The sequence below is a fragment of the Microbacterium timonense genome, assembly GCF_900292075.1.
GTDB lineage: Bacteria > Actinomycetota > Actinomycetes > Actinomycetales > Microbacteriaceae > Microbacterium > Microbacterium timonense.
This window is the reverse complement of record NZ_OLMV01000002.1, coordinates 1-113,528: the sequence shown is the minus strand read 5'-3', so window position 1 is coordinate 113,528 and position 113,528 is coordinate 1. Positions and strand designations below refer to the sequence as shown.

The 113,528-nt window shown below is 70.0% G+C and carries 110 protein-coding genes and 1 tRNA gene (1 of these 111 running past the window's edge); 65 read left to right on the top strand and 46 right to left on the bottom strand.

Annotated elements, in window-relative coordinates; genetic code table 11:
- The 6 genes from C9992_RS06345 to C9992_RS06320 form a co-directional block, all read right to left on the bottom strand.
- Positions 1-618 carry the 5' portion of an alpha/beta fold hydrolase gene (locus tag C9992_RS06345; RefSeq protein WP_106814766.1) on the bottom strand. Its footprint begins 267 nt before the window's first position, so only the first 618 of its 885 coding nucleotides appear in the window; the start codon lies at positions 616-618; its stop codon lies off the left edge, out of view.
- Between the two features lie 197 nt (positions 619-815).
- Positions 816-1,976, bottom strand: coding sequence for a glycoside hydrolase family 1 protein (locus tag C9992_RS06340; protein WP_106814765.1), 1,161 nt, complete (start codon positions 1,974-1,976; stop codon positions 816-818).
- 70 nt (positions 1,977-2,046) lie between these two features.
- Positions 2,047-3,000 carry a carbohydrate ABC transporter permease gene (locus C9992_RS06335; protein WP_106814764.1) on the bottom strand — a complete coding sequence of 318 codons (954 nt, stop codon included), beginning with the start codon at positions 2,998-3,000 and terminating at the stop codon, positions 2,047-2,049.
- A gap of 1 nt (position 3,001) precedes the next feature.
- Positions 3,002-3,862: a carbohydrate ABC transporter permease gene (locus C9992_RS06330; protein ID WP_235008066.1), complete on the bottom strand. Its 861-nt coding sequence runs from the start codon at positions 3,860-3,862 to the stop codon at positions 3,002-3,004.
- A gap of 141 nt (positions 3,863-4,003) precedes the next feature.
- A complete protein-coding gene (locus tag C9992_RS06325; protein ID WP_106814762.1) occupies positions 4,004-5,269 on the bottom strand; it encodes a sugar ABC transporter substrate-binding protein in 1,266 nt (421 codons plus the stop codon).
- 293 nt (positions 5,270-5,562) lie between these two features.
- Positions 5,563-7,107, bottom strand: a complete 1,545-nt coding sequence (locus C9992_RS06320; protein ID WP_106814761.1) for a PucR family transcriptional regulator — start codon at positions 7,105-7,107, stop codon at positions 5,563-5,565.
- 92 nt (positions 7,108-7,199) lie between these two features.
- On the opposite strand from C9992_RS06320, the gene gabT reads away from it, so the two are divergent.
- The 6 genes from gabT (at position 7,200) to C9992_RS06290 (ending at position 14,807) form a co-directional block, all read left to right on the top strand.
- Positions 7,200-8,561 (top strand): 4-aminobutyrate--2-oxoglutarate transaminase, encoded by a 1,362-nt coding sequence (gabT, locus tag C9992_RS06315; RefSeq protein ID WP_106814760.1) that lies wholly within the window; start codon positions 7,200-7,202, stop codon positions 8,559-8,561.
- A gap of 187 nt (positions 8,562-8,748) precedes the next feature.
- On the top strand, positions 8,749-10,110 hold the full coding sequence (locus C9992_RS06310; protein WP_106814759.1) for a flavin monoamine oxidase family protein: 1,362 nt from the start codon (positions 8,749-8,751) through the stop codon (positions 10,108-10,110).
- Positions 10,107-11,027 (top strand): universal stress protein, encoded by a 921-nt coding sequence (locus C9992_RS06305; protein WP_106814758.1) that lies wholly within the window; start codon positions 10,107-10,109, stop codon positions 11,025-11,027. Before C9992_RS06310 ends, C9992_RS06305 begins: the two co-directional genes overlap by 4 nt.
- Positions 11,024-12,592 carry an APC family permease gene (locus tag C9992_RS06300; RefSeq protein ID WP_200826243.1) on the top strand — a complete coding sequence of 523 codons (1,569 nt, stop codon included), beginning with the start codon at positions 11,024-11,026 and terminating at the stop codon, positions 12,590-12,592. The genes C9992_RS06305 and C9992_RS06300 overlap by 4 nt, the downstream gene beginning before the upstream one ends.
- 39 nt (positions 12,593-12,631) lie before the next feature.
- On the top strand, positions 12,632-13,993 hold the full coding sequence (locus C9992_RS06295; protein ID WP_106814757.1) for an NAD-dependent succinate-semialdehyde dehydrogenase: 1,362 nt from the start codon (positions 12,632-12,634) through the stop codon (positions 13,991-13,993).
- Between the two features lie 523 nt (positions 13,994-14,516).
- Positions 14,517-14,807 (top strand): GIY-YIG nuclease family protein, encoded by a 291-nt coding sequence (locus tag C9992_RS06290; RefSeq protein WP_106814756.1) that lies wholly within the window; start codon positions 14,517-14,519, stop codon positions 14,805-14,807.
- Positions 14,808-15,112: 305 nt separating this feature from the next.
- Here C9992_RS06290 and C9992_RS06285 read toward each other — a convergent pair whose 3' ends face one another.
- Entirely contained in the window at positions 15,113-15,733 is a 621-nt protein-coding gene (locus C9992_RS06285) for a hypothetical protein (RefSeq protein WP_106814755.1), read from the bottom strand.
- 197 nt (positions 15,734-15,930) lie between these two features.
- Between C9992_RS06285 and C9992_RS06280 the strand changes: the two genes are divergently transcribed.
- The 6 genes from C9992_RS06280 (at position 15,931) to C9992_RS06255 (ending at position 20,217) form a co-directional block, all read left to right on the top strand.
- Positions 15,931-16,003, top strand: a tRNA-Trp gene (locus C9992_RS06280).
- Between the two features lie 91 nt (positions 16,004-16,094).
- Complete coding sequence (gene secE, locus C9992_RS06275) at positions 16,095-16,367, top strand: preprotein translocase subunit SecE (RefSeq protein WP_106815287.1); 273 nt, start codon at positions 16,095-16,097, stop codon at positions 16,365-16,367.
- Positions 16,368-16,450: 83 nt separating this feature from the next.
- Complete coding sequence (gene nusG / locus C9992_RS06270; RefSeq protein ID WP_106814754.1) at positions 16,451-17,668, top strand: transcription termination/antitermination protein NusG; 1,218 nt, start codon at positions 16,451-16,453, stop codon at positions 17,666-17,668.
- 219 nt (positions 17,669-17,887) lie between these two features.
- Positions 17,888-18,319: a 50S ribosomal protein L11 gene (gene rplK / locus C9992_RS06265; RefSeq protein ID WP_106814753.1), complete on the top strand. Its 432-nt coding sequence runs from the start codon at positions 17,888-17,890 to the stop codon at positions 18,317-18,319.
- 14 nt (positions 18,320-18,333) lie between these two features.
- Positions 18,334-19,026 carry a 50S ribosomal protein L1 gene (gene rplA, locus C9992_RS06260; protein ID WP_106814752.1) on the top strand — a complete coding sequence of 231 codons (693 nt, stop codon included), beginning with the start codon at positions 18,334-18,336 and terminating at the stop codon, positions 19,024-19,026.
- 144 nt (positions 19,027-19,170) lie between these two features.
- Positions 19,171-20,217 carry an NAD(P)H-dependent flavin oxidoreductase gene (locus tag C9992_RS06255; RefSeq protein ID WP_106814751.1) on the top strand — a complete coding sequence of 349 codons (1,047 nt, stop codon included), beginning with the start codon at positions 19,171-19,173 and terminating at the stop codon, positions 20,215-20,217.
- 6 nt (positions 20,218-20,223) lie between these two features.
- Here the strand turns inward: C9992_RS06255 and C9992_RS06250 are convergent, their stop codons facing one another.
- Positions 20,224-20,499 carry an acylphosphatase gene (locus C9992_RS06250; RefSeq protein WP_106814750.1) on the bottom strand — a complete coding sequence of 92 codons (276 nt, stop codon included), beginning with the start codon at positions 20,497-20,499 and terminating at the stop codon, positions 20,224-20,226.
- A gap of 71 nt (positions 20,500-20,570) precedes the next feature.
- The gene (locus C9992_RS06245) at positions 20,571-21,251 is read right to left on the bottom strand and encodes a LysE/ArgO family amino acid transporter (RefSeq protein ID WP_106814749.1); all 681 of its coding nucleotides are present in this window, start codon (positions 21,249-21,251) and stop codon (positions 20,571-20,573) included.
- A gap of 71 nt (positions 21,252-21,322) precedes the next feature.
- On the opposite strand from C9992_RS06245, the gene C9992_RS06240 reads away from it, so the two are divergent.
- Positions 21,323-22,216 (top strand): LysR family transcriptional regulator ArgP, encoded by an 894-nt coding sequence (locus C9992_RS06240; RefSeq protein WP_106814748.1) that lies wholly within the window; start codon positions 21,323-21,325, stop codon positions 22,214-22,216.
- 19 nt (positions 22,217-22,235) lie between these two features.
- Here C9992_RS06240 and C9992_RS06235 read toward each other — a convergent pair whose 3' ends face one another.
- The 4 genes from C9992_RS06235 to C9992_RS06220 form a co-directional block, all read right to left on the bottom strand.
- Entirely contained in the window at positions 22,236-23,261 is a 1,026-nt protein-coding gene (locus tag C9992_RS06235; protein WP_106814747.1) for an NADP-dependent oxidoreductase, read from the bottom strand.
- Positions 23,262-23,390: 129 nt separating this feature from the next.
- Positions 23,391-24,566 (bottom strand): ROK family transcriptional regulator, encoded by a 1,176-nt coding sequence (locus C9992_RS06230; RefSeq protein WP_106815286.1) that lies wholly within the window; start codon positions 24,564-24,566, stop codon positions 23,391-23,393.
- Between the two features lie 109 nt (positions 24,567-24,675).
- A complete protein-coding gene (locus C9992_RS06225; RefSeq protein ID WP_106814746.1) occupies positions 24,676-25,740 on the bottom strand; it encodes an ABC transporter permease in 1,065 nt (354 codons plus the stop codon).
- The gene (locus C9992_RS06220; RefSeq protein WP_106814745.1) at positions 25,737-27,212 is read right to left on the bottom strand and encodes a sugar ABC transporter ATP-binding protein; all 1,476 of its coding nucleotides are present in this window, start codon (positions 27,210-27,212) and stop codon (positions 25,737-25,739) included. Before C9992_RS06220 ends, C9992_RS06225 begins: the two co-directional genes overlap by 4 nt.
- A 313-nt stretch (positions 27,213-27,525) precedes the next feature.
- On the opposite strand from C9992_RS06220, the gene C9992_RS06215 reads away from it, so the two are divergent.
- The 3 genes from C9992_RS06215 (at position 27,526) to C9992_RS06205 (ending at position 30,854) form a co-directional block, all read left to right on the top strand.
- Positions 27,526-28,572, top strand: a complete 1,047-nt coding sequence (locus C9992_RS06215) for a substrate-binding domain-containing protein (protein WP_106814744.1) — start codon at positions 27,526-27,528, stop codon at positions 28,570-28,572.
- Positions 28,573-28,671: 99 nt separating this feature from the next.
- On the top strand, positions 28,672-29,817 hold the full coding sequence (locus C9992_RS06210) for a Gfo/Idh/MocA family protein (protein WP_106815285.1): 1,146 nt from the start codon (positions 28,672-28,674) through the stop codon (positions 29,815-29,817).
- A 32-nt stretch (positions 29,818-29,849) separates the two neighbouring features.
- Positions 29,850-30,854, top strand: a complete 1,005-nt coding sequence (locus tag C9992_RS06205; RefSeq protein ID WP_106814743.1) for a sugar phosphate isomerase/epimerase family protein — start codon at positions 29,850-29,852, stop codon at positions 30,852-30,854.
- 94 nt (positions 30,855-30,948) lie between these two features.
- Here C9992_RS06205 and C9992_RS06200 read toward each other — a convergent pair whose 3' ends face one another.
- On the bottom strand, positions 30,949-31,413 hold the full coding sequence (locus C9992_RS06200) for a MarR family winged helix-turn-helix transcriptional regulator (protein ID WP_235008064.1): 465 nt from the start codon (positions 31,411-31,413) through the stop codon (positions 30,949-30,951).
- An 11-nt stretch (positions 31,414-31,424) separates the two neighbouring features.
- On the bottom strand, positions 31,425-33,188 hold the full coding sequence (locus tag C9992_RS06195) for an MDR family MFS transporter (protein WP_106814741.1): 1,764 nt from the start codon (positions 33,186-33,188) through the stop codon (positions 31,425-31,427).
- A gap of 173 nt (positions 33,189-33,361) precedes the next feature.
- On the opposite strand from C9992_RS06195, the gene C9992_RS06190 reads away from it, so the two are divergent.
- Positions 33,362-33,865: a 2'-5' RNA ligase family protein gene (locus C9992_RS06190; RefSeq protein ID WP_106815284.1), complete on the top strand. Its 504-nt coding sequence runs from the start codon at positions 33,362-33,364 to the stop codon at positions 33,863-33,865.
- Between the two features lie 47 nt (positions 33,866-33,912).
- Here the strand turns inward: C9992_RS06190 and C9992_RS06185 are convergent, their stop codons facing one another.
- Positions 33,913-34,575: a YqaJ viral recombinase family protein gene (locus C9992_RS06185; RefSeq protein WP_106815283.1), complete on the bottom strand. Its 663-nt coding sequence runs from the start codon at positions 34,573-34,575 to the stop codon at positions 33,913-33,915.
- Between the two features lie 283 nt (positions 34,576-34,858).
- Between C9992_RS06185 and C9992_RS06180 the strand changes: the two genes are divergently transcribed.
- The 4 genes from C9992_RS06180 to C9992_RS06165 all read left to right on the top strand — a co-directional run bounded on the left by C9992_RS06180 (position 34,859) and on the right by C9992_RS06165 (position 39,166).
- Positions 34,859-35,845: a hypothetical protein gene (locus tag C9992_RS06180; protein WP_106814740.1), complete on the top strand. Its 987-nt coding sequence runs from the start codon at positions 34,859-34,861 to the stop codon at positions 35,843-35,845.
- A 370-nt stretch (positions 35,846-36,215) separates the two neighbouring features.
- Entirely contained in the window at positions 36,216-36,731 is a 516-nt protein-coding gene (rplJ, locus tag C9992_RS06175; protein ID WP_106814739.1) for a 50S ribosomal protein L10, read from the top strand.
- A gap of 42 nt (positions 36,732-36,773) precedes the next feature.
- Positions 36,774-37,166: a 50S ribosomal protein L7/L12 gene (rplL, locus tag C9992_RS06170; protein WP_106814738.1), complete on the top strand. Its 393-nt coding sequence runs from the start codon at positions 36,774-36,776 to the stop codon at positions 37,164-37,166.
- Between the two features lie 239 nt (positions 37,167-37,405).
- The gene (locus C9992_RS06165) at positions 37,406-39,166 is read left to right on the top strand and encodes a YncE family protein (protein WP_160150834.1); all 1,761 of its coding nucleotides are present in this window, start codon (positions 37,406-37,408) and stop codon (positions 39,164-39,166) included.
- An 82-nt stretch (positions 39,167-39,248) separates the two neighbouring features.
- Here the strand turns inward: C9992_RS06165 and C9992_RS06160 are convergent, their stop codons facing one another.
- Positions 39,249-40,298: a LacI family DNA-binding transcriptional regulator gene (locus C9992_RS06160; RefSeq protein ID WP_106814736.1), complete on the bottom strand. Its 1,050-nt coding sequence runs from the start codon at positions 40,296-40,298 to the stop codon at positions 39,249-39,251.
- 235 nt (positions 40,299-40,533) lie between these two features.
- Here C9992_RS06160 and C9992_RS06155 point away from each other — a divergent pair, with 235 nt between their 5' ends.
- The 3 genes from C9992_RS06155 (at position 40,534) to C9992_RS06145 (ending at position 44,288) form a co-directional block, all read left to right on the top strand.
- Positions 40,534-41,877, top strand: coding sequence for an ABC transporter substrate-binding protein (locus C9992_RS06155; protein WP_106814735.1), 1,344 nt, complete (start codon positions 40,534-40,536; stop codon positions 41,875-41,877).
- Positions 41,878-41,967: 90 nt separating this feature from the next.
- On the top strand, positions 41,968-43,311 hold the full coding sequence (locus C9992_RS06150; protein ID WP_106814734.1) for a carbohydrate ABC transporter permease: 1,344 nt from the start codon (positions 41,968-41,970) through the stop codon (positions 43,309-43,311).
- Complete coding sequence (locus C9992_RS06145) at positions 43,311-44,288, top strand: carbohydrate ABC transporter permease (RefSeq protein ID WP_106814733.1); 978 nt, start codon at positions 43,311-43,313, stop codon at positions 44,286-44,288. The genes C9992_RS06150 and C9992_RS06145 overlap by 1 nt, the downstream gene beginning before the upstream one ends.
- Before the next feature lie 78 nt (positions 44,289-44,366).
- On the opposite strand, the gene C9992_RS06140 is transcribed toward C9992_RS06145, so the two are convergent.
- Both C9992_RS06140 and C9992_RS06135 read right to left on the bottom strand, forming a co-directional pair.
- The gene (locus C9992_RS06140) at positions 44,367-45,038 is read right to left on the bottom strand and encodes a DUF305 domain-containing protein (protein WP_235008062.1); all 672 of its coding nucleotides are present in this window, start codon (positions 45,036-45,038) and stop codon (positions 44,367-44,369) included.
- 7 nt (positions 45,039-45,045) lie between these two features.
- A complete protein-coding gene (locus C9992_RS06135; RefSeq protein ID WP_106814732.1) occupies positions 45,046-45,756 on the bottom strand; it encodes a DUF3105 domain-containing protein in 711 nt (236 codons plus the stop codon).
- Between the two features lie 373 nt (positions 45,757-46,129).
- Between C9992_RS06135 and C9992_RS06130 the strand changes: the two genes are divergently transcribed.
- A complete protein-coding gene (locus C9992_RS06130) occupies positions 46,130-47,512 on the top strand; it encodes a multidrug effflux MFS transporter (protein ID WP_106814731.1) in 1,383 nt (460 codons plus the stop codon).
- 31 nt (positions 47,513-47,543) lie between these two features.
- Here the strand turns inward: C9992_RS06130 and C9992_RS06125 are convergent, their stop codons facing one another.
- Positions 47,544-48,044 carry a nitroreductase family deazaflavin-dependent oxidoreductase gene (locus tag C9992_RS06125; RefSeq protein ID WP_106814730.1) on the bottom strand — a complete coding sequence of 167 codons (501 nt, stop codon included), beginning with the start codon at positions 48,042-48,044 and terminating at the stop codon, positions 47,544-47,546.
- Positions 48,045-48,158: 114 nt separating this feature from the next.
- Here C9992_RS06125 and C9992_RS06120 point away from each other — a divergent pair, with 114 nt between their 5' ends.
- The 5 genes from C9992_RS06120 (at position 48,159) to C9992_RS06100 (ending at position 54,276) form a co-directional block, all read left to right on the top strand.
- Positions 48,159-48,824: a phosphatase PAP2 family protein gene (locus C9992_RS06120; protein ID WP_106814729.1), complete on the top strand. Its 666-nt coding sequence runs from the start codon at positions 48,159-48,161 to the stop codon at positions 48,822-48,824.
- Positions 48,825-48,828: 4 nt separating this feature from the next.
- Positions 48,829-50,763, top strand: coding sequence for a helicase HerA-like domain-containing protein (locus tag C9992_RS06115; protein ID WP_106814728.1), 1,935 nt, complete (start codon positions 48,829-48,831; stop codon positions 50,761-50,763).
- A gap of 104 nt (positions 50,764-50,867) precedes the next feature.
- A complete protein-coding gene (locus tag C9992_RS06110; protein WP_106814727.1) occupies positions 50,868-53,327 on the top strand; it encodes an FdhF/YdeP family oxidoreductase in 2,460 nt (819 codons plus the stop codon).
- A gap of 29 nt (positions 53,328-53,356) precedes the next feature.
- A complete protein-coding gene (locus C9992_RS06105) occupies positions 53,357-53,836 on the top strand; it encodes a MogA/MoaB family molybdenum cofactor biosynthesis protein (RefSeq protein ID WP_106814726.1) in 480 nt (159 codons plus the stop codon).
- Entirely contained in the window at positions 53,836-54,276 is a 441-nt protein-coding gene (locus C9992_RS06100; RefSeq protein WP_106814725.1) for a molybdenum cofactor biosynthesis protein MoaE, read from the top strand. The genes C9992_RS06105 and C9992_RS06100 overlap by 1 nt, the downstream gene beginning before the upstream one ends.
- 16 nt (positions 54,277-54,292) lie before the next feature.
- Here C9992_RS06100 and C9992_RS06095 read toward each other — a convergent pair whose 3' ends face one another.
- The 6 genes from C9992_RS06095 to C9992_RS06070 are packed head-to-tail and all read right to left on the bottom strand — an operon-like array spanning position 54,293 to position 58,307.
- On the bottom strand, positions 54,293-54,526 hold the full coding sequence (locus C9992_RS06095) for a MoaD/ThiS family protein (protein ID WP_106814724.1): 234 nt from the start codon (positions 54,524-54,526) through the stop codon (positions 54,293-54,295).
- Positions 54,526-54,795, bottom strand: coding sequence for a DUF6457 domain-containing protein (locus tag C9992_RS06090; protein WP_106814723.1), 270 nt, complete (start codon positions 54,793-54,795; stop codon positions 54,526-54,528). The genes C9992_RS06095 and C9992_RS06090 overlap by 1 nt, the downstream gene beginning before the upstream one ends.
- On the bottom strand, positions 54,792-55,451 hold the full coding sequence (gene mobA, locus C9992_RS06085) for a molybdenum cofactor guanylyltransferase (RefSeq protein ID WP_106814722.1): 660 nt from the start codon (positions 55,449-55,451) through the stop codon (positions 54,792-54,794). Before mobA ends, C9992_RS06090 begins: the two co-directional genes overlap by 4 nt.
- Positions 55,448-55,942, bottom strand: coding sequence for a cyclic pyranopterin monophosphate synthase MoaC (gene moaC / locus C9992_RS06080; protein ID WP_106814721.1), 495 nt, complete (start codon positions 55,940-55,942; stop codon positions 55,448-55,450). The genes mobA and moaC overlap by 4 nt, the downstream gene beginning before the upstream one ends.
- Positions 55,939-57,183 (bottom strand): molybdopterin molybdotransferase MoeA, encoded by a 1,245-nt coding sequence (locus tag C9992_RS06075; protein ID WP_106815281.1) that lies wholly within the window; start codon positions 57,181-57,183, stop codon positions 55,939-55,941. Before C9992_RS06075 ends, moaC begins: the two co-directional genes overlap by 4 nt.
- The gene (locus tag C9992_RS06070; protein ID WP_106814720.1) at positions 57,180-58,307 is read right to left on the bottom strand and encodes a ThiF family adenylyltransferase; all 1,128 of its coding nucleotides are present in this window, start codon (positions 58,305-58,307) and stop codon (positions 57,180-57,182) included. Before C9992_RS06070 ends, C9992_RS06075 begins: the two co-directional genes overlap by 4 nt.
- A gap of 126 nt (positions 58,308-58,433) precedes the next feature.
- Here C9992_RS06070 and C9992_RS06065 point away from each other — a divergent pair, with 126 nt between their 5' ends.
- The 5 genes from C9992_RS06065 to C9992_RS06045 are packed head-to-tail and all read left to right on the top strand — an operon-like array spanning position 58,434 to position 62,286.
- Positions 58,434-58,826: a TOBE domain-containing protein gene (locus tag C9992_RS06065; RefSeq protein ID WP_106814719.1), complete on the top strand. Its 393-nt coding sequence runs from the start codon at positions 58,434-58,436 to the stop codon at positions 58,824-58,826.
- Between the two features lie 3 nt (positions 58,827-58,829).
- On the top strand, positions 58,830-59,633 hold the full coding sequence (gene modA / locus C9992_RS06060; protein ID WP_106814718.1) for a molybdate ABC transporter substrate-binding protein: 804 nt from the start codon (positions 58,830-58,832) through the stop codon (positions 59,631-59,633).
- Positions 59,630-60,469 carry a molybdate ABC transporter permease subunit gene (gene modB, locus C9992_RS06055; RefSeq protein WP_106814717.1) on the top strand — a complete coding sequence of 280 codons (840 nt, stop codon included), beginning with the start codon at positions 59,630-59,632 and terminating at the stop codon, positions 60,467-60,469. The genes modA and modB overlap by 4 nt, the downstream gene beginning before the upstream one ends.
- A complete protein-coding gene (locus C9992_RS06050; RefSeq protein ID WP_106814716.1) occupies positions 60,466-61,665 on the top strand; it encodes a sulfate/molybdate ABC transporter ATP-binding protein in 1,200 nt (399 codons plus the stop codon). The genes modB and C9992_RS06050 overlap by 4 nt, the downstream gene beginning before the upstream one ends.
- 9 nt (positions 61,666-61,674) lie before the next feature.
- Positions 61,675-62,286 carry a GNAT family N-acetyltransferase gene (locus C9992_RS06045; protein WP_106814715.1) on the top strand — a complete coding sequence of 204 codons (612 nt, stop codon included), beginning with the start codon at positions 61,675-61,677 and terminating at the stop codon, positions 62,284-62,286.
- A gap of 403 nt (positions 62,287-62,689) precedes the next feature.
- On the opposite strand, the gene cydC is transcribed toward C9992_RS06045, so the two are convergent.
- The 4 genes from cydC to C9992_RS06025 form a co-directional block, all read right to left on the bottom strand.
- Entirely contained in the window at positions 62,690-64,363 is a 1,674-nt protein-coding gene (cydC, locus tag C9992_RS06040) for a thiol reductant ABC exporter subunit CydC (RefSeq protein WP_106814714.1), read from the bottom strand.
- Between the two features lie 107 nt (positions 64,364-64,470).
- Positions 64,471-66,147, bottom strand: a complete 1,677-nt coding sequence (gene cydD / locus C9992_RS06035; protein ID WP_106814713.1) for a thiol reductant ABC exporter subunit CydD — start codon at positions 66,145-66,147, stop codon at positions 64,471-64,473.
- Between the two features lie 35 nt (positions 66,148-66,182).
- Positions 66,183-67,217: a cytochrome d ubiquinol oxidase subunit II gene (cydB, locus tag C9992_RS06030; RefSeq protein ID WP_106814712.1), complete on the bottom strand. Its 1,035-nt coding sequence runs from the start codon at positions 67,215-67,217 to the stop codon at positions 66,183-66,185.
- 16 nt (positions 67,218-67,233) lie between these two features.
- Positions 67,234-68,679 carry a cytochrome ubiquinol oxidase subunit I gene (locus C9992_RS06025; RefSeq protein ID WP_106815280.1) on the bottom strand — a complete coding sequence of 482 codons (1,446 nt, stop codon included), beginning with the start codon at positions 68,677-68,679 and terminating at the stop codon, positions 67,234-67,236.
- 236 nt (positions 68,680-68,915) lie between these two features.
- Between C9992_RS06025 and moaA the strand changes: the two genes are divergently transcribed.
- Both moaA and fdhD read left to right on the top strand, forming a co-directional pair.
- Complete coding sequence (gene moaA / locus C9992_RS06020; RefSeq protein WP_106815279.1) at positions 68,916-69,992, top strand: GTP 3',8-cyclase MoaA; 1,077 nt, start codon at positions 68,916-68,918, stop codon at positions 69,990-69,992.
- A 1-nt stretch (position 69,993) separates the two neighbouring features.
- Positions 69,994-70,911: a formate dehydrogenase accessory sulfurtransferase FdhD gene (gene fdhD / locus C9992_RS06015; protein ID WP_106815278.1), complete on the top strand. Its 918-nt coding sequence runs from the start codon at positions 69,994-69,996 to the stop codon at positions 70,909-70,911.
- Positions 70,912-70,948: 37 nt separating this feature from the next.
- Here the strand turns inward: fdhD and C9992_RS06010 are convergent, their stop codons facing one another.
- On the bottom strand, positions 70,949-71,314 hold the full coding sequence (locus tag C9992_RS06010) for a hypothetical protein (RefSeq protein WP_106814711.1): 366 nt from the start codon (positions 71,312-71,314) through the stop codon (positions 70,949-70,951).
- A gap of 129 nt (positions 71,315-71,443) precedes the next feature.
- Complete coding sequence (locus tag C9992_RS06005; RefSeq protein WP_106814710.1) at positions 71,444-72,034, bottom strand: Dps family protein; 591 nt, start codon at positions 72,032-72,034, stop codon at positions 71,444-71,446.
- A 140-nt stretch (positions 72,035-72,174) separates the two neighbouring features.
- On the opposite strand from C9992_RS06005, the gene C9992_RS06000 reads away from it, so the two are divergent.
- The 4 genes from C9992_RS06000 to C9992_RS05985 all read left to right on the top strand — a co-directional run bounded on the left by C9992_RS06000 (position 72,175) and on the right by C9992_RS05985 (position 75,616).
- Positions 72,175-73,605, top strand: coding sequence for an amidase (locus tag C9992_RS06000; RefSeq protein WP_235008060.1), 1,431 nt, complete (start codon positions 72,175-72,177; stop codon positions 73,603-73,605).
- A 74-nt stretch (positions 73,606-73,679) separates the two neighbouring features.
- The gene (locus C9992_RS05995) at positions 73,680-74,063 is read left to right on the top strand and encodes a hypothetical protein (protein WP_106814708.1); all 384 of its coding nucleotides are present in this window, start codon (positions 73,680-73,682) and stop codon (positions 74,061-74,063) included.
- A gap of 369 nt (positions 74,064-74,432) precedes the next feature.
- Positions 74,433-75,176 (top strand): sulfurtransferase, encoded by a 744-nt coding sequence (locus tag C9992_RS05990; RefSeq protein ID WP_106814707.1) that lies wholly within the window; start codon positions 74,433-74,435, stop codon positions 75,174-75,176.
- A 107-nt stretch (positions 75,177-75,283) separates the two neighbouring features.
- Positions 75,284-75,616, top strand: coding sequence for a DUF3054 domain-containing protein (locus C9992_RS05985; protein ID WP_235008058.1), 333 nt, complete (start codon positions 75,284-75,286; stop codon positions 75,614-75,616).
- A gap of 44 nt (positions 75,617-75,660) precedes the next feature.
- Here C9992_RS05985 and C9992_RS05980 read toward each other — a convergent pair whose 3' ends face one another.
- From C9992_RS05980 to C9992_RS05960, 5 genes are all read right to left on the bottom strand, one after another.
- The gene (locus C9992_RS05980) at positions 75,661-75,978 is read right to left on the bottom strand and encodes a hypothetical protein (protein WP_106814706.1); all 318 of its coding nucleotides are present in this window, start codon (positions 75,976-75,978) and stop codon (positions 75,661-75,663) included.
- Positions 75,979-76,103: 125 nt separating this feature from the next.
- Positions 76,104-77,018: an ABC transporter substrate-binding protein gene (locus tag C9992_RS05975; protein WP_106814705.1), complete on the bottom strand. Its 915-nt coding sequence runs from the start codon at positions 77,016-77,018 to the stop codon at positions 76,104-76,106.
- A 29-nt stretch (positions 77,019-77,047) separates the two neighbouring features.
- Positions 77,048-77,773 carry an ABC transporter permease gene (locus tag C9992_RS05970; RefSeq protein WP_106815276.1) on the bottom strand — a complete coding sequence of 242 codons (726 nt, stop codon included), beginning with the start codon at positions 77,771-77,773 and terminating at the stop codon, positions 77,048-77,050.
- Complete coding sequence (locus tag C9992_RS05965) at positions 77,770-78,444, bottom strand: ABC transporter permease (RefSeq protein ID WP_106814704.1); 675 nt, start codon at positions 78,442-78,444, stop codon at positions 77,770-77,772. Before C9992_RS05965 ends, C9992_RS05970 begins: the two co-directional genes overlap by 4 nt.
- Entirely contained in the window at positions 78,441-79,265 is an 825-nt protein-coding gene (locus C9992_RS05960) for an ABC transporter ATP-binding protein (protein ID WP_106814703.1), read from the bottom strand. The genes C9992_RS05965 and C9992_RS05960 overlap by 4 nt, the downstream gene beginning before the upstream one ends.
- A gap of 96 nt (positions 79,266-79,361) precedes the next feature.
- Here C9992_RS05960 and C9992_RS05955 point away from each other — a divergent pair, with 96 nt between their 5' ends.
- Complete coding sequence (locus C9992_RS05955; RefSeq protein WP_106814702.1) at positions 79,362-80,780, top strand: dihydrolipoyl dehydrogenase family protein; 1,419 nt, start codon at positions 79,362-79,364, stop codon at positions 80,778-80,780.
- A gap of 21 nt (positions 80,781-80,801) precedes the next feature.
- On the opposite strand, the gene C9992_RS05950 is transcribed toward C9992_RS05955, so the two are convergent.
- Positions 80,802-82,463, bottom strand: a complete 1,662-nt coding sequence (locus C9992_RS05950) for an ABC transporter ATP-binding protein (protein WP_200826242.1) — start codon at positions 82,461-82,463, stop codon at positions 80,802-80,804.
- A 168-nt stretch (positions 82,464-82,631) separates the two neighbouring features.
- Between C9992_RS05950 and C9992_RS05945 the strand changes: the two genes are divergently transcribed.
- From C9992_RS05945 to C9992_RS05915, 7 genes are read left to right on the top strand one after another with little or no spacing between them, the layout of a single operon-like run.
- Complete coding sequence (locus C9992_RS05945; RefSeq protein ID WP_106814700.1) at positions 82,632-83,840, top strand: dipeptidase; 1,209 nt, start codon at positions 82,632-82,634, stop codon at positions 83,838-83,840.
- Positions 83,837-85,462 (top strand): ABC transporter substrate-binding protein, encoded by a 1,626-nt coding sequence (locus C9992_RS05940; protein ID WP_235008056.1) that lies wholly within the window; start codon positions 83,837-83,839, stop codon positions 85,460-85,462. The genes C9992_RS05945 and C9992_RS05940 overlap by 4 nt, the downstream gene beginning before the upstream one ends.
- Before the next feature lie 20 nt (positions 85,463-85,482).
- Positions 85,483-86,445 (top strand): ABC transporter permease, encoded by a 963-nt coding sequence (locus C9992_RS05935; RefSeq protein ID WP_106814698.1) that lies wholly within the window; start codon positions 85,483-85,485, stop codon positions 86,443-86,445.
- Entirely contained in the window at positions 86,442-87,344 is a 903-nt protein-coding gene (locus tag C9992_RS05930; RefSeq protein ID WP_106814697.1) for an ABC transporter permease, read from the top strand. The genes C9992_RS05935 and C9992_RS05930 overlap by 4 nt, the downstream gene beginning before the upstream one ends.
- Complete coding sequence (locus tag C9992_RS05925; RefSeq protein WP_106814696.1) at positions 87,334-88,527, top strand: M24 family metallopeptidase; 1,194 nt, start codon at positions 87,334-87,336, stop codon at positions 88,525-88,527. The genes C9992_RS05930 and C9992_RS05925 overlap by 11 nt, the downstream gene beginning before the upstream one ends.
- A gap of 23 nt (positions 88,528-88,550) precedes the next feature.
- Positions 88,551-89,459: an alpha/beta fold hydrolase gene (locus tag C9992_RS05920; protein WP_106814695.1), complete on the top strand. Its 909-nt coding sequence runs from the start codon at positions 88,551-88,553 to the stop codon at positions 89,457-89,459.
- A complete protein-coding gene (locus C9992_RS05915) occupies positions 89,456-90,466 on the top strand; it encodes an Lrp/AsnC family transcriptional regulator (protein WP_106814694.1) in 1,011 nt (336 codons plus the stop codon). Before C9992_RS05920 ends, C9992_RS05915 begins: the two co-directional genes overlap by 4 nt.
- 43 nt (positions 90,467-90,509) lie before the next feature.
- Here C9992_RS05915 and C9992_RS05910 read toward each other — a convergent pair whose 3' ends face one another.
- Positions 90,510-91,118, bottom strand: coding sequence for a flavodoxin family protein (locus C9992_RS05910; RefSeq protein WP_106814693.1), 609 nt, complete (start codon positions 91,116-91,118; stop codon positions 90,510-90,512).
- A 161-nt stretch (positions 91,119-91,279) separates the two neighbouring features.
- Here C9992_RS05910 and C9992_RS05905 point away from each other — a divergent pair, with 161 nt between their 5' ends.
- Together C9992_RS05905 and C9992_RS05900 are read left to right on the top strand one after the other, a co-directional pair.
- A complete protein-coding gene (locus C9992_RS05905; protein ID WP_106814692.1) occupies positions 91,280-91,834 on the top strand; it encodes a PadR family transcriptional regulator in 555 nt (184 codons plus the stop codon).
- A gap of 103 nt (positions 91,835-91,937) precedes the next feature.
- Entirely contained in the window at positions 91,938-93,635 is a 1,698-nt protein-coding gene (locus C9992_RS05900; protein WP_106814691.1) for an ABC1 kinase family protein, read from the top strand.
- Here the strand turns inward: C9992_RS05900 and C9992_RS05895 are convergent.
- Positions 93,541-94,356, bottom strand: a complete 816-nt coding sequence (locus tag C9992_RS05895) for a glycosyltransferase (RefSeq protein ID WP_235008054.1) — start codon at positions 94,354-94,356, stop codon at positions 93,541-93,543. The genes C9992_RS05900 and C9992_RS05895 overlap by 95 nt on opposite strands.
- Positions 94,357-94,549: 193 nt before the next feature.
- Between C9992_RS05895 and C9992_RS05890 the strand changes: the two genes are divergently transcribed.
- The 3 genes from C9992_RS05890 to C9992_RS05880 all read left to right on the top strand — a co-directional run bounded on the left by C9992_RS05890 (position 94,550) and on the right by C9992_RS05880 (position 97,237).
- Positions 94,550-95,455, top strand: coding sequence for an SDR family oxidoreductase (locus C9992_RS05890; protein ID WP_106814689.1), 906 nt, complete (start codon positions 94,550-94,552; stop codon positions 95,453-95,455).
- A 73-nt stretch (positions 95,456-95,528) separates the two neighbouring features.
- Positions 95,529-96,620 carry a phosphogluconate dehydrogenase (NAD(+)-dependent, decarboxylating) gene (gene gnd / locus C9992_RS05885; protein WP_106814688.1) on the top strand — a complete coding sequence of 364 codons (1,092 nt, stop codon included), beginning with the start codon at positions 95,529-95,531 and terminating at the stop codon, positions 96,618-96,620.
- Positions 96,617-97,237 (top strand): GyrI-like domain-containing protein, encoded by a 621-nt coding sequence (locus tag C9992_RS05880; RefSeq protein WP_200826241.1) that lies wholly within the window; start codon positions 96,617-96,619, stop codon positions 97,235-97,237. The genes gnd and C9992_RS05880 overlap by 4 nt, the downstream gene beginning before the upstream one ends.
- A gap of 65 nt (positions 97,238-97,302) precedes the next feature.
- On the opposite strand, the gene msrA is transcribed toward C9992_RS05880, so the two are convergent.
- Together msrA and msrB are read right to left on the bottom strand one after the other, a co-directional pair.
- Positions 97,303-97,857, bottom strand: coding sequence for a peptide-methionine (S)-S-oxide reductase MsrA (msrA, locus tag C9992_RS05875; RefSeq protein ID WP_106814687.1), 555 nt, complete (start codon positions 97,855-97,857; stop codon positions 97,303-97,305).
- Complete coding sequence (gene msrB, locus C9992_RS05870; protein ID WP_106814686.1) at positions 97,854-98,321, bottom strand: peptide-methionine (R)-S-oxide reductase MsrB; 468 nt, start codon at positions 98,319-98,321, stop codon at positions 97,854-97,856. The genes msrA and msrB overlap by 4 nt, the downstream gene beginning before the upstream one ends.
- Before the next feature lie 201 nt (positions 98,322-98,522).
- Here msrB and C9992_RS05865 point away from each other — a divergent pair, with 201 nt between their 5' ends.
- Together C9992_RS05865 and C9992_RS05860 are read left to right on the top strand one after the other, a co-directional pair.
- Complete coding sequence (locus C9992_RS05865) at positions 98,523-98,981, top strand: VanZ family protein (protein ID WP_106814685.1); 459 nt, start codon at positions 98,523-98,525, stop codon at positions 98,979-98,981.
- A gap of 18 nt (positions 98,982-98,999) precedes the next feature.
- Positions 99,000-99,515 carry a metallophosphoesterase family protein gene (locus C9992_RS05860; protein WP_106814684.1) on the top strand — a complete coding sequence of 172 codons (516 nt, stop codon included), beginning with the start codon at positions 99,000-99,002 and terminating at the stop codon, positions 99,513-99,515.
- Here C9992_RS05860 and C9992_RS05855 read toward each other — a convergent pair.
- Positions 99,507-101,009, bottom strand: coding sequence for a SulP family inorganic anion transporter (locus C9992_RS05855; RefSeq protein ID WP_106814683.1), 1,503 nt, complete (start codon positions 101,007-101,009; stop codon positions 99,507-99,509). The two genes, C9992_RS05860 and C9992_RS05855, sit on opposite strands and share 9 nt — an antisense overlap.
- A gap of 233 nt (positions 101,010-101,242) precedes the next feature.
- Here C9992_RS05855 and C9992_RS05850 point away from each other — a divergent pair, with 233 nt between their 5' ends.
- A complete protein-coding gene (locus tag C9992_RS05850) occupies positions 101,243-102,904 on the top strand; it encodes an alpha-amylase family protein (RefSeq protein WP_106814682.1) in 1,662 nt (553 codons plus the stop codon).
- Positions 102,905-102,922: 18 nt separating this feature from the next.
- Here C9992_RS05850 and C9992_RS05845 read toward each other — a convergent pair whose 3' ends face one another.
- Positions 102,923-104,125 (bottom strand): MFS transporter, encoded by a 1,203-nt coding sequence (locus tag C9992_RS05845; RefSeq protein WP_106814681.1) that lies wholly within the window; start codon positions 104,123-104,125, stop codon positions 102,923-102,925.
- Between the two features lie 79 nt (positions 104,126-104,204).
- Between C9992_RS05845 and C9992_RS05840 the strand changes: the two genes are divergently transcribed.
- From C9992_RS05840 to C9992_RS05830, 4 genes are all read left to right on the top strand, one after another.
- Positions 104,205-106,223 (top strand): acyltransferase family protein, encoded by a 2,019-nt coding sequence (locus C9992_RS05840; RefSeq protein WP_235008052.1) that lies wholly within the window; start codon positions 104,205-104,207, stop codon positions 106,221-106,223.
- 90 nt (positions 106,224-106,313) lie between these two features.
- A complete protein-coding gene (locus C9992_RS18035; protein ID WP_160150833.1) occupies positions 106,314-106,481 on the top strand; it encodes a hypothetical protein in 168 nt (55 codons plus the stop codon).
- Positions 106,478-108,193, top strand: a complete 1,716-nt coding sequence (locus C9992_RS05835; protein WP_106814680.1) for a RecQ family ATP-dependent DNA helicase — start codon at positions 106,478-106,480, stop codon at positions 108,191-108,193. The genes C9992_RS18035 and C9992_RS05835 overlap by 4 nt, the downstream gene beginning before the upstream one ends.
- A 35-nt stretch (positions 108,194-108,228) precedes the next feature.
- Complete coding sequence (locus tag C9992_RS05830; protein ID WP_106814679.1) at positions 108,229-109,194, top strand: NAD(P)-dependent alcohol dehydrogenase; 966 nt, start codon at positions 108,229-108,231, stop codon at positions 109,192-109,194.
- Between the two features lie 102 nt (positions 109,195-109,296).
- Here the strand turns inward: C9992_RS05830 and C9992_RS18030 are convergent, their stop codons facing one another.
- Entirely contained in the window at positions 109,297-110,517 is a 1,221-nt protein-coding gene (locus C9992_RS18030; RefSeq protein ID WP_160150832.1) for a hypothetical protein, read from the bottom strand.
- Positions 110,518-110,814: 297 nt separating this feature from the next.
- On the opposite strand from C9992_RS18030, the gene C9992_RS05825 reads away from it, so the two are divergent.
- Positions 110,815-111,294, top strand: a complete 480-nt coding sequence (locus tag C9992_RS05825; protein ID WP_106814678.1) for a hypothetical protein — start codon at positions 110,815-110,817, stop codon at positions 111,292-111,294.
- A 46-nt stretch (positions 111,295-111,340) separates the two neighbouring features.
- On the opposite strand, the gene C9992_RS05820 is transcribed toward C9992_RS05825, so the two are convergent.
- A complete protein-coding gene (locus tag C9992_RS05820; RefSeq protein WP_106814677.1) occupies positions 111,341-111,880 on the bottom strand; it encodes a DUF1697 domain-containing protein in 540 nt (179 codons plus the stop codon).
- A 300-nt stretch (positions 111,881-112,180) separates the two neighbouring features.
- Between C9992_RS05820 and C9992_RS05815 the strand changes: the two genes are divergently transcribed.
- The 3 genes from C9992_RS05815 to C9992_RS18560 all read left to right on the top strand — a co-directional run.
- Positions 112,181-112,639 (top strand): hypothetical protein, encoded by a 459-nt coding sequence (locus tag C9992_RS05815; RefSeq protein WP_106814676.1) that lies wholly within the window; start codon positions 112,181-112,183, stop codon positions 112,637-112,639.
- A 220-nt stretch (positions 112,640-112,859) separates the two neighbouring features.
- Positions 112,860-113,186 carry a hypothetical protein gene (locus C9992_RS05810; protein WP_146145301.1) on the top strand — a complete coding sequence of 109 codons (327 nt, stop codon included), beginning with the start codon at positions 112,860-112,862 and terminating at the stop codon, positions 113,184-113,186.
- 6 nt (positions 113,187-113,192) lie between these two features.
- Positions 113,193-113,528, top strand: a 336-nt coding sequence (locus C9992_RS18560; RefSeq protein ID WP_160150858.1) for a DUF222 domain-containing protein, incomplete at its 3' end; no start/stop codon positions are given.

Sequence of the window (113,528 nt, the reverse complement as noted above, 5' to 3'; positions counted from 1 at the left end):
CTGCGTGCGCATGTTCCCCGGTCGGGACATCACCCGCCAGTCCTCCGCCCACTGCGCGGGATCCAACGCAGAGGCGACGTCGTCTGGGAGCCCTGAGTCGTACTGGGCGCGCGTCCCTTCCAAGGTGAGGTGGGCCATGGCGGCCGCCGTGTTGTGCTCATCTGGAGCCGCCCAGTACGCCCGAGTGGCCTCCCATCCCGGACCCCAACCGGTCGGGTGTGCGTTCGCGTTCTGGATGACGAGCCCGAGAACGAGGTCGGGCTCGGCCATCGCGAGGTCGAACGCCACGGGAGCGCCGAAGTCATGCACGTAGAGAAGGCGCGGGCCGATCGCCAGGTGCGCGAGCAGTTCTCGGATGGCATCGGCGAACGCTGCGAACGAGGGCGTGGCGAGCGGATCGGACTCGCCGAATCCCGGGAGATCGGGAACGATGACGTGCGCATCGCGAGCCAGCAGGGGGATCACGTCTCTGAAGCCGCGAGACGAGTTCGGGAAGCCGTGAAGCAGCAGCAGTGAAGGCGACCCGGCGGGGTCTCCGGCGCGCAGATACGCCAACTCGGTGCCAGCCGACAGAGTGAGTCGCTCCCTTGTCGGCCGGATCCCGGAGAGGCCGCCCATGACCACATTCTTCGGAAGCCTGCGTCGTCCGCGCAACCGCGGGCCCACCAGGCCGGCGGTGCGACGGCACCGTGCCGTGGTCGTGCCGCAGCGGTCTGCCGCGCTTGCGGGCGCACAACTCAGGCAGAATCCCGCGATCGGGCACCGCCATAGCCCGAAAGGCCGCGTCCCGCCTGAGTTACGCGCGCGCGTGCCCGTCAGGAGGCAGGCAGCGCGTTGACCTGGGCGATGCGGCCCAGCCACTCCAGACTCGGCTTCGGATGCCGCTCGAACGTCTCGCGATCCCAGGCGATGAGGCCGAATCGCGGGCGGTAGCTGCCCCACTCGTAGTTGTCCAGAGCGCTCCAGTGCAGGTATCCGCGCACGTCGATGCCGTCCTCGAGGCACGCATGCACCGCCTGCAGCGCGCCGGTCATGTAGTCGATGCGGCGCGCATCGTCGTCCGTCGCGATGCCGTTCTCCGTCACGTAGACGGGCACCGCGGCGCGCCGCCAGGCGTTGCGGATGCCCTCGCCGACGGCGGGCGGGTAGTACTCCCAGCCGGTCAGCGTCCGCTCAGCGCTCTCGGGGATCGGGAGAGGTCCGTCCGGCCCGATCCGGGTGCGGGTATAGGCCTGCACACCGACCCAGTCGTCGCCCTCGGCGGCGTCGAGGAAGACGTCCTCGCGGGAGGCCCCATACTCCGCCGCCACGGCCTCGGCGCCCGGCTCCGGCTGATACGCCTGTGTCGCGACCGACCAGCCTGCCCGTGCACCTGCCGAGCGCACCAGCTCCACCGCTCCGCGGTGGGCAGCGATGAGCCGGTCGGTGACGTGCGGCACTCCCGGCGGCAGCCCCACCGCCGGGAATCCCACCTCCGGATCGGCGAGCACCGACACCATGTTCGGCTCGTTGATCGTGCAGACCAGCTCGACGCCGTCCAAGAGCGGCAGCACCGCTTCGACGTAGCGGAGGAACGCGTCCACCGCGGCATCCTCCATCCAGCCGCCCTGGCGGGCGAACCACACCGGATTGGTGAAGTGGTGCAGCGTCAGCATCGGCGTCAGGCGCAGGTCCCGCGCGGTGCCGATCATGCGGCGGTAGTGGTCGACCGCGGCCCGCGAGATCCAGCCCTGCTCCGGTTCGATGCGGGCCCACTCGATGCTGAAGCGGTAGGCGTCCAGCCCCGCCCGCGCGAGCAGCGCCATGTCTTCGGGGTAACGGTGGTAGCTGTCGGCGGCGTCACCGGACGGCGTCTCGACGGGCGGGCCGGGCAGGTGGCCCCACTCCCGCTGCCACCAGTCGGAGTTGACGTTCCCGCCTTCGATCTGGTGCGCGGCGGTGGAGGCACCCCACAGGAACCCTTCGGGGAAGTTCATCGTGGCGATGGTCCTTTCATCGGGATGACGGATGCGGCCGGCACCGGTCGGGCGGCGGCATCCGTCGGTGTCATTTGATGCCGGTGAGCGCGATGCCCTGCACGAAGTAGCGCTGCAGCAGCACGAACACGACGAGCACCGGCACGACGACCACGACGGCGCCCGCCATCATGAGCCCGTACCGGGCGGCGTTCTGGCCCACCGAGTAGAGCGCGAGGGCGACCGGCAGTGTGTACATGTCCTCGGTGGTGGCCACGACCAGCGGCCACAGGAAGTTGTTCCAGCTGGCGAGGAACGTGAGGATCGTCAGCGTCGCGACCGCGGGCCCGCACAGCGGCATGATGACGCGCAGGAAGATCCGCCATTCGCCGGCGCCGTCGATGCGGGCGGCTTCGATCAGCTCGTCGGGCAGCCCCAGCATGAACTGGCGCATCAGGAACACGCCGAGCGGGGAGATGAGGAACGGCAGGATGAGGCCCGGATAGGAGTTGACGAGCCCGAGATTCGCCGTCAGCACGAACAGCGGCACGAATGTGACCACCCCGGGCACCATGAGGGTGGCGAGCACCAGGGTGAACAGCAGCTTCTTGCCGCGGAACTCGAGCTTGGCCAGGGCGTATCCGATCATCGAGCAGAACACGATGTTGCCGAGCGTGACGAAGACGGCCACCACGATGCTGTTGAGGAAGAACGTGGTGAAGTCCAGCCGGCCGAACAGCGTCTCGTAGTTCTCTGTGGTCGGATCCCGCGGCAGGAACTCGGTCGGGTACTGCCTGATCTCGGCATCCGTCTTGAAGGATCCGAGGATCATCCACACGAACGGCATGACCATCGCGATGAGACCCAGAGCGAGCACCACGTAGAGCCACCACCGGCTGCGCCCGCGGCGGTGGCGACGACCCGCCGGTTCAGGCTCGGACGGGATGACGTCGGTGTCGGTCACCGGGGACGTCGCGAGCACCGAAGCCACTCCTCGGGGCTCGCCGCCCGACGGGGGGCCGGACGGGGGAGTCGTGGTTGTCATGTCAGTCCTTCCTTCCGAGGAAGCGGAACTGGATGAGCGACAGCGCGACGATCGCGAGGAACAGCACGTAACTGGCCGCCGACGCGTACGCGTAATTGCCGAAGCCGAACTGGTCGTACGTGTACATCGCCGTCGACAGGGTGGCATCCAGCGGACCGCCCTGGGTCATGACGTACGGCTCCTCGAAGAACTGCAGGAACCCGATGCCGGTGATCACGGCCGCGAAGAGCAGTGCCGGACGCATGGCGGGAACGGTGATGCTCCAGAACCGCTGCCAGGCGTTGGCGCCGTCGACCATGGCGGCCTCGTGGTGCTCGCGCGGCACGCCCTGCAGCGCCGCGAGGAAGATCACCATGAGCGTCCCGATGTTGCGCCAGACCGCCATCATGATGAGCGACGGCAGCGCCCACGTCGTCGACTGCAGCCAGTCGGGACCCTGGATGCCGAAGAGGGCGAGAAACCCGTTCAGCAGGCCGTCCGGCTGCAGGATGAAGCGCCACACGATCGCGATGGCGACGATGCTCGTCACGACGGGCGCGTAGTAGCCCACGCGGAAGACCGTTCGGAAGCGGCGGATGCCCTTGTCGAGCGCCAGCGCCACTGCGAGGGCGAGTGCCATGGTCAAGGGCACCGCCACCACCACGAACGTGAAGGTGTTCAGGAGGGAGCGGAGGAATCGGGGGTCCTGGAAGAGCCGCACGTAGTTGTCGAACCCGACGAGGTTCACCTGGAACGGCGTCTGCAGGTCGCGCGTCGTCATGTCGGTGAAGCTCATGCCCAGCGAGGCCACGATGGGGCCCGCCATGAACACGAGGAACAGCACGACGAATGGGAGGGCGAACAGCCAGGCGGTGAGCGTCATGTGCCGCGCTCGCCGCGTCGCCCGCGCGCGGGGCGCGGGGCGCTGCCCGGCAGTCTCCGGCGCCGGCGCCCCGCGCGGCGACGACCCGCGCGCGGCGCCCGTCGTGCGGGGGGAGGAGGTGGACGTCATCTCAGACGCCTCTCACTGCCCCGTGCCGATGGAGGTCGCCTGCTGCTGGATCGTCGCGACGGCGTCCGCGGGGGTCGTCTCGCCTCGGGTCGCCTTCTCCAGCTCCTGGTCGATGACGGCCGACACCTGCGCCCACGTGGGAATGGCCGGCGGTGCCTTCGAATCCTCGAGCTGTTCGCCGAACACGCTGAGGTAGGGGTCTTCGGCGAACGTGGGGTCGTCCCAGGCCGCCTGCACGCTCGGCAGATCGGTGGAGATGTCGTACCAGGCGATCTGGGTCTCGGGCTGGCTCAGCCAGCGGACGAACTTCCACGACGCGTCGCGGTTGTCGGTGTCTTGGAACACGGCCAGGTTGCCGCCTCCGGTGAAGCTGGTGCGACTGTCGGCGCCGGGAACCATCGCGACCCCGAACTTGTCGGCGAACTCCTCGCCGCCCTGGTCCAGCAGCAGGCTCACGTGGAAGGGCCCGCTGTAGAAGGCTCCGACCTCTCCGTTGATGAACGCCTGCTCGATCTCGCCGCCCTCCAGGCGACGCGGCTCGGCGATGCCGTCCTCGAAGAAGCTCGTGTAGAAGGTGAAGGCGTCCTCCCACTGCGGGGTGTCGAAGGCGAACCCTCCGCCGTCTTCACTCAGGATGTCGCCGCCCTGCTGCCACGCGAGGGGCGCGACGTACTGCCAGGAGTCGAAGCCGCCCGGCGGGAGGGACACACCCCACTGCGCGCCCGCCGTCTGGAGCGCCTTGGTGAACTCCTTGTACTCATCCCAGGTGGCCGGCGGCTCCACCCCCGCCTGCTCGGCGAGATCGGTCCGGTAGTAGAGCACCCGCGTGTCGACGTACCACGGCACGCCGTACGCGACGTCGTCGACGACGGTCGTGTCCCACGAGCCCTCGAAGAACGACGACTCGTCGACGAGACCGTCGGGGGTCGGCTCGAATGCGCCCGTGGCGGCGAACTCGCCCACCCAGGTGGTGCCGAGCATCGTGACGTCGGGCGTCTCGCCGCCGGCGATGGCGGTGGCGATGCGGTCGTGCGCGCTCTCCCACGGCACGGCGGTCACCTCGACCGTGACGTCGGGGTTCTCCTCTTCGAACTGCGCTGCCAGTTCGTCCAGGACCTCGCCCTCGTTGCCCATGGCCCATACCTGCACCGTGCCGGTTGCCGGCGAGTCGTCGATGGCAGCGCCCCCGCCGCCGTCGTCACCGGCGCCGCCGCCGTCCGCCCGGCCGCACCCGGCCAGGACGAGTGAGCCTGCGAGCGCGGTCGCGCCCACGGCCATCCATCGTGAAGTCCTACGTGCACCTGGTCGTGTCATCGGTCTGACGCCTCCATCGGTCGTCGCCGCTGCGCGCGGCGTCTCTGCCTCGGCCTTGCCGGCGCACGTGGCGCCGTCCTCAGAGACTAGCCCGAAAACCTGACACATGAAAGGTATTGGCATGAGAATCGCCTCATGCGAGAAGAATGCCCAGGTCACGCGGCATCCGGAATGGCCTGGCGCCGTGCGCGAGCGACTGCTATCAGTCGGCCTGGCGCAGGCCCGGCTCGTCCCTGGCCCACTGCCGCCGGGCGGTGTCAGGACTCGAGGGCCCGCAGCGCTGCCCAGAGCTCGGCGCGGGTCGCGAAGGACGTGAGGTCGCGACCGAGCACCCGCTCGACGAGCGCGAGGCGCGTCCGCACCGTGTGGCGGTGCACTCCCAGCGCCTGGGCGGATGCCTCGTGCGAGCAGTCCTCGTCGAGCCAGACGCGCAGGGTCTCGACCAGGCGCGTGCCGTGCTCGGCGTCATGCTCGCGCAGGGGAGCGAGCTCGGCGCGGGCGAGGGCGCGCGCATCGTCGGTGAGTGCGGACAGCACGCCGGCGCGGGAGACCTCCGCGAAGGCGGTGACCGGTCCCGCGCCGCGGTCGCGGGCGACCCGCGCCTGCTCGACCGCCGTGGCGAAGCCGTCGTACCCGGTCGGGTCGGACAGGCCGATCCGCACCTCGAAGCGCTCCACCAGCTCGTCGATGCTGGACCGGTCGGCGGCGGGCACGACGATCACCAGACCGTCATCGCCCCGGCCGAAGAAGAGTGCGCCGCGCCGCTCGTCGGCCCACAGCTCCAGCAGCTCCGTGATGCCGTCCGCACGCGCGGCTGCGGCATCCGTCACGCCCACCATGACGGGGGCGGACGGCAGCGGTCCCCACAGCTCCCGCGACGTGCGGCGGGCCAGGGCGGGGTCGCCGGCGAGAAGGGACTGCACGAGCCCCGCGCGCAGCGCGCCGCGAGCGCGGGTCAGGCCCTGCTGCTGCTCGAGCGCGAGCCCCGCCATCGCGATGACGGCCGTGACCACGACGCGGCCCTCCTGGTCGAGGTCTCCTGCCGCGATCGCGATGACCCCGCGCAGATGCCCGCCTCGCCCCAGCGTCTGAAGCGTGAACGGCGTCTCGCCGATGCGCAGCGACGAGCCGGCGCGCGCGCCGCGATGCAGCACGACGGTCACCTCGCGCCGCAGGGCTGTGGCGGTGCCGGCATCGAGACCACCCGTGGGGTGCTCGCGCGCCAGTTCACCGGCGGCGTCGAACATGCCCACCCAGGTGTCCAGCTGCTTCGCCAGCTCGGCGACGGTCGCGCCGAGGCCGTCGGGACGGAGTGCGGCCAGAGCGATCGCCCGCTGCGCGGCCAGAGCCCAGCTGCGGCGCGCATACGCCTCCGCCGCGATGGCCTCGGCGTTGGCGCGGGCCACGGCGATGAACGGGGTGCGGTAGGGCACCTCGAACAGCGGCGTCCCCTCTTCCCGGCACGCGTCCACCAGGGCCGGGGGGATGCCGTCGCGCACGACCTCCGTGCCGAAGCCGAGACCCACCACGCCGCGCGCGGTGAGCCGGCGCACGTACGCGCGATAGACCTCCGACGCCTCGCCCCCGTCGTCGCCTCCGCCGTCCTGCGGGAACTGCGTGCCGGTCGTCAGCAGCACCAGGCCCTCCGAGAGGAAGGGCGTGGGGTCGGCGAGGTCCGAGCTGTGCACCCATCGGATCGATCGGTCGAGGGCTGCGGCATCCACTCCGTCGACCGCGAGCGTCAGCTTGAGGTCGCGGCGGGCGAGAAGGGCGCGCAACGTCGGGGTGTCTGCGGCATCCATCGCGTCCGAGTGTACGTGCCGTACAGCTGCCGGACGAGAATGTACGGTGGGGCGGGTGCGGGGTGTGCGCAGCGCCACATACGCTCCCCAGCATGAGCAGCGCAGCCGACACCCTCATCGATACTCCGATCGGCGGACCGACCCTTCCCCAGGAGCGGCGCGTCGTCACCAGCATCCCCGGTCCTCGCTCGCAGGAGCTCATCGACCGCAAGGCCGGTGCCGTGGCCGCCGGCGTCGGTCACACGGCTCCGGTTCACGCGGTCGCGGCAGGCGGCGGAGTCATCGTCGACGCCGACGGCAACTCGCTCATCGACCTGGGCTCGGGCATCGCCGTCACCACGATCGGCAATGCGCATCCCAAGGTCGTCAAGGCGGTACAGGAGCAGGTGGCGCAGTTCACCCACACGTGCTTCATGATCGCGCCGTACGACTCGTACGTGTCGGTCGCCGAGGCGCTGAACCGCCTGACGCCCGGCGATCACGCCAAGAAGAGCGCGCTGTTCAACTCGGGCGCCGAGGCGGTGGAGAACGCGGTCAAGATCGCCCGCAAGTACACCGGCAAGCAGGCGATCGTCGCGTTCGACCACGGGTACCACGGTCGCACCAACCTCACGATGGCCCTCACCGCGAAGTCGATGCCGTACAAGAGCGGCTTCGGCCCGTTCGCGTCCGAGATCTATCGCGCGCCGCTGTCGTACCCGTACCGCGACGGCCTCGACGGGGGGCTGGCCGCCAAGAAGGCCATCTCGCTCATCGAGAAGCAGGTGGGCGCCGAGAACCTCGCCGCCGTCATCATCGAGCCCATCCAGGGCGAGGGCGGCTTCATCGTGCCGGCCGACGGGTTCCTGCCCGCGCTGGTCGACTGGTGCCGCGCCAACGACGTCGTCTTCATCGCCGACGAGATCCAGACCGGATTCGCCCGCACCGGCCGCATGTTCGCCAGCGAGGTCTTCGGCATCGTGCCCGACCTCATCACGACGGCCAAGGGCATCGCCGGCGGCCTTCCGCTGGCGGCGGTCACCGGCCGCGCCGAGATCATGGATGCTTCGCACGCGGGCGGGCTCGGCGGCACATACGGTGGCAACCCGGTCGCCTGCGCAGCCGCGCTCGCGGCCATCGACGTCTTCGAGAACGACGGCATGGTCGAACGTGCCCGCGAGATCGAGACGATCCTCAAGGGCCGCCTCCAGCAGCTGCGGGCGGCGGACCCGCGCGTCGGCGACGTGCGGGGCCACGGCGCCATGATCGCCGCCGAGTTCGTCGACCCGGCGACGGGTGAGCCGGATGCCGCGCTCACCGCCGCCGTCGCGAAAGCGTCCATCGCACAGGGCGTCATCGTCCTGACCTGCGGCACGTACGGGAACGTGATCCGTTTCCTGCCGCCGCTGTCGATCAGCGACGACCTGCTCCACGAGGGCCTGGACGTCGTCGCGGCAGCCCTGGCCGCCTCTTGACCGCCGCGGCCGCGACCACCGTGCACGCGGCTGTCGCGGCATCCATCCCCACCTCACCCTTGTCCCAGTTTTCCGCTCTCGTGTCCCGATCTCATCCGCTCCTGGCGCACGGAGCGGCGGATTTCGGGACATGGATGCCTGAATCCCACGCGCTCGACAGAGTGCAGGACCTGACGAAGGAGTCCGAATGACCGAGCTGACGCGCGACGTCATCATCGTCGGTGCCGGCGCCGCCGGCACCACCGCCGCCAACGAGCTGAAGAAGGCGGGGCTCTCGGTCGTCGTGATCGAGGCTCGCGACCGCGTGGGCGGGCGCCTGTGGACCGACGTCATCGACGGCGCGATGCTCGAGATCGGCGGCCAGTGGGTCTCGCCCGACCAGGACGCGCTCAAAGAGACCATCGCCGAGCTGGGTCTGGAGACGTACAGCCGTTACCGCGAGGGCGACTCCGTCTACGTCGGTCCCGATGGCACGGCCGCTCGGTTCACGGGGGAGATGTTCCCGGTGGCTCCCGAGACGGAGCGCGTGATCGCCGAGATCACGGAGCGTCTGGACGCGATGGTGGCAGAGATCGACCCCGACCGGCCGTGGGAGCACGAGAAGGCCGCCGAGTGGGACGCGATCTCGTGGGATGCGTGGCTGCGCGCCCAGACCGACGACGACGAAGCCGTGCGCAACCTCGCGTTCGCGACCGGCTCAGCGATGCTGACCAAGCCCACGCACGCGTTCTCCCTGCTGCAGTCACTGCTGATGGCCGCATCGGCCGGGTCGTACTCGAACCTCGTCGACGCCGACTTCATCCTCGACAAGCGCGTGGTCGGCGGCCTCCAGCAGGTGCCCCTGCTGCTGGCCGAGCGTCTCGGCGACGATGTGCTGCTCGGACGGCCGGTGCGCTCGGTCGCCTGGTCCGAGGAGGGGGTGACGGTCGAGGCCGACGGCGACCTCCGCGTGCACGCGCGGTACGTGATCCTCGCCCACGCGCCGGTGCTCTACAACCGCATCTCGTTCATTCCTGCGCTCCCGCGCCTGCAGCACCAGCTGCACCAGCACCTCTCCATGGGCTTCGTCATCAAGGTGCACGCCGTCTACGACCGCCCGTTCTGGCGCGAGCAGGGTCTGTCGGGCACGGCGTTCAGCCCTTACGAGGTCTGCCACGAGGCGTACGACAACACCAACCACGCCGACGAGCGCGGCACCCTGGTGGGCTTCGTCTCCGACCGCAACGCCGACGATCTGTTCCGGCTGTCGGCCGAGGAGCGCAAGGAGCGCATCCTCGAGTCCCTGTCGCACTACTACGGCCCCGAGGCCAAGGATCCCGTCGTCTACTACGAGAGCGACTGGGGCTCGGAGGAGTGGACGCGCGGAGCCTATGCCGCGAGCTTCGACCTCGGCGGTCTGCACCGCTATGGCGCGGACCTGCGCACGCCCGTGGGTCCCATCCACTTCGCCAGCAGCGACATGGCGGGGGCCGGCTACCAGCACGTCGACGGGGCGATCCGCATGGGCCGCCTCGTCGCGGCGAACATCGTCGAGGCGGCCCGCCGGTGACCGCGCGGCTGATCGTCGGCTACACCGCGACGGATGCCGGAGCCGACGCGGTCGCCCTCGGCACGCGCCTGGCCGCCGCCACCGGCGCGGCGCTCGACCTCGTCCTGATCCTGCCCGGTGAGGACCGCAGCGTCATCACCCCGCCGGACGCGAGCTACGACCGTTACCTCCAGGGCCAGGCGGAGACCTGGCTGGGCGAGGCGGCCGCCTCCATCCCTGCCGACGTGGCGCACGCCACCCACGTGCGCTTCGCCGACTCGTTCGCAGAGGGTCTGATCGCCGCCGCACACGAGCTGGAGGCATCCCTCATCGTCGTCGGCGCCGCCAACGGCGGTCGTCGCGGGCGTCACCGGCTGGGCACTGTCGCCACCGAGCTGCTGCACTCCTCCGACGTTCCCGTCGCGCTGGCCCCCGAGGGATCACGACGTCTGCAGGTGAGCGGAGTCAGCCGGATCACGGCCGCGATCGGCACGCGCCCCGGAGCCAGTGCGCTCCTCGAGGAGAGCGTCGCCCTCGCCACCGCCGCGGGGGCGACGCTGCGGCTGCTCTCCCTCGTCTCCGTCGATCTGCCGGCGAGCGTCGACACCGGGGTGATCCGGATCGCCGGCGCCGCGCACGCCGACGACGTGCTGGGCAAGGCGCTGGAGACCCTTCCCGCCGACGTCTCGGCCGATGTCGTGGTCGCCCGCGGTGACAGCATCGAGGACGCCGTTGCGAACCTCAGCTGGGAGCCCGGCGAACTGGCGGTGGTCGGCTCCAGCCGCCTCGCGCAGCCGCGGCGCCTGTTCCTCGGCTCGACGGCGGCCAAGATGCTGCACGAGCTTCCCGTCCCCATGGTCGTCGTGCCGCGCACGCGTGCCACCGAGAGCGCCCGCGCGCAGTCGCGTTCCGGCGCAGAAGAAGGAGGGCGCGCATGAGCGCTTCCCCGCAGGCCGGCGGCGCCGCGCCGCTGGCTCCCGTGACCGGCGAAGGCGCCGGCGGACTGTCGAAGAAGGGCCTGAGCGCCGGCGCGGTGGGCGTGCTGGGCGCCGTCGTCATCGGCATCTCCACGATCGCCCCGGCGTACACCCTCACCGCGTCGCTCGGACCGACGGTGGCGGTGGTGGGCACGCAGGTGCCGGCGATCATCCTCGTCGGCTTCATCCCGATGCTCTTGACCGCGTTCGGATACCGCGAGCTGAACCGGGCGATGCCCGACTCGGGCACCTCGTTCACATGGGGTGTGCGCGCATTCGGGCCGTGGATCGGCTGGATGACGGGATGGGGCCTGGTCGCGGCGACGGTGATCGTGCTGTCGAACCTCGCCGGCATCGCCGTGGAGTTCCTGTTCCTGCTGATCGCTCAGGTGAGCGGCAACCCCGACATCGCCGAACTCGCCTTCAACCCGTTCATCAACGTCTTCGTCTGCCTGCTGTTCATGCTCGGGGCGACGCTGGTCTCGTACCGCGACATGCAGACGACGCAGAAGTTCCAGTACGTGCTCGTCGGGTTCCAGGTGGTCGTGCTCGTGCTCTTCGCCGTCGTGGCGATCGTCAAGGCCGTCGACGGCGAGGCGCCGGACCCGACCGCGTTCTCCTGGTCGTGGTTCAACCCGTTGGAGGTCCCGACCTTCAGCGCGTTCGCAGCCGGTCTGTCGCTGTCGATCTTCATCTTCTGGGGATGGGACGTCGTCCTCACCATGAACGAGGAGACCAAGAACCCCGAGAAGACGCCCGGCCGCGCTGCGATGCTCACGGTCGTCATCGTGGTGACGCTCTACCTCCTCCTCTCGATCGGCCTGATGATGTTCGCCGGTGTCGGTGACGGCGAGCTGGGTCTTGCGAACGAGGACATCTCCGCCAACGTCTTCTTCGCGCTGTCGGATCCGATCCTCGGGCCGCTGGCCTTCCTCGTGTCGCTCGCGGTGCTGTCGAGCTCGGCGGCATCCCTGCAGTCCACCGCCGTCGGCCCCGCTCGGACGCTCCTGGCGATGGGGCACTACGGCGCGCTGCCCTCGCAGTTCGCGCGCGTCAGCCCCCGGTTCTTCACGCCCGGCTACGCCACCGTCGTCTCGGCGATCGTCGCGTCGGTGTTCTACGCCGTCATGCGCGTGCTCAGCGAGAACGTGCTGACCGACACGATCCTCTCGCTCGGCATGATGATCTGCTTCTACTACGGACTCACCGCTTTCGCGTGCGTCTGGTACTTCCGCAAGCAGTGGTTCGATTCGGCGCGCAGCTTCTTCTTCACCTTCTTGTTCCCGCTCGTGGGTGGCGGCATCCTCGCCGTGCTGTTCGTCACGACCCTGATCGACTCGATGGACCCCGAGTACGGCAGCGGCTCGAGCATCGGCGGCGTGGGACTGGTGTTCATCCTGGGAGTGACGATCATCCTCGCCGGTGTGGTCATCATGATCTGGCAGGCGATCAAGCGTCCGGCGTTCTTCCGCGGTGAGACACTCGGTATCGACGCGCCGGAGAGCCTTCGACGTGTCCGCCGCTGACGGGCAGACTGTCCACATCCATCCGATCGGAGAGGAAACATGACCGACTACGCCGTCGTCAATCCGGCCACGGGGGAGACCCTGGCCACGTACCCGAACATCACCGACGAGGCGCTCGAGGCCGCGATCGCGGGAGCGGATGCCGCGTACCGCAGGTGGCGCGACGTGCCGGTCACCGAGCGCGCCACGCGGATCCGCAGGGTCGCGGAGCTGCACCGGGAGCGCCGGGACGAGCTGGCCGAGATCATCGTGCGCGAGATGGGCAAGCCGCTGTCGGCCGCCGTCGCGGAGGTGGACTTCGCCGCCGACATCACCGAGTACTACGCCGACAACGCCGAGAAGATCACCGCGGATCAGCCCATCGACATCGATGGCGAGGGCTCCGCGGTGATCCGGCGGTCGCCGCTGGGCGTGCTGCTGGGCATCATGCCCTGGAACTTCCCCTACTACCAGGTCGCCCGCTTCGCCGCGCCCAACATCGTCGTGGGCAACATCATCCTCCTCAAGCACGCCCCGCAGTGCCCCGAGTCGGCGGCCGCGATCGAGCAGATCTACGAGGATGCCGGTCTGGAGGGCGTCTACACCAACGTCTACGCCTCGAACGACCAGGCGGCGACCATCATCGCCGACCGGCGGGTCCAGGGAGTCTCGGTCACGGGGTCTGAGCGCGCGGGTGCGGCCGTGGCGGCCCTGGCCGGCCAGAACCTCAAGAAGGTCGCGCTCGAGCTCGGCGGTTCCGACCCGTTCATCGTGCTGTCGACCGACGACCTCGATGCGACGGTGGCCGCGGCGGTCGAGGCGCGCCTGGACAACAACGGCCAGTCGTGCAACGCCCCCAAGCGCTTCATCGTGCAGGAAGGGCTCTACGACGCGTTCCTGGAGAAGTTCACGCAGGCGATGACCGCGTCGAAGATGGGCGACCCGTTCGCCGACGACACGGTGCTCGGCCCGCTGTCGTCGCTGGCTGCGGCCGAGCGCCTGCAGGATCAGGTGGACCGCGCCGTGGCGCAGGGCGCGAAGCTCGTCGCGGGCGGAAAGCGCGACGGCGCCTTCTTCGAACCCACGGTGCTCACCGACGTCACGCCCGAGATGGACGTGTACCGGGAGGAGCTGTTCGGGCCGGCCGGTGTGGTCTACAAGGTCGCCGATGAGCAGGAGGCGGTCAAGGTCGCCAACGACACCAGCTTCGGCCTCGGCTCGTACGTCTACACGACCGATCCCGAACAGGCCGAGCGGGTGGCGAACAGCATCGAGGCGGGCATGGTCTACGTCAACATCGTGCTGGCGGACTCGCCGGAGCTGCCGTTCGGCGGCGTCAAGCGCTCCGGCACCTCGCGCGAGCTGGGCCTTCTGGCTGCCGACGAGTTCGTCAACAAGAAGCTGATCCGCGTCGCCCCCTGAGCCCCAGCGGTCGTCGAGCGAGGACCGCAGCGACGACCCGAAACGGTGGTCGGTGTCGGTCGTTGAGCGAGGAGCGCAGCGACGAGACGAAACGCGGGTGCGGCGTGTCGGTCGTTGAGCGAGGAGCGCAGCGACGAGACGAAACGTGGGTGCGTGGTGGCGTTTCGTCTCGCTTCGCTCGCTCAACGACCGGGTGGTGCGGGGTGTCGGTCGCTGAGCGAGGACCGCAGCGACGAGACGGAACGCGGGTGCGTGTGGGCGTTTCGTCTCGCTTCGCTCGCTCAACGACCGGGTGGTGGGTGTCGGTCGTTGAGCGAGGAGCGCAGCGACGAGACGAAAGGTCGGTGCGCTTTGGTCGCGTTTCGTCTCGCTTCGCTCGCTCAACGACCGCGTGGTGCGGGGTGTCGGTCGTTGAGCGAGGAGCGCAGCGACGAGACGAAACGCGGGTGCGTGGGGTGTCGGTCGTTGAGCGAGGAGCGCAGCGACGAGACGAAACGTCGGTGGGTGCCGGTAGCGTCCGCGCATGGCGTTCACCTACATGCTCCAGTGCGCCGACGGCACGTATTACGTCGGCAGCACACGTGAACTCGACCGCCGACTCGTGCAGCACCAGACCGGGTTCGGAAGCGAGTACACGCGGCGGCGCCTCCCGGTGACTCTCATCTGGAGCGCCGAGTTCGAGCGGATCGACGAGGCATTCGCCTGGGAGAAGCGCATCCAAGGCTGGAGTCACGCCAAGCGGCAAGCTTTCGTCGCGGGCGGTCTCGACGCCGTGCTCGGGTGGAGCAAACGCACGAGGCGCAGCTCGCGGTGATACTCGTCGACCGGGGTGGGCGTTTCGTCTCGCTTCGCTCGCTCAACGACCGGGTGGTGCGGGGTGCCGGTCGTTGAGCGAGGAGCGCAGCGACGAGACGAAACGTCGGTGGGCTTTGGTCGCGTTTCGTCTCGCTGCGCTCGCTCAACGACCGGGGGCAGGGGCGTTTCGTCTCGCTTCGCTCGCTCAACGACCGGGCTCAGCGTGTCGGTCGTTGAGCGAGGAGCGCAGCGACGAGACGAAACGCGGGTCCGTGTGGGGGCGTTTCGTCTCGCTTCGCTCGCTCAACGACCGGGGCCGGGTGCTCAACGGCCGAGGGCGGCGTGGGCCTCGGCGATCGCCTCATCGGCCCACTGCGCCTGCTGGGGCGTGCCCCAGCGGATCGCGGCATCCCGCGACTCCTGGAACTCGGCGATCGCGTCGCCGAGACGTCCGGCCTCGAAGTGACGCCAGCCGGCGTTGTTGTGAAGCGACACGCGCCACCGCAGGGTGCGCGGGTCGTCGATGCGCTCGAGCGCATCGAACGCCGCCGCGGACCACTCGTCGGCCTGCACCGGATCGGCGATCGCGAGCATGTGGAGCGCATCCACCTGCAGGAACGTCAGCCCCGCCTCTCGCGCGGCATCCACCGCGGCGAGGAAGTACGGGACGGCCGCGGCGGGGTCGCCCGCCGAATTGCGCAGGCGCCCGCGCTCGAGGGCTGCCCGGGCGGCCACCGCTGCGTCGTCGATCGCGATCGCGTCCAGCGCCGAGTCAGCCGCCGCGAAGCGTTCCTGCAGCCCCAGGGCGCGCGCCACCTGGGTCTCCCACTCAGCGCGCACCGCGGCATCCGTCTCGGCTGCCGCCGCCGCCCGCAGCCGCGCCTCGGAGGCGACGGGGTCGGAGAAGTCCCACAGATCGTCCAGCCGGGACTGCGCGAGCGCCATGGCCGAATGCTAGCCCTGAGAGGGACGCGATCGCACGGCCTGCCCTCGGCGGCGGTTCGCGGGGTCAGCGGGCATGCCGTACACTGGAGCGTGCAGTGGAAATCTGCATTCTTTCGCCGTGCCCGTCGTCCGGGTGCGGATCCTCGAACCGCGGTGAGAGGGGAAGAGTGCGGACTTCTCGAGACCTCCGGGTCTCTAGGGCGGTAGCTCAATTGGCAGAGCAGCGGTCTCCAAAACCGCAGGTTGCAGGTTCGATTCCTGTCCGCCCTGCGCGTCAGCGCAACACCGGTGACATGTGCCGGTGGTTGACAACACAGTGGCCGACCCGTGTCGGCTCACGGAAGGTAATCAGGTGGCATCGATGGTTCAGGACGAGCCGAAGGGCGAGGTCGTCCCCGCTGAGGGAACGACCGCTCCCCGGGAGAAGAAGCTCAATGTCTTCGCTCGCATCGCCCTGTTCGTCCGCCAGGTCTTCGCCGAGCTCCGCAAGGTCGTCACACCGACGCGCCAGGAGCTGCTGAAGTACACGGCGGTGGTGCTCGGCTTCGTCGTCGTGATGATGGCCCTCGTCTACGGCCTGGACGTGCTGTTCGTGTGGATCACGTCGTACGTCTTCGGAGTGCCCGGCGCCTGATCCCGAATGCTCCCGGCTCACGGCGGGGGCACGACACGGGCGGACCGCAGGTCCGGCAGCGGACGGAACGGAAGAGAACTCACGTGACTGAAAGATATGTCGACGACGCCGATTGGGCGACGGCCGCCGAGCAGTCCTCGGAGGACGACGAAGCCCAGGAGGGCAACATCCTGGCCCAGGAGGAGCGCTCGGTCGAGGCGGCCGAGCACCTGGCGATCCACGTCGTCGACGATTCCGACGAGGACGACGCCGACCTGGACGACATCGACATCGACGACCCGGAGGCGGACGCGATCGTGAACGACGCTTTGAATCTTGACGAGACGGCAGAGACGGAGGCCGCTGCCGAGGTGATCAACGACTCCCTCGCGGAGGAAGCCGCCGAGCGCGAGGCTGAGGAGGCTTCCGAGGTGACCCCGTACGACGGTCCCGATGTGAACGGCGACGAGGACGAGCCCGTCCTCGACGAGGAATTCGTCGAAGAGGTGGATGCCGCTGCCGCGGTCGTGGACGAGGTCGAGGCCTCCGTCTCGCCGGCCGACGCCGCCGAGCCGCCCGTGACCGATGACGACGCCGACGCGGCCGACGCGGACGACGTCGACGCGGCCGTGGCTTCGCTGGACGAGACCGACGCGATCGCGGATGTCGACGAGATCGACGCCGATGAGGACGAGGACGAGGACCCGTACGAGGCGTTCCGAGCCGAGCTCCGCTCCCTTCCCGGCAAGTGGTACGTCATCCACTCCTACGCCGGCTTCGAGCGCAAGGTGAAGGCCAACATCGAGCAGCGCAAGTCGACGCTCGAGGTCGAGGACGACATCTACCAGGTCGAGGTCCCCATGGAGGACGTCGTCGAGATCAAGAACGGGCAGCGCAAGATGGTCACGCGCGTCCGGATCCCCGGCTACGTGCTCGTGCGCATGGAGCTCAACGAGGACACCTGGTCGGTCGTGCGTCACACGCCGGGCGTCACGGGCTTCGTGGGCAACGCCCACAACCCGACTCCGCTGCGCTTCGAGGAGGCCTTCAACATGCTGAAGAGCCTCGTCGAGGTCAAGGAGGTCGCCGGTGCCAAGGGCGGTGCGGCCAAGAAGGGCGCGGCCGCCGCGGCCCGCATCATCCCCGCCGAGGTCGACTTCGAGGTGGGCGAGACGATCACCATCAAGGAAGGCTCGTTCGCCGGCCTTCCCGGCACGATCAGCGAGATCAAGCCCGAGAGCGGCAAGCTCACGGTGCTCGTCTCGCTCTTCGAGCGCGAGACCCCGGTCGAGCTGTCGTTCGACCAGGTCACGAAACTTTGACGCGGGTCGGATCAATGCGAGCGCCAGCGAGCGTTGATGCGATCTCGGGTCAAGGTTGAGCGAGCGCAGCGAGTCGAAACCCCGGCGATTTCGCTGGTAGACTTCTGCAGTTTGCGCGTGCGCGTCGAGCGCACGTGATCGACACCGCGGTCCGGAACGGCCGGATTCGCGGGAGAACAGGATGCCCCGGCATCCACTGTTCGACGAAAGGAAACAAGAATGGCACCGAAGAAGAAGGTGACCGGCCTGATCAAGCTCCAGATCAACGCCGGCGCCGCCAACCCGGCGCCGCCGATCGGCCCCGCGCTCGGTCAGCATGGCGTCAACATCATGGAGTTCTGCAAGGCGTACAACGCCGCGACCGAGTCGCAGCGCGGCAACGTCATCCCCGTGGAGATCACCGTCTACGAGGACCGCAGCTTCACCTTCATCCTGAAGACCCCGCCCGCCGCTGAGCTCATCAAGAAGGCTGCCGGCGTGCAGAAGGGCTCGAAGACTCCGCACACGGCCAAGGTGGGCAAGCTCACCAAGGAGCAGGTGCGTCAGATCGCCGAGACGAAGCAGCCCGACCTGAACGCGAACGACCTCGAGGCCGCCTCGAAGATCATCGCCGGCACCGCCCGTTCCATGGGCATCACGGTCGAGGACTGAGGGGGAGAATAACCATGGCTACCAAGTCCAAGGCCTTCCAGGCCGCTGCCGCCAAGATCGAGGCGGACAAGTTCTACACCCCCGCCGAGGCCGTCGCCCTGGCGAAGGAGACCGGCTCGGCGAAGTTCGACTCGACCGTCGAGGTCGCGCTCAAGCTCTCGGTCGACCCGCGCAAGGCGGACCAGATGGTGCGTGGCACCGTGATCCTGCCCCACGGCACCGGTAAGACCGCCCGCGTCATCGTCTTCGCGACGGGCCCGGCCGCTGAGGCCGCCATCGCCGCAGGCGCCGACGAGGTCGGCGGCGCCGAGCTCATCGAGAAGGTCGCCGGCGGCTGGACCGCGTTCGACGCGGCCGTCGCGACGCCCGAACTCATGGGCCAGGTCGGTCGCCTGGGTAAGGTGCTCGGCCCCCGCGGCCTCATGCCGAACCCCAAGACCGGCACCGTGACCCCCAACCCGGCCAAGGCCGTGGAGGAGATCAAGGGCGGAAAGATCGAGTTCCGTGTCGACAAGCACGCCAACGTGCACTTCGTCGTCGGCAAGGCCTCGTTCTCGGCCGAGCAGCTCGACGAGAACCTCAAGGCCGCGCTCGAGGAGATCGTCCGCCTGAAGCCCTCCAGCTCGAAGGGCCGCTACATCCAGAAGGGCGCCGTGTCGACCACGTTCGGCCCCGGCATCCCGCTGGACGTCAACACCCTCGTCTGACGCGCTCCGCGACCGGCAGGTCGCTCCGCGGACAGTTCGAACGCAAGGGGCTCCACCTTCGGGTGGGGCCCCTTCGTCGTTCACGGTCGTGACCGGTCTGTAACCTGCGGGCCGGTCCGCGGGGCCGGGGGTAGCGTCGGAGCCATGACCGCCACGCTGCAGGAATTGTTCGGAATCGATGCCCCGATCGTGCTGGGCCCCTTCGGCGGGCTCTCGTCGGTGGAACTGACGGCGACGGTGAGCGAAGCCGGCGGCCTCGGCTCGTACGGCTTGTACGGCTACTCCGCCGATCGCATCAGCGACACCGTCGCCGCACTGCGGTCGGCGACATCGCGGCCGTTCGCGGTCAATGTCTGGCTGCGCACGGGTGACGAGGTGACGCCGGGCGACGTCGATCTCGCCCCCGCCATCGATGCGGTGGCGCCGCTCTTCGACGAACTCGGACTGCAGCGGCCCGCGCCGCCGACCGAGTTCATGCCCGACACCGACGCGCAGCTGACCGCGGTGCTGGATGCCGAGCCCGCCGTGCTCAGCGTGGTCTTCGGCGTGCCGTCGGAGCGACTGATCGCGGCGGCGCACAGCCGAGGCATCCGGGTCATCGGCACCGCGACGAGCGTGGCGGAGGCGGTCGCGCTGGACGCCGCCGGTGTCGATGCCGTCGTCGCGACGGGCTCCGAGGCCGGCGGTCACCGGGTGTCGTTCCTTCGGCCCGCCGAGGAATCGCTGGTCGGCACGTTCGCGCTCGTCCCGCAGGTGGTCGACGCGGTCGGCGTGCCGGTGATCGCGGCCGGAGGCATCGCCGACCGCCGGGGCGTGGCCGCCGCGTTCGCGCTGGGAGCCTCCGGCGTGCAGGTCGGGTCGGCGTTCCTGCGCACTCGGCAGTCGGCAGCCACCGACGTGCACCGCAACGCCATCGCGGGCGCGAGCGACACCAGCACCGTCCTGACCAGAGCCATGAGCGGGCGCCTGGCCCGCGGCATCCCGAACCGCGCCATGCGCACCATCGAGACTGCGGGGGTCATCGCGCCGTTCCCCGCGCAGAACTGGCTGACCGGGCAGTTCCGCGCCGAGGCCGGTCGGCGGGGCGACGGCGACCTGGTGTCGCTGTGGGCGGGACAGGCCGCGGGGCTGGCCACGCGAGAAGACGCGACGGACGTCTTCGCCGAGCTCGCAGCGGGCGTGCCGGCCTGACTCGGCTCACCGGGTGGGAAGCACGTCGAAGCCCGGCTCGCCCCTAGCCGTGATCTCTGCGACGGCGGCGGATTCGACGCGCGCCCCGGGAGGCCCCTCCGCCATCCAGGCCAGCACCTCGTCGACCTGGGTAGCGCTTCCCTCGATCTCCGCTTCCACCGACCCGTCACGGCGATTGCGCACCCATCCGGCGACTCCGGCCTCGCGTGCGACGATGCGCATCGTGTACCGGTAGCCGACGCCCTGCACCTCGCCGGTGACCGTCACGTGCACCCGTCTCATGCCGCCATCTTGCCGCGATGCGCGGGGTGCGGAACACCCCGCGGGGCGCTCGCCTGCTCGATCGGCGCGGCCTAGGGGAGGACCAGCGACACCCCGAGCACGATCATCACGACAGCGATGACGGCGTCCAGGATGCGCCACGCCCGAGGCGTCGACAGCCAGCGGCCGAGGAACCGTGCTCCGAAGGCGAGCCCGAAGAACCACACCACACTCGCCATCACGGCGCCGGCGGCGAAGAGCCAGCGTCCGCCGCCGTGCGTGTTCGCCACTGTTCCGAGCAGGAACACCGTGTCGAGGTACACGTGAGGATTCAGCCACGTCAGCGCCAGACAGGTGAGCACGACCGGCCAGAGCCTGGTGCCGGTCGCGCGTGCGGCCGCCGTGCGTACGCCGGCTGCAGCACCGGGCGGGGAAGCATCCGCCGGTGAGGGCGTGCCGGCAGTCTCGTCAGCCCGCAGAGCGGCCCCGGTGGGACGCCACGCTCGTTTCGCCGCGAGCAGCCCGTAGCAGACGAGGAACACCGCGCCCGCCCATCGCACCACGTCGACGAGCCACGGCACCGCCTGCAGCAGCAGCCCGACGCCCGAGACCCCGAGCACGATCAGGACGGCGTCCGAAGCCGCGCAGATCGCAGCCACGACGGGGACATGCTCGCGACGCAGCCCCTGTCGCAGCACGAAGAGGTTCTGCGCGCCGATCGCCACGATGAGGGAGAAGCCGAGACCGAGTCCGGCGAGCAGGGGCGTGAGCACCCTTCGACGCTAGAAGCAGCACGATGGACAGTCCAGCTCACGGTTCTTCAGTAGCATTAGCGCGACTGAAGATGCGGATTCCGTTCGAGCTGGCAGAGACCCTCGCCGTCGTCGTGGACGAAGGCACGATGGATGCCGCCGCCCGCCGGCTGCACATCACCCCCTCCGCGGTCAGTCAGCGCCTCAAGGCACTGGAGGAGCAACTGGGCCGCCTGGTGCTCGTGCGCTCCAAGCCGGTGCGGCCGACGGAGGCGGGCGCGTCGGTGATCCGCCTGGCCCGACAGATGGCGCTGCTCGAGCACGATGCGCTCGCCGAGCTCGGCGCCGATGCGACGGAGGCGGTGGTGACGAGCGTGCCGCTGGCTGTCAACGCCGACTCCCTGGCCACGTGGTTCCTGGAGCCCCTGGCGCGCCTTGCGGGGCGGCATCCGGTCGTCTTCGACCTCCACCGGGACGACCAGGACTTCACGGCTGGGCTTCTCGAGTCCGGAACCGTGATGGGCGCGGTGACCTCACGTGCCGCACCCGTCGCGGGATGCCGCTCCTCGCCGCTGGGGGCGATGCGCTACGAGGCGGTCGCCACGCCGGCGTATGCCGAGCGGTGGCTGGGCGGGGATCGCAAGGCAGCGCTGGCCGAGGCGCCGCTCGTGGACTTCGATCGCCGCGACGACCTGCAGAACGAGTGGCTGGCAGCGCAGGGCGTGGACCCCACGCGTCCGCCGCGGCATTATGTGCCGGCGTCGAACGACTTCGCCACCGCGGTTCGCCGAGGACTCGGGTGGGCGATGCTGCCGCGATTCCAGTCCGACGATGCGCTCGAGCGCGGCGACCTCGTGCTGCTCGGCGGGCCCGCTGCCGACGTCGCGCTGTACTGGCAGCAGTGGAACCTGCGTTCGCCGCTCCTGGATGCGATCGCGGACGAGATCATCGCCGAGGGTCGTCGGGTGCTCGCTCCGGAGCGCTGACCTCTCCGGATCGGCGGTCTCAGTCGTCGCTGACGCGGAGCACGATCTTGCCGCGGGTGTGTCCGGCCTCGATGGCCCGGTGCGCGGCGGCCGCATCGGACAGCTCGAACACCTGATCGATGTACACCTGCACGGCACCGGAGTCCAGCAGCCGGGCGACCGTCGCGAGCGCGCTGCCGTCAGGGATCACCTTGTACGACGTCGCGCGCACTCCCGCCTGGGCTGCCGCGACGGCGTAGCCCGGCCAGCCGCCCGTCGGCACGAGCACGTACAGACCGCCCGGTCGCAGCACTTCCAGTGAGCGGGTGCCCGTCTCGGCCCGCACGTTGCCGACGAGGTCGATCACGACGTCGACCTCCCCGACGACCTCCTCGAACCTGGTGGTCGTGTAGTCGATGACGACCGACGCGCCGAGTTCGCGGAGCCACCCGGCGTTGCGGCCCGAGGCGGTGGCGGTCACGTGCGCGCCGAAGTACGCGGCGAATTGCACGGCGAAATGGCCGACGCCACCGCTGCCGGCGTGGATCAGCATCCGCTGCCCCTCGTGTGCGTGGGCGGTCTCGACGACGAGCCCCCACGCGGTGAGGGCCGCCAGCGGCACGCCTGCGGCCTCCACGTGCGACAGCGCCGCGGGTTTGCGCGCGACCGACAGCGACGGCGCCACGACGTACTCGGCGTAGGAGCCGCCGGTGCGCGGGAAGGCCGCCATTCCGAACACCGCGGTGCCGGGCGGGAAGGGGTGCGACTCGTACGGGCTCTTCACGACGATCCCGCTGAAATCGAACCCCAGCGCGGACGGGTACTGCGCGATGGCGGCCGACACTCCGGCGCCGGCGCGCGTCTTGGCGTCGATGGGATTGACGCCGGCCGCGACGACGCGGACCAGCAGTTCGCTCAAGACGGGGGAAGGCACCGGGATGGATGCCTCGCGGAGCGCATCGGCCTCGCCACACGCTTCGATGATGGCCGCGCGCATCGCCTCAGGCGGCGCGCTCACGGGGCTCAGCGGGGTTTCGGGTGTCGAACGCAGCGGCCGGATCCTCATCGCTCACTCCTTCCGCGGGGGTGCCGTCGTCGGCACCGGACTCCCGTGGCACCAGTCAACCGCGAGTTCGTCTCGCGCGTGTTACGTCGGTGCTACCGCTGACGCACCCGGCTGCCAGGATGCGCCGGCTCAGCGGAATCCGACGGCCAGGGCTTCCGGCGACAGCACGTGCTCCACCGCCAGCATGCTCGCTCCGATGACGGCGGCGCGTTCCGCCGCTGCCGACTGCACGATCGACAGGTGCTCGGTGGCCAGCGGGATCGAGCGCGTGTAGACGGTCTCGCGTACGCCCGCGATGAGGTGCTCGCCCACGCGTGCCATGGAACCGCCGATCGTGATGACCGAGGGGTTCACGAGGCTCACGCACGTCGTGAGCACCTCGCCGATGTCACGGCCGGCCTGTCGCACGGCCTGGATCGCCTCGATGTTGCCGCGCTTGACGAGGTCGACGACGTCGGAGCCGGTCCGCGCATCGACCCCCTGATCGCGCAGCGTGCGGGCGATCGCCGGTCCGGACGCGATCGCCTCGAGGCAGCCGCGGTTGCCGCAGCGGCACGCCACGTCGGCCGCGCGTGCCACCTGGACGTGTCCGATGTCGCCCGCGACGCCTTGCGCGCCGCGCAGCAGCGTGCCGCCGGAGATCAGTCCGGCTCCGATGCCGGTCGCGATCTTGACGAACATGAGATGCTCGACGCCCGGCCAGGCGACCGCTCGTTCGCCCAGGGCCATGATGTTCACGTCGTTGTCGACGAGCACCGGCACGTCGAGGTGCTGGTTGAGCCAGCCGGGAATGTCGAAGCGGTCCCACCCCGGCATGATCGGAGGATTGACCGGCAACCCCGTCGAGTGCTCGACGGGCCCCGGCACCCCGATGCCGATCGCGGCCACCTGCGACCGGTCGCGGCCCACGCGCGCGAGCAGCGCCGTCGCGCCTTCGACCAGCCAGTTCAGCACGGGCTCGGGTCCCAGCGCGATGTCGAGCGGCTCGGACTGATCCGCCAGCACCGTGCCGTTCAGGTCTGTGACGGCCACCGTGGCATGGGAGGCGCCCACGTCGGCGGCGATGACGACCTTCGCGGCCGGGTTGAGCGCGAACAGCGACGGTGGGCGTCCGCCTGTCGAGACCGCCTCGGCGACGGGGCTGATCAGCCCCATGCGCATCAGCTGATCGACGCGAGCGGCAACCGTGGAGCGGGCGAGGCCCGTCGCCTTCGCGAGCTCGGCACGCGTTCTCGGCACGCCGTCGCGCAGCAGCTGGAACAGCTCGTTGACGCCGGTCGGGTTGATCGTCGATTCGCCGTTCATGGTCACATCTCAGGGTATCGGCGGGCCGCAGACCCGGCGGCGACAGGGCAGGGGGACAGATGCCGCGGCCCGGCGCCGCACCGGGCGACGGCCGTGCCGCGGCATCCGCTCACGTCCCTGCGCGGCCCGTCGGCTTGGCGAACCGCTGCTGCAGCAGCACCGCCACCACGATGATGACGCCCTTCACGACGGCCTGGATCGACGAGTTGAGGTTGTTCTGCACGAACACGTTCGTGAGCGTGGTGAAGATGAGGACGCCGAAGACGGTACCGGTGATCGTTCCGCGACCACCGACGAGAAGCGTTCCGCCGACGACGACCGCAGCGATCGCGTCGAGTTCGAGGAGCGTGCCGTGCGTCGACGTGCCGGCCGTCGTGCGACCGAGGTACATGACGGCTGCGATGCCCGCGCACAGTCCCGAGATGGCGTAGAGCCACATCGTGTGCCGCTTCACGTTGATGCCGGCAAGGCGCGCGGCCTCGCGGTTGCCGCCGATCGCGACGGTGCGACGACCGAACGTGGTGCGGTTGAGCACGACCCAACCGACCACGGCGACGACCACGAAGATCCAGATGAGGATGTCGACACCGATGATGTCGAGGTTCAGGAACTCGATGAAATCACGGTCGTGCACCTGCAGGGTGCGTCGCTCGGCCAGCACCTCGGCCAGTCCGCGCGCGGCGATCAGCATCGCGAGCGTCGCCATGAAGGCGACCACCTTGCCGTAGGCGATGACGATGCCGTTGATGAGACCTGCCACCACGCCCACGAGCAGCGCCATCAGGATCATGACGCTCCAGTGGAGCTGATCGGCGAGGTCCTGGACCGCCGCGATCGTCGCGACGACCGACGCGAGGCCGAGTACCGAGCCGACGGACAGGTCGATGCCGCCCGCGGTGATCACGAGGGTCATGCCCACCGCGACCACGCCGAGGATCGACGCCTGACGCAGGATCGTGAGGGTGTTGCTCACGCTCAGGAAGGTGTCCGGAGCCGTCACGGCACCGACGATGACCAGAAGGAGCAGTGCGACAACGAGGCCGAGGTTGCGCCCGACGGACCCCGAGAGGACGCGCCGGATGCCGGTCGGTTGCGCGTCCGGCGAGCCGGCGGGCGGTGGTGCCTCGGAGGCAGTGGGAACGCCGGCGGTCCCCTGTGTGGTCTGCTCGCTCACGCGGCGGTTCCTTTCATGACGAGGTCGAGCACACCGTGCTCGTCGATCTGGGCGGCGGGTAGCGTCTCGAGCACTCGTCCTTCTGCGATGACGAGGACGGTGTCGGCGAGCCCCAAGACTTCCTCGATCTCGCTCGAGACGACGACGATCGCGTTGCCGGCAGCGGCCAGCTCACGGATGAGGGCATAGATCTCTGCGCGCGCACCGACGTCGACGCCGCGCGTGGGCTCGTCGAGCAGCAGCACGCGGGTGCCGTGGACGAGCCACCGTGCCAGCAGGATCTTCTGCTGATTGCCGCCCGACAGTGTGATCGTCGGGCGATCGGGGTCGGCCGGCCGCAGTTCGAGCGACTCGATCTGCGCGCGAGCGGCCGCCCGCGCGCCGCGCTCGTCGAGGAAGCCCGCCTTCGCGAATCGCTTCAAGGATGCGAGCGTGACGTTGAAGTAGACCGGCTCGTCGAGGACGAGCCCCTGGCTCTTGCGCTCCTCGGGGGAGAGCCCGATGCCGGCGGCGACGGCCTTGACGACTGATCCCCGCGGAAGAGGCTTGCCGCTGACCGACACCGATCCCGAGGTGGCGCGGCGGGCGCCGTACACCGTCTCGAGGATCTCGGAGCGGCCCGAGCCGACGAGTCCGGCCAGACCGACGATCTCGCCCGCACGCACGGAGAACGAGACGTCCTCGAACAGGCCGGCGACCCCCAGGCCCTCCACCTCGAGCACGGTCGGAGCGTCGGCGGGCACGGGGACCGCCGGAGGGAACACGTTGGCGATCTCTCGCCCGGTCATGAGCCGGATGAGCTCGGAGGTCGGTGTGCCGGCGACGGGGAGCCCGACCGCTGTGGTGCGGCCGTCCTTCAGGATGGTGATGCGGTCGCCGATCTGCCGGATCTCTTCGAGGCGGTGGGTGATGTAGACGACCGCGATGCCGGCCGAGGTGAGCTCCTTCACGACGTGGAAGAGGTTGCCCACCTCCTCGGTGTCGAGCACGGCCGAGGGCTCGTCCATGATGATCAGCTTGACGTCATGGGAGAGGGCGCGCGCCATGCTCACGATCTGCTTGTTCGCCGCACTCAGGCTGCCGACCTCGGTGTGGGGGGAGAGCCCCGGGTGCCCCAGACGGCGCAGCAGCTCACGGGTCTGCTTGGCAGCCTCGGAACGCCTGCTGAAGCCGCCGCGCGAGAGCTCGTGGCCGAGGAAGATGTTCTCGGCGATCGTCAGGCCGTCCACGACGTCCAGCTCCTGGTACATCGTGGCGATGCCCAGCTCGATCGCCGCTTGCGGCGTCGGGATCTCGACCGGCTCGCCCTGCCACGAGATCACGCCCTCGTCGGGCCGATGCACGCCGGCGAGCGTCTTGATGAGCGTGGACTTTCCGGCACCGTTCTGGCCGAGGATGCAATGAACCTCGCCGGGGAGGACCTCGAGGTCCACGCCGCGCAGCGCCTGCACGCCCGCGAACGTCTTCGTCACGCCCCGGACATCGAGTAATGCCCGCGGATGGTCAACTTTGATCACGCGATGAACATAACACGACCCGTGCAGCCTTGCCGAGGCCCATCTCACGACGACACGGCACTGCAACGAAGGCGCGAAGCGCCCGGACCGGCAGAATAACGCGGATCTCACGGCAATTGACTTCTGTCGCAACAAAAACAAAAGTTGCACATCGCCTCGTCGGTTCTGCTAGCGTGGGCCCGGTCAGCGTGGACTCCTCGAGTGCGGGCACGTCATTCCTGTCCGAGACAGCGCGCTGTCACAGCTGCATCACATTCAAGGAGGAAACATGCGCTCACACCTGAAGGCGCGTACGCGACTCGTGCTCACCGGCACCGCAGTCGTCGCGGCCATCGGACTTCTCGCCGGCTGCACCGGCTCCGGCGCCGACGAGGGCGACGTCGTCGACCAGGGCACCACGACGGAGGAGAACGCCGAGAGCGGCGACACCGTCGTCATCGGCTTCTCCGGCCCCGCCGCCGACCACGGCTGGCTCGGCGCCATCAACTCCGGGGCGCAGGCCGCGGCCGACAGCTTCGATGACGTCGAACTGCGCGTGGCGGAGGGCACGAACGACCCCATCGCGCAGATCGCGGCGGTCGAGACCTTCGTCAACGACGGCGTCGACGCGATCGTGCTGCTGCCTTCCGACGGCGCCGCGCTCACCGAGGCGGCGATCGCGGCGATGGAGGCGGGCATCCCCGTCATCAACGTCGACCGCGAGTTCTCCAGCCCGTTCGCCGCGCGAGCCACCGTGCTGGGCGACAACTACGGGATGGGCGTCAGCGCCGGCACCTACATCTGCGAGCAGCTCGACGGACAGTCCGACGCCGTCGTGGCCGAGATCGCCGGCATCGACTCGCTCCCGCTGACGCAGGACCGCTCGCAGGGCTTCGCCGACGCGCTGGAGGACTGCGGCCTGGAGGTGTCGGCCCGCGTGGCCGCCGACTTCACGGTGGCAGGCGGTGAGGCGGCAGCCTCGCAGCTGCTCGCGGCCAACCCGAAGATCGACGCCATCTGGAACCACGACGATGACCAGGGCATCGGCGTGCTCGCGGCCATCGATTCCGCCGGTCGCGACGAGTTCTTCATGGTGGGCGGTGCGGGCAGCCGCAGCGCGATGGAGGCCATCCAGGCCGACGACTCGGTGCTCAAGGCGACGATCATCTACCCGTCGACGCAGGCGGCGGACGGCGTGGCGCTGGCGCGGCTCATCGCGCAGGGCAAGACGCTGGGTGACATCGTGACCCCCGGCATCCCGAACCGGATCGTGCTGGACGCGCCGGTGGTGACCAAGGAGAACGTCGACCAGTACATCGACCTGTCGTTCGAGTAAACCGATGAGGGGTCGGGGCGTCCGTCCGAGGCGGGCGCCCCGACCTTTTCACCTCCGAGAGAGAGGACCAGCGCGTTGACCGACACGCTTCGCGTCGCCATGATCGGCCACGGATTCATGGGCGCGGCACATTCCCAGGGGTGGCGCGTCGCCCCACGATTCTTCGATCTTCCCCGGCAGCCGGAGATGGCCGTCGTCGTCGGCCGCGACACCGCCGGCGTCGAGGCCTCCGCCCGCAAGTGGGGCTGGGGAGAGAGCGCGAGCGACTGGCGCGAGGTGATCGCCCGCGATGACATCGACGTCGTCGACGTCGTGACCCCCGGAGACACGCACGCCGAGATCGCGATCGCAGCGCTCGAGGCGGGCAAGCACGTGCTGTGCGAGAAGCCGCTGGCGAACACCGTCGCCGAGGCGGAGGCGATGGATGCCGCCGCCGGCGCGGCAGCGGCCCGCGGCGTCCGCTCGATGGTGGGCTTCACGTACCGCCGGGTTCCCGCTGCCACTTTCGCGCGGGACCTGGTGGCCGCAGGGCGGATCGGGCAGATCAGGCAGGTTCGCGCCGAGTATCTGCAGGACTGGCTGCGGGACGCCGACGCGCCGCTGACATGGCGTCTGAAGAAGGAGCACGCCGGTTCGGGCGCCCTCGGCGACATCGGCGCCCACGCGGTCGACCTCGCCGAGTTCATCACCGGGCAGCGACTCACCTCCGTGTCGGGGGTCATCGAGACTCTCGTCCGTGAGCGTCCGCTGCTCGGCGAAGGCGTCGGTCTGTCGGGCACCGCCGCGAACGAGCGGGGCGAGGTCACGGTCGACGATGTCGCGCTGTTCACCGGGCGGCTGGAGTCGGGGGTGCTGGCGTCGTTCGAGGCGACGCGGTTCCGCACCGGCCGCAAGAATGCGCTGCGCATCGAGATCTCGGGCTCGGAGGGAGCCCTCGCTTTCGACCTCGAGCGGCTGAACGAGCTCGAATTCTACGACGCCACGCAGCCGGACCTCGAGCAGGGCTTCCGTCGCATCCTCGTCACCGAGCACGACCACCCGTACCTCGCGCCCTGGTGGCCGACGGGTCATATGCTCGGCTACGAGCACGGGTTCTCGCATCAGGTGCGCGACTTCGTCGCGGCGATCGCCGACGGCTCGGACCCGCGCCCGTCGTTCCGCGACGGTCTTCATGTACAACGGGTGCTCGACGGCGTGGAGCGCAGCTCGGCCGCCGGCAGCATCTGGACCCCCATCGCCGGCTGAACGCCGGCATCCGACGACGAAAGGTTCACGCGATGACGCGACCGGTCACTCTGTTCACGGGCCAATGGGCTGATCTGCCGTTCGAGGAGGTGGCGCGCCTTGCCGGCGAGTGGGGCTACGACGGCCTCGAGATCGCCTCGTGGGGCGACCACCTCGATGTCGCCCGCTGGGACGACGACGCTTACGTGCAGGGGCGCCTGGAGATCCTGGAGCGCAACGGCCTGAAGGTGTTCACCATCTCCAACCACCTCGCGGGTCAGGCGGTGTGCGACGACCCCATCGATCAGCGGCACCGAGAGATGCTCAACGACCGCGTGTGGGGCGACGGCGACCCGGAGGGCGTGCGTCAGCGTGCGGCCGAGGAGCTCAAGCACACCGCGCGCATGGCGGCACGACTCGGCGTGAAGACGGTGACGGGCTTCACCGGATCCTCCATCTGGAAGGCCGTCGCCATGTTCCCGCCGGCATCCGACTCGTTCATCGAGGCGGGCTATGAGGACTTCGCGACCCGCTTCCACCCCATCCTCGACGTGTTCGACGAGGTCGGCGTGCGCTTCGCCCACGAGGTGCACCCGTCCGAGATCGCCTACGACTACTGGACGACCAAGCGAACCCTCGAGGCGATCGGACACCGCGAGGCGTTCGGCCTGAACTGGGATCCGTCGCACATGGTGTGGCAGGACCTCGACCCGGTCGGGTTCCTGTGGGACTTCCAGGACCGCATTTACCACGTGCACTGCAAAGACACGAAGAAGCGGTTGAACGGCCGCAGCGGGCGACTCTCGTCGCACCTGCCGTGGGCCGACCCGCGGCGGGGCTGGGACTTCATCTCGACCGGCCACGGCGATGTGCCGTGGGAGGACGCGTTCCGCATGCTCAACGCCATCGGCTATGACGGCCCGCTCTCGGTCGAGTGGGAGGACGCCGGAATGGACCGCCTCGTCGGCGCACCGGAGGCGCTCGAGTTCGTGCGTCGCCTGTCGAGCTACGAGCCCTCGTCGGCGGCCTTCGACGCCGCCTTCTCGAGCCAGCGCTGACGACGACGAAGGGGGCTCACCGATCGGTGAGCCCCCTTCTTCGGCGCCGTGCGACCGCGCGACCGCGACCGCGACTGCGCCAGCGGCGCGCCACTCAGGCTTTGGGGCGCTCCCCGGCGCTGAGCGCATGCAACAGGCGGGTGAGGTTGCGGATGTCGTCGACCGGCCACTCTTGCAGCGCATCGACCAGGAGGCTCTCCTGCGGCGCGCGGGCTTCGGCCAGCCGCTCCAGCCCGAACGGCGTGGGGGAGAGCAGGCTGGACCGGCCGTCGTCGGGGTCCGGGGTGCGCTGCACGAGGCCGAGCTGCTCCAGCTCCCGCACGGTGCGGCTGATCTGCCCCTTGTCGGCGGTGAGCATCTCGGCCAGACCCGACAGCGTGATGCCCTCCCGGCGCACGATCGTCGTGAAGACCTTGTAGGCCCCCGGAAGCATGCCGGGGCTCACGCGATTGGCGTTCTCTGTGATGATCCGGCGGAACTGATTGATCAGCTCGCCGAACTCCGCCTCGAGGGCGCGCACCGCCTCGGTGCGCGCCGCTCGGGTGTCGTCGGAGATCATCGTGTTCGACATTATCGCCGCGAGGTGGACGCCCGGTCGCCCGCGGCCTCGTCGCCCGCCGGCCGGGAGGCCGCTGCCTGGGCGGAGGACGGGCCGGATGCCGCGGCATCCTGCGTCTGGATGGTGCCGGTCGCGCTCAGGCTCTCCATGCCCTCGGCGGTCGACACCGTCGCCAGGTCGGCCTCGATCGCGTTGACGCGCTCGCTCGTGGTCATGCGTGTGAGCGGCTTGTTCGGCAGGAAGATGATCGCGACGAGGCTCAGAACAGCGAGTGGGACCGCGATGAGGAACGAGTGCGCGATGGCCTGCGCGTAGATGTCCTCGACGATGACGCGGATTCCCTCCGGCAGTGCGGAGACCTGCGGGATGGTCCCGGACTGCAGCTGCTGCCCGATCGCGGCGCCCTTCTCGCCGAGCTTCATCAGCGCGGCCGTGATGTCATCCTTCCGCTCGGTGAAGAGGTTCGTCGCCGACGTCGCCAGCGCCGCGCCCATGACCGAGACGCCGATCGTGCCGCCGAGGCTCCGGAAGAACGTAACGCCGGAGCTCGCGACGCCGATCTCGGTCGGCTTGGCCGTGTTCTGCACGATGAGCACGAGGTTCTGCATCGTCATGCCGACGCCCGCGCCCAGCAGGAACATGTACACGGACACCAGGAAGAAGTTCGTGTCGTAGTGGATCGTCGAGAGCAGGAACGAGCCGGCGATGAGCAGCACGCCACCCACGATGAGGTACGGCTTCCAGTGTCCGTGGCGGGTGACCAGTCCGCCGATCACGATCGACGCGAGGAGAAGACCCGCGATCATCGGGATGGTCATGAGGCCGGCCTCGGTGGGGGTCGCGCCCCGCGCCAGCTGCATGTACTGGCTGAGGAACACCGACGTGCCGAACATCGCGATGCCGATCGAGATCGACGCGACGACCGCGAGAGTGAAGGTGAGGTTGCGGAACATGGTGAGCGGCACGAGCGGCTCCTTCGAGCGCAGCTCGACGATCACGAACAGCACGGCCGCCAGCAGCGCCCCACCGACCATGAGGACGGTCTCGGTGCTCCACCAGTCGTAGTCCTTGCCGGCGTTGGTCACCCAGATCAGCAGCAGCGAGACCGCCGTCGACAGCAGGACGATGCCGAAGTAGTCGATCCGCGCCTTCGTCTTCGGACGCGGGGGAAGGTGCAGGGTCCGCTGCTGGATGATGAGGGCGGCCACCGCGAACGGCAGCGCGATGAAGAAGTTCCAGCGCCAGTCGAGCGTGTCGGTGATGAACCCGCCCAGGAGTGGCCCGCCGACCGTCGCGACGGCCATCACCGCGCCGAACAGGCCCATGTACCGGCCGCGCTCGCGCGGGCTGATGATGTCGGCCATGATGACCTGGCTGAGCGCGGCCAGACCGCCGGCGCCGACACCCTGCACCGCGCGGAACGCGATGAGCATTCCCGGGTCCTGCGAGAAGCCCGCCGCGGCGGTCGACAGCACGAAGATCGCGATGGCGAGCTGGATCAGCACCTTGCGGTTGAAGAGGTCGGCCAGCTTGCCCCAGATGGGCGTGGAGATGGCGGTGGTGAGGAGGGTCGCCGTGACCACCCATGTGAAGGCGGCCTGATCGCCGCCCAGGTCGTGGACGATGACGGGGAGCGAGGTGGAGACGACGGTCGAGGCGAGCATCGACACGAACATGCCGAGCAGCAGACCGGTGAGCGCCTGCAGCACATGGCGATGCCGGCGCTTCTCTTCTGCGGTGGCGACCGACCCGGTCGCGGGGGTGGACGTGGCCATAGGAGTCCTTCGAACGAGGGTGGGAGTGGTGCGGCGACGGCGGCGCAAGAGTCGTTGACGAACGTCAACTGTTGATGTGAATCAACTATACGCCGATCGTTGACGTTGGTCAACTATCAGTCGTGGTGAAGGTGCGGAACGCCGATGTGCGGAACGCGCGAGAGGATGAGCGCGTGTTCAGCGTGGAACTGATTCCGGATGCCGCCACCGACGCAGCAGTGCGGGCGGAGTGGGGCCGGCTGATCGAGGCCGGCCTCCCCAGCGCCGGGCGCCACGAGGGCGAGAGCAATCGGCCTCACGTGACGCTCGCCGTGCGCGAGGCGCTGGACCCTGCGGCTCTCGCGCCGATCTCCGCACTCCTGCCGGTGCCGCTCGAACTCGGCGGGACCCTCGTCTTCGGCAGGGAGGGGCGGTTCGTGCTCGCGCGCGCCGTCGTCATGACGCGGAAGCTCCTCGACCTGCATCGCGCGGTCGCGTTCGCCGCCGGAGCGGCCGGTCCGCGTTACGGCAACACGATGCCCGACCGCTGGTCGCCGCACGTGACTCTCGCGCGTCGGTTGGACGCCGACGGGTTGGCGCACGCTCTCTCGGTGCTGGAGCTGCGAGCGGTGGACGGTGCCGCCGTGGGCCTGCGCGTCTGGGATGCGGGGAACAAGCGCGTCACGACGCTGCGCTGAGGCGTCGTGGACGCCTGTGGCAGGCGCGTGGGAAGGAAGCCGGAGCCTCAGTCAGCCAGCGCGAGCGCGCGGAACGGCTCACGCGGCGCGGAGGCGGGCTGCGGCATCCGTCCCGGCTGCTGGCGTGAGCGCATCGTGCGCAGGTACAGCTCGTCGATGAGCGCGGTCGCCAGCCGGACGAGTTTCGCGATCTCGGCCTCGTCGCGGTCGACCCACGCGCAGCGCGGCTCGTCGTCGACCGGCACGAACCCGTCGTGCTGCTCCCACGCGACGAGGGTGCGCTCGGCACCGAGCACGTGCTGCTGCCACCACACCTGACGCAGGTACGAGCGCGGGATGCTGCGCCATGCCTTGTTCGTCGTCTTGATCTCGGCCAGCATGACGCGGCCGGCGCCGTCCACCGCGATGCCGTCGGGGGTCGCGAGATGACGCTTCTCGACGACGGCGTGGAACAACGCCGACGAGGGCTGGATGCCGTGGGTCGCCGCGACCCAGGCGGCGATCTCGGGCTCGCGGGCCCGCCCGTGCGCGGTGTATGCGTTGCCCGAGAAGCCGGATCCCATGAGCTTCGCGTCGGCGGCGCGGCCGATCGCCCGCTCGGAGGTCAGGGTCGCGACATCCGTCGCCGTGATGCCGCGGGATCGCGCGCGCACCCACGCCACCCGGTCGCGGGAGTCCGCGACGATGCGGGCGGCGAGCTCGGGTGTCACGGATCCACCGTACGCCGCCGCCGCGACATCCGCCGCCAGCGACCCACCGCTCGCCGCCAGCGGCTGCCATCGCCGGGCCCGCACCATCGCGCGAGTGCACGACGTATGCACGAGCGAACGACGTATCGACGGCGATAACCCGTGCACTCGTGAAGAAGTCGTGCACTCGAGCTCCTCCGCCGGCGCTCGCAGGGGTTCCTCCACAGGCGAGGGTGTCGCGCGGCGGTCCACAACTGCGCGGTAGGGGGCGCCCCGCGCGTGGTGGCGGATCGCACAATTGCGCATGCCTCGTCGCCTGGCGTCCGTCGCCGAGTTGAGCATGGCCGTGCGGTCGCGTCGCGCTCTGCTGCGCGACGGGTGGACCGACCGCGGCATCCGGGACGCGATACGCGGCGGCCGACTCCGGTCCGTCCGCCGGGGCTGGTTCATCGAGGGGCCGGAGTACGACATGCTCTGGGCCGAGGCCCGGCACCTCGCGCACGTTCTGGCTGTCGCGCGCGACAGCACGGGGTCGGGAATCATCTCGCACGAGTCCGCGGCGGTGCTCTGGGGGCTTCCGCTGTACCGGTTCCATCCGGCTCGGGTGCACATGACCACGACGCCCGGCGGGCGCATCTCGAGCGGCCCCGATGTCTTCCGCCACATCGCTCCGCTTCCCGCGCAGGACGTGGTCGTCCGCGACGGCATCCGGGTCACGTCGCTGTCACGCACCGCGTTCGACGTCGCACGGACGTTGCCGGTCGAACAGGCGCTCGTCATCCTCGACGCCGCCGAACGTGCCATGGCGGCTCGAGGGCGGGAGTGGGATCTCGATGCGCTCGAGTCGTGGCGGCGAGCATGGCAGACGCGAACGGATGCCGCAGCCGGCGCCCGCGGCATCCAGCGCGCCCGTCGGATCGGGGAGTTCGCCGACGGTCGTGCGGAGTCGCCGGGCGAGAGCGTGAGCAGGCTGCAGATCGCACGACTCGGGTTCCAGCGCCCGGCGCTGCAGGTGGCGGTGGCCGGCCCGAACGGCAGGGACTACTTCCTCGACTTCCGGTTTCGGGAGTGCGGGACGTTCGGCGAGTTCGACGGGAAGGGCAAGTACGTCGACGAGGCGATGCGGCGAGGGCTCAGCCTGGAAGAGGTGCTGCTGCAGGAGAAGATGCGGGAGGACTGGGTTCGCGGCACGACGCAGAGCGGATTCGCGAGATGGGCAGACGAGCACATCGACACCGCACGCATGCTCGGGGCGCGGCTGGAGGCGTTCGGCATCCGGCCCCCGACGTGACGGGCCGCGCGAGTGCACGACGTCGCCTCGAACGCACGACGTCGCGCCGAGCGCACGGCCGATCGTCGTGGGCAAGGCGTGCGTTCGGCAACAAGGCGTGCACTGGGTCCCGCGGCGGCGCCGATTTGGCCGGGCAGGGGAGATCGCGTACCCTGGTGGAAGCCGAAGACCGCCGGTCATCGACGTGCGCGCAAGCGCATCGAGATCGAAGCACTGCATCGCAGGGGCCCGCGCAGGTGTCACGAACTTCTCTCCAGAGCTCCGTGCGCTTGCGCCGGAGCTTTTCTGTTGCCGTGACAGATCGGATGACCGGATGCCTTCGACCGGCGCCCCGCCATCGCGGAGCGTCTCGTACACACAAGGAGTGGCCATGGCGCAGAAGGAAGCATCGGTCGCCGAGCTCACGAAGAATTTCGAGGACTCGACCGCCGTTCTGCTGACCGAGTACCGCGGTCTGACGGTTGCCGAGCTCAAGGAGCTCCGCAACAGCATCCGTCAGGACGCGGAGTACGCCGTGGTGAAGAACACGCTGACCAAGATCGCCGCGAACAACGCGGGGATCACGTCGCTGGACGACGACCTCAAGGGTCCGTCGGCCATCGCGTTCGTGCACGGTGACCCGGTCTCCGTCGCGAAGGGTCTGCGCGCCTTCGCCAAGGCACACCCTCTTCTCGTGATCAAGGGCGGCTTCTTCGACGGAAACCCCCTGAGCGCGGACGAGGTCAACAAGCTCGCCGACCTCGAGAGCCGTGAAGTCCTGCTGGCGAAGCTCGCCGGCGCGATGAAGGCCTCGATGACCAAGGCGGCCTACGTCTTCAACGCACTGCCGTCGAAGGCCGTTCGCACGGTCGACGCACTGCGCGAGAAGCAGGAGTCCGCGGCCTGATAACGGCCCGGCAAAGCAAAACCCCAATCAAGGAGAATCATCATGGCAAAGCTCAGCACTGAGGAGCTGCTCGACGCGTTCAAGGAGCTCACGCTCATCGAGCTCAGCGAGTTCGTCAAGGCGTTCGAGGAGACCTTCGACGTCACCGCTGCGGCCCCCGTCGCGGTCGCCGCTGCGGGTGCCCCCGCCGGTGGTGCCGGCGAGGCCGCCGCCGAGGAGGAGAAGGACTCGTTCGACGTCATCCTCGAGGCCGCCGGCGACAAGAAGATCCAGGTCATCAAGGTCGTCCGCGAGCTCACCTCGCTCGGCCTCGGTGAGGCGAAGGCCGTCGTCGACGGTGCTCCCAAGGCCGTCCTCGAGGGCGCCAACAAGGAGACCGCCGAGAAGGCTCAGGCCGCCCTTCAGGAGGCCGGCGCGACGGTTACCCTCAAGTAATCTCGCTTTCGCACGAAGGCCCCGGATGCCCCGCATCCGGGGCCTTCGTCATGCCCGGGCGACCTTGTCGATGCGCTGCGGTCGTCGCCCACTGTCACCGGGTGATGGTGCGGGTGATGCGAGTGGGATCGTCGCCGGCCGACTGATACAAGTGATCGACGCCCTCTCGAATCGCGGTGGGGCGAAGTGGATCGCCACGGCGAAGGGTGAGCATGCGGGGGACGAAGACACGTCGGTCGATGGCCGGCGTCATAACAGCGAGTCTGGTGACCGGGGCCTTGTTGATCGCGCCCGGGACGGCGCTCGCCGACACGGTGTCGGGCTCCTTCCCAGGCGGAACAGGGCCGTTCTCGGCGGCGATGACGGCCGACGGCTCGAAGATCTACTTCGGCAGCCAGACCGGCCTGGACAGCGGAGATGTCACCGTCTTCGATGTCGCCTCCAAGCAGAAGACGGTGACGATCGACACCGGAAGCAACCGGTTGATTGACCTCCAGCTGAGCCCGGACGAGTCGCGTCTGTACACAGGACACCTCGCCGGTCAGCTGAAGGTCATCGACACTCAGACGAACACCGTGACGCCGCAGCAGATCACCGCGGGCAGCTCCGTTTATGGCATCGGCGTCACGCCGGACGGCTCGCGCCTCTACACCTCGGACCATAATGCCGGCTTGGTCCGCGTGTACGACGCGTCGACGCTCGCGAGCCTCGGCACGATCGCGGTGGGCGTGCACCCACGGTTGATGACGATCACGACCGACGGGAGCAGGGCATACGTCGCGAACGCGGGCGTCGGGGCGTCGACCGGGCAGGGCAGCGTGTCGGTCATCGACCTCGCCACAAACACGGTGATCTCGACGATCACAACTGGCCTCGGTACGTGGGCGGTGGCGCTCAGCCCAGACGGCAGCCGCCTCTACGCGAGCAACTCAGGGTCGAACACGGTCTCGGTGATCGACGTGTCCACGAACACGGTCACGGCGACGGTGCCCGTCGGCATAGCGCCCTACCAGATCGCCTTCACCCCTGACGGCACCCGCGCATACGTCCTCGACCGCGGCGTTACATCGGACCCTGCCAACGACACCATCTCGGTGATCAGCACCGCCACCGAGGCCGTCGTCTCGACGATCGCCGTGGGGAGTGAGCCAGGCGGAATCGCGATCACCCCGGACGGTCTCACCGCGTACGTCGGGATCCAGTCCGCGGGCACGGTCTGGGAGATCGAGCTCGACACGTTCCCCGGAATCACGACGACCGCGATCCCCGACGGCGTCGAGGGCGCGGCGTACTCGACGAGCGTCGCCACCACCGGGCGCCCCATCCCGGCGCTCAGCGTCACGAACGGCGCCTTGCCGCCCGGGCTGACGCTCGATGCCAACGGGACGATCAGTGGAATCCCCACGACGCCCGGCACGTACGCGTTCACGGTCGCGGCGAGCAGCAGCGTCAGCGGCATCCCCTCGACCGCCACGCGCGATCTCGCGATCACCGTGGCCCCGGCACCTCCAGCCGTTCTGGTGGCGGGGGACGACGACTTCACCGGTACGCCTGTTCCCGCCGCCGGTGGGGTGGCGGGGAACGTGCTGGCTAACGACACGATCGACGGCGCCGCGGTGGATCCTGCGGCGGTCACTCTCACCCTCACCGACACCGCCGGGATCCAGGGCGCGACCCTGGATGAGAGTGGCGTACTGACGCTCCCGGCCGGGGTGGCCGCCGGCACCCACACGCTGGCCTATGAGCTCTGCGAGCAGGCCGACCCCGACAACTGCGCCAGCGCGACCGTCCTGGTCAGTGTCCTCGCGGCGCCGGGGCCGGCACCCACACCGACGCCGACGATCCCGGCTGCGGCGGGCGGGACCGGTCAGACACCGTCGGACCTCGCGTCCACCGGTGCGCCGACCATGGTTCCGGCCGCGGCCTTCGCGGTCCTGCTGCTCGGCTTCGGCGCCGCGCTGCTGGTGGCCCGACGCCGCGCCCGCACCACCGGCAGGTAGTCCCGCTTCCGCGGGAGGCCCCGGATGCCGCGCATCCGGGGCCTTCGTCATGCCCGGTTCCCGCGTGAGCGCCCGAACGTGCTCAGCCGGTGCCGAGCGGCCCGACGCCGATGACCGCCGAAGCCGCGTCGTCGACGGGCGCAGTCGAGTTGCGCACGACGAGCGGCGACGATTCGTACAGGCGGTGGGTCGGGGCATCCGGATCGTCCAGCTGCCACATCAGCAGCTGCACGGCCGCGCGTCCCTGCTGGTGCGGCCGCTGCTGCAGCGTGGTCAGCGAGAACATGTCGGCGTACGCGTGATCGTCGATGCCGACGACACTCAGCCGCTCGGGAACGCGGATGCCGAGCCGGCGGGCCGCGATGATCGCTCCGACCGCGACCTCGTCGCAGACGCCGACGATCGCGGTCGGCCGCGTGCGACGGTCACCCAGAAGCTCCACCGCAGAGCTGTAGCCACCCGGCATCGTCACCTCGGACTGCACATGGCGAGTGGATGCGGCAAGGCCCGCGTCGCGCATGGCTCCGCGGTACCCATCGAGTCGGCGACCGTCGCCGAAGCTCGTGCGGTGCCCGTCGGGATCGCCCCCGAGGAACACGATCTGACGATGCCCCAGACCGATGAGGTGGTCCGTGGCGATACGGGCGGCAGCCTCGTCGTCGATCGAGACCGCGTTGGTGTCGACGCTGTAGCCGCCCACAGTGACGACCGGTTTTCCGAAGGCGACGAGTCGTTCCAGCTCGTGCGCGCTGGGCTCGATGCCCACCGCGATGAGGCCGTCGAACCGCTTGCGACCGAGGAAGTGCTCGAACATCTCGCGACGGGCTGCCGACTCCGGCGCGGCGCCGTACAGGGCCAGGTCGTACTTGCGCTCGAGCAGGGCGTCCTGGATGCCTTCCAGCACCTGCGTGAAGAACCACCGGTCCAGCGAGGGCATCACCACGCCCACCGTCTGGGTGCGGCCGGTCACCAGGCTCACCGCACTGGTGGTGGGGACGTAGCCCAAGGCGGCCGCGGCATCCCGCACTCGCGCACGTGTGGCCGCCGAGACATACCCGGCCCCGGTGAGCGCTCGGGAGGCCGTGGACTTCGAAACCCCCGCCGCGCGAGCCACGTCGGCGATGCCCGCCATCGGGTCCTCCTCGCGTCCCCGGGGACGACACCGCCACCCGGATTCTGGAACCGGTTCCGGGCCTCATTGTGCCGTGCCTGGCTCGAACGCGCCACCCCGATCGTCGAGGTTTACCGAGTTGTGATGCGGAGTCATTGTGCCGTCCTGCGGCATCCCCTACCGTGAACATGGAATCGGTTCCCGATCCCGGGGCTGCGGACGCGGCTCCGCGAACTCGAAGAGGAGGCAGACGAACATGACTGCACTGCGATCACGTCGTCGACACGGCTACATCGCGCTGGGGCTCACCGCCGTCGCGGCCCTGACTCTCGCCGGCTGCGCCGAGGGCGGGGATGAAGGGAACGCCGACGACGGCTCGCTCGAGGGCGAGACCGTGGAGATCGCCGGTGGCATCACCGGCTCGGAGGCGGACAACCTGCAGAAGTCCTTCGACCAGTTCACCGAAGACACCGGCATCATCGTGAAGTACACCGGCGACAAGGGCTTCGAGGGCAACATCGTCACCAAGGTCGCGGGTGGATCGGCGCCGGACATCGCGATCGTGCCCCAGCCGGGTCTTCTCCGCTCGCTCATCGAGACGGGTGAGGTGAAGGAGGGGACGCCTGAGGTGGAGGCCAACGTCGACAAGTACTGGGCGCCCGCCTGGAAGGAGTACGGCTCGCTCGACGGCACGTTCTATGCGGCGCCCATGCTGGCGAACCTGAAGGGCTACGTGTACTACTCGCCCGCCAGCTTCAAGGAGTGGGGCGTCGAAATTCCCACGACGTGGGACGAGCTCCTCGAGCTGACCAAGACCATCCAGGAGAAGACCGGCCAGCCGCCGTGGTGCGCCGGGTTCTTCTCCGAGGCGGCATCGGGCTGGCCGGGCACTGACTGGGTCGAGGACCTCGTGCTGCGCCAGTCCGGCCCCGAGGTCTACGACAGCTGGGCGAACGGCGACACCCCGTTCACCGACCCCGACATCGAGGCGGCGTTCGACTCGGTCGGCGAGATCCTGCTGAACCCCGACTACGTCAACGCGGGATTCGGTGACGTCAAGAGCATCAACCCGACGGCGTTCGGTGACCCGATCGCCGCTGCGGTGGCCAACGGCACCTGCGCGCTCACCCACCAGGGCTCGTTCCTCACGGCGAACTTCCTCACCACGCAGACCGCGGACGGTCAGACCCCGACGATCGCGCCGGACGGCGACATCTACGCGTTCATCCTGCCCGGCGTGGAGGAGGGCGAGCTCTCGGTCGAGGGCGGTGGCGAGTTCGTCACCCCGTTCTCGGACGACGCGGCCACTCAGGCCGTGCTCGAGTACATGTCGACGCCCGAGTTCGCTGACGCCCGCGTCAAGCTCGGCGGCGCCATCTCGGCCAACACGGGCGCCGACCCGTCGCTGGCGTCGAGCGAGTTCCTGACGGAGGCGATGAAGATCGTGCAGGACCCGGAGACGGTGTTCCGCTTCGACGCCTCTGACCTGATGCCGGCGACCGTCGGTTCGGGTTCGTTCTGGCGCGGCATGGTCGACTGGATCGACGGCAAGCCGACGCCCCAGGTCCTGGAAGACATCCAGGCAGGTTACGAGAACTGATGCACCACGCCTCGGTGCCGAGCCGGCACGTGTGAGCGGCTCGGCACCGGGGTGACCTCAGCCGTCGGCGTCGACGGGGGAAGGAACAACATGTCTCAGACCGCGACCTCGGCGGATCAGGCGCAGGCCACGCCGCCGCCCGCCGAAAGAGGGGGAAGAAAGCCACCGTCGAAGCGGACGACGCGACTGGTGGTCACGATCGGGTTCATCCTGATCGCCGCGCTCATCGTCTTCCTGCTGCTCAGCCCTCCCAACCCCGATGCGAGACCGGTGTCGCTAGGCTTCTCGTACAACTCGTTCTTCCAGTGGCTCGGCAACATGGGGCCGATCGTCCAGATCCCCATCATCCTGGTCGTCTTCGCGGTCGTCGTCGGAATCCTGCTGGTGCTCATCGAGTTCGCACCGCGTGCCGGCAGAGGGTATTTCTGGCTGCGGCTGATCTCGTGCTTCGCGATCCCGTTCCTGGCGTTCATGATGCTGCGGCCGTATCAGGGTGCTGTGGTGTACGTGATCGCCATCGCACTGGTCGCGGGCGGCCTGCTCTTCTGGGCCGATTACCGCGCGAGCCAGGGCGCGGGGTACCTGTATCAGCTGACCCTGTTCATGGCGCCCGCCGCCATCGCGATCCTCGTGGGGCTCATCTATCCGAGCATCGCGACGATCATCCAGTCGTTCTTCGACAAGACCGGTGAGAACTTCGTCGGACTCGAGAACTACGTCTGGGCGTTCACCAACCCGCAGGGCTTCTGGTCGATCATCAACACGCTGATCTGGGCGATCTTCGCCCCGATCTTCTCGACCATCGTCGGTCTGGCCTACGCGGCGTTCATGGAGAGAGCGCGGGGCGAGCGGCTGCTGAAGCTGCTCGTGTTCATGCCGTTCGCGATCGCACCGGTGAGCATCAGCCTCATCTGGAAGTTCGTCTACGACTACCGGCAGGGTGACCAGATCGGCACCCTGAACGCGATCATCGTGGCATTCGGCGGCCAGCCGGTGCCGTGGCTGGACATCTGGCCGCTGGTGAACACGTTCTGCCTGCTGTTCGCGTTCGTCTGGGCGCAGACCGGGTTCGCGATGGTCGTGCTGTCCGCCGCCATGAAAGCGGTGCCGGTCGAGCAGCTCGAAGCGGCCCAGCTGGACGGCACCTCGGCGTGGCAGCGGTTCATCAATGTCACGGTGCCGGGCATCCGCACGTCGATCATCGTCGTGCTGACGACCGTCACCATCGCCGCGCTGAAGCTGTACGACATCGTCGCCGTCATGACGGGCGGTCGAGCCAACTCGACGGTGCTGGGCTTCGAGATGGTGAACCAGCAGCAGCGCTTCCAGAGTTACGGTCACTCCGCCGCGCTGGCCGTGCTGATCTTCGTGTTCGTGACGCCGCTGATCGTGTACAACGTGTTGCAGCTGCGCAAGCAGAGGGAGGTGCGATGATGACCGCCGTCGACTCCAAGCCCACGCCGCAGTTCACCAAAGCGGAGGCACGCAAGGTCGCGCGCGAGACCCGTCGCAACGAGGCGCTGGCGCACAAGCGGCTGACGTCGCCGCTGGCCACCGTCCTCGCTGTCGCGATCGCCTTCCTGTGGACGATCCCCACGCTGGGCCTGCTCATCACGTCGTTCCGCCCCGGCGCGGACTCCGCGACGACCGGCTGGTGGACGGTCTTCACCAATCCGGACTTCACGCTGGGCAACTACCAGGCCGCCCTCACCTCGGGCGGCACCGCACTGACTCTCGGACAGTCCTTCCTCAACTCGCTCGCGATCACCATCCCGGTGACCGTGTTCGCCCTCGCGATCGCGTCGCTGGCCGCGTACGCGTTCGCGTGGATGGACTTCAAGGGCCGGGGATTCCTGTTCGTCGCGGTCTTCGCCCTGCAGATCGTGCCGATCCAGATGGCGCTGGTGCCACTGCTGAGCCTGTTCTCCCGGGGACTGGAGATCGGCGACGTGCAGATCTTCCCGGGGCTGGAGATGCGCGAGGTCGACCACAGCTTCGCCACCGTGTGGATCGCCCACGTGATCTTCGCGATGCCGCTGGCGATCTTCCTGCTGCACAACTTCATCGCCGAGATCCCGTCCGACGTGATCGAGGCGGCTCGCGTGGACGGCGCAGGGCACGGGCAGATCTTCTTCCGGATCATCCTGCCGCTGGCCACGCCGGCGCTCGCGTCGTTCGCGATCCTCGAGTTCATCTGGGTGTGGAACGACCTGCTGGTGGCGACGATCTTCGCTCCGACGTCGTCGCTGCCGATGACGCAGACGCTGAACTCCCTGTCCGGCACCTGGGGCAATCAGTGGTTCCTGGTGTCGGCGGGTGCGTTCCTCGTCCTGTTCGTTCCGATCATCGTGTTCCTGGCGCTGCAGCGGTTCTTCGTGCGCGGCCTCATGGCCGGCGCGACGAAGGGCTGACCCACCCGGAACCGAAGGATGCCGCGGGTCCGCGTCTCCGCGGGCCCGCGGCATCCTCGTTCCCCGTGCGGGGCGGTGTCAGCCGGTGCAGCCGAGGCGGGTCTGCATGGACTGCATCGCCTCGATCTCGAACGTCTGGCCGGTCGTGATGTTCTCGGCCACCTGGAGGGCGCGCGGATCGGAGCCGAGCTGGAGCAGCGCGTCGGCCATGGGGATCGCACCTTCGTGATGGCGGATCATGAGGGCGAGGAACCGGCAGTCCGCCTCCTGGCCCGTCGCTGCCCGGAGCGCGGCGATCTCGTCGTCGGATGCCATGCCCATCGCGGCCCGCGCCTCTTCGTCGGTCATCTGCTCGGCGGCCGCACCGCCGTGTTCGTGGCCGGAGGACGCCTGCATCCACTGCATCATCGGTCCGCCTGATTGGGGGAGGCCCCAGCGGACGAGCCAATCGAACATCTCGCCGCGCTGGGCCGCCTGCGCCGTCGCGATGTCGTAGGCGAGCGCCCGCAGCTCGGCGTCGTCCGTCTTACGGTAGATCTCCATGGCGAGGTCGATCGCCTGCGCGTGATGCACCTGCATGTCGCGGGCGAACCCCGCCTCGGCGGAGGTGGTGCCGGGTGTGGATGCGGTGGCCTGCGTGCCGAACATCGAGAACCGGCCGACGGCGAACCCGAGCGCGCCGATCAGCACGAGCGCCACGGCGATGACGAGCCACCGCCGGGAGTTCCCGGTGGGGGCTTCGTCCGTCACGACCGGCCTACTTCCTGCCGGGAGCGTCGAGGCCGCCGGTGCACAGCGCGTTCGGCTCCGGCGCGTTGGTCGAGTGCCAATAGGCCGTGATGAACTCCTTGATGCGATCGTCGTCTGCGGAGTCGACCTTGAGCTGCGCATTCCAGGCGCTCACGGCGATCGGGGTGTCCATGCCCTCGTACGGCGAGAGCACGGAGTACGTCGACGGGAGCAGTGCTTCGAGCTTCGCCACGTCGTCGCTGGACACCTGCGCCGGGTCGTACGTGATCCACACCGCGCCGTGCTCGAGATCATGCACGGCGTTCTCGTCGGGGACGGGTTCGGTGTACACGCCGCAGTTGAGCCAGACCGCGTTGTGGTCGCCCCCGGCCGGCGGTGACTGCGGGTAGTCCACCGAGCCCTCGACGTGGTTGGCGGTGTTCTCGAACGTCTCGACGCCCTCGATGGCGCTGCCGTCGCCGTCGCCGCGGTCGTACGTGGGCGCCGGGGCGGGAGCGAACACGATCGAGGCGACGATGGCGACGATGACGGCCACCGCCGCCACCGATCCCACGATCCACCAGACCAGCTTGCTGCGCCGGCGCTTGGCGAGCTGCCTCTGGTACTCGGCCAGCTTCTCCTGGCGCTTCTGCTCGCGCTGCTGCTTGACGCTGAGTTCGATCTGCGCCTGGGTGGCGGGGTTTCCGCTCTTGCGTTTCTGGGCGGGGGTCGGGGTCATGCTCGGGATCTCTGCCAATCGATGAACAGGGGTCTGGGCGCCCGGCGCGTGCCGCTCAGGAGCGGTGACGGGGTGTGCTCATCCTATGCGAGTGCATGTGTCGGCGGCCTGGGAAGGCACCGACAGGGGCGGCGGGCCGCCGTGTCACATCACTCTTCGAAGGGGTTGCGGTCGAGGTCGAGGCATCCGATAGCATGGACATCTCGAATCGATTCGACTTCCGGTCAGAAGCGGTGGTCCCGGTGCCGATCGGCAGCGCCGGGCCGCTCTCCCGTCGGTTCGCCTGTATCCGTGTGCTCCGCCGCCCGGCCGGCGTCGGTGCGCTCCGTTTCCTCAACGCCCGTCGCACCCCGTCACGAAACGAAGTCCTCCGTTGCTCGACACCGCCTCCGTTCCCGTCCAGAAGCCCGCCGACCTCCGTTCCGCCGAGACCCCGCCTGCCCCGCCGGCTTCTCCGGTTCCGGTCCCGCCGGCGACCACGGGGGCCATCCGCACCCTCGGAAGCAATCCGGCCACCGCGCCGATCGTGCTGCACCCGGGCGATTCGATCCCGCACGCGCGCCGGGTGCTGTACATCGTGCTGCTGGGCGCGCTCACCGCGCTGGGGCCGTTCACGATCGACCTGTACCTGCCCGCCTTCCCGGTGATCGAGGCGGACTTCGACACGACCGCCGCGGCGATCCAGCTCACGCTGACCGGAACGATGATCGGCTTCGCGCTCGGCCAGCTCATCGTCGGCCCGCTGAGCGACAAGGTCGGTCGCCGCGTCCCCCTGTTGTCGGTCACGGCACTGCATGTCGTGGCCAGCGTGGGAGCGGCCCTGGCGCCGACCCTCGAACTGCTCTCGGTCGCCCGGGTGCTCCAGGGCGCCGGCGCCGCGGCTGGCGGCGTCGTGGCCGCCGCGATCGTGCGCGACCTCTTCGGCGGGCGCCGCCTGGTCGTCATGCTGTCGCGCCTGGCACTCGTGTCGGGCGTGGCACCCGTGCTCGCGCCGCTGGTCGGGTCGGCGCTGCTGGCCGTCATGCCGTGGCGCGGCGTCTTCGTGGTGCTCGCCGTCTACGGCGCGGTGATGCTGGTGTCGGCCGTCGTGTTCCTGCCCGAGACCCTGCCGCCGGCACGCCGGCACGAACGCGGCGCCACCACGGTGTGGCAGCGCTACCGCAGCGTCTTCAGCGACCGCGTCTTCATCGGCGTGCTCATCATCGGCGGCATGACCTTCTCGGGTCTGTTCTCGTATCTGTCGAGCTCCTCCTTCCTGTTCCAGCTCAGCTACGGGCTGAGCCCGCAGGAGTACGGCCTGATGTTCGCGGTGAACTCGTTCGGCGTCGTGGCCGGCGTGCAGACGGCGTCCCGACTGGCCGCTCGCTTCGGCCCGCAGTGGGTCATGGCCTGGTCGACGGGCGTGCTCGTGGTCGCGGCATCCGCCATCATCGTCACCGACCAGCTGGGACTAGGCCTGTGGGGCACGATCGTGCCACTGTTCGTCTTCATGACCGGCTGCGGATTCACGTTCCCGTGCGTGCAGGTGCTGGCCCTCGACCGTCACGGCAAGGCGGCGGGCACCGCGCAGTCGATCATCGGTGCCACGAACTTCGGTGTGGCGGGCATCATCTCGCCGCTGGTGGGCTGGATCGCCCGGGATGCCGGGATCACGGCGACCACCATGGCCTCGGTCATGGTGGGCTGCGCCGTGGTCGGTCTGCTGGCGCTGTGGCTCATCGTGCGCCCCCGCACCGTCGAGCGCCTCGCCCCCTGACTCGCGCTGCCGCGATGGGCCCGGCGCGGGATCAGGCGCCCGACGGACGCACCGGCTGCAGCCGGAACAGGCGCACGGTGCGACCCGACTCGCGTTCGTAGTTGCGATAGCCCGGCCATTGGGCCTCGATGCGGGTCCACACCGCGTCGCGCTCCTCGTCCGGTACGGGTGTCGCGCGCACAGGCATGCGACGACCGCGCACGGTGATCGCGGCGTCGGGGTGCGCCAGCAGATTGGCCGTCCACGCCGGATGCCGCTCACCGGCGAAGTTCGTGCCCGCGACGATGGCGCGGCCGTGGCCGTCCGGCGTGTACATGAGCGGCACATCGCGCGGGGCGCCGGACTTGGCGCCCGTGGTGTGCAGGACGAGAGAGGGCACGAGGAGCGCGCTCAGCTGGACGCGGCCCCGCGAGATCCAGGTCACGAACCGCTCCAGCGGCGGCAGGATCGTCGGGCCGATCACCCGCCGGAACGCCCGCGTGCGGGTCAGCGGCGCGATCACCGCGCGCACGGCGTCGACGACGGCGGACATCGTGCCTCCCGGTCGGCTGTGTGACTGAGACCGCACCCTAGCACCTCGGTTCGCGCCGGCGTCACCCCCACCGGTTCCCGCGCGCGAAGCGGCGTGCACCGGCACAATGGGTCGATGGGTGATCCGCAGCGACGCGTGAGGGCGCGTGTCATCGCGTGGCTGATCGCCGGTGCCGCGCTCGTGGCGCTGTCGTGCCTGTTGGGCTGGTGGATCTTCTCCCGGGGGGATGAGCCGCTCGCCATCGACACCGCCTGGAATGCTCAGGTCGCACAGTGGTGGAATCCGGCGCTCACCGGCTTCGCCCGCGTGATGGACGAAGTGGGAGGAGGGTGGATCGGGGTGCTCGCCGTGCCCATCGGTGGGGCGGTCGGGCTGATCCTCCTTCGCCGGCCATGGTCGGCGGCGTACTTCCTCGCCGCGTCGGCGGTCTCGGCCACGGGAGTGCAGGTGCTCAAGCATCTGTTCGGGCGGGTGCGGCCGGAGGACATCCTCGTGGTGTCGGACTACGGCTCCTTCCCTTCCGGACATGTCGCCAACGCCGCCACCATCGCCGTGGCCGCGGTGGTCATCTTCCCGCGGGTGTGGGTGGCGCTGGTCGGCGCGACGTGGGTCGTGCTCATGGCGTTCAGCCGCACCTACCTCCACGCGCATTGGCTCAGCGACACCGTGGGTGGGGCGCTGATGGGCGCAGGCGCGGCGCTGCTGGTGGCGGCCGCGTTCGCCGTCCCGCTGGCGGCAGAACGCACGGATGCCGCCGCGAAGGCCGCGTCACTAGGCTGAGCGCATGACCGGCGCCTCCGAATCGCCCGATGCCGTCTCACCCGCGAGCGACCCGCCCCTCTCGGCCGCGGACGCCGAGCTCGCGCGGCTGCGTGCGGAGGCCGAGGCGGCCGAGGCCGCTCTGAAGGCGGCACAGGCGCGGGCCGCGCTCGCCGCGGCGGAGGCGGCGAGGGCCCGCGGTGCGGCGCACGCCCCGAGCCCGGCGGTGGAGGCGGAGGCGGCGGCGGAGACCCGCGGTGCGGCGCCCTCCCCGGGCCCGGCGGCGGGGGCCGGCGATGCGGAACCCTCGAGCGGCCCGCTCTCGGAGGAAGAGATCCACAAGGTCATCGCGGGGTACTCCTTCGAGGCGGCCACGCTCGAGCTCGGGGCCCTGGTCAACGGCGATCCCGTGCCGGCGGCGCAGATCCGCATTCCCCTGGCGATGATGAACCGCCACGGGCTGGTGGCCGGCGCGACCGGCACCGGCAAGACACGCACGCTGCAGGGGCTCGCCGAGCAGCTCGCGGCCCACGGCGTGCCGGTGTTCGCCGCCGATATCAAGGGCGACCTGTCGGGCGTGGCCACGCCCGGTGAGCCCGGCGAGAAGCTGCTCGCCCGCACGCGGGCGATCGGGCAGGACTGGAAGCCCGAGGCATCCGCCACGGAGTATTTCGCGTTGGGCGGCATCGGCAAGGGTGTTCCTGTGCGGGCCACCGTCTCGGGATTCGGCCCGCTGCTGCTGTCGAAGGTGCTGGGGCTGAACCCCACCCAGGAGTCCAGTCTCGGCCTCGTGTTCCACTACGCCGACCGGCAGGGCCTTGCGCTGGTGGACCTGTCGGATCTTCGCGCCGTGCTCACCCACCTCACGAGCGACGAGGGCAAGGCCGAGTTGAAGGAGCTCGGCGGGCTGTCGGCCGCGACGGCGGGCGTCATCCTGCGCGAGCTGATCACGTTCGCGGATGCCGGAGCGGACGTGTTCTTCGGCGAGCCCGAGTTCGATGTCGCCGACTTCATCCGCACGACCCCCGACGGTCGCGGCGTGATCAGTCTGCTCGAGGTGCCCGGAGTGATCGACAAGCCGGAGCTGTTCTCGACGTTTCTGATGTATCTGCTCGCCGAGCTGTTCGAGATCCTCCCCGAGGTGGGGGATGCCGACAAGCCGAAGCTCGTCTTCTTCTTCGACGAGGCGCACCTGCTGTTCAAGGATGCCTCCAAGGACTTCCTGTCGGCGATCGTGCAGACCGTGCGGCTGATCCGTTCGAAGGGCGTGGGCGTCTTCTTCGTGACGCAGACTCCGAAGGACGTGCCCGCCGACGTGCTCGCGCAGCTCGGTTCACGTGTGCAGCACGCGCTGCGCGCCTTCACTCCTGACGATGCCAAGGCGCTGCGCGCGACGGTGGGCACCTATCCCACATCGGGATACGACCTGGAGCGGGTGCTGCAGGAGCTCGGTACCGGTGAGGCGATCGTCACGGTCATGAGCGAGAAGGGCGCGCCCACCCCTGTCGCCTGGACCCGCCTGCGTGCGCCGCAGGGTCTCATGTCGCCCACACCGGACCCGGCGATCGAAGCAGCGGTGAAGGCATCCCCGCTGCTGGCCAAGTACGGCACGCCGATCGATCGGGAATCGGCGCGCGAGATCCTCGCGGCCAAGATGAAAGCGGCCGATGACGCGGCGGCCGCCGAAGAAGCCGCGCTCGCGCAGGCGAAGGCCGATGCCGAGTACGCCAGGCAGAGAGCCGCCATCCAGAAGCAGCAGGCCGCGGCCGACAAGGCCGCCGCCGCGGTGGAGAAGAAGGCGCAGCAGGAGTACGAGCGGCTGCTCAAGAAGACGGCCGGCAGCACCCGCACGTCACGCTCGTCCCAGAAGTCGCCGATCGAGCAGATCCTCGACTCCAAGTCCACCCAGACGATCCTCGGCGGCGTCATCCGCGGGATCTTCGGCACCGGCCGTCGCTGACGGTCCGGCCGCGGGCGGGGCCCGTCGGCTCGTCGGACGGGGACCGACTCCCGGACAGCGGGACAGACGGCGCCGGTGACCGGCCGCGGGAATAGCCTGGGACCATGGCGACGAAGCCCCCGAAAGTCGATATCGACGAGACGCGCGTGCACGTGACGCGGCCGAAGAAGGTCGCGGTCGGTGTGCCTGCGGTGCTGCATGCGCTCGAGATGGCGAACGAGCAGATGGGTGTGACGCGATCGGTGCAGACGCTGCTGCGCGTGAATCAGAAGGACGGCTTCGACTGCCCGGGGTGCGCGTGGCCCGAAGAGGACAAGCGGCACATCGCGGAGTTCTGCGAGAACGGCGCGAAGGCGGTCGCCGAGGAGGCGACGCTCCGGCGGATCGGCCCTGAGTTCTTCGCCGCCCACTCCGTGGACGAGCTGCGCGCCCATGACGACTGGTGGCTCGGCCAGCAGGGCCGGCTGACCCACCCCATGGTGCTCGACGAGGGTGCGACGCATTACCGCCCGATCTCCTGGGACGACGCCCTCGCGCTGGTCGCCGATGAGCTGCGTGCGCTGGACGACCCCGACGAGGCGGTCTTCTACACGTCGGGTCGCACCTCGAACGAGGCGGCGTTCCTATACCAGCTGCTCGTGCGCGGCCTCGGCACGAACAATCTGCCCGACTGCTCGAACATGTGCCACGAGTCCAGCGGCTCGGCTCTGACCGAGACGATCGGCATCGGCAAGGGCACCGTCTCGATCGAGGACATCCACGAGGCCGACCTCCTGATCGTGGCCGGTCAGAACCCCGGGACCAACCACCCCCGCATGCTGTCTGCCCTCGAGAAGGCCAAGCGCAACGGCGCGACGATCATCGCCGTGAACCCGCTGCCGGAGGCGGGGCTGCTGCGGTTCGAGAACCCGCAGACCGTGCGCGGGGTGGCCTTCGGCGGCACGAAGCTCGCAGACGGGTTCGTGCAGATCCGGCTCGGCGGGGATCAGGCGCTGTTCCAGGCGATCGGCAAGCACCTGCTCGAGGCCGAGGAGACCGAGGGCGGCGTGCTCGACCGCGAGTTCATCGCGACGCACACCAGCGGCTTCGAGGCCTATCGGCAGGCGATGGCGGATGCCTCGTGGCGTGAGCTGGTGGCAGCCACCGGCGTCCCCGAGAAGGCGCTGCGACGGGTGGGGGAGGCCGTCCGGACCTCGAAGGCAACCATCGTCTGCTGGGCGATGGGCCTCACTCAGCACAAGCACTCGGTCCCGACCCTCCGCGAGGTCGTGAACGTGCTGCTGCTGCAGGGCAACATCGGCCGCCCTGGTGCCGGGGTGTGCCCCGTCCGCGGGCACTCGAACGTCCAGGGCGATCGCACGGTCGGCATCTACGAGAAGCCGTCGACCGCATTCCTGGACGCCCTGGACGCGGAGTTCGGTTTCACCGCACCACGGGAGCACGGCTTCGACACCGTCGGCGCCATCCGCGCGATGCGTGACGGCCGCGTGCGGTTCTTCATGGGGATGGGGGGCAATTTCGTCTCCGCGACCCCCGACACCGCCGTCGTCGAAGCGGCCATGGGCCGGGTGGGGCTCACGGTGCAGGTCTCGACGAAGCTCAACCGCTCCCACGTCGTGACCGGACGCCGGGCGCTCATCCTTCCGACACTCGGCCGCACCGACCGCGACCGCCGCGGCGGCCGGGAGCAGCGGGTGACCGTCGAGGACTCGATGGGGGCTGTTCACGCCTCGCGCGGGCGGCTGGCACCGCCGTCGGACGAACTTCTCAGCGAGGTCGCGATCGTGGCGCGCCTGTGCGCACGGGTCTTCGGTGCCGACGGCATCGCCGCCTCACCCGCGCCGGCGACGCACCCGGGCGCGGGCACCGCGGATCCCGCCCGGCACGACCGGGGCTACCCGGAGCGTTCGCCGGAGGAGGAAGCGGTGACCGACGCGCTCGCCGACTCGACCGGCGTTCGGCATCCGCTCAACGTCCCCCACGCGGACTGGGCGGCGCTGGAAGCCGACTACGCGCTCATCCGCGGGCACATCCAGCGCGTGGTGCCGGGCTTCGACGACTACGAGGAGCGCATCGACAAGGGCCGCACGCTGCACCTGCCGAACGGGCCGCGTGACGCCCGCCGCTTCGCCACGCCCGACGGAAGAGCGCGGTTCACGGTGAACCCGCTCGAGTACCCGCGCATCCCTCGGGGCCGCCTCCTCCTCCAGACGATCCGCTCTCACGATCAGTACAACACCACCATCTACGGCAAGGACGACCGGTACCGCGGCATCCACGGCGGCCGGCGGGTCGTGCTCGTCAACGAGAAGGACATCGTCGCGCTCGGCTTCGCGGCAGACGACATCGTCGACCTGGTGTCGGAGTGGACGAGACCGGACGGCACGCGGGAGGAGCGCCGCGCGGAGGAGTTCCGGATCGTTGCGTATCGCACGCCGCGCGGCAACGCCGCGGCGTACTACCCCGAGACGAACGTGCTCGTGCCGCTGGACTCGGTCGCCGACGTCTCGGGAACGCCCACCTCGAAGTCCGTCGTGGTGCGCCTCGAGCGGCGCGCGGGGTGACGGATGCCGGTGGTGCCTAGGCTGGAGGCATGACCCGCGCCGCTGTGATCACCGTGTCGGACCGCTCCGCTGCGGGAGAGCGGCAGGACGGCAGCGGACCGATCGCCGTCGCCGCGCTGCGGGAGGCGGGGTTCGACTGCGATGACGCGGTCGTGGTGGCGGACGGCGCCGACAACGTCGAGCGCGCCCTCACCGCCGAGGTGGTCGCGGGTGTGAAGCTGATCGTCACCACCGGGGGCACGGGCGTCTCACCGCGGGACCAGACGCCTGAAGGCACGGCCCGCGTGGTGACCCGCGAGATCCCCGGCATCGCCGAAGAGCTGCGGCGCCTGGGCGCGTCCGCGAAGCCCGCCGGAATGCTCAGCCGTGGACTGGCGGGCGTCGTCGACCCGCACGGTGCCCTCGTCGTCAATCTTCCCGGGTCGCCGGGCGGGGTGGCGTCGGGGATGCCGGTGGTGCTGTCGATCGCGCGGCATGTGCTCGATCAGCTCGGCGGGGGAGACCACTGATGGCGGCCGGGGGTGGAGCGGTGCGGCTGGCCGCCATCAGCGCCGAGCCGCTCGATCTCGACGCGCACCTGCGTGCCGTGGACGATTCCCGCATGGGAGCGGTGACGACCTTCGTCGGCCGTGTCCGCGACCATGACCCGGATGCCGCGACCGATGTCGTCGCCCTGGAGTACTCGGCGCACCCCGACGCGGAGAGCACACTCACGCGCCTCGCGGCTGAGGCCATCGGCGCGACGGACGCCGTCGTGGCGGTGTCGCACCGGGTCGGAACGCTGCGTGTCGGCGATGCGGCCGTGGTCATCGCGGTGGCCGCGGCGCATCGGGCCGAGGCGTTCGATGTGTGCCGCACGCTGATCGAGACGATCAAGACGGGACTGCCGGTCTGGAAGCGCCAGGTCGAATCCGACGGCACGGCCACCTGGCTCGGCCTGGGCGGCTGACCCGCACAGCCGCGTCTCAGCCTCCTGCGAAGGGCGGCAGCACGTCGACGACGTCGTCCGCGCCGAGCGCAGTCTCGTCGGCGACGCGCGAGCCGCCCACGAGCACCGCGCAACGGGGGAGGATGCCGCCGAGCCCGGGATGCGCGGCCGACACCGCGCGCCGCAGTTCTCCGAGCGTGGTCTCGGACCGCCGCTCGGAGTCCACGCCCGAGGCGTCCTGCGCGGCGGCGAAATAACGGACGACGGGCACTACCCCTCCCAGCCCTCGGCGACGGCGGCGACCTCGCGAAGGGCACGCAGCACCTCCGACGGGTCGGTCCCCGCACGTCCGGCGACCAGTCCGGCGACGAACGCGCCCAGGGGCGCGGCCGGCCGGGCGACCCCGTTCGCCACGTCGCGTGTGAGATCCAGCACGGCGGCCACCGGCACGTCGGCGTCGGCCAGGCCGAAGCGCTCGCGGAGGGCCGCCGCCCAGGCATCCAGCGCCTCGGGGGGAAGGGTGCGGGACTGCTCGCTCATGTCTGCTCCTCGGGGTATCGCGCCTCGGGTGCGGCGGTGCCGGCGCCGGAGCGCCGTCGTGCCTCGTCAAGATCCTCCCACGTGTCGATGTCGCGGGTGAGAGCGTCCGGCGCCGCCACGACCGTGATCGCCAGGTCGTGCATCAGCGCGCGCACCGGTGCATCGCGGCCGGCCGTCGGCAGGGCGGATGCCGCCGCTCGCAGCGCGCGTGTGCGATACACCCCGGTCAGCCACTGCGGCCGGCTGGAACTGTCACCCAGGCACAGACCGTCGGCGTCCGCCGGAAGCAGCGCGAGGTCGCCGACGAGACGGCGGACCGCAGCGCCGGCCGCGGGAAGATCGCACGCCAGCAGGAGCGTCCAAGCCGGGTCGTCGTCCGACCACGACGACAGGGCCGCCACGACCGCGGCGGCCGGCCCGCCGAACGGCGGGTCCTCGCGCACCCAGCTGACCGCGAGCGCCTCGTCCAGCGTCGGGCCGACGACGGTGAGCGGCCGGGCGCCGGCGCGGGTCGCAGCATCCACCGCGCTCTGCAGCAGCGTGCGCCCCGCGACCTCGAAGAGCGGCTTGACCGCACCGTCGACCCGCGACGCCCTGCCGCCGGCGAGGAGGATCGCGCCGAGCCCGCCGGGGACCGCAGAAGTGGGGGCGCTCATGCCTCGCCGGCGCGAGCCCAGTCGCCGCTCTTGCCGCCGGTCTTCGCGACGATCCGAACGTCGTGGATCGACGTGGCCTTGTCGAGGGCCTTCACCATGTCGACGACGGCCAGGGCGGCCACCGACACGGCGGTGAGCGCCTCCATCTCGACGCCGGTGCGATCGGCCGTGCGCACCGTCGCCTCGATCTCCACGCCGTCATCGGTGATCGCAAGGTCGACGACGGCGCCGTGTACGCCGATCACGTGCGCCAGGGGCAGCAGTTCGGGCGTCCGCTTGGCGGCCTGGATGCCGGCGATCCGTGCGACCGCGAGCACATCGCCCTTCGGCACGGAGCCGTCCCGCAGCGCCGACACGACGTGGGGCGCGCAGCGCACGGTGCCGCGTGCGGTCGCCGAGCGCACGGTCGGCTGCTTGAGCGTGACGTCGACCATTCGTGCGTGGCCGCTGTCATCGAGGTGCGTGAACGTCGGCGACGGCTGTGTGCTCATGAGATCAGCATGACATCCACGAGATCCCCCGCGGCGACCGCCTGCACCTCCGCAGGCACGATCGCGTACGCCTCTGCGCGACCCAGGCCACCGGCCAGGTGCGAGCCGCCCGACGTCGCGGGCAGCACCCGCCAGGAACGCGGATCGCTGCGGTCGATCGTGACCGGAAGGTACTGCCGGCGGTCGGGGGGCGTGCGCCAGCCGGTGCCCGCCGCCAGGCGGATGATCCGCCGCGAGATGTCGTTCCGCCCCTGGAGGGCGAGCAGCGCAGGGCGGACGAACACCTCGAACGACACGGCGGCGCTCACCGGATTCCCCGGCAGCCCGAACAGCAGTGCTCCGGACTCCAGGCGGCCGAAGCCCTGCGGCTTGCCCGGCTGCATCGCCACCTTCGAGAACTCCATCGCGCCGGTGAGGGTGGTCTTCACGACCTCGTATGCCCCGGCGCTGACGCCGCCCGAGAAGATCACCACGTCGGCGCGGGCCGCGGAGTCCGGATCGAGGACCTTGGCGACGACGGACTCCAGCGCCCCCGGATCGTCCGGCACACTGGTGCGACGCACCACCTCGGCGCCCGCCTCAGCGGCGAGAGCGGCCAGCAGCACGCTGTTGGACTCGGGGATCTGGCCGCGCCTGAGGGGCGAGCCCGGTTCGACCAGCTCGCTGCCCGTGGAGACGACGGCGACGCGCGGCAGTCGCGAGGCGACGAGCTCGGCGACGCCGGCCGCGGCCGCAGCGGCCAGCTGAAGGGGGCCGATCAGCTCGCCCGCCGGGAGCACCACATCCCCCGCCCGGACGTCTTCCCCTGCCCGCCGGATATGGACGCCGACGCGCTGCGGGGCTCGGAGCACCGTCGCCGTGGCGAGCGAGTCGGCCAGCCCGGCCGCCGTGTCTTCGAACGGGACGATCGCATCGGCATCCGACGGCACGGGGGAGCCGGTCATGATGCGGGCCGCCTCGCCCGCGCCGAGCCGGGGATCGGAAGCGGTGCCCGCGGGCAGGTCGGCGACGACGCGGACGACGGCGGGCGTGTCGGGCGCGGCTGCCGCGACATCCGTGAACCGCACCGCGAACCCGTCCATCGCGGAGTTGTCGAACACCGGGATGTCGACGGCGGCGCGCACCGGCTCGCGCAGCGTGCGGCCATGCGCGTGCGCGAGCGACACGCGCTCGACCGGGAGCGCGGTCACGGCGGAGAGGACGACGCCCAGATGCTCCTCGACGGTTCTCAGGCCGCTCACGCGCGCACCGCCGCGCGGTCGCGGTTCCACGCGTCGATGCCGCCGGCCAGGACGGATGCCTCGATGCCGGCGGCGCGCAGCGCGGCGGCGGCGCGCTGCGCGCGCAGACCGACCTGGCAGACGACGACCACCTGCTCTGCCGTGACGCGCCGCGGATCGGCCAGCACCTCGCCGAGGGGCGTCAGGATCGAACCGGGGATGACGCCGCGCTCGGTCTCGAAGGGCTCGCGAACGTCCAGCAGCACCGCGCCCGACCGCTGGGCCGCGAGCGCCTCGGCCGGCGTGAGTTGAGGGATGGCCGGACTCGGGTCCGCGGGCGCCGTGCCGGTCTCGGCCGGCCGCAGCGGCCCCTCGGCCGTGGCCGGTCGCAGGGGCACCTCGTCGGTGCGTGCGCGGAGGGCGTCGATCACGAGCACGCGCCCGAGCAACGGCTCGCCCACGCCGGTGAGGAGCTTGATCGCTTCGGTCGCCAGCAGTGCGCCGATCTGCAGGCACAGCGCGCCGAGCACGCCCACCGCCGCGCACGAGGGCGCCTCGCGGCCGGCATCCGGCGGATACAGGTCCGAGAGCAGCACCGGCGTGGCACCCGGGGGAGGGGAGGACCAGAACACCGTCACCTGTGCGTGGAACTCCTGCACCACACCCCAGACCAGCGGTGTGCCGAGCTCCTCCGTGGCCGTGGCCACGATCTCGCGCGTCTGAAACGTGTCGGTGCCGTCGATGACGACGTGCGCGCCGACCAGCAGGTCACGGGCATTGTCGGCCGTGAGACGTTCGCGCACCGCACGGACGACGGTCGCGGGGGAGAGGTCGGCTGCCACGCGCACCGCCGAATCCGTCTTCGGCGATCCCACGTCGTCCACGCGGTGCATGATCTGGCGTTGGAGGTTGGACGCCTCGACGATGTCGTCGTCGATCACCGTGAGCGTGCCGACCCCCGCGGCAGCCAGCGCCAGCACAGCGGGCGACCCCAGCCCGCCCGCCCCGACGACGGCGACATGTGCGGCGGCCAGCCGGCGCTGGGCGATGTCGCCGAATCCGGCGAGAACGCGATGGCGCGCGGTCCGCGTCCGCTCCGCGTCGCTGAGCTCGGCGACCGGGTCGACCAGTGGGGGAAATGCCATGTGTTCAGGCTAGTCTCGGCGGTCGCTGCCGGGGCCGGCCGACCCGCAGACGGGGTTCCACATTGGCGCCGCAAGTGCGGCACAACTGATCGAATTTCCTCGCAGGTGCGGTGATACCGTGGGACCGTGCCCGCCTACAAGATCTCGGAGGCCGCGCGTCTGCTCGGCGTGAGCGACGACACGGTGCGCCGGTGGGTGGATGCCGGCATCCTGGCGACGACGGGAGATGCGCCGATCCAGATACCCGGAGACGCGCTGGCTGCCCAGGCGGTCGCCCTCGCCGAGACGCCGCGGGACCCCGCAGACGTGCTCTCCAGCGCCCGCAACCGGTTCGTCGGGCTCGTGACGCGGGTGCAGATGGACGGTGTGATGGCGCAAGTCGACATCCAGGCCGGACCGCATCGCGTGGTGTCCCTCATGTCGGCGGAGGCGGTGCGCGATCTCGCCCTGGAGCCGGGTTCGCTGGCGGTCGCGGTGGTGAAGGCGACGACGGTGATCGTCGAGACGCCGAAAGGCTGAGCGATGCGTGCCTCCCGCTTCTTCGGCGTCATCCTCGGCGCCGGCGCCCTCGTTCTCGTGTCAGCGGGATGCGCCGGCGGCGACGGTGACCCTGCCGCGACGACGACGGCGCCCCTCACGTCGGGCGAAGCGGTTGCGGGCGACCTCACCGTCTATGCCGCGGCCTCGCTCGCCACTGCCTTCGACGAGCTGGCGACCCGGTTCGAGGAGCAGCATCCGTCCGTCGACGTGCAGCCGATCACCTACGACGGGTCATCGACCCTCGCCACCCAGATCATCGAGGGGGCCCCGGCCGACGTGTTCGCGTCGGCCGACGAGAAGAACATGCAGAAGGTGGTCGACGCGGGTCTCGCGGGCGATCCAATGCTGTTCGCGACCAACACGCTCGTGCTCGTGGTCCCCGCCGGCGATCCCGGCGGGGTGCAGGGCCTCAGCGACCTGGCCGACCCGAGCCGGACCGTGGTGCTCTGCGCCCCCGAGGTGCCGTGCGGTGCCGCATCGGCGGCGCTGCTCTCGCGCGCAGGGGTGGAGCCGAGGGTCGACAGCTACGAGCAGAACGTCACGGCGGTGCTCGCCAAGGTCGCCGCCGGTGAAGCCGATGCCGGTCTCGTCTACGTGACGGATGTCGCCACCAGCGACGCGGTCGATGCCCTCGACGTGCCGGGCGCGGATGACGTCGTGAACAGGTATCCCGTCGCCACGCTCACGGACGCGGCGAACCCCCAGGCAGCGGATGCATTCGTCGCCTTCGTGCGCAGCGACGAGGGCCGCCGCGTGCTCGCCGGGCTCGGGTTCGGGGCGCCATGACGAGCGTCGTCTCCGACGGGCCGCGGGTATCGTCACGCCGGGACCGCGCCGGGTTCGTCCCACGCGTCCTGGCGGTTCCGGCCGCCGTCGGGCTGGCTCTGCTGCTGCTGCCCTTGGGCGCCCTCGTGCTGCGGGTGGACTGGTCGACGCTCTGGGCGGACGTCAGCTCCCCGCAGGCCGTGTCGGCGCTCGGCCTCTCGTTGGGGACGGGCGCGGTCGCGACGGCGGTGTGCGTGCTGCTGGGCGTCCCGCTCGCGCTCCTCATCGCGCGCAGCACGGTACGGGTCGCCGCGGTGCTGCGGGCGCTGGTGACGGTGCCGCTCGTGCTGCCGCCCATGGTCGGCGGGGTGGCCATGCTGTTCCTCTTGGGTCGGACCAGCTGGCTGGGCGGGGTGCTGGGCGAGTGGGGCATCCGGATCCCGTTCACCACCACCGCGGTGGTGCTCGCGCAGGCCTTCGTCGCGCTGCCCTTCCTCGTGCTGGCGCTCGAGGGCTCGCTGCGGGCGACCGGGGTCGGCTTCGAGCAGGCGGCGGCAGGCCTGGGCGCCGGCCGGTGGACGATCCTCCGTCGTGTCACCCTGCCCCTGGCGGCGCCGGGCCTGGTCGCGGGCATCGTGCTGTGCTTCGCCCGGGCGATCGGCGAGTTCGGCGCGACGGCGCTGTTCGCCGGGAACGCCCCGGGCGTCACGCAGACGATGCCGCTCGCGATCTATACGGCCTTCAACGGAGCGGGCGTCTCACAGGGGACCGCCGTCGCGCTCTCCCTGCTGCTGCTGGTGACGGCGGTCGGCGTCCTGCTGCTGGTGCGCGCGTGGCGTGCCGAGGCGCCACGATGACCGGAGGGGACGAGGCCCGCACCTGGGCCGGCGGGCGCACCGGCGGCAGGCGGCGCGCAGGCGGCGAGGCGGCGCGGGATGACGGGGCAGCGCGCGGCGAGCCGGTGCGGAGTGCCGGGATCGCGGGCGGACTGCACGCGCGCGTGGTCGTGCGGCGGGCGGGGTTCGCGCTGGACGCTGCACTGCGGGTGCCGGCCGGTGAGGTCGTGGCCCTCATGGGACCGAGCGGGGCGGGCAAGTCCACGCTCCTCGGTGTGCTGGCAGGCCTCGGGGCCTTCGACGAAGGTCACGTCCGGCTGCACGGCCGGTTCCTCGACGCGTCGCCCACCCGCCGCGTGCCTCCGGCATCCCGGGGCGTCGTGCTGCTGGGTCAAGACCCGCGGCTGTTCCCCCACCTCACCGCGCGTGAGAACGTCGCCTTCGGTCTGCGCGTTCACGGCGTCGGCAAGGCGGCGGCCCTGGCGGGTGCGGACCAGTGGCTCGGCCGAGTGGGCCTGCACGGCGTGGCCCGCCGCCGGCCGGCGCAGCTGTCCGGCGGGCAGCAGCAGCGCGTGGCGCTGGCCCGCGCGCTGGCGACCACGCCGGCGGCGCTCCTGCTGGACGAGCCCCTCACGTCCCTCGACACCGAGACTGCCGCCGACGTGCGGGCGCTGCTGCACGAACAGCTGCGGGTCACACGCACCACCGCCGTCGTCGCCACCCACGACGCGGTGGACGCCGTAGCGCTCGCGCAGGGCCTCGTCGTGCTCGAGGCCGGCACGGTCACGCAGACCGGACCGGTGCGGGATGTGCTGGCGTCTCCGGCCACCCGGTTCGCGGCGGCGGTGGCGGGTCTCAATCGCGTGGTGGGGGAGGCGACCGGAGCGGTGTGGCGCGCCGGCGCACTGGCGCTGCCTCTCCCGCCCGGGCACCGGCATCCGTCCCCTTCGGCGGCCGTGTTCCGCCCGGGTGATGTGCGGATCGTGCCCGGCCCGGCCCGGGCGGTGGGGGAATGGGAGACCCGCGTGGAGCGCCTGGAGCAGACGCCCGCCGGCGTGCGCGTGCGCACCGCAGCGCCCGACGTCGCCGTCGACGTCGCCGCGGAGAAGGCGACCGGCCTCGCGCCGGGGACGACGGTCACCCTGCGCGTCTCCCCGGCCGACGTGCGCTTCGTCCCACAGCCTGCCACCGCCGCGGCCGTCGGCGGCGTCTCATAGACTCGCCGCGTGAGCCACATCCGTCCGTTCCGCACCGGTGACGAGCCCGACCTGGCCGACATCTGCCTACGCACCGCGGATGCCGGAGCCGACGCCACCGGTCTCCTCGACGACGACGACCTGTGGGCCGAGATCTTCGTGCTGCCGTACGTCGCCCGGCACCCCGAGTTCGCGTTCGTCGTCGAGACCGACGACGGGCGCGTGGTCGGCTACATCGTGGCGGCGCCCGACTCCGCCGCGTTCGAGGAGTGGTTCGCGACCGAGTGGTGGCCTCGGCATCAGTCCCGCTGGCCGCGCCCCGAGGGCGACCCTCTTCCGGTCAGCGCGTCGCGGCAGGACGGCATCGTCCGCTACGCCTACGCCCGCCGCGGCGGGACGCAGCCGTTCGGCGACGACTACCCGGCGCACCTGCACATCGACCTCCTTCCCGAGGCGCAGGGCCAGGGGCTCGGGCGCCGGCTGATCGCCGCGCTCGAGGACGCCCTCCGGGCGGCGGGGGTGCCGGGGCTGCACCTCGTGGCGTCCGCCGAGAACACCGGCGCCATCGCCTTCTACCCGCGCGTCGGGTTCACGCCGCTGCCGTCGCCCGAAGGCACGCAGGTCTTCGCGAAACGCCTCTGAGCGGCATCCCGTCCATACGCCGGTGCCTCGCGCACTGGTCGTCGGCGCCACGGGTGTGTCGTCGTCACACGAGCCGCGAGTCGACATGTCGTGACCGAGACGGGGTGTTTCGCGCCCGTGGAACGCGTCGACCGGTCCGGAACGTGTCGAGTGAGGCGGCCCGCGAATGCGACGCAGGTGAGGCCGCTCGGAACGTGTCGACTGGTGCGCGCGGTGCACCCCCCGCCCAGACCGCGAGTCGACATGTTGCGACCGAGACGGGGTGTTTCGTGCGCGCGGAACGTGTCGACCGGGCCGCAACGTATCGAGTCGACATGTTGCGACCGAGACGGGGTGTTTCGTGCGCGCGGAACGTGTCGACCGGGTCGAAACGTGTCAAGTGGTGCGGCAGGCTGACCGCGCGTCACACGGCGAGGCGTCCCTGTTCCAGATGCACGACGCGGTCGATGAGGCCGTCCGGCACGGTGACATGCGAGATCAGCACGACCGCCTGGTCGTCGCGCACGGCGCGCAGCAGGTCGGTGAGGAGTCGATCGGATGCCTCGGGGTCGACGCCCGCCGTCGGCTCGTCCAGGACCAGCACCGGGAAGCCGCGCAGCAGGGCGCGGGCGAGGGCGATGCGCTGCGCCTGGCCGCCCGACACGAGGGCACCCCGCTCGCCGACTCGAGCATCCAAACCGCCGCGCTCGCGCAGCCAGGAGCCCAGGCCCACGCGCTCCAGTGTCGCTTCGAGCTCGGCATCCGTCGCCGTTTCGCGCGCGAAGAGCAGGTTCTGCCGGATGTCCTCGTCGAAGAGCATCGGATGCTGCTCGCACAGCCCGACGGTGAGCCGGACGTCGTCGGGCGCGAGGCCGTGCACCGAGCGTCCCCCGATGTCGTAGTCGCCGTCGGTCTCGAGGAACCGCACGAGCGCATGGGCGAGTGTGCTCTTGCCGGCGCCGCTGGACCCCATGACGAGCAGGCGCTCGCCGGGTCGCACGGTCAGATCGAGGCCGGACAAGGACACGGTGGCGGCGCCGGGCCAGCGGACGCTGGCAGCCCGCAGACGGATGCCGTCGCCCAATGCCGGGGCCTCTCCCGTGGGGACGATCGCCTCGGAAGCGATCTCCGTCGGCACCGACGCCGGAAGCGCGTCAGAGATCCGGGTCGCGGAGGCGCGGACCTGACGCCACGCCGATGCCGCGAGAGGAACGGCCCCGAAGACCTCGAAGACCGCCATCGGCACGAGCACGACGACCGCCAGTTCCGGTCCGGCCAGCGATCCCGAGCTGAGCCCGGGCGACGCGACGAGCACCGCCGTGATCGAGGCGATGCCGGCGAGGACCGAGACGAGAGCCGTGGTGCCGGCCTGCGCTCCCGCGCGCCGCACCACCGCTCGCCGCAGCGCGGCATCGGCGTGGGCGATGCGCGCACGGCTGTCGGCCTCGGCGCCGAAGGCGATGAGCACGTCGAGGCTGCCCAGGTGATCGAGGACGGCATCCGCGAGCCGCGCGCGCAGCGGCGCGATGTCGCGTTCGGCCCGTGCCCCCGACATCCATCCCCACACGACTGCTACGGCAGCCGCGACGAGCAGGCACCCGAGCAGCGTGAGCGCGGCGGGCCACCACACGAACGCCACCAGGACGACGGCGCCGAGAGCTACGAGCGCTGACGACACGAGGGGCTGCACGACGCGCAGGGGCAGGTTCTGCAGCTCGTCGACGTCGTCGACGAGGGCGCCGAGCACCGAGCCGCGGCGGGTGCGGCCTAGCCCATCGGGAGCCAGCGGCACGAGCCGTCGCACGAGGTCGGCGCGTGTGGCGGCCAGCTGCCGCAGCGCCGCATCATGTCCGGTGAGGCGTTCCACGTAGCGGAAGACCGCCCGCGAGATGGCGAAGAAGCGCACCCCGACGACCGCGAACGAGAGGTACAGCACCGGGGGCTGCTCGCTCGCGCGCACGATGAGCCACGCGCTCACCGCCAGGAGGGCGACGGCAGATGCCTCCGACGCGAAGCCGGCGGCCCACGCCCACCAGAACCGCCGCGCCGGCGGCATCGCCCCGCGCAGCACCGCCCGCACCCCCGCGGCCCCCGCCATCCCCGCCATCCCCGCCATCCCCCGCGAGACTTCACTCGAGCGCCGAGACTGCGGGCTCTCACCGCTGTCTCGGCGCTCCAGTGAAGTCTCGCGGACGTGGGGGAGGCTCATGCAGTCACCTCGGCGGGTTCCAGGCGCACCACCGCGTCGGCGATCGTGCGGGCCGAGACCCGGTGCGAGATCAGCAGCACTGTCGCGCCGTCATCGGCGAGCGCACGGATGCCGCGCCACAGTCGCGCCTCCGTCTCGGGGTCGAGCGCAGAACTCGGCTCGTCGAGCGCGACCACGCCGGCGCGCCCGCGCCGGTACCGGTAGAACGCGCGCGCCACGGCGACCCGTTGCGCCTGTCCGCCCGACAGGCCCGCGCCTTGCACCCCGAGCTCCTGCTCAGGGTCCAGGGTGCTCGCGCAGGCCAGGTCGAGGGCACGGCTGACCGCGGCGGCATCGGGCACGGGGTCGCCGAGCGTCACGTTGGCGGCGATCGTGCCGGTGACCAGCCCCGGTCGCTGCCCCGCCCAGGCCAGCCACTCCGACGGCCGGAGAGTGCGCACATCCCTGCCGTCCCATGTCGCGTCGCCGTCGAACGAAGCCGCACCGCGCAGGGCGGCGAACAGGCTCGACTTGCCGGATCCGCTCGGCCCTTCCACGAGCGTGACGCTGCCCGGGCGGGCCGTCAGCGCGACCGGTGCCAGAGTCCGGTCACCGCGGTGCACGCGCACGCCGTCGAGCATCAGCGCACCGCGCGATCCTTCCGAGCCGAGCGCGGCCGCCGACGCCGCTGCGCCGCCCGGGCGCGTGCGAGCGGCGTCGAGCACGTCGAACACGTCGTTGGTGGCGGCGACCCCTTCCGCGGCGGCGTGGAACTGAACGCCGACCTGCCGGAGCGGAAGATACGCCTCGGGCGCGAGCAGCAGCACGAACAGCCCGACCCCCAGCGCCAGCGCGCCGTCGATCAGCCGGAAGCCGATCGAGACGGCGACGATCGCGACCGAGATGGATGCCAGGAACTCCAGCGCGAACCCCGACAGGAACGACACGCGCAACACACGCATCGTCTCGCGCCGGTACTGGTCGGTGACCGCCTCGATGGATGCCGCGGCCCGGTGCTGCCGGCCGAACACCTTCAGCGTCGAGAGTCCTTGGACGGTATCGGCGAACCGGGAGGCGAGCCGCTGCAGCGTGCGCCATTGCCGGTCCTGCACGCTGCGGGTCGCGAGCCCGATGAGCACCATGAAGACCGGGATGAGAGGAAGCGTCAAGAGCACGGTGAGGCCCGAAACCCAGTCCTCCCACCACATCACCGCGATGATGACCGGCGTGGCCACGACCGTCTGCACCAGCTGGGGCAGGTAGCGCCCGAAATACGCTTCGAGGGCCTCCAGTCCGCGACCTGCCGTGACGGCGAGCGCGGCGGAATGGCGCTCCTCGAGCCAGGCGGGTCCGAGCCCGCCGACCGCCTCGATCAGCGCTGCGCGCAATTGACCCTGCACACGTACGGCCGCGCGCGCGGCGACAGCCTCACGGGCCCAGAGCAGCAGCGCCCGCAGTACGACCACGAACGCGAGACCCGTGAGGGGCAGCTCGGCCGGCGGCATCCCGTCGATCGCGCCGGTGACCGCGCGGGAGAGCAGCCAGGCGAATGCGACGATGACCCCGGTCTGCGCCGCCGCGATGACGCCGATCGCGACGAAGAACCAGCGCGAGGCGTGCGCGTACCGCAGCAACCGAGGGTCCACCGGCCTGCCCGGCAGACGTCGGGGTCCTGCGTCCTGCGTCTCGTCCATCACTCCGCCTCAGTGCGCCGTCCCGATGCGTCGGTTCAGTGGCCGGGCGCCGCGGCGGCCGCTTCGATCCGCGAGCGCGTGACGCGCTTGCGGAAGACCCAATAGGTCCACCCCTGATACGCCAGCACGAGAGGCAGGAAGATCAGCGCCGCCCACGACATGATCCCGAGCGTGTAATCGGTGCTCGACGCATTCTCGATCGTGAGCGAACCGGCCGCATCCGTCGTGGAGGGCATCACGTACGGGAAGAGCGCGAACCAGACGGCAAGCACCGCCGCGACGATGGTGCCGGCGCCGAACCCGAACGCCCAGCCCTCGCGGCCTCGCGCGTTGGCGATCCACGACCCGACGAGGAGCACCGCCGCCACCGTCGAGAGCACCGCCGTCGCGAGTGCGAAGTCCCGGCCCTCGCTGAACGCCATGCCGACCGTCCACACGAGGAAGCCCGCGGCCACCACGATCGTGAGGAGCCCCGCACGGCCTGCGAGGCGGCGCGCGTCGGCGGCGACCTGGCCGTCCGTCTTCAACGCCACGAAGTACACGCCGTGGGTGAAGAACAGCAGCAGCGTCGTGAGTCCGCCGAGAAGGCCGTACGGGTTCAGCAGCGTGAGAAGCGACCCCGTGAACTCGTGATCGGCGTCCAGCGGCACGCCCTGCACGATGTTCGCCACCGCGACGCCCCATAGGAACGCGGGCACGGCGGAGCCCACGACGATCATCGTGTCGAACCGGCGCTTCCAGCTGAGCGAATCCCGCTGGTGGCGGTACTCGAACGACACGCCGCGGAGGATGAGGGCGAGCAGGATCAGCAGCAGGGCGAGGTAGAAGCCGCTGAAGAGCGTCGCGTACCACTCCGGGAACGCGGCGAAGAGGCAGGCGCCGGCGACGATGACCCAGGTCTCGTTGAGGTCCCACACCGGGCCGATGGTGTTGATCACCTGCCGGCGGCTCACGTCGTTCCGACCGAGGAAGGGCAGCGACATTCCCACTCCGAAGTCGAACCCGTCGAGCACGAAGTAGCCGACGAAGAGGAAGCCGACGATCCAGAACCAGAGGTACGCGAGATCCATGATGCTCTCCTGATTCCTAATAGACCGTCGTGGGGGTGTCTTCGACCGCGAGGTCCCGCGGATCCGGATCGTCCGGCTCCGGCAGCGGGTCGGGTCCGTTCTTCGCGGTCTTGACGATGAGTCCGAACTCCACGACCGCCAGCGCGCCGTAGATGGCCGTGAACGCGAGGAGCGAGACGAGCACCGTCCAGCCGGGCACGGAGGGTGAGACACCGTCCTCGGTCAGCATGAGACTGAACACGATCCACGGCTGGCGGCCCATCTCGGTGAACACCCATCCCACGAGGATCGCCAGCAGCGACGCCGGCCACGCCCAGACGGCGAGCCGCCAGGCCCACGCCGGCACCTCGCGCGTGGCCTTCTTGCGCGTGAGCCACAGCCCGGCGACCGCGACCAGCGCCGCGATGCCCCCGAGCCCGATCATCCAGCGGAACGCCCAGTAGGTGACCCACAGGATGGGGGCGAAGTTGCCGTCCACCTGGTCGGCGAACTGCGGGAACAGCTGCGTCGTGTACTCGGTGTTCAGATCGTTGATGCCCTCGACGCAGCCGTCGAGCGAGTGCGTCGACAGCAGAGCCAGCAGGAACGGGATCCGGATCGAGAACAGCTCGCTGGATCCGTCGGGGGTACCGAGCGTGAAGACCGAGAACGAGGCATCCGCTCCGCACGCGCTGTCGAACATCGCCTCCGCGGCGGCCATCTTCATGGGCTGCGTCGCCACCATCACGAGACTGAGCTGGTCGCCCGAGACCGCCACGCCGGCGAATGCTGCGATGAGGCCCCACAGCCCGAACTTCAGCGAAGACCTCATCATGTCGACGTTCTGCCGGCGCAGCAGATGCCAGGCCGAGATCGAGACGATGACCCCGGCCGTCATCATGAAGGCGGCGAACAGCGTGTGAGGAAGCGCGGCGAGGGCCACCGGGTTCGTCAGCACCGCGAAGAAATCCGTCATCTCGGCGCGCGAGCCGTCTTCGGCCATGCGGAAGCCCACCGGGTTCTGCATGAACGCGTTGGCCGCGAGGATGAAGTACGCCGAGAACCAGGCGCCGATCGTCGCGATCCAGATGCTCGCCAGGTGCAGCGCACGCGGGAGCTTGTCCCAGCCGAAGATCCACAGGCCGATGAACGTCGCCTCGAAGAAGAAGGCCATCAGTCCTTCGAAGGCGAGGGGCGCCCCGAACACGTCGCCGACGAACCGGGAGTAGGCCGACCAGTTCATGCCGAACTGGAACTCCTGGACGATGCCGGTGACCACACCCATCGCGAAGTTGATCAGGAAGATCTTCCCGAAGAACCGGGTGAGGTGCAGCCACTTGAGGTTGCCGGTGCGGAACCACGCCGTCTGGAAGATCGCCACCGTGAGCGCCATGCCGAGGGTGAGGGGCACGAAGAGGAAGTGGTACAGCGTCGTGAGGCCGAATTGCCAGCGGGCCAGCAGCAGGGGGTCCAGCAGATCCACGATGCGATCTCCGATCACGACGGGCGAGCCGATATGGTCTGACCACACAGTACCATGTGGTCAGACCACACGGGACCATCTCGCCGTGTGATCAATCGAGACACGGCGCGGCCCGTCCGCACCCGACGCGACTACCCTCGAACCATGGCCACGAGGGCGCAGCGACGGGGATCGAGCGGGTGACCGCCATCCCGGTGACGATCGGGCGACGGATGCCGCAGCCCGCGGCATCCGCGATGTCCGGTGCCGGCTCCGCCGGGCGCACCCACCCGGCGCCTGCGACGATCGGCGACCCGCTCATCGACACGCACGGTCGCGTGCACCGGGATCTGCGCATCTCGCTGACCGACCGATGCTCGCTGCGCTGCACGTACTGCATGCCTGAGCAGGGCAACGAGTGGCTCGCCAAGACGAGCATCCTGACGCTGGACGAGATCGAGCGCGTGGCGCGCATCGCCGCCGCCGACGGCATCACGACATTCCGGCTCACCGGCGGCGAGCCGCTGCTGCGCACGGACATCGTCGAGGTCGTGCGCCGGCTGGCACGCATCTCGGGACCGGACGGGACGCCGGTCGAGGTCGCGATGACGACCAACGGCATCCGCCTGCCCGAACTCCTTCCCGCGTTGATCGATGCGGGCCTGCACCGCCTGAACATCTCGCTCGACACGCTGCGCCGCGACCGGTTCCACGCGCTCACGCGCCGCGATCGGCTGGACGATGTGCTCGCGGGGATCACGGCGGCCGCGGAATCGGGTCTTCGTCCTCTCAAGCTCAACGCCGTCGCGATGCGCGACGTCAACGACGACGAACTGGTCGACCTCGTGGCGTTCGCCATCGACCACGGCGCCCAGATGCGCTTCATCGAGCAGATGCCGCTGGACGCCGGGCACACGTGGGATCGCTCGCGCATGGTGACGCAGGACGAGATCCTCGCCGCACTGAGCGCCCGCTGGGATCTGGCGCCGCTACCCGGCCGCGGCGGCGCCCCCGCGGCGCGCTGGACGATCGACGGCGGCCCCGACACGGTCGGCGTCATCGCGTCGGTCACCGCGCCCTTCTGCGGCGACTGCGACCGCCTGCGTCTGACCGCCGACGGGCAGCTGCGCAACTGCCTGTTCTCCACGACGGAGTACGACCTGCTGCCCATCCTGCGCGGAGCCGGACAGCCTCATTCCCCGGGCGCCGAGGTCCTCGATGCGAGCATCGACGGGATGCTGCGATCCTGCGTCCACGGCAAGCTGCCCGGTCACGCCATCAACGATCCGTCCTTCCTGCAGCCGGCGCGCGGCATGAATGCGATCGGCGGCTGACATGGGCCGCATCACGACGCGTACGCCGGTCACCCGCATCGCCCTCGGCGATGACGACACGGCGGTGCGGCGCCGCGCCGACACGCTCGTGGTCGAGGAGCCTCTCGAGATCCGCATCGGCGGTGAGCCTCTCACGGTCACCATGCGCACGCCAGGCCACGATCTCGAGCTCGCCGCGGGATTCCTCGTGTCGGAGGGTGTCATCTCCGCCGGTGGTGACGTGCGCTCGGCGATCCACTGCGGCGGCCCGGGCACGGCCGGGACCCCCAGCGCGCCGTCGCTCTTGTCGATCGGCTCCGCGCCCGGCACTTCGACGGCCGGCGAGAACACCTACAACGTGCTGGACGTGGCCCTGGCACCCGGAGTGGCCGCCCCCATCACCGACATCGCCCGCAACTTCTACACGACCAGCTCGTGCGGTGTCTGCGGCACGGCCTCCATCGAGGCGATCCAGAAGCAGTCGCGCTACGACGTCGGGATCGATCCCGTCGGCGTCGACGCGTCGCTGATCGTGGGTCTTCCTCAGGCGCTCCGCGCCGGTCAGACGGTGTTCGACAAGACCGGTGGCCTGCACGCGGCCGGGCTCTTCGACGCCGCGACCGGCGAGCTTCTCGTGCTGCGTGAGGATGTCGGACGCCACAACGCGGTCGACAAAGTCGTGGGCTGGGCGGTGCTGGAGGATCGGCTGCCGCTCAGCGGCACGATCCTGCAGGTGTCGGGGCGTGCGAGCTTCGAACTCATCCAGAAGGCCGTGATGGCCGGCATCCCGATCCTCTCCGCCGTCTCGGCGCCGTCATCCCTCGCCGTGGAGCTCGCGACGGCATCCGGCCTCACCCTCGCGGGCTTCGTCCGAGGCGGCTCGATGAACCTCTACTCACGCGCCGATCGGGTGCGTGTGCCGGAGCGAACCCCCAGGTGAGCGCGGTGGCGATCCCGCGCGCCCGCGCGGAGGATCGTCAGAACAGCTGCCCCAGGATGAGGATCGCGATGAAGAAGACCGCGACGACGCCGATGATGATGGCGAGCGTGCGGCCGGAGCGTTTGGCGACTGCCCAGCCGATGAGGAACGGGATCGCGAAGAGCCCGATCGCCACGACCCACCAGAACGCCACATAGGCACCGGTGCTCGCCTCTTCGAGGCGCCCGCCGAAGAGCTGCTGGGTCGAGGGGTGTGTCGCGAAGCGCACCGCGATCGAGATCGGCACCGCGAGGAAGACGAAGACGACGAGCCCGATGAGTGCACCCCAGAGCCCGGGGCTGCCGTCGCCTGAGAGGACGCCGCCGTGCAGTTCGGGTTCGGGACGCTGCTTGCCTGATGCCATGCGCCCGAGCCTAGTGGCGGGCATCATGGCCGCCGTAGTGCGTTTCACACGAAACCCGAACCCCACCTGCCCCCTCGAACGGCGCTGCCCGCCGTCAGGGGAAGGCGGGCAGCGTCAGGGCGCCTGGGATCACCGCTGCGGGGTGCGGTTCTCCGCGCTCACCATCCACGAGAGCTGCTCCACCCGCTCCAGAATGGCGTGGAGGATGTCGGCGCTCGTGGGGTCTTCTTCGTCGACGGCGTCGTGCACGTCGCGGCAGGTCGTGGCGACAGCATCCAGTCGCTCGGTCATGAGGTCGATCACCTCGGTGGTCGCGATCTCACCCTGGGGGAACTCGGGCAGCGTCGTCGTCTGGGCGACCTCGTCGCTGCGTCCGTCGGGCAGTGCGTGCAGGGAGCGCATGCGCTCGGCGACCGTGTCGGCGAACTCGCGCGCCGACTCGATGATCTCGTCGAGCTGCAGATGCGTGTCACGGAAGTTGCGACCGACGACGTTCCAGTGGGCCTGCTTGCCCTGCAGCGACAGCTCGATGAGGTCGACGAGTACCTTCTGCAGGTTGTCGCTGAGGGTCTCGGACGCCGTGAAGCCCTTCTCGGCATTCTGCTCCGGAGTGAGCTCGGACCCCGCGCCGCCGCGAGCGGTGCGGCGCCGGTTGCGGGTCGTGCCGCCGGAGGCTGCGCTGCTCTTCGAGGTGCTCTTCTTCGCGGTCGTCGTCGCCACGGTCTCTCCGTTCTCGAGTCTGCACGCCGGAGGAGTTCCCCGGGACACCCTCGACGGTATCGACGTCACCGGCGACGCGCGCGGGGATTGCCCTCCGGCAACAGGCGTGCTACACGCCGACTCGTGATGGGATGGGGAAGATGACTGCCTCCCTCCCGCCGAGCGACTCCGCCGCCGAGATCGCCGCGGCTGTGCGGACCGGCGCCGTGAGCGCGCGAGAGGTCGTCGACCGCCATCTGACCGTCATCGCGCGTCGCAACCCCGCGCTCGGCGCGCTCACCGTCGTGTTCGACGACCGGGCGCGTGAGGCCGCTGCGCAGATCGATGCGAAGGTCGCCGCCGGGATCGATCCGGGGCGGCTGGCGGGGGTCCCGATCTCGGTGAAGGAGAATATCGACCTGACCTGGTCGGCGACGACGAACGGGTGGCAGGGCTCCGCGGACGCGGTTCCCGCCCGCGATGCCACGATCGTCCGCCGCCTGCGCGAAGCGGGCGCCATCCCGATCGGCCGGGGCAACATGCCCGACTTCGGTATGCGCTGGGACACCGACAACGACCTGTTCGGGCGCACGTTCAACCCGTGGGACCCGGGGCGCAGCGCCGGAGGCTCGAGCGGCGGCGATGCCGTCTCGGTCGCAGCGGGGATGAGCGCGATCGGCCTCGGCAACGACTTCGGCGGCTCCCTGCGTCTTCCGGCGTTCGCGACCGGCACCGTCGGCCTGCGGCCGTCTCAGGGCGTCGTTCCTCGGGCCGCCGTCCGAGGGCAGCCGGTGGCGCTGACGCTCCAGGAGTTCTCCGTCAACGGTCCGCTGGGACGCCGGGTCGACGATGTCGCTCTCGCGCTCGAGGTGATGAGAGGAGCGGATGCCGACGACCCTGTCTCTCTCGACACCCCGGCGATCGACGCGCAAGACCTGCCGCGACGGGTCGGTGTCGTGCGTCGTCCCGCCGGAGCGCGGCTGGACGACCAGGTGACGGCAGGAATCGACCGGGCGGCGGTGTCCCTCACGGCCGCGGGATGGGAACTCGTGGACCTGGACCCGCCGCACCTGGAAGAGGCGGCGGTGCTGTGGCGCCGATTGGCGTGCACCGACATGCTGATCTCGCTGGACCCCGCCGCCCTCGGCCGTCCGCTGGGCGCATCGGCCACCGCGTTCCTGCGTGACAGCACGGCCGCGGCTGAGCCGTACACCTCCGCACGCGAGTACGCGCAGGCGTGGGCCCGCAGGGCGGTGATGGCGGCGGACTGGCGCCGCCTGCAGCGAGAGATCCCGATCATCCTCGGACCGGTGTCGACCAGGAGCATGGGCGAGCCGGATTACGACCTCGGCAGCGCGGCCGCCGCCGACGAGGCCTGGCGTCGTCTGTGGCTCACGGTCGTCGCCAACTTCCTCGGTCTGCCGGCGCTGGCCCTGCCGGCCGGGCTCGGAACCGACGGCATGCCCACGGGCGTGCAGGTGTTCGGCCCGATGTTCGGCGAAGCCGCCCTGATCGCCGCGGGCCGCGACGTGGAGGCGGGCGTGCCCGCGTTTCCCGCGCTGCGCGAGGAGCCCGGGAGCGCATCGCGCTGATGGCCGCGTGTCAACCCGGCTGCGCGCGCGGGCACGGCGGCGAGATACTGTGCGGGACGCGGAAGGAGCACGCCATGAGCGACCCCCGCTTCCGGCCTCGCCCACCGGATCCGGCACCCGATCGCCGAACGACGCCCGAACCGACCGACCTGCGAAATCAGCCGGCGCTGCAGACGGGAGCGACCAGGCGCTGGCTGGTGCCGGCCACCGCGTTCGCGGCGATCGCCGTCGTGATGTTCGCCATCGCCTTCTCGCTGCAGTTTGTGCTGCCGCTCATCGGCATCGTCTTCGTCGTCGCGATGTGGGTCGGGATGCTCGTCGTCTCACGCCGGCCGGGCGACGTCCGCACGAGGAACCGCCGGCTCGCCTGGTTCATGGGGTCGATGGCCGTGGGTGCGCTTCTCGCCTTCGTCGGCATCTACATCGTCGAAGCCACCCGCGCCGCCCAGCTGATGTAGGCGGCGAGACGGCCGCCGCCTCAGTTCACGGCAGCGGGGTCTCCGGCGCCTGCGGCCACTGGGGTTCCTCGGGCGTCGGGGCCAGTGGCTCCTCCGGCCACGGTGCGGGTGGTTCGCTCGGTTGCGGTGACGGCGCATCCGGTGATGGCGAATCGGGTGACGGCGTCGCCGGGCCCGGAGGCACCTGCCCCGGCGGCGTCTGCCCAGGAAGCGGTTCGGGGATCGTAGGGTCGGTCATGCTCGCTCTCGCATCCACTCGGATGCTCCCAGCATGCGTCGCGGTCCGCCCGGCTGCGAGGGCCTTGACCGATCCGGCGCCCGGAGGTATCGCGGCGGGGCGGACCTCGCGTCGTCCGTAGGCTGGAGGACGTGGCATCCGTTCTCAACGTCTCGGGGTACCTGTTCACGCGAATCGCGGATCCGGCAGCCCTGCGTCCCGTGCTGCGTGAGGCCGCGCTCGCGGCGAGACTGAAGGGGACGATCCTCCTCGCCGAGGAGGGCATCAACCTCTTCATGGCGGGCGAGGTCGGTGCCGTGCGCGGCTTCCTCGCCGAGCTGCGCACCGACGAACGCTTCCGCACGCTCGCGGTGACGGAGAGCTGGTCGGCCGTCCAGCCGTTCGGCAAGATGCTCGTGAAGGTCAAACGCGAGATCATCCGGATGGATCGTCCGGCGATCCGCCCCGAGGCAGGGCGCGCACCAGCGGTCGCTCCTGCGACCCTGCGCCGCTGGCTCGACCGGGGGCGCGATGACGACGGGCGCGAGATCGTGCTGCTGGACACCCGGAACGCGTTCGAGGTGGACTACGGGGCGTTCGCGGGTGCGCTCGACTGGCGGATCGAGAGGTTCACCCAGTTCCCGGATGCCGCAACGGCGGCCGCAGTCGAGCTGCGGGGAAAGACCGTGGTGAGCTACTGCACGGGCGGTATCCGCTGCGAGAAGGCCGCGATCTACCTGCGGGAGATCGGGCTCGATGCGTACCAGCTCGACGGCGGCATCCTCGGCTACTTCGAGGAGGTGGGCGCAGAGCATTGGACGGGAGAGTGCTTCGTGTTCGACGAACGGGAGGCGCTGGCACCCGACCTCAGTCCGCGAGGGACGGTGCCGGCGTGATCGCCGACGACGGGTCTGGTGCCCGACGGCGCGGCCTGAGGCCTGCCGGTGCGGCGGGGGCACGAGACGCCCAGCGACCGGCGAGGCGCACGGTCGTCTTCGCGCTCGTGAGCGACGCGGTCCTGGTGGTGCTCTTCGCTGCGGTCGGCCGGGCCAGTCACGACTCCGACGTGTGGCTCGGCCTGGGACGGACCGCGTGGCCGTTCCTCGCCGGGCTGGCGCTGGGATGGCTCATCACCCGCGGATGGCGAGCCCCGTTCGCGCCGCTGCGCACCGGGGTCGGCGTGTGGGCGGCGACCGTCACCGGAGGGATGCTGCTGCGCGCTGTGTCGGGCCAGGGCACCGCGCTGCCGTTCATCATCGTCGCCGCGCTGACGCTGCTTCTGGCGCTGGTCGGCTGGCGCGTCGTCGCGACCATCGTGCACCGGGCGAGGCGCTGACCGCCGAGCACTTCCGGCGGGGGTGGGCGGAGAATCGCCGCCGCTCAGGTTTCCGATGGCTTCCGCGCCGCCTTTCGCAGGCCGGTCTCGATCACGATCCGGTTGCCCTCGATGACGCCCGGACCGTCGCCGGGAAGCGGCGCCGGTGCGGGGGTGATCTGCTCGGCGTCCCACACCGCTCGCGCACTGTCGGCGGTCGGGTGGAAGAGCTCGTCGATGCCGAGCAGACCCCCGGAGGAATGCGCCGGTGTCTCGCCTCGCCGCCGGCGGCGGTGCGTGTCGAGGGCGAACCATACGAACAGCGGCGGCAGCGCGATGAGAATCGCGATGAAGCTCCACAGCATGACCTGGCCCACGACCATGCTTCAGGGTATGCCGCGCCCCGAGCCGGCGGCATCCGTCCTGCGGCGGATATCTGCGGCCCGACACATGGCGACGCCTCCCGTGCCGCCGGGAAGGGGCGGCGCGGGAGGCGTCGGCGCGACCGTCAGTTGAGGTTGTTGGCGGCCAGCCAGTCGGCGGCGATGTCCTCCGACGAGCGCTGGTCGACCGTGGACTCCACGTTGAGGGCGACCAGGCCCTCGGGCGTGAGGGCGGCGCTCACCGCATTGATGACGTCGGCGATCTCGTCGGCGATGTCGGCGTTCACGAGCGGCACCACGTTCGAGGCGAGGAAGAGACCCTTCGGATCTTCGAGCGTCACCAGGTCATCTGTCTTGATGCGGGGGTCCGCGCTGTAGACGTTCGCGACCTGGATGTTGCCGGCCACGAGTTCGTCGACGGTCGTGTCGGCGGTCGCCTCGAACGAGACGGTGACGTCGTAGACGTCCTTGAGTCCGGTCGGTCCGTACGGGCGCTGCTCGAGCTCCGGCGCACCGCCGAGGACGAGGCCCTCGATCCCGGCGAGGTCGGCGATCGAGGTGAGGCCGTGCTCCTCGGCGAACGCGGCCGTCACGTTGTACGAGTCCTGGTCGGTCGCGGGCGACTGATCGAGGACGGTCAGGCCGTCCGGGAGCGCCTCCTGCAGGGCGGCGTAGACGTCATCCGGTGTCGTGGCGGTGGTGTCCGGCTCGAAGTACTGGAGCAGGTTGCCCGTGTACTCGGGGAAGAGGTCGATCGAGCCGTCCTCGAGCGAGGGCATGTACGCGTCGCGCTGGCCGATGTTGAAGTCGCGTTCGACCGTGAAGCCGTTGGCCTCGAGGGCCTGCGCATAGATCTCGGCGATGATCTCGTTCGAGTAGTACGCCTGCGAGCCGATGACGATGGTCGAGGACTCCTCCGAGGCGCCGGGGCCCGTGCTGTCGCCGGTGAGGGGATCGCTGGACGCGCAGCCGGCCAGCGCGAGTGCCGCGACGGCGGTGCTGGCCAGCGCCAGGGAAAGGCGCGTGCGTGTGATGGACATTGTCGTACCTCCGATGTGGTGGTGAGGGATCAGCGGGACACCTGCGGGACGGGAAGCGGCGCGCGGGCGGTCCGGGCGGAGCGGACCCGCGGGCCGTCGGTGCGCGGGACGGCGAAGCGGGCGAGAAGGGCGAAGACACCGTCCAGGGCGAGCGCGAGTGCGACGACGACGATGGAGGCGCCGAGGATCTCGACGAAGTCGCGCGTGTTGAGCCCCTGGATCATGAAGAATCCCAGCCCTCCCAGGCCGACGTAGGCCGCGATGGTCACCGTCGCGACCACCTGGAGGGTGGCGGACCGCAGTCCGCCGATGAGGAGTGCGAGTCCGAGCGGCATCTCGATCCGGAACAGGATCTGCCACTCGGTCATTCCCATCGCACGTCCCGCATCGATCACCGAACGGTCGATCGCCTCGATCCCGGCGTAGGCCCCGGCAAGGATCGACGGGATGGCGAGCAGCACGAAGACGACGACCGCCGCCTCGGTCTTGAGGTTGACACCGGCGAGCTTGACGAGCAGGACGACCAGTCCCAGTGCAGGGAGCGCGCGTGCGGCGCCGGAGAGGAAGACGGCGATCTCCCGCCCTCGTCCGCTGTGCCCGATGAGCCACCCGATGGGGATGGCGATCACGGCCGCGATCGCCACCGATCCGAGGGTGAAGGCCAGTTGCTGCGCGATCGCGGTCGGCAGCGGCAGCGACCCCTCCAGACGCTCTGGGGAGAAGATCCAGGCGAAGGCCTCGGCGAACAGGTTCATGCCGCCGCCATCCGCATGCGCGCCTGCCTGCGCGGCCTGGTCCGGCGCGTCCACGGCATCGCCCCGCGCCCGCCCAGCATCAGGAGGGCGTCGACGACCACCGCGATGAGGACGACGGCGACGACACCGGCGAAGATCTCGGGGATGATGTTGCGCTGGGAGCCGTTCGTGAAGAGGTAGCCGAGATTCTGCACGCCGATGAGCGCGCCCACCGTCGCCAGCGAGATCGTCGACATCGCGGTCACCCGCAGTCCCGCCAGCACGACCGGTCCGGCGAGGGGGAAGTCCACCGTCCAGAACCGCCGCCATGGGCCGAATCCGACCGCGATGGCGGCGCTACGGGTCACGGGATCGACCGAGGCGAGCCCGTCGGTGACGGATCTGGTCATGATCGCCACCGCGTAGATCGCGAGCGCCACGATGAGGTTGAGCTCCGACAGCAGGGGGATGCCGAACAGGGTCGTGATCAGCGGGAACAGGGCGAACGAGGGGATCGTGTACAGCAGACCGATGACGGTGAGCACGGGGCCGCGCAGCCCCGTGTAGCGGAACGCCAGCCAGCCCAGCGGCACGGAGACCACGAAGCCGGCGATGATCGCGATGATGCTCTGACGAAGGTGGTCGATCGTGAGGGCGCCGATCAGGTCGAGGTTGTCGAGCACCCAGTTCACGACGCCTCCTCCACCAGCACCCCCTGCGTGCGCCCGGCGCCGTCGACCAGCACGGTGCCGCGCGGCGTCCGCTTGGTGTGAAGGGCGCGAGCGCCGCGCTCGGCGCCGATGAACTCGGCGACGAAGTCGTTCGCGGGATTCTCGATGATCTCGCTGGGGCTTCCGACCTGGGCGATCCGCGCCCCCTTCTGCAGGATGGCGACCTGATCGCCCAGCAGGAACGCCTCGTCGATGTCGTGGGTGACGAACACGATGGTCTTGTCGAGCTCCTGCTGCAGCCGCAGCGTCTCGGTCTGGAGCTCCTTGCGCACGATGGGGTCCACGGCGCCGAACGGCTCGTCCATCAGCAGGATGTTGGGGTCGACGGCCAGCGCCCTGGCCACGCCCACGCGCTGCTGCTGCCCACCGGACAGCTGACTGGGGTACCGCTTGGCCAGCGAGCGGTCCAGGCCGACGACATCCATCAGCTCCAGCGCGCGCTCCCGCGCCTCGGCGCGACGGACACCCTCGAGCACGGGGACGGTGGCGATGTTGTCGACGACCGAGAAGTGCGGCAGCAGCCCGGCGTTCTGCAGAACGTAGCCGATGCCCCGCCGCAGCTTCACCGGGTCGCGCTGAGAGATCGGCTCGTCGTCGATGGCGATCACGCCGCTGGTGGGCTCGACGAGCCGGTTGATCATGCGCAGGAGCGTGGTCTTGCCGCTCCCGGAGGAGCCCACGAGCACCGTCGTCTTGTGGGCGGGGATGAGGAGGCTGAAGTCGTCGACGGCCGGCGTGCCGTCGTTGAACCTCTTGGAAACCGCGCGGAATTCGATCGCCATGGTGTCCTTTCGGCGGAGACCCCAGAAAACCACAGGTCACCGACATCGCGGGCGATCTTGACGAAATCCGTCGGCGGCGATCAGTAGCGTGGGCCCATGAGCACACGCGAGTACGACCTGATCGTCATCGGAGCCGGCCCGGTGGGCGAGAACGTCGCCGACCGCGCCACGCAGGGCGGTCTGCGCGTGGCGATCGTGGAATCCGAGCTGGTCGGGGGCGAATGCTCCTACTGGGCGTGCATGCCCTCGAAGGCGCTGCTGCGCAGCGGAGCCGCGCTCCGCGCCGCGCGCGACGTCGACGGCGCACGCCAGGCGATGACCGGATCGATCGACGTCGCAGCGACGCTGCGGCGCCGTGACGCGGTCGTCCACGACTGGGACGACGCATCCCAGGTCGAGTGGCTGCAGGGCGCGGGGATCGATCTCGTTCGCGGGCACGGGCGGCTCAGCGGCGAGCGTGAAGTGACCGTCACCGGCGAGGACGGCGGCACCACGGTGCTCACGGCACGGCACGCCGTCGCGATCTCGACCGGGACGGCGGCGCTCCTGCCCGACATCCCGGGGCTGCGCGACGCGCGCCCGTGGACGAGCCGCGACGCCACGGGTGTGCGCGACGTTCCGGCATCCCTCGCGATCCTCGGCGGCGGGGTGGTCGGCAGCGAGATGGCGACGCTCTTCACGTCGTTCGGCGTTCCGGTGACGATGATCGCGCGGTCGGGTCTGCTCGGGGGCGTGGAGCCGTTCGCCGGCGAGGCGGTGGCGAAGGCACTGACGGATGCCGGCGCCGACCTGCGCACGGGCGTCGAGGTGGCACGCGTGGAGCGCGACAGCTCGGGCCAGGTCGTCCTCAGCCTGTCGGACGGGTCCACGGTCCGCGCGGCCGAGATCCTGGTCGCAACGGGGCGCGTGCCCCGCACCGCGGACATCGGACTGGAGGTCGTGGGCCTCGAACCGGGGGCGTGGCTGGACGTCGACGACACGATGCGGGTCCGCGGGGTGGACTGGCTCTACGGCGTCGGCGACGTCAACCACCGGGTGCTGCTCACGCATCAGGGCAAGTACCAGGCGCGCGCGGCCGGCGACGTCATCGCGGCGCGTGCGCATGGCGCGGCGGTCGACGATGCGCCGTGGGGTCGTCACGTGGCGACGGCCGACCACGCCGTGGTGCCCCAGGTCGTCTTCACCGCACCCGAGGTCGCCGCCGTCGGGCACACCGAGAAGTCTGCGACGGCAGCGGGGATCCGCACCCGCGTCCTCGACTACGACATGTCGTGGGTCGCGGGCGCCAGCACGTTCGCCGACCACTATCAGGGCAAGGCCCGCGCCATCGTGGATGAGGAGCGGCGCGTGCTGGTCGGGGCGACGTTCGTCGGACCCGAAGTCGGCGAGATGCTGCACGCGGCGACGATCGCCATCATGGGGGAGGTGCCCATCGACCGGCTCTGGCATGCCGTGCCGTCGTACCCGACCCTCAGCGAGGTGTGGCTGCGGTGGCTCGAGGAGTTCGGCCGCTGAGTCGACGGTCAGGCCGCGCCGTCAGGCGGCGAACGGTCCGGTCAGCTTGCCTCGTTCCTCCCGCGTGAGCGGGGGGATGGATGCCAGCAGTCGACGGGTGTAGTCCTTCTGCGGCCGATCGAAGATCTGCTCGACATCGCCCGTCTCGATCTGCTCGCCGTGGTACATCACGAGCACGCGGTGGGCGAGGTTGCGCACCACCGACAGATCGTGCGAGATGAAGAGGATGCTCAGGCCCAGGCGATCCTGGATATCGGTGAGCAGGTCGACCACCTGCGCCTGGATGGTGACGTCCAGCGCTGACACCGGCTCGTCGCACACCAGGATGTCGGGGTCGCGCATGAGCGAGCGGGCGATGCCGATGCGCTGACGCTGTCCCCCGGAGAACTGGTGGGGGAAGCGGTACATCATGTCGGGTTTCATCCCGACCAGCTCGAGCAGCTCGGCGACCCTGTCGCGTCGCGAGGCCGCCGTGCCGGTGCGGGTGACCGCCAGCGGCTCGGCGATGATATCCCGCACGCGCATCCGCGGATCCAGTGAGGTGTAGGGGTCCTGGAAGATCATCTGGATTCCCGATTGTGCGGGCGGCCGCGGCCCCCGCGTGCGCCGGGTGATGTCGCGGCCGCGATAGACGACGTCGCCGCCGTCGGCCGTCTCGAGGCCCACGATCATGCGTGCGAGCGTCGACTTGCCGCTGCCGGATTCGCCGACGATGCCCAGGGTCTCGCCGCGCCGCAGGTGAAGGTCGATCCCGTCCACGGCTGCGACCGTCTTGCGCGCGAATGCGGGCCCGGTGCGGAAGCTGCGCCGGAGGTCGGTGACCCGCAGCACGACGTCGTCGGGTTCCTCGATCGGCTCCTCGAGGATCCGCGCCGGTTCGGGGTGGGGGGCCGATGCCAGCAGCGTCCGGGTGTAGGGCATCTGCGGGTCCGCGAACACGCGGTCGGCGTCTCCCGCCTCGACGATGCCGCCATCGCGCATGACCACGACCCGGTCGGCGACTTCTGTCACGACGCCGATGTCGTGCGTGATCAGGAGGACACCCATGTCCAGGCGCCCCCGCAGATCGTGGAGCAGGCGCAGGATCTGCGCCTGCACCGTGACGTCCAGCGCGGTCGTCGGCTCGTCGGCGATGAGGAGTTCGGGTTCGAGGGCGATCGCCATGGCGATCAGGATGCGCTGCCGCATGCCGCCGGAGAACTGGTGGGGGTAGTCGTCGACGCGGGTCTGGGGCGACGAGATCCCCACGATGTCCAGCAGCTCGATCGCTCGCGCACGCGCCTGTCTCCGTCCCATGCGCCGATGCACGCGGAACACCTCGCCGATCTGGTCGCCGATGGTGAGGACGGGATTGAGCGCCGAGAGGGCATCCTGCATCACCATGCTCATCCGCTCGCCCCGCAGCCGGCGCCGCGCCTCGTCGCTGAGGTCGAGGAGCGAGATCTCGCCCAGGCGCAATTCCCGCGCGGCGACGACCGCCGCAGGATCCTGCACGCCCATGATCGCGCGGGCGGTGACGGTCTTGCCGGAGCCGGACTCGCCCAGCAGCGCGACGAGCTCACCTGGCCGCACGTCCAGATCGATGTCGGTGACGGCGGGCGTGTAGCGGTCGTGCGAGCGGAAGCCCACCGCGAGACCGCGGACGGTCAGCACGGGCTCGCGTCGGGTTCGGTTGCTGTCCACCCCTCCATTGTGCAGGCGAATCAGAGCCGAATTGTTACATCTGTGTAAAGAAGTACGCCGGATCTGCTCACCGAGATTGACAGATGCGCCGGATTGGCGACATCGTCATCTCCAACCCGAACAGCGCACGACGTTGCCCGGGCTGCCCGTTCCACGAAGGGAGACACTGTGCTCGAACCTGCCGAGCGATACACCGGTTACACCGCCTACGAGTACCTCGAGGCCGGGGTCGACTACCGCGCATTCGAATATGCCAAGCAGATCGGGCGGGTGCCCGAGTACGCCGGCCTGGAGCTGTCGTCGGCGCAGGCGGAGCGAGCGGAACGGCTGCTCCGCGAGGAGACCGTGATCTCCCTGCACGAGCACGTCCAGGTGTTCCCCGAGAACATGGAGCAGCTGAAGGACCACATCCGCCAGGGCCGGGAACCCACGGGTTACCAGGGCCTCGCGCGCTCGGGACTCACCGCCGTCTTCGACAACGGGATGGACGGCACCTGCTGCATCTCCAGCGATGCCGGCTGGAAGTACCAGGACGTCCTCTTCGACCTCGGCGTGCGGATGGCGGACCTCGCCCATCAGGACTTCGTGATCAAGGGTGAGTCGCTGAAGGACATCCAGTACGCCAAGGAGACGGGGCGCATCGCGCACATCTTCGCGCTCGAGGCGGCCACGATGATCGAGAACGAGGTCGACCGCCTCGACGTGCTCTACGGCTTCGGCGTCCGTCAGATGGGCATCGCGTATTCCGAGGCCAACACGCTCGGCAGCGGCCTGAAGGAGCGCGGCGACGGCGGCCTGACGTACTTCGGCGAGCGGGCCGTGGCGCGCATGAACAAGCTGGGCATCGCGATCGACATCTCGCACTCGGGCGACCGCACGTGCGTCGACGTCATCAAGGCGTCGACCAAGCCGGTGTTCATCACGCACGCTGGAGCCCGGACCGTGTGGCCGACGAACCGCATGAAGACGGACGAGACCATCGTCGAGTGCGCACGCCGCGGCGGCGTGATCGGCATCGAGGCCGCCCCTCACACGACGCTCTCGCCCGCCCACCCGCAGCACTCGCTCGAGTCGGTGATGGACCACTTCACGTACTGCGTGGACCTCGTCGGCATCGAGCACGTCAGCTTCGGTCCCGACACGCTTTTCGGCGACCACGTCGGCCTCCATCACGCGTTCGCCTCGCAGCTGTCCCTGGGCCAGGCCCACGGTCAGGTCGAGTTCGAAGAGGTCCCGTACGTCGACGGCGTCGAGAACCCCGCCGAGGCGATGGGGAACATCATCGGCTGGCTGGTCAAGCACGACTATTCCGACGACGAGATCCGCGCCGTCGTCGGTGGCAACACGATGCGGGTCCTAGAGGAGGTATGGGTGTGAAACGACACAGCAGATTCGCCGCCATCGGCGGCGCAGCGGCATTGACAGCTCTCGTCTTGAGCGCCTGCGCACCGCAGGCCCCCGAGACCTCGAGCACCTCGCCGGCCGAAGCCGGCGATGACACGCTCACCATCGCGACGACCACGGACGTCGTCAACTACAACCCGCTCATCGGCAACAGCCGCAGCGACTACTGGGTCACGAACCTGATGTACCCGCACCTGCTGAGCATCGGCCCGGACGGGTCGAAGGACGCAGAGCTGGCCGTGGATTGGGGCTACGTCGACGACACCACCGGCTTCTTCGAGATCCGCGACGACATGGCGTGGAGCGATGGCGAACCGCTGACCGCCGAGGACGTCGCCTACACGATGAACGCGGTGAAGCAGGATGCCCCGGCCGGCACCTACTACGGCCAGATGGCGAACTTCGAGTCCGCCGAGGCCGTCTCGGACACCCGCGTGGAGATCACCCTCACCCAGCCCGACTCGTCCATCGTCGAGGAGATCGGCTTCTGGGGCAACGTCGTCCCGCAGCACGTGTTCGAGCCGGCCGGATCGGTGGCCGAGTTCGCCAACGACGGCTCGGACGGCGGATGGGTCAGCGCCGGTCCCTACGTGCTGAGCAAGGTCCAGGTGGGACAGTCGTACACGCTCGACCGGGTGGAGGACTATCCGCTCGTGGAAGGAGGCACTCCGATCCCGGCCTCGATCGTGTACCGCGTGTTCCCGGACGTGAACACCGAGATCCTCGCGCTGCAGAGCGGCGAGGTCGACGCCATCGCCAATTCGCTCCCGCCGTCGCAGGTCGAGCAGCTGAAGAACACCGACGGCATCGAGGTGGTCGAGGTGACCGGTCTCGGCTACGCGCACATGACCTACAACATGCAGAACCCGGACCTCGCCAAGGTGGAGGTGCGCCAGGCGCTCGCCCACGCGGCCGACTACGAGGCGATTCGCAACGTGGTCCTGCAGGGGCAGGCCGTCTCGACCGGATCGAGCCCGCTCATGCCGGTGCTGTCGAAGTACTACGACGACTCCATCACCGAGTACGAGTACGACCCGGAGCTGTCGCGGGAGCTGATGGAGGAAGCCGGCTACACGGCAGGGGCCGACGGCATGTTCCCGGTTTCCTTCCGGCTGATCTACTCGCTGCAGGACCCGGTCACCAGCCAGTGGGCGCAGCTCGTCAAGGACGGCGCGGCCGAGGCCGGCATCCCGATCGAACTGCAGGGCATGGAGCGCAACACGTATCTGGCTCGCACGAACGAGGGCGACTACGACATCTATGCCGGCAACTTCGCGATCATGGACGATCCGGTCACGAACTTCAGCCTGTCGTATCTGCCGGGAGGCGCGATCAACTACACGTTCGTCGACGATCCGGAGCTGAACGACCTCATCGCGCAGGCCTCGGCCACGTTCGACGAGGACGAGAAGATCGGCATCATGCGGGAGGCCGCGAAGATCGTCCACGACCAGGTGTACGACAACGTGATGTACACGCAGAACCTGTACGTCGCGCACAGCTCGGACTGGGACGGCTTCATCTCCAAGCCCAGTGAGCTCCTGTCCATCGTCAACCCGGTCTCGCTCGCGAGCGCCCACAAGGTCTCCGAGTAACCCGAAGGAGGGCCGCCCGCGTGTCCATCGCTCTGTTCGTCCTGCGCCGTCTCGGCCGCGGACTCTTCACGATCCTCTTCGCGGTGACCGTGACGTTCCTGCTGCTGCGGCTGCTGCCGGGGGATCCGGCGCTCGCCGTGGCGAGTCCGAACATGACCGATGAGGCCCGGGCGGCCCTTCTGACCCAGTACGGGCTGAGCCAGCCCCTCTTCGTCCAGTACTTCCTCTACCTCGGCCAGCTCGTCCAGGGGAACCTGGGCACGTCGTTCACCCAGTCCATACCCGTGATCGACGTCCTCATGCAGCGTCTGCCGTGGACGCTCCTGCTCACGGTCAGCTCGCTCGTCCTCACGATCATCATCGGCATCCCACTCGGCGTGCTGGCGGCCTCGCACAAGAATCGCTTCTTCGACCGGATGGTCCAGGTGTTCGGGGTGACCGGTCAGTCGCTGTTCGTGCCGTCAGTGGGCATCGTGCTGCTGTTCGTGTTCGGCCTCAACCTCCGGTGGTTCCCCATCGGCGGCGCGTACGACGACGGCGTGTACGGCATGGAATGGTACGGATCGGTGCTGTCGCACCTCGTTCTGCCGGTCATCTCGCTCACGCTCATCCAGCTCGGCTCGTACGTGCTGACCATGCGGGCCACGCTCATCGAGGCGCTGGGCGAGGACTACATCACCCTCGCCAAGGCCAAGGGCGTGCCCCCTCGCACCGTGCTGTGGAAGCACGCGGTGCGCAACGCGATGCTGCCGGCGACGACGCTCATCGGCCTGCAGCTGGGATTCGTCGTGGGCGGGGCGGTGCTCACCGAGACCGTGTTCGCCTACCCGGGCATCGGCCGGGGCATCTATGAAGCGGTGACGCAGCTCGACTTCCCGGTTCTGCAAGGGGCGTTCCTGCTCCTGGCGGTGACCGTCGTGATCGCCAACATGCTGACCGACATCGCCTACGGATTCCTCGACCCGAGAGTGAGGGCCTCATGACCGCGCCCCTTCCCGAGACCGAGCTCGCGCCGCCGGTCTCCGACCCCGCCGCCGACGAGGGGCGTCGGGCGAGCCGGCAGACGTGGCAGGCGTTCCGCCGCCAGCCGTTGGGCATGGCTTCGCTGGTGATCCTCGCGCTCCTCGTACTCATCACGGTCATCGCGCCGCTGCTGGCCCCGTACCCCGCCAGTTATGGCACCGACGTGCTGAAGCCGCCGAGCGGCGAACACTGGTTCGGCACCGACTCCCTCGGACGCGATGTCTACGCCGAGGTCATCTGGGGGACGCAGCAGTCGGTCTTCGTCGCCCTCGCGGCATCCGCGATCGCGATCGTCTTCGGCACGCTCGTCGCCGTCGTCGGCGCGTATGTGCCGAAGCTGGATGCCGTCATCGGGGTGATCGTGGATCTCACCCTGTCGCTGCCTGTGCTGCCGCTGATGATCCTCGTGGCGGCGCTGGTCGGTCCCAGCACTACCACCATCATCCTCGTGGTCGCCGCCTTCTCGTGGCCCGAGGTCACGCGCCTGGTCCGCTCGCAGGCGCTCGCGGTGGTCAAGCTGCCGTACGTGGATGCCGCGAGGCTCATGACGCGGCGATCCACCTGGATCCTGGGCCGCCACGTCATCCCCGCCGTCACACCGGTCATCGTGGTGTCGGTTGTCGTCACCGCATCGCGCGCGGTGCTGTCGGCGGCGGGGCTCGCCTTCCTCGGGCTGGGCGATCCGACGACCTGGTCGTGGGGCCGCATCCTCTACGAGGCGCAGCAGTCCGGGGCGATGGTGAGCGCCTGGTGGCTCACCCTGTACCCCTCGCTCGCGATCCTCGCCCTCGTCCTGTCCGCCACCCTGTTCTCGATCGCCTACAACGACGCACGCAATCCGAGGAGCCATGAACGCTGACACCGCACCTGCGCCGTTCTCCCAGCGGCTGACCGCCGACGTCTACGACCGCATCCAGGCCAGGGTGCGCGATCGCCTCCCGCGGGAGGGGCTCGACGCCATCGTCACGGACGATCCCGAGGACGTGTCGTATCTGACCGGATTCTTCCACCACCCGGGGGAGCGTCCGGTCGCGGTCTACCTCGACGCGGACCGCGCGGTGCTGTTGGTTCCCGAGCTCGAGCGTCAGCACGCGCAGGAGCAGCGCGCCCGCGCCGAGATCGTGACGTTCGCCGAATACCCCGGCATCGAGAACCCGTTCGCGCCGCTGGCCCGCGCCATTCCGGTGCGCCGCCGCCTGGGGGTGACGACGCTCGTGACCCAGCACCGGCTCGCGATGATGTCTGCCGCCCTGCCCGCCACCGAGTTCGTTCCGACCGAGCTCGTGACCGTGGCGCGGTACGTCAAGTTCCCCGAGGAGGTGGCGCTGCACCGGGAGGCCGCCCGCATCACCGACCGCATGCTCGAAGCCGGCGTCGCGCTCATCAGGGAGGCGATCTCCTCCGGCGGCGAACTGCCCTCCGAAGCGGAGCTGGCCTCGCATGTCGGACGAGATGGCGTCGGCCGGATGTATGCCGAGCACGAGGACGTCGTCGTCATCTCGTTCCTCGCGGGCGGGCTCGTGTACGCCGGCGCGAATTCCGCGATCCCGCACGGACTGCCATCGTCCTACCGGCTGCGACCCGGCGACACGTTCATGCTCTCGCTGGGCGCCGCCGTCGGCGGCCGGTTCGTCGAGGGGGAGCGCACCTTCGTCCTCGGCGAGCCGACAGCCGAACAACGGCGATATCACGACACGGTGCGCCTGGCGCAGGCGACCGGCTCGGCCGCCATCGCGCCCGGCGTCCGGTGCGCCGACAGCAACGCCCAGTGCCTGGCCGTGATCCGCGATGCCGGCCTCGGAGAGTACCTGCGCCATCGACAGGGGCACGGGATCGGACTGGGCATGCATGAGCCGCCGTGGCTGGAAGACGGCGACCCCACCGAGCTCGAGCCGGGAATGATCGTCTCGAACGAGCCCGGGATCTACATCCCCGGTCACGCCGGTTATCGCATCAGCGACAGCATGCTCGTGACCGCGTCGGGGTCCGAGCCGCTCACAGGCTTTCCGCGGTCGCTCGAAGCCTGCGTCATCCCACTGTGAAAGTCCCATCGAGAGGATCATCCATGTCCGATACCCCCGTGTCCGCCGAGTTCGCTCGCGCGACGACCACCGCCCAGCGCGTGCGCATCAATGACAACGACCTGGCCGTCGAGGTGCTGGGACCCGAGGGCGCACCGGTCATCATCGCGCATCACGGAGCGCCGGGCCTCGGCTCACGTGCGGAGCCCCGCGCGAGCTTCGGCCGGCTCGCCGACGAGTACCGCGTCGTCGTGTTCGACGCGCGCGGCAGCGGGGAGAGCGAGGGTTCGGGAGTGTTCAGTCACGAGCAGTGGGCTGCCGACATCGACGGCCTGCGCCAGTGGATCGGCGCGGATACGATCGCGATGGCCGGCGGCTCGTACGGCGGCTTCATGGCGATGGAGTACGCCATCCGCTATCCGGACCGGGTCAGCGCGCTGGTGCTCAGGGACACCTCCGCCGACAACTCGAACGCGCATCTCGCACGGGAGAACGCCCTGGCCAGCGACCGGGTCACCATCGACATGGAGAAGTTCGACCGCATCGACGAGGGCCGCGTCCGCGACAACGAAGATCTCAAGGACTGCTGGCGCGAGATCCTCCCGCTCTACGACTTCGTCTACGACCCTGAGGCCACCGAGCGCAAGGTGCAGGCGACGCCGTACCGGTACGAGGCCCACAACTACGCGTTCTCGGTGAACCTGCCCTCGTATGATCTGAAGCCGCAGCTTCCGGCGATCACCGTCCCCACCCTCGTCACCGTGGGTCGAACGGATTGGATCACGCCGGTATCGTGCAGTGAGACCATCGTGGAACTCATCCCCGACGCCCGCTTGGAGATCTTCGAGGAGTCGGGACACTCGCCCCAGATCGAGCAGGCGGAGGAATGGACGCGGACGGTGAGGGACTTCCTCCACGAGGTCTACCCGCCTACGACGAGCGGACGCGGATGACGGTCAGCGCTCTGGACAGGCTGACGGATCTCGACAAACGGATCATCGTCGCGCTGCAACGCGACGGACGGGCGAGCTGGCGGGCGATCGCCGATGCGATCGACGCGCCGGTCTCCACGGTCTCGCGTCGCGGCCAGCAGTTGATCGCCGACGGCGTCGTGCGCATCGTGGCCCTTCCGGCGCTGGATGCCGACGGTCCGCACGCCCAGTTCTTCGTCAGGATCAACTGCGCACCCGGAACCCAGATGGCCGTGGCCGCGGAGCTCGTGCGCAACCCCGACGTGCGCTTCTGCACCGTCGTGACCGGAAGCTACGACATCATGGCGGAGCTGGTCGTGCGCGGCGGCGCCACGCATTACCCGCAGCTGGCCGTGGCGCTGCAGCCCATCGCCGGCGTCGAGCGGTGGCGCAGCGACCTCATCATGCACGTCTACAAGGTCAGCTACGACTGGGGCAGGCAGCTCTACGAGGAGATCGTCGGCTCGCCCGAGGATGCCGAGGCTCGCCCCACTGTGCCCGAGACGTGCTCGCCGGACCACTTCGACCAGGCGGACCGCGACATCCTCGAGATCCTCCAGCAGGACGGACGGGAGTCGTTCCAACGCGTCGCCGACCGGCTCGGACTCAACGAGTCCAGTGTGCGGCGGCGGTTCGAGCGCCTTCGCGCATCGCGGTGCGTCGACATCGTGACCCTGGTCCAGTCCGCGGCGCTCGGCATGGGCGCTGAGACCTTCCTGACCGTCAAGGTCTCACCCGACCGGCTGGACGCCGTCGCGCGTCAGCTCGCCCGCTACCCGTTCGTGCGGTACCTGGCTGCGCTCCTGGACGACAACGCTCTGCTGTGCGAGGTCATCACGACGTCGGTGGACGACCTGTTCTCGTTCGTGACCGACTCCCTGGCCCATCTGGACGGTGTCGAAGGATGGTCGGCGAACATGGAGCTGCTCTTCCTCAAGCGCGGCTTCATAGAGACGCCCTGGTGGCGCTCCCAGGTCGGGATGGAATGAGCACCTGCCGCTCGCGTCCGCCCTGCGCCGGCGAGACCGGCGGTCACCGCGGCGGAGCGGGGTACGGCCGCTCCTTCAGCAGGGCCGCGAGGTGCGCCGCGTTGCGCGCAAGCGTGGCTGTCGTGGACGCGACCTTCTCAGGCGTCTGATCCAAGTCCTTGTAGTCCGTCGTCTGCATCGCCTCGCCGTTCCAGTAGACGCCCCCTTGCGAGGGGATGCTGTAGCCGACGTCGCCGAGCGCCTGATAAAGATCTGCCGTGATGGCGTGGGCGCCGTCCTCGTTGCCGACCACGACCGTCACGGCGACCTTGCCCGCGAGGATCGCCCGCCCTTCGTCGTCGGTCTCTGACAGCTCGGCGTCCAGGCGCTCCAGCACGCGCTGAGCGACGCTGGACAGATGACCCATCCACGTCGGGGTCGCGAACACGAGGATGTCGCTGGCCAGCACCTTCTGCCGGATCTGCGGCCACTGGTCGCCGTCGCCCATGTCGGCCTGCACGCCCGGCTTCACGTCGAAGTCCACGACACGCAGCTGCTCCCCGGTGATGCCGTGCTCGGCCAGTGCGTCCAGCACCTGCTGGGCGAGCAGCTCGCCGCTGGATTCGGAGGGGGAGGGCTTGAGGGTGCAGTTGAGGGCGAGTGCTCGCAGCATGGCGGATCCTTCCTGTCCCCTGGCACGCTACGAGCGCCGCGGTGCGCCGCGCGAGGGCTTGACAGCGCGCAGTCCGTGCGCCGAGCTCGACGGAACCCTTGTCGAACGATATATCGGTATGTATCGTTTGCGTATCGGCACACGCTCGTCGGGAGGTCGTCATGAGCGGTTCGTATCAGGGGTTCGGTTCGCGTGCGGGAGGCTCCGGTCTGCCGTCGAGTCTGTGGGATGCCATGGACCAGTTGCGCGACGCGTTCGAGCGCGGCTTCGCGCCGCGGGTGAACAAGGGCGACGTGCGGGCGGCGGTGCTCGCGGTGCTCGCCGAGAAACCCATGCACGGGTATCAGATCATCCAGGAGATCGAGACGCGCAGCGCAGGGGCATGGAAGCCGAGTCCCGGCTCGGTCTACCCGACCCTTCAGCTCCTCGCCGACGAAGGACTGGTGGCTGCGGAGGAATCGGGCGGCAAGAAGACCTACTCGCTCACCGAGGCAGGCCGCGCCGAGGCCGAGGCCGCCGGTGAGCAGTCGGCGCCGTGGGAGTCGTTCGGCTCGCGCGACCGCGGCCGCACCAGCGACCTTCCCAAGGCCGGCGCGAAGCTCGCGCAGGCGGCGGCGCAGGTCGGGCGTGGCGGCACGCCCGAGCAGGTCGCGCAGGCGGTCGAGGTGCTCGACGAGGCCCGGCGTAAGCTCTACTCGATCCTGGCTCAGGACTGACGGCCGGCGTGCCGGCTGACGGCGTCGACCCCGGCCCGCGGGTTCGACGGGGCACACGGTCGGGGGCGACCCTGGCCGCAGGCACCGGGATCTAGGAGCTTCGATGGCCGACGTGGAGAATCCGCGCGCCCGCTATCGCCGGATCCTGCGGTTCGCCGGCCGGTACATGGTGCAGGCGTGGTGGTTCGAGCTCGTGCTGCCGCGATTCGGGTTCGGCGCGCTCGCCGCACGCGGACGCACTCGCAGGCTGACCACCATCGCCCGAAGGTTCCATGTCCTCGCCGTGCAGTACGGCGGCCTCATGATCAAGGTGGGGCAGTTCCTGTCGTCACGGCTGGACGTGCTGCCCCCCGAGATCACGAAGGAGCTCGAGGGTCTGCAGGACGAGGTGCCACCTGTCGCGTTCCCGGCGATCCGGCGCCTCGCCGAGGCGGAACTGGGCGTACCGCTCCAGCGCGCCTTCGAGTGGATCGACGAGACGCCGGTGGCCGCGGCATCCCTCGGCCAGGCGCATCGTGCCCGCCTGACCCCGGCCGACGCGGCCGAGACCGGGTTCGCCGACGTGGTGGTCAAAGTGCAAAGACCCGGCATCGAGGAGATCGTCGACGTCGACCTCAAGGCTCTGCGGCGGGTCGCCGGCTGGCTCAGTCGCGTGAGGATCGTTCGCGACCATGTCGACCTGCTGGCGCTCGTCGACGAGTTCGCGAGCACGAGCCTCGAGGAGATCGACTATCTCCACGAGGCGCAGAACGCCGAGCGGTTCGCGGCGGACTTCGCCGGGGACGCGCGCGTCGCCGTACCCGAGATCGCCTGGGAGCGCACCACGCGCCGGGTGCTCACGCTGGCCGACGTCACCGCCATCAAGATCAACGACGTCGAGGCGCTGCGGGCGGCGGGCATCGACCCCGGAGAGGTGGCGGTGGAGTTCGCGAACGTCATGTTCGATCAGCTCTTCCGCAACGGCTACTTCCACGCCGACCCGCACCCCGGCAACATCTTCGTCACGCCCGTGGCGGGAGCAGCCGAAGAGGGTCGCGCCTGGCGGTTCACCTTCATCGATTTCGGGATGATGGGCGAGGTGCCCGACGGGCTCAGGCGCAGCCTGCAGCGACTGGTGATCGCCGTGGCCTCCCGCAACAGCGCGCAGATGATCGAGAGCATCCGCGCCGTGGGTGTGCTGCTGCCGTCGGCTGACACGGTCGAGCTGGAGCGGGCGATGACGGCCCTGTTCGCGCGGTTCGGCGGAATGGGCTTCGCCGAGCTTCAGAAGGTCGACCCCCGCGAGTTCCAGGACTTCGCGAGGCAGTTCGGCGACGTGATCCGCTCCCTCCCGTTCCAGCTGCCCGAGAACTTCCTGCTGATCATCCGCGCCGTCTCGCTCACCAGCGGCATGTGCAGTTCGCTGGACCCGTCGTTCAACGTGTGGGATGCCGTCGAACCCTACGCGGACCGGCTGCTGCGCGATGAGGGCGGCAACGTCATCCAGGCGGCCGCGCGCGAAGCGGTCTCGATCGGCGGAGTGATGGCCCGGCTTCCGCGCCGATTGGACGACATGGTGACGCGCATCGAGGACGGTCGCCTGGTCGCCGATGTGCCGAAGCTGGATCGCTGGCTCCGGAGGCTGGAGCGTATGGGGCGGCGGGTCGTCTCGGCCGTGCTCTTCGCGGGCCTTCTCATCAGCGGTGCGGTGCTGCGAGCCGACGAGATCACTCTGGGAAGCGTGCTGATGGCCCTGTCGCTCGTTCCCCTCCTGCACGCACTCTTCGCCGGGTTCTCCGGGCGGCGCGGCCCGCGGGACTGACGGGCGGGCGCATGCGCTCGACCGCGGGGCGCACCCACCGCAACGGCGGGAAGTCCTGCGGCCAGTGGATGACGACGGTGCGGAAGCCACGGCGCACGCGGCGTGCGAAGCTGCGTCCGCTCGCGAACGGTCGCATCGATATGCCCATCCGCGCCCTCGGCAGGTAGCGGATCCGGTGTCGCCGCCCGAGGTGGAAGGCGAGATCGAGATCGTCGTGCAGTTCGGGATCACTCCGATGCACACCCGCGCGGATGCCGCGCCACGCGCTCCGGCGAAATCCCATGTTCGATCCGAACAGCGGCAGATGGCCGAGGGTCGGCGTCGCGACCACTGCGTACGCGCCCAGGTAGAGGACCGCGAGCGGCAGCCGCAGGATGCGTGGTCCGTCGATGAAGTGCGCGCCGCCGACGAGCGCCGAGACGTCCGGCCGCGCGTCGAAGGCGCACGCCATCGTGGCGATCCACGACGACTCCGGCACGCAGTCGGCGTCCAGCCGCAGGATCACGTCGCCAGTCGCGGCGTCGTAGCCGCACGCGCTGGCCGCCGGGATGCCGGGGACCCGGCAGCTGACCACGCGAGCGCCGTTCGCGCGCGCGACGGCAGCCGAGGCATCCAGGGATCCGTTGTCGACGACGATGATCTCGTCGGCCGCCCGCGTCTGCGACGCCAGGGCGCGAAGGCAGCGCTCGAGTTCCGTGTCGTCGTCCTTGACGGGGATCACGACCGAGATGGTTGCGGCGCGGGCGATGAGGGACTCCTTCTCGTGCGCGGTTTCTCCGAGCGTGGCTCGATCGTGCCGCCGGCGAGAGGGACTTGCCCGGCGGGGGAAGCTCTGTTACCGCACCCCGCTAACGACTGCGACCGGTTGGCGCAACCCCTGATCGTTCGCCGGTCCCGCTGCCTACGGTGAGGTCATGGCTACCGACAAGCGCGACCAGTACACCTTCACCAATCCCGCGGAGCTGTATGCCGACTTCGATCCCCAGAAGCAGCATCAGCCGGAGCCCGGCCTCGACGCGCGGCTGCAGCCGAAGGCCGACCTCGGCGAAGACACTTACCGGGGCACCGGCCGCCTCGCCGGTCGCAAGGCCCTCATCACGGGCGCCGATTCGGGCATCGGCGCCGCGACCGCCATCGCCTTCGCCCGTGAGGGGGCGGATGTGGCGATGTCGTACCTGCCCGACGAAGAGGAGGACGCCCGGCGCATCGCGGGAATCCTCCAGGATGCCGGAGTCACCGTGCTGACCCTTCCGGGCGACCTCCGGGACGCCGCCTACTGCCGCGACCTGGTGGCGCGCGCGGTGGAGGGCCTCGGGGGCCTGGACATCCTGGTGAACAACGGCGGCAAGCAGGTCTTCAACGAGGACCTCACGACGCTGGACGACGAGCAGTTCGACGACACGTTCAAGACGAACGTCTACGCGATGTTCTGGATCACGAAGGCGGCCCTGCCTCACCTCCGGGCAGGGTCGACGATCATCAACACCACATCCATCCAGGCCTATCAGCCGTCGGAGATCCTCGTGGACTACGCCTCGACGAAGGCGACGATCAACGCGTTCACCAAGGCGCTCGCCCAGCAGCTGGCGCCCAAGGGGATCCGCGTGAACGCCGTCGCGCCGGGGCCGATCTGGACGCCGCTGCAGGTGACCGACGGACAGCCGCAGGAGAAGATCGACACCTTCGGACAGCAGACACCGCTGGGTCGTGCCGGGCAGCCGGCGGAACTCGCCCCGGCGTATGTCTTCCTCGCCTCGGCGGAGTCCAGCTATGTGGCCGGTGAGACCCTCGCCGTGACGGGCGGGTCGCCGACACCCTGACGGCAGGGCGGCTCTCTAGACTTCGAGGACGGGTGCCCACGAGGTGGATGCCGGCGAGAAGCGGAGGAACGCGATGCAACTGGGAATGGTCGGCCTCGGCCGCATGGGCGGCAACATCGTGCGGCGGCTGATGCAGAACGGGCATGAGTGCGTCGTGTACGACGTGAACGCGGACGCCGTCGCGGGCCTGGCCGCCGAAGGCGCCGTGGGCGCCGAGAGCCTGGCGGACCTCGCCGCGAAACTCGAAGCGCCGCGCGCGGTGTGGCTGATGATCCCGGCCGGGCTCACCGGGACGGTGGTGGATCAGGTCGCCGCAGTGCTCGAGCCGGGCGACATCATCATCGACGGCGGCAACTCGAACTATCGCGACGACGTCCGGCGCGCGGCCGCGCTCAAAGACTCCGGCATCCACTATGTCGACATCGGAACGAGCGGCGGCGTCTTCGGACTCGAGCGCGGCTACTGCCTCATGGTGGGCGGTCCGGACGAGGCGTTCCGTCACATCGAGCCCGTGCTGCGCACCATCGCGCCCGGCAGCGGCGACGTCGAGCGCACCCCCGGCCGGACGGGCGAACTCGCTCCCGAGGAGCTGGGCTACCTCCACTGCGGTCCGTCGGGCGCGGGCCACTTCGTGAAGATGGTGCACAACGGCATCGAGTACGGCGTGATGGCGGCGCTCGCCGAGGGGCTCAACATCCTCGAGCACGCCGACGCCGGTGTGCAGGAGGCACAGCACTCGGCCGAGGTCGCTCCGCTGGAGGAGCCCGAGTTCTATCAGTTCACGATCGACACGCCGAAAGTGGCGGAGCTGTGGCGGCGGGGTTCGGTCATTTCGTCGTGGCTGCTGGATTTGACGGCCGCCGCCCTGCACGGCAACCCGACGCTCGATGGGCTCGCCGGCCGGGTCTCCGATTCGGGGGAGGGGCGCTGGACCGTGAAGGCGGCTGTCGACACCGGAGTACCGGTGCCTGTGCTGGCGGCATCCCTCTTCGAGCGTTTCGCGTCGCGGGATGAGGATCATTTCGCAAATCAGGTGCTCTCGGCGATGCGACTGCAGTTCGGCGGCCACCAGGAGCTGCCTGCGGGCGATGTCCTGGAAGCGGGCGCGCGCAAGTCGGAGTCCTCCGGCAGCGGGCAGTCGCGCACTGCGGACAACGCGTCGTGACGAAGGTCGACCTGAAGAAGACGATTCCGACCTACTCCGCGCCGCGCGGGTCGTTCGAAGTCGTCGACGTGCCGCCCATGCGGTACCTGATGGCCGATGGGCACGGGGACCCGAACACGTCGGATCAGTACGCCGAGGTCGTTGCCGCGATCTTCGGGACGGCCTACAAGCTGAAGTTCTTCAGCAAGACCGAGCTCGGTCGCGACTACGTGGTGATGCCGCTGGAGGGCCTCTGGTGGTCGGACGACATGGCGGCGTTCACGACCCAGCGCGACAAGTCGCGGTGGAGCTGGACGATGATGAGCCTGGTGCCCGAGTGGATCGACGCCCAGCACGTCGAACAGGCCCGCGTTGCCGCGCACGCGAAGGGCGGTTCGCCGGCGCTGGACCGGCTGCGTTTCGAGGAGCTGCATGAGGGCAGGTGCGTGCAGACGCTCCACCTCGGGTCGTACGACGATGAGGCGCCGGTGCTCGCCGAGATGCACGATCGCTTCATCCCCGACGCAGGCCTTCGCATGCGCGGCCTGCACCACGAGATCTATCTCACCGATCCGCGGCGCGCCGCCCCCGAGAAGCTGAGGACGATCCTGCGTCAGCCGGTCGAGCTCGCCCCCTGAAGACGCGCGGATGCCGCGACCCCGAGGGGCCGCGGCATCCGTTTCGCCGTTCGAGCCGTCGCCGCTTATGCGGTGGCGTCGGCGCGCTTGGGCAGCACCCAGCCGGCGCGCGGGAAGTGGCAGGTGTAGCCGTTGGGGATGCGGACCAGGTAGTCCTGGTGCTCGGGCTCGGCCTCCCAGAACGGACCGGCCGGTTCGATGGTGGTCACGGCCTTGCCGGGCCACAGACCCGAGGCGTCGACGTCGGCGATCGTCTCGCGCGCGATCCGCTCCTGCTCAGGGGTGAGCGGGAAGATCGCGGAGCGGTAGCTGGTGCCGATGTCGTTGCCCTGACGGTTCAGCGTCGACGGGTCGTGGATCTGGAAGAAGAACGCGAGGATGTCGCGATAGGTGGTCTGCTCGGGATCGAAGACGATCTCGACCGCCTCGGCGTGGCCCGGGTGGTTCCGGTACGTCGCGTGGGCGTTCTGCCCGCCGGTGTAGCCGACGCGGGTGTCCAGGACGCCGGGCTGGCGGCGGATCAGATCCTCCACGCCCCAGAAACACCCACCGGCGAGGACTGCCGTCTCGGTGCCGGGGGTGCGGGTGATCTCGCCGGTGTCGAAGGGACCGCTGGTCATGATGCGTGCTCCTGGTTCTGGTTGTCGAAGAGGTGTCGGTAGGCGCCGTAGCCCTCAGCCTCGAGGTCCGAGGCGGGGACGAAACGCAGCGCGGCAGAATTCATGCAGTATCTCAGGCCTCCGGCCTGTCGGGGGCCGTCGGGGAAGACGTGGCCGAGGTGACTGTCGGCGCCCGAGGAACGCACCTCGGTGCGCGGCAGCAGCAGCTTCCAGTCCTTCTTGGTCGTCACGGCGTCCGCCTCGATCGGCCGGGTGAAGCTCGGCCAGCCCGTGCCGCTGTCGTACTTGTCGGTCGACGAGAACAGCGGCTGGCCGGAGACGACGTCGACGTAGATGCCCGGCTCGTGGTTGTTCCAGTACTCGTTGCGGAAGGCGGGCTCCGTGCCCTCCTCCTGCGTCACGCGGTACTGGGTGTCGGTGAGGCGGCTGAGCGCCTCGGGAGTCTTGCGGTACTCGTTGCTCACGATTCCTCCTGGTCGACGCCGCTGGCTGCGGCGTCATAGAGAAGAACGGATGCCGCGCCCCTTTTGGTCCCGCGAACCTGGGAGTGCGCTTGGAGTTCTGTGGGCGTGCCGGCGTCGCAGGATTCGCATACACGGACGCAACACCGACCCGCGTTGGCTGGGCATGCCGGAGCTTCCCGACCCGGCGGAAAGGCACCGGCCATGACTGATCCCTCCCTCGCCCGACCGCGCAGCCTGCGGGTCCTCGCTGCCACGCTCGCGCTCGCCGCGGTGGCGGCCCTGACACTCGGGCCTCGTGCGATCGTGGCGCCGGCGCGCGGCGCGTTCCTGCGCGCGACCGAGGAGTTCGCGGCACCTGTCCGCGCGCTGCTCCCGAACGCCGACACCGACCAGATCCTCAACGCGGTGCTCTTCGTCCCGTTCGGGGCGGCTGTCGCCCTTCTTCTGCCGCGCGGATGGTGGTGGCTGGCCGCGGCCCTCGGCGCCGCGTTGTCCGTCGGGGTCGAGTTCGCGCAGGCGTCGATCCCCGGGCGCGTGCCCGATGCCGACGACGTGCTGTGGAACACGGTGGGCTGCGCGGTCGGCGTCGTCGCCGTCGCCGTGCCGCGCGCTCTCGCGGCGCGCAGACGCGTCAGGCCGCGCCGTGGCATGGGCGGCTGAGCCGGGCACAATCGACACATGGCGACGCGCGTGCTGCTCATCTCGGACACCCACATCCCCGGACGCGCGCGGCGCCTTCCCGACGCGGTGCTTCGGGCCGCCGACGCGGCCGACCTCGTGATCCATGCCGGCGACTGGGTCACGGCATCCGTCCTCGACGAGCTCGAGAGGCACGCGCCCGTTCTCGGGGTGTGGGGGAACAATGACGGTCCCGACCTCCGCGGACGGCTGCCAGAGGTGGCGCGCCGCACGATCGACGCCGTGCGGTTCGCCGTCGTCCACGAGACGGGCGACGCCAAACGGCGCGAGGCGCGGATGGATGCCGCGTTCCCCGACACCGATGTGCTCGTGTTCGGCCACAGCCACATTCCGTGGGACTCCGTGACCGCGCGAGGTCTGCGCCTGCTCAATCCGGGATCCCCGACCGATCGCCGCCGTCAGCCGGTGCACACGATGATGACCGCGGTGGTCGACGCCGGCGCCGTCCGCGACGTGCGGCTCGTCGAGGTTGCGTCGGCGACCCGCTCAGGCTGATCCGAGCTCACCGCTCAGCCGGCCGTGGAACGCTGCCGCCGCAGCGGTCATCCCCTCCAGCTCGACGTGGATGCCGCGCTGGCGGTACTTCGTGACGATCGCGTCGAGTGCGGCGACCGTCGAGGCGTCCCAGACGTGCGTGCGGGAGAGGTCGATGACGACCCGCGCGGGGTCGGCCGAGTACTCGAACTGGGTCGTCAGGTCGTTGCTCGACGCGAAGAAGAGCTCCCCGTCGACCCGGTAGCGCGCGATGTCGCCGTCGACCGTGCGGGTCACGGTGGTGAAGTGCGCCACGCGCCGCGCGAACAGCACCATGGCGGCGAGCACCCCGAGGATGACGCCGACCGCCAGATTGTGGGTCCACACCGTCGCCACGACGGTGACGAGCATCACCGCCGTCTCGCTCAGCGGCATCCGTTTCAACGTCGCCGGCCGGATGCTGTGCCAGTCGAAGGTCATCAACGAGACGACGATCATCACCGCGACGAGCGCCGCCATCGGGATGAGCCCGACGATGTCGCCGAGCACCACCACCAGGATGAGTACCCACACGCCGGCGAGGAAGGTCGAGATGCGCGTGCGGCCGCCCGCGGTCTTGACGTTGATCATCGTCTGGCCGATCATCGCGCAGCCGCCGGTCCCGCCGAAGAAGGCGGACGCGGCGTTGGCGACACCCAGACCCCACGCTTCGCGGGTCTTGCGGGAATGCGTGTCGGTGATGTCGTCGACGAGCTTCGCCGTCATGAGCGACTCGAGGAGGCCGACGAGCGCCGCGGCGAGCGCGTAGGGCGCCACGAGCTGCAGCGTCTCCCAGGTGAGGGGCACCTGGGGGATCAGCAACTCGGGGAGGCTTCGGGGCAGCTCGCCCTGGTCGGCGACGTTCGGCACCGACGACATCCCGAGCCCGACGACCGCAACCGTGAGCACCACGATCGCGATGAGAGGGGCCGGGATCGCGCGGGTGATCCTCGGCCAGACGAAGAGGATGCCGAGCCCGATCACGACCAGGAGGTACACCGTCCACGGCACGTCGATGAGCTGCGGCAGCTGCGAGAGGAAGATGAGGATCGCCAGCGAATTCACGAAGCCGACCATGACGCTGCGGGGGATGAAGCGCATGAGCCGTGCGACCCCGAGAACGGCCATCAGCACCTGGATGACTCCGGCCAGCGCGATCGTCACGATCAGGTAGTCCGGCCCGTACTCGCGCGCGACCGGGGCGACCACGAGCGCCACCGCTCCCGCTGCGGCCGTGATCATCGCCGGGCGCCCGCCCGTGAACGCGATGACGACAGCGAGCACGAACGACGAGAAGAGCCCCACGCGAGGATCGACGCCCGCTACGACCGAGAACGCGATCGCCTCCGGGATCAGCGCCAGCGCGGTGACCAGACCGGCGAGCACCTCGCGGGTGATCAGCCGGGGCCGGCGCAGTGCCTGCAGGACCGTCGGTTCGATGCGGTAACGGCCGGATGGCTCGGCGACAGTGGACACGGGTGCTCCTCGGTCTCTGCGCGCGCCGTTGCGCCGGATGGGGCTCAGGGGGAGTCGGGCCCCTCGACTCTAGCGGCCGCGCGCACCGGGAGCGCTGCGGCCGTGTCCGTCGCCTCCGGCGGACGGCCGGCCCGTTCAGCGGCCGGATACCGCACCCCGGGGCCGTGCTCAAGGGCCTCCACGGGTGTCCGCTGTCGGGGCAGACTCGCAGGCGACCGATCAGGAGGGCACCAGTGAAGATCACTGACACCAGCGACCTCTGGTTCAAGACCGCCATCATCTACTGCCTGGACGTCGAGACGTATCTCGATTCGAACGGCGACGGCGCGGGGGACATGCAGGGCCTCGCACAGCGCATCGACTATCTCGGGCAGCTGGGCGTCACGTGCCTCTGGCTCATGCCGTTCTATCCGACGCCCGACCGGGACGACGGGTACGACATCACCGACTTCTACGGCGTGGATCCGCGGCTGGGCAACCACGGTGAGCTGGTGGAGGTGATCCGCACGGCGCACGACCGCGGCATGCGCGTGATCGTCGATCTCGTGGTGAACCACACCTCCGATCGTCATCCGTGGTTCCAGAAGGCGCGGCGCAGCGTGAACTCGCCCTATCGCGACTGGTACATCTGGCGGGACGATCCGCCGCCCAAGGGTCAGCAGAACCCGGTGTTCCCCGGCGAGGCGGACGGCATCTGGACCAAGGACGAGGTCTCCGGCCAGTGGTACCAGCACAGCTTCTACGAGCACCAGCCCGACCTCAACATCGCCAACCCCGCCGTGCGCGACGAACTGGCGCGCGTGATGGGCTTCTGGCTTCAGCTCGGCGTCTCCGGCTTCCGCGTCGACGCGGTGCCGTTCTTCCTCGAGATGCCGCCCGGGGCGAAGATCCGCGACCCGCACGAGCTGCTGCGCGACATCCGCCGCTTCCTGCAGCGCCGCTCCAGCGAGGCGATCCTTCTCGGCGAGGTGAACCTGCCGTACGAGCAGCAGATCGCCTACTTCGGCGGGAGCGATGTCAGCGAGCTTTCCATGCAGTTCGACTTCGTGGGGATGCAGGCCTTCTACCTGTCTCTCGCCCGCCAGGATCCGGCTCCGCTGATCGCCGCGCTCACCTCGCGGCCGGCGCTGCCGGACGATGTGCAGTGGGCGAACTTCCTTCGCAATCACGACGAGCTGACGCTCGACAAGCTGAGCGAGGACGAGCGTCAAGAGGTGTTCGAGGCGTTCGCGCCGGACGAGAGGCAGCGCGTGTTCGGGCGCGGCATCACACGCAGGCTTCCCCCGATGCTGGGTGACCCGCGCCGCATCCGCATGGCCTACAGCCTGCTGTTCACGCTCCCCGGCACGCCCGTGCTCTTCTACGGCGAGGAGATCGGGATGGGCGAGAACATCGACGAGCCGGGGCGTAACGCCGTGCGCACGCCGATGCAGTGGACGGCCGAGCGCAACGGCGGCTTCTCACAGGCTCCGCCGTCGCGTCTGGTCGCCCGTCCGCCGGCCGACGGGTACGCTCCGCAGCACGTCAATGTCGCCGACCAGATCGAGGACCGGGGCTCCCTGCTGCACTTCTTCCGCGACCTCGTCTCGCGCTACCGCATCTCGCCCGAGCTCGGGTGGGGTGCGTTCGAGGTGCTCGACCAGCCGGTGCCCGCGATCCTCGTCCACTCCCTGCGGGCCGATGTCGGCCGGATGGTCGCCATCCACAATTTCGCCGAGGTGCCCGCCACGACGCGCTTCGCGCTGAAGGACGAGCCGGAGGGCACGCGACTGGTGGATCTCCTGGGAGGGGACCGGATCCCCCTTGACGATCGTGGACAGGCGGAACTGGAGGTGCCCGGCTACGGCTATCGCTGGCTGCGCGTGTCCCGTCCCGGAGACGGACGCGTGTCTTAGGCGCGGGGCGGTCGCGAGCTACCGACCGGCGCGCCGGCGCATGACGGTGCCGGCGGCCACGGTGGCGACGAGGACGAGCGCGGAGAACACGAGGAGCACCGCGGTCTCGTCGGCGAACAGCAGGCTGATGCCGACGGCGATGACGGGCAGCGCCAGTCCGCAGTACGCGATGAGGAAGACCAGAGCCAGGGTCTCGCCTCGCCGGCCGGGTTCGGCGAGCGACCCCGCCGTCGCGATCGCGGACCGGAAGAGGATGCCGACTCCCGCGCCGGCGACGATCCCACCCAGCAGGAACAGCGTGTACGACGGCAGAAGGGCTCCGGCCGCGATGCCCACGAGGCCGGCGGCGCAGCTCACCAGCGCCATCGTCAGCTGCGCGCGCAGCGGAACCCGGACGAGGAGGACTTGCGCCGCCGCCGCCGAGGCGAAGACGGCGAACGGCGTCACACCGGCCAGCAGATGGCTGGGCAGATGGAAGGCGTCGATGAGGAAGGTGGGCGCCAGCGACGTGAAGAGGCCGAAGAGCGCGAACGAGGCGAAAGCTCCGAGGCCGGCTGCGATGAACGCCGGACGCGACGTTCGCGGAAAGGCCAGCCGTTGCGGACGGTAACGCGGGCGCGGCGACGGCGGGCGGGCGGTTTCGGGCGTCGTCGCCAGCAGCACGGCGACCACGAGCAGCATCACGAGGAAGACCGCATGCGGCAGGATCAGCGGGTCGGGCAGGTACTCGGCGAACACGCCTCCGATGAGGGGGCCCAGAGCCAGTCCGCCGAGGTTCGCCGCACCGGCCACCGACGCGGCGACGATCGCGTTCTCGGCCGGACGCGACAGCGCGCGCAGCTCAGCGAGGTGCGCGGTGGCGGTCGCCGTGAGGATGCCGATGCTCACGCCGTTGACGAAGCGGGCCGTGAGCAGCCCCGCCACGTCGTTCCAGACGAGGAACAGGACGGCGCTCACGGCCGAGACCAGCACGGCGATGACGGCCATGCGCCGGCGCCCGGCCCAGTCGCTGATGTGCCCCACGAAGAACAGGCTGAAGACCACGCCCACCGCGTAGGCGGCGAAGATCATCGTGATGACCCACACCGGGAAGCCGTCCTGCTCCTGGTACAGCGGGTAGAGGGGCGTCGGCACCGTCGAGTACGCCATCGTGGTGAGAAACGACGCGGCGACGATCCAGAAGCCCGCCGTGTGCGGGACCGTGCGCGAAAAGAGCGTCATGCGGGAGAACGATGGACGATGCGCCGTGGCACGTCAAGACCCCTGAGCCCGTTCACCGCGCCCGCTTAGACTGCCGCGCGTGGTGGACCGAGCCAGCGCACAGCCCGACACCTCGGGCTTCCGCGCCGACATCCAGGGACTGCGAGCGATCGCGGTCGGGGCCGTCGTGCTCTATCACGTGGGTGTTCCTTTCCTGCCGGGCGGGTACGTCGGCGTCGACATCTTCTTCGTCATCTCGGGCTTCCTGATCACCTCGCACTTGCTCTCACAGCTGGAGCTCCATGGCCGTCTGCGATTCGGCGATTTCTACGCCCGCCGCATCCGCCGCATCCTTCCGGCGTCCTTCGTGGTGCTCACGCTGTCGGTTCTCGCCGCGCTCATCTGGTATCCGCCGCTGCTGATGCGGGATGTCTGGGCGGCGGCCGTCGCGACCGCGCTGTACGTGCCGAACTACTTCTTCGCCGCCGCCGACTCGGACTACCTCGCCGAGTCCTCCAACCCGTCGCTCTTCCAGCACTACTGGTCGCTCGGTGTGGAGGAGCAGTTCTACCTCGTGTGGCCGGCGCTGCTCGCGCTCGTGTGGGTGCTGGTGCGGTCGCGTCGGGCGCTCGTGGCCGCACTCGCGGCGGTCGTCGTCGTCTCGTTCGCGCTCTGCGTGTGGCTGACCTTCGCCGCGCAGCCGTGGGCGTTCTTCTCGCTGCCGTCGCGGGCCTGGGAGCTCGGCGTCGGCGGCCTCGTGGCCGTTCTGCTGCAGCACCGCCCGAGGATCGTGGGGGAGAGGTGGGCGGCGGCGCTCGGCTGGTGCGGGATCGCGGCGGTCGCGGCATCCGTCGTCTTCTTCTCCTCGGACACCCTCTTCCCCGGGGCCGCCGCCGCCCTGCCGGTGCTCGGGACGGCGGCGGTGATCGCCGCGGGTGAGAGTCGCGGAGGCCCCACACGCATGCTGTCGGTGCCGGCGATGACCTTCATCGGCCTGATCTCGTACTCGCTCTACCTCGTGCACTGGCCTGCGATCGTGCTGCCGGGCGCTGCGCTGCCGGGCAGGCTGCCGCTGTGGGCGACGCTGCTGATCGCTGTGGCCTGCGTGCCCGCCGCCTGGCTGCTGTACCGGTTCGTCGAGGACCCGGTGCGGCGCACGCCCGTTCTGACCAGGCGGCGTGCGGGCGTGACCCTCGCGGGTGCCGTGGTGGGATCGCTGGCCTGCCTCGGCCTTGCGAGCGCGGCGTATGCCATGGCCGACACGAGGTCCCTCCACGTCGAGCGCGCCGCCTCCGGCACGGTGATCGCCGACTCGCCGCGCGGCACCGACTTCGTGCCCGACAACCTGGCACCGGCGCTCCGCGATGCGCGCGACAGCCTGCCGGAGGTGTACGACGACGGCTGCATGCTCGGGATCGCGTCGACCGACCCCGAGGGCTGCCTCTACGGCGATCCCGCCGCCCCGCGCATCGTGCTGTTCGGCGACTCCCACGCCGCGCAGTGGTTTCCGGCGCTGGAGGGATTCGCGACGTCGGCCGGGTACGCCGTCGAGGTGCACACGAAGAGCTCTTGCCCGGCGACCGACATCGAGACGCTGCGCCGCGGCGCTCCGTATCCGCAGTGCGCGACGTGGCGGGACGCGGTGATCGACCGCATCAACGAGTCTCCGCCCGCCCTCGTACTGCTGGCGACCTTCACAGATCCCCAGCTCGCACCCGGGGTGGACGACGATGCGAAGACCTGGAAGGCCGCCCTCGGGCGCACGATCGACGCGCTGCGCGCCCCGGTCGCCGTGATCGCCGACACCCCCGACATGAGGGAGGACCCGGCCCCGTGTCTGTCGGCGCACCTCTCGAATGCCGAGGTGTGCGCGCAGTCCCGGTCGGTGGCCCTCGCCGGCCCGGCCCGCGAAGCGGAGCGCGAGGCCACAGCGGAGCGCGGCATCCCGCTCATCGACCTCAACGAATACCTCTGCGACGCCGACGCGTGCCCGCCGATCATCGGCAACACGCTCGTGTACCGCGATTCGCACCACCTCACCGCCGCCATCAGCGCCGACATGGACCGGGTACTGGGCGACGCCGTGCGACCGTTCCTGCCGCCCGTGCCTGCACCCTGACGGTCGCGCCGTGATCCCCGGGAAGCGGCACATGGGGACGACGGTGTCAAGCCCCGCAGAGACCTCCACGACCGAATGCAGGCTGGGAGCATGAGCACCGATCCCGACACGCGCGCCGCGGGCGATGACGACAGCCAGCTCGCCGGTGGCGAGTTCACCGACGAGCTGAACGACGGGCAGGTCGAGGCGGATGCCGCCAGCGGAAGCACCGACGGCGCCGAGGACCGCGCGCTCGACGGACCGGAGAACGGGGAGTGACGCCGGCTGCCCCGGCATCCACCCTCCGCGTCCGGCAGCCCTCCGGCGAGATCTCACGGGAGCGCATCCAGGAGGTGGCGCGAGCGTCGTTCGGGCTCGATCAGCTGCACGGGGCGCAGCTGGACGCGATCGAAGCGGCCGCGAACGGACGCGATGTGCTCGTCGTGCGCGCCACCGGGTGGGGCAAGTCGGCCGTGTACCAGGTGGCCGCCGCCCTCCGCGACGGGGTGACGGTGATCGTGTCACCGCTCATCGCTCTCCAGGAGGATCAGCTGGTCGGTCTGCGTGACGCCCCGGACGCCCCGGGTGCCGTCGCCCTCAACTCCGCCCGCGGCGTGCGCGCCCGGGCACAGGCGTGGCGCCGGCTGCGCGACGGCGAGGCGCAGCTGGTGCTGCTCGCGCCCGAACAGCTCGCCAAGGACGACGTCGTCGACGAACTGGCGCGGCTCGACGTCACGATGCTGGTGGTCGACGAGGCGCATTGCATCGCCTCGTGGGGCCACGACTTCCGTCCCGACTACCTCGCGCTCGGCACCGTGGCCGAGCGCCTCGGCCGCCCGCCGATCGTCGCGCTCACGGCGACGGCATCCACTCCCGTCCGCGAGGAGATCGTCGCGCGCCTTCACCTGCGCGATGCCGCGGTGATCCTCGGCGACGTCGACCGGCCGAACATCCGGCTCGAGGTGCATCGCCACACGGAGGACCGTGACAAGCGCGTCGCCGTGCTCGACGAGGTGTCCGCCCTCGCGGGCCCTGGCCTGCTCTACGTCGCGACCCGGCGGGCGACCGGCGAGTACGCCAGTGAGCTGACCGCACGAGGGCTGCGCGCGGCCGCGTATCACGGAGCGCTCCCCGCCGCGGAGCGGCGCCGCGTGCACGAGAGCTTCCTGAACGGACAGCTCGACGTCGTCGTCGCGACGTCGGCATTCGGGATGGGCATCGACAAGGATGACGTCCGCTTCGTCGTGCATGCGGACACCCCGGACTCGATCGACGGCTACTACCAGGAGCTGGGACGAGCCGGCAGGGACGGACGCCCCGCCCAGGCGACGCTGCACTATCGCCCGGAGGATCTGGCCCTGCGCCGCTACTTCGCCGCGAGGAATCCGGATGCCGCGGAGCTCGGCGCGCTGTTCGACGCGCTGCGCGCCGGCAACGAGCGCCGGGCGGGGCTCGCCGAAGCCTCGGGGCTGTCGACGCGACGCGTGGCAGCACTCCTGGCGCTGTTCTCCGACACGGGCTCGGTCACGATCGGCCGGGCGGGCGCGCGACTGCGGCGCGGCGCGCCCCGAGGCTCCGCGGTCGCGGCCGCCCTCGAGCGCGTGGAGGAGCGTCAGCGCATCGATGGGTCCCGCATCGACATGCTGCGCGAGTATGCCGAGACCCGCCGCTGCCGCCGGCAGGTGCTGCTCGGGTATTTCGGCCAGCAGCTCGAGCAGCCGTGCGGCAACTGCGACACGTGTGCGGACGGCTCGGCTCTGACGGGCAGGGTCGGAGGGGACGCAGTAGCGGATGCCGGTGAAGAGACGTCCGCGGCGCCGAGCAGTCCGTTCGGAGCCGACGATCGCGTGCGGCACGTCGAGTGGGGCGACGGCACCGTGGTGTCGATCGAAGACGACCGGATCACGGTCTTCTTCGAGAGCGAAGGCTACAAAGTGCTGTCGCTCGACCTCGTGATCGAGAACGCGCTGCTCTCGCACCGCCGAGGGTGAGGCGTCCACGCTCCCGGCGGCCATAGGGTGAAGCCGTGAAAGCCGTGGTCTATGAGCGGTACGGCGGTCCCGAGGTGCTGCAGGTGCGCGATGTGCCTGTGCCGTCTCCCGGACCGGGAGAGGTGCTGATCGAAGTCGTCTGCACGTCGATCAACCTCTCGGACTGGGAGAACCTGCGCGGTTCGCCCGCGTACGCGCGCATCGGTGGACTGCGCCGCCCGGCGCGGCGCATCCTCGGATCCGACATCGCGGGCCGCGTCGTCGGGCTCGGCGACGGCGTGACGAGGTTCGCCGTCGGCGATGAGGTGTACGGCGACAACCTGGCCGGCGGGGGAGGGTTCGCGGAGTATGTGGCCGTGCCGCAGGCGGCGCTGGCCGTGAAGCCGCCGCAGCTGTCGTTCGCCGAGGCATCCGCGATCCCCCAGGCCGGGGCGATCGCCGCGCAGGCCGTCGCTCTGGCAGAGCCCGGAACGCGGATGCTGATCAACGGTGCGGGCGGCGGGTCCGGGGCACTGGCGATCCAGCTCGCGGTCGCGAAGGGCGTGCGGGTGAGCGCCGTCGACAACGCCCGGAAGTCGGACTTTCTGAGACAGCTCGGGGCGGAGGAGGTCATCGACTACACGAGCGACGACTTCACCCGCCACGGACCGTATGACGTGATCGTGGACCTCGTGGCGCACAGGTCCGTCTTCGCCTACCGCCGCGCACTCGCCCGCGGTGGGCGCTGTGTCATCGTCGGCGGCACGCTGCGCACCCTGCTTCGAATGCTGACGATCGGGCCGCTCCTGGGCCTGGTCACCGGTGCCCGGCTCGGCGTGCTGTTCGTGCGTCAGGGGCCCTCCCACTTCGTGCAGGTGGCAGAGCAATGCGCGAGCGGGAGGATCGCGGTACGGATCGACCGCACATTCACACTGGACGAGGTGCCGGCCGCGCTCGCATGGCACGGCGAAGGCCACGCGCTCGGAAAAGTGGTCGTGGCGGTGCGGAACGAGACCGCGTAGAGCGCCGCATCCGGTATCCGGTGCAGGCGGACCGGCACGCGGCGTGGGTGAAGGCCGAAGGGCGGGCCGCCGGATCGGCCACCCGCCCTTCGGGGTTCACGTTCAGAGGGAGGGGTACGCCTCGAACGTGGCGTCTGCCGGCAGCGGGTCCAGGAACGTCGCTTCGAACTGGACCTTGCTCCCGTCACTCGGAAGGCGGTCGACGTAGGTCGATTCCGCACCGATGATGGCACCGGCCGCGTCGCGGGCGATCACGACGATGTTCACGAGCTCCTGCTCGTCCTCGAAGTCGCCGCTGACAGTGCCGCGCACGGTGGTGCTGTACGAGTCCGAGGTCGCCTGCACACCTTCGACGGTGAACGCGCCGGTCTCCTCCAGCGGAGCCTTGGTCGCGTCGGTCGCCTGAGGGCCGCGAACACTGAGCTCGACGATCTCACCGTCACCGACCGAGAAGAACGTGCCGGTGATGGCGGTGCGACCCGAGAGGATCGTGCGGTAGTCCGTCGACGAGTCGAGGATCGTCCCGGATGCGTCGAGCGCCTCCACGGCGATGTCGGCGAAGTCGAAGATGTAGTCCTCGTTGGGGTTGTCGATGATGACCGTGTACCACCACGTGCCGGCGTCGTACGTCGTGCGGCCGAAGGCCGATTCGACGACCTCCAGCTCCGCCCTGTCGTCGGCCGCATCGGCGGGCTCCTCTTCGTCGGCGGGCGCATCTTCGGCGCCGTCCACGTTGGACGAGGTCCCCTCGCGCACCGCCTCATCCAGGGCGGCCTGGCCGAGGATGCCGAACGACGCGATGGTCATGACGATGGACACGATCCAGCCCACGACCGACACCGCGACTGCCGCGATGCTGAATCCCTTGCCGCCGTGCTTCTTGCTGATGAGCGCCACGAGGCCCACGATGAAGCCTGCCAGCAGGACGATGCCGGAGAACCACGTCACGAACGGGATGAAGGCGAGGATGAGGCCGAAGGCCGCGAGGGCGAGCGCGACGATGGCGAGCGTCTTCGGCCGCGCGTCCTTCGGCGGCTGTGTGGCGTAGCCGGCGGGGGGCGCGTATCGCGGCGCCGCGTCCTGCGGATAGCCGGCGGCGGGTGCCGACGGCGCGGCGGCGTCCTGCGGGTACCCGGTGGGTGCCGACGGCGCGGCGGCGTCCTGCGGGTACCCGGTGGGTGCCGACGGCGCGGCGGCGTCCTGCGGGTAGCCGGCGGGGGGTGCCGGGGGTGCAGGCGCCGGGTCGGACGGCGTCGGCACGGATGCCGGCTGCGCTCCCGACGCATCCTGGTCAGGTGTCGCCGGCTGGTTGGGGTCGGACATGTGTCTCCTCTCGAACCGCACTCGGTGCAGCGGTACGCTCCGCGACGGGCGCCGCGAAGCACGCCGGGCAGACGTCCGCGCGCACGCAGGCCGCCGCAGCTCGTGCGACGATGTGCCCTCCGGACGCGGTCGAATCCGTCGATCCGCTCGATGCGCCCCCAGGCCGGTCCCCCGACCAGATGCACGTTACCGGATGCCGGCGACACGCGTGAGCCGCGCGCCCGCACACGCGGTCGCCACGGGGTTCAGGTCCGCCGTCCGGCCCCTGCCGGGTCCGGAGCCGGTTAGGGTCGGCGCATGGCTGAGGCATCCGATCACTGGCGCGACGCCGGCATCATCATGGGCTGGAATCCAGGTCTGTGGGATGAATGGCCGGGCACGTATCGCGGCGTCGTCGCGAGCGTGGCGCAGGGCACCCCGCATGTGACCCAGTGGTCGGTGGGGTCCAGACGGCAGGTGGAGCCGGGAACCGATGCGTGGCTGCTGCGTCAGGGCGGATCGTACGGTCTCATCGGTCACGGCACGGTGCTCTCCCACCCGTACGAGGACATGCACTTCGCCGACCCCCGGCGCACCGCGAGCTTCGTCGACGTGGCGTTCGATGAGCTGGTGGTCGAGAGCGATCGCGTGCCTCGCGACGTACTGGAGGTCGTGGTTCCCGAGGTGGCGTGGCGGTTCCAGTTCCGGTCGGGCAACCGCATCGCTCCGGAGCCGAACGTGCGGCTGCGCGCGCTGTGGCGGGATGCCATGGAGGCGCTGCGGTCGGGAGCGGACTGAGGCGGCGCATCGCACCACCGCTCGGGGTGCCGGTGTCCGCCGGCGTTCACCGGACGAAGCGGTCGACGAGCCGGAGCAGGGTCGGCAGTCCGCGGGAGGTGGCGCGGCCACCGGAGATCCGCTCGACGACGGGCGTCGCGTTGCCCTCGCCTTCGCGTTCGTTGCGGATGAGCGTCCAGCCCCGACCCGAATCGACGATCACGCACCGACGGTGGGCGGCCTCGTTCGCGACGTCGGCATCCGCCGCATCGATCGTGCCACCGCCGTGGAGCGTGAATTCGTGCTGCCGCGGGTCTGGGACCGATCCGTGCGCGTCGACGACGGCGGCGAGGTCCTCGAGCGGGATCCAGAACGCTTCGCGGTCCACACCCGAGCGGGCAGCGATCGAGGCCATCACCGTCTCCGTGACGGCAGCGGGGTGGCCTGCCTCGAACACGATGGTGCCGTTGCTCTGGAACGCCACGGCATCGCCGCATCCGGCGTCCTCGAACGCTGCCATGATGTCGGCGGTCGACGGATGACCGCGCTGACCCTGGTTGACGTTTCGCAGGAACGCGACGCAGCGCATGACCTGAACCGCTACCATTCGGCGGCCCTCTATGTCAATGGTCGGGCACAGAATCTCAGGGCTCCTTAGGCTGGCAGGGCAGTGATTCCCAGTGCAGCGCGACGGTCGAGATTCGGCGTTCGGGTCGCCTTTTCACACTCCCGTGAGCGCTGATGGTCCCGGTGGGAGGGCTACCCACCGGGACCATCGCTGCATCCGCGCGCTCGTCGTCGGGCAGCTGAGTCCGGTCCGTTCCTCCACAGTCGGCGTCGGGCGTCCGTTGTCCCCAAGACGCGATCGCCGCCGTGTGAGGAGCGCGCGGACTGCCACGGTAGGCGCATGACAGACATCGACCCCCGCCTCGAGCACGATCGTGTGCTGCGTCACGACAGCGATCTCGAAGAGGTGCTCGAGCTCCTCTTGACCGAGGCCATGAATCCTCGGCAACTGTGGTTGTTCTATCTCGACGACGGGGACCGGCTCACCGGGCCGATCATGCCGTGTGACGATTACCCCGACCATCCGGACGATCTCATGGAGACCGGAGATCTGGGCGTGGTGTCGTTCGCGGACGTGCTGGCACAGCGCATCCTTCAGATCCTCGAGGCCGTGGAGGCCAGTCAGGTCGTTCTCGTGTGGGAGCGTCCAGGGCCACGCGAGTTCGCGCCCGATGAACTGCGGTGGGCACGCGCGATGGCGCGTTCGTGCGCCGATGCCGGGGTGCGCCTGCGTGCCCAGTTCCTCCTGCACGACGGCGGCGTGCGGCAACTCGCCCCCGACGACCATCTGGGTGTGTAGACCGGGCCTCTCCGTGCAGATGCCGCGAGCTCGTCTGACGGCGATCGGCGTTGTCGTTCGGCCGGCCGTGATCGCGCAGAGTCCCTTCTTCGAGCGGGGAGGCGGCTGGATGTTTCAGCGGATCTCGTTCGGGCGGACTGTGGAGGAGTGTCGGAGGAATGTCGGAGGGGGTGCGTACGGTGGGGGTATGATTTCCCCCGCCCAGGTCGACGAGGTTCCGGTGCCGGACGCGCTGGATCTCGTGGTCGAGGTGGCCGACATGATGGCGGTGTTCGCCGCGCAGCGACTGGCCCGCATCGATGCGATGCGTCGCGACGCGCTGGCCGACGCGGCCCGTGACGGCCGGGAGTTGACGGAAGTGATCGAACGCGGCATCCGGTTGGAACTGGCCGCAGCGTTGCGGATCACCGAACACGCCGCCGCCGACCTGCTGTCCCGCGCCGAAGCTCTGGTGCACCGGTACCCGACCGTGCTGGCAGCGCTCGGCCGGGCCGTGATCACCGAACGCCACGCGGAGATCCTGGTCGACGGGTTGGAGCTGATCTAACCGGCCCTGCGGGACCGGCTGCTGCCGGCCGCGCTGGAACTGGCCAAGACCCACCCGGTCGGCACGTTCGGCCGCACCCTGCGGCGGCTGACCGACACCGCCCGCACCGACACCCTCACCCAGCGTCACGAAGAAGCACTCACCCGACGCCGCTCCACGATCGAGTACGTCGATGACGCGATGGCATGGCTGCACCTGCACATCGCCGCGGTGGAGGCCCGCGCCATCGAGCACCGCATCACCGGGATCGCCACCGCCCTCCTCACCCACCCCGACGACACCCGCACCCTCGACCAGGCCCGCGCCGACGTGATCTGCGACCTGCTCATCGACGGGCAGACC

Bases quoted from the DNA above. Each gene is read 5' to 3' on its own strand.
- C9992_RS06340 (WP_106814765.1), bottom strand. From the start codon at position 1,976: ATGAACTTCCCCGAAGGGTTCCTGTGGGGTGCCTCCACCGCCGCGCAC.
- C9992_RS06335 (WP_106814764.1), bottom strand. From the start codon at position 3,000: ATGACAACCACGACTCCCCCGTCCGGCCCCCCGTCGGGCGGCGAGCCC.
- C9992_RS06330 (WP_235008066.1), bottom strand. From the start codon at position 3,862: ATGACGCTCACCGCCTGGCTGTTCGCCCTCCCATTCGTCGTGCTGTTC.
- C9992_RS06325 (WP_106814762.1), bottom strand. From the start codon at position 5,269: ATGGCCGTGGGCGCGACCGCGCTCGCAGGCTCACTCGTCCTGGCCGGG.
- C9992_RS06320 (WP_106814761.1), bottom strand. From the start codon at position 7,107: ATGGATGCCGCAGACACCCCGACGTTGCGCGCCCTTCTCGCCCGCCGC.
- gabT (WP_106814760.1), top strand. From the start codon at position 7,200: ATGAGCAGCGCAGCCGACACCCTCATCGATACTCCGATCGGCGGACCG.
- C9992_RS06310 (WP_106814759.1), top strand. From the start codon at position 8,749: ATGACCGAGCTGACGCGCGACGTCATCATCGTCGGTGCCGGCGCCGCC.
- C9992_RS06300 (WP_200826243.1), top strand. From the start codon at position 11,024: ATGAGCGCTTCCCCGCAGGCCGGCGGCGCCGCGCCGCTGGCTCCCGTG.
- C9992_RS06295 (WP_106814757.1), top strand. From the start codon at position 12,632: ATGACCGACTACGCCGTCGTCAATCCGGCCACGGGGGAGACCCTGGCC.
- C9992_RS06290 (WP_106814756.1), top strand. From the start codon at position 14,517: ATGGCGTTCACCTACATGCTCCAGTGCGCCGACGGCACGTATTACGTC.
- C9992_RS06285 (WP_106814755.1), bottom strand. From the start codon at position 15,733: ATGGCGCTCGCGCAGTCCCGGCTGGACGATCTGTGGGACTTCTCCGAC.
- secE (WP_106815287.1), top strand. From the start codon at position 16,095: ATGGTTCAGGACGAGCCGAAGGGCGAGGTCGTCCCCGCTGAGGGAACG.
- rplK (WP_106814753.1), top strand. From the start codon at position 17,888: ATGGCACCGAAGAAGAAGGTGACCGGCCTGATCAAGCTCCAGATCAAC.
- rplA (WP_106814752.1), top strand. From the start codon at position 18,334: ATGGCTACCAAGTCCAAGGCCTTCCAGGCCGCTGCCGCCAAGATCGAG.
- C9992_RS06255 (WP_106814751.1), top strand. From the start codon at position 19,171: ATGACCGCCACGCTGCAGGAATTGTTCGGAATCGATGCCCCGATCGTG.
- C9992_RS06250 (WP_106814750.1), bottom strand. From the start codon at position 20,499: ATGAGACGGGTGCACGTGACGGTCACCGGCGAGGTGCAGGGCGTCGGC.
- C9992_RS06240 (WP_106814748.1), top strand. From the start codon at position 21,323: ATGCGGATTCCGTTCGAGCTGGCAGAGACCCTCGCCGTCGTCGTGGAC.
- C9992_RS06235 (WP_106814747.1), bottom strand. From the start codon at position 23,261: ATGAGGATCCGGCCGCTGCGTTCGACACCCGAAACCCCGCTGAGCCCC.
- C9992_RS06230 (WP_106815286.1), bottom strand. From the start codon at position 24,566: ATGAACGGCGAATCGACGATCAACCCGACCGGCGTCAACGAGCTGTTC.
- C9992_RS06215 (WP_106814744.1), top strand. From the start codon at position 27,526: ATGCGCTCACACCTGAAGGCGCGTACGCGACTCGTGCTCACCGGCACC.
- C9992_RS06210 (WP_106815285.1), top strand. From the start codon at position 28,672: ATGATCGGCCACGGATTCATGGGCGCGGCACATTCCCAGGGGTGGCGC.
- C9992_RS06205 (WP_106814743.1), top strand. From the start codon at position 29,850: ATGACGCGACCGGTCACTCTGTTCACGGGCCAATGGGCTGATCTGCCG.
- C9992_RS06200 (WP_235008064.1), bottom strand. From the start codon at position 31,413: ATGATCTCCGACGACACCCGAGCGGCGCGCACCGAGGCGGTGCGCGCC.
- C9992_RS06195 (WP_106814741.1), bottom strand. From the start codon at position 33,188: ATGGCCACGTCCACCCCCGCGACCGGGTCGGTCGCCACCGCAGAAGAG.
- C9992_RS06180 (WP_106814740.1), top strand. From the start codon at position 34,859: ATGCCTCGTCGCCTGGCGTCCGTCGCCGAGTTGAGCATGGCCGTGCGG.
- rplJ (WP_106814739.1), top strand. From the start codon at position 36,216: ATGGCGCAGAAGGAAGCATCGGTCGCCGAGCTCACGAAGAATTTCGAG.
- rplL (WP_106814738.1), top strand. From the start codon at position 36,774: ATGGCAAAGCTCAGCACTGAGGAGCTGCTCGACGCGTTCAAGGAGCTC.
- C9992_RS06165 (WP_160150834.1), top strand. From the start codon at position 37,406: ATGGCCGGCGTCATAACAGCGAGTCTGGTGACCGGGGCCTTGTTGATC.
- C9992_RS06160 (WP_106814736.1), bottom strand. From the start codon at position 40,298: ATGGCGGGCATCGCCGACGTGGCTCGCGCGGCGGGGGTTTCGAAGTCC.
- C9992_RS06155 (WP_106814735.1), top strand. From the start codon at position 40,534: ATGACTGCACTGCGATCACGTCGTCGACACGGCTACATCGCGCTGGGG.
- C9992_RS06150 (WP_106814734.1), top strand. From the start codon at position 41,968: ATGTCTCAGACCGCGACCTCGGCGGATCAGGCGCAGGCCACGCCGCCG.
- C9992_RS06145 (WP_106814733.1), top strand. From the start codon at position 43,311: ATGACCGCCGTCGACTCCAAGCCCACGCCGCAGTTCACCAAAGCGGAG.
- C9992_RS06135 (WP_106814732.1), bottom strand. From the start codon at position 45,756: ATGACCCCGACCCCCGCCCAGAAACGCAAGAGCGGAAACCCCGCCACC.
- C9992_RS06125 (WP_106814730.1), bottom strand. From the start codon at position 48,044: ATGTCCGCCGTCGTCGACGCCGTGCGCGCGGTGATCGCGCCGCTGACC.
- C9992_RS06120 (WP_106814729.1), top strand. From the start codon at position 48,159: ATGGGTGATCCGCAGCGACGCGTGAGGGCGCGTGTCATCGCGTGGCTG.
- C9992_RS06115 (WP_106814728.1), top strand. From the start codon at position 48,829: ATGACCGGCGCCTCCGAATCGCCCGATGCCGTCTCACCCGCGAGCGAC.
- C9992_RS06110 (WP_106814727.1), top strand. From the start codon at position 50,868: ATGGCGACGAAGCCCCCGAAAGTCGATATCGACGAGACGCGCGTGCAC.
- C9992_RS06105 (WP_106814726.1), top strand. From the start codon at position 53,357: ATGACCCGCGCCGCTGTGATCACCGTGTCGGACCGCTCCGCTGCGGGA.
- C9992_RS06100 (WP_106814725.1), top strand. From the start codon at position 53,836: ATGGCGGCCGGGGGTGGAGCGGTGCGGCTGGCCGCCATCAGCGCCGAG.
- C9992_RS06090 (WP_106814723.1), bottom strand. From the start codon at position 54,795: ATGAGCGAGCAGTCCCGCACCCTTCCCCCCGAGGCGCTGGATGCCTGG.
- mobA (WP_106814722.1), bottom strand. From the start codon at position 55,451: ATGAGCGCCCCCACTTCTGCGGTCCCCGGCGGGCTCGGCGCGATCCTC.
- moaC (WP_106814721.1), bottom strand. From the start codon at position 55,942: ATGAGCACACAGCCGTCGCCGACGTTCACGCACCTCGATGACAGCGGC.
- C9992_RS06070 (WP_106814720.1), bottom strand. From the start codon at position 58,307: ATGGCATTTCCCCCACTGGTCGACCCGGTCGCCGAGCTCAGCGACGCG.
- modA (WP_106814718.1), top strand. From the start codon at position 58,830: ATGCGTGCCTCCCGCTTCTTCGGCGTCATCCTCGGCGCCGGCGCCCTC.
- modB (WP_106814717.1), top strand. From the start codon at position 59,630: ATGACGAGCGTCGTCTCCGACGGGCCGCGGGTATCGTCACGCCGGGAC.
- C9992_RS06050 (WP_106814716.1), top strand. From the start codon at position 60,466: ATGACCGGAGGGGACGAGGCCCGCACCTGGGCCGGCGGGCGCACCGGC.
- cydC (WP_106814714.1), bottom strand. From the start codon at position 64,363: ATGGCGGGGGCCGCGGGGGTGCGGGCGGTGCTGCGCGGGGCGATGCCG.
- cydD (WP_106814713.1), bottom strand. From the start codon at position 66,147: ATGGACGAGACGCAGGACGCAGGACCCCGACGTCTGCCGGGCAGGCCG.
- cydB (WP_106814712.1), bottom strand. From the start codon at position 67,217: ATGGATCTCGCGTACCTCTGGTTCTGGATCGTCGGCTTCCTCTTCGTC.
- moaA (WP_106815279.1), top strand. From the start codon at position 68,916: ATGTCCGGTGCCGGCTCCGCCGGGCGCACCCACCCGGCGCCTGCGACG.
- fdhD (WP_106815278.1), top strand. From the start codon at position 69,994: ATGGGCCGCATCACGACGCGTACGCCGGTCACCCGCATCGCCCTCGGC.
- C9992_RS06010 (WP_106814711.1), bottom strand. From the start codon at position 71,314: ATGGCATCAGGCAAGCAGCGTCCCGAACCCGAACTGCACGGCGGCGTC.
- C9992_RS06000 (WP_235008060.1), top strand. From the start codon at position 72,175: ATGACTGCCTCCCTCCCGCCGAGCGACTCCGCCGCCGAGATCGCCGCG.
- C9992_RS05995 (WP_106814708.1), top strand. From the start codon at position 73,680: ATGAGCGACCCCCGCTTCCGGCCTCGCCCACCGGATCCGGCACCCGAT.
- C9992_RS05980 (WP_106814706.1), bottom strand. From the start codon at position 75,978: ATGGTCGTGGGCCAGGTCATGCTGTGGAGCTTCATCGCGATTCTCATC.
- C9992_RS05975 (WP_106814705.1), bottom strand. From the start codon at position 77,018: ATGTCCATCACACGCACGCGCCTTTCCCTGGCGCTGGCCAGCACCGCC.
- C9992_RS05970 (WP_106815276.1), bottom strand. From the start codon at position 77,773: ATGAACCTGTTCGCCGAGGCCTTCGCCTGGATCTTCTCCCCAGAGCGT.
- C9992_RS05960 (WP_106814703.1), bottom strand. From the start codon at position 79,265: ATGGCGATCGAATTCCGCGCGGTTTCCAAGAGGTTCAACGACGGCACG.
- C9992_RS05955 (WP_106814702.1), top strand. From the start codon at position 79,362: ATGAGCACACGCGAGTACGACCTGATCGTCATCGGAGCCGGCCCGGTG.
- C9992_RS05930 (WP_106814697.1), top strand. From the start codon at position 86,442: ATGACCGCGCCCCTTCCCGAGACCGAGCTCGCGCCGCCGGTCTCCGAC.
- C9992_RS05925 (WP_106814696.1), top strand. From the start codon at position 87,334: ATGAACGCTGACACCGCACCTGCGCCGTTCTCCCAGCGGCTGACCGCC.
- C9992_RS05920 (WP_106814695.1), top strand. From the start codon at position 88,551: ATGTCCGATACCCCCGTGTCCGCCGAGTTCGCTCGCGCGACGACCACC.
- C9992_RS05915 (WP_106814694.1), top strand. From the start codon at position 89,456: ATGACGGTCAGCGCTCTGGACAGGCTGACGGATCTCGACAAACGGATC.
- C9992_RS05910 (WP_106814693.1), bottom strand. From the start codon at position 91,118: ATGCTGCGAGCACTCGCCCTCAACTGCACCCTCAAGCCCTCCCCCTCC.
- C9992_RS05905 (WP_106814692.1), top strand. From the start codon at position 91,280: ATGAGCGGTTCGTATCAGGGGTTCGGTTCGCGTGCGGGAGGCTCCGGT.
- C9992_RS05900 (WP_106814691.1), top strand. From the start codon at position 91,938: ATGGCCGACGTGGAGAATCCGCGCGCCCGCTATCGCCGGATCCTGCGG.
- C9992_RS05890 (WP_106814689.1), top strand. From the start codon at position 94,550: ATGGCTACCGACAAGCGCGACCAGTACACCTTCACCAATCCCGCGGAG.
- gnd (WP_106814688.1), top strand. From the start codon at position 95,529: ATGCAACTGGGAATGGTCGGCCTCGGCCGCATGGGCGGCAACATCGTG.
- msrA (WP_106814687.1), bottom strand. From the start codon at position 97,857: ATGACCAGCGGTCCCTTCGACACCGGCGAGATCACCCGCACCCCCGGC.
- C9992_RS05865 (WP_106814685.1), top strand. From the start codon at position 98,523: ATGACTGATCCCTCCCTCGCCCGACCGCGCAGCCTGCGGGTCCTCGCT.
- C9992_RS05860 (WP_106814684.1), top strand. From the start codon at position 99,000: ATGGCGACGCGCGTGCTGCTCATCTCGGACACCCACATCCCCGGACGC.
- C9992_RS05845 (WP_106814681.1), bottom strand. From the start codon at position 104,125: ATGACGCTCTTTTCGCGCACGGTCCCGCACACGGCGGGCTTCTGGATC.
- C9992_RS18035 (WP_160150833.1), top strand. From the start codon at position 106,314: ATGAGCACCGATCCCGACACGCGCGCCGCGGGCGATGACGACAGCCAG.
- C9992_RS18030 (WP_160150832.1), bottom strand. From the start codon at position 110,517: ATGTCCGACCCCAACCAGCCGGCGACACCTGACCAGGATGCGTCGGGA.
- C9992_RS05825 (WP_106814678.1), top strand. From the start codon at position 110,815: ATGGCTGAGGCATCCGATCACTGGCGCGACGCCGGCATCATCATGGGC.
- C9992_RS05820 (WP_106814677.1), bottom strand. From the start codon at position 111,880: ATGGTAGCGGTTCAGGTCATGCGCTGCGTCGCGTTCCTGCGAAACGTC.
- C9992_RS05815 (WP_106814676.1), top strand. From the start codon at position 112,181: ATGACAGACATCGACCCCCGCCTCGAGCACGATCGTGTGCTGCGTCAC.